Origin of the sequence: Dyadobacter subterraneus, assembly GCF_015221875.1 — a bacterium.
Lineage (GTDB): Bacteria > Bacteroidota > Bacteroidia > Cytophagales > Spirosomataceae > Dyadobacter > Dyadobacter subterraneus.
This window is the reverse complement of the sequence record NZ_JACYGY010000001.1, coordinates 1557127-1672469: the sequence shown is the minus strand read 5'-3', so window position 1 is coordinate 1672469 and position 115343 is coordinate 1557127. Positions and strand designations below refer to the sequence as shown.

The following is a 115343-nucleotide window of genomic DNA, read 5'->3' as shown; positions in this document are numbered from 1 at the left end:
CGATTTGTAGTTATAGTTAATTCTGGCCAAAGCAGATTGTAAAACAAACTGCTGCAAATCACCTGTTGTATTAACCGTTCTGTTTATTGCCGCATTAATCACCCGCAGATCATTTGACGGGAAATTGGCAGCTGTTGCACCCAGACTCGTTGCGTTACCATTTTGAGAAGTGTACCCTACCAAAACTTCAAAATTATGGTCTCCCAGCGTTTTATTGTAGGTAAGTGTATTTTCAACAAGTGTTGTAAGCGACTGGGTATAAGAATCATTCAAGGTGGCTTGCTGCTGAAATGCTTCCTGGGAATTACTCATGAAAAACGCTGGTGTAAAATCATATTGGCGATAAACCGAATAATCGAGTCCAACATTTAACTTGTATTTCAAGCCGTCAATAATCTCATATTCCAGACCGATATTTCCAAGAATCTGATCAGTGGTATATCTGTTATCGTCAAGATGCGCAAGTCCGTACCAGTTTACAACCCGTGCTACTCCTGCAAAGGCAGGATCCAAACCCGCGTAACCACCTAAATTCGCAGGATTTCTAACAGCCATGGTTGGCAACGGTCCTGTTTCGCGACCCACATAGGTATTGGGATTGTTAACACCGCGAGACAGCGTCAGAGACTCTGTAAACTTGAATCGGCCTTTTGTGAAAACCGAATTAGCGCGCAGGTTATATCTTTTAAACCAGGAATCCGTGGCGATACCTTTTTGGTTAAAATACTGGCCTGAAATAAAATATTTAGCCGAATTACTGCCACCGGAAAGACTCAGGTTATAATCTGTCATAGGGGCAGATCCCAGTTCAAGATTTTGCCAGTCGGTATCAATGTTTGGATCAAACTTTGAATCATTACCCGGCGCATGCGGCTGTCCGTCGTTATCGTGGGCCATGTTATTCCAATCGGCATACTGACGGGCATTCAGAAATTTCAGTTTTTTACTTGGGCTCTGCATCCCGCCTTTGATATTCAGACTGATTTTCACATCACCTGCTTTACCAGATTTTGTCGTTACCAAAACAACCCCGTTGGATGCCCGGCTACCATAAATTGCTGCTGCCGATGCATCTTTAAGTACCTCCATCGATTCAATATCATTCGGATTGATGTAGGCCATCGACGCAGCGATCATCCCGTCAATGACATATAAAGGCTGGTCATTTCCGAAAGTACCTGTACCCCTGATCACCACAGCAGGCGCCTGTCCTGGTGCACTACCACCGTTTTGAACTGTTACCCCTGCCAATCTTCCCTGTAATAAACTGGACGCATCGGCTGCGATCACCGTTTTTAGATCACTGCCTTTCACACTACCCACGGCGCCGGTAACATCCCGTCTTTTTTGTGTACCATAACCTACAACGACAACCTCGTCCAAAGCCCGGTTTTCACTGACCATTTCGACTGAGATCTCAGAACGATTGCCAATATTTTCTTCAAGCGTTTTGTAGCCGACAAAACTGAAAACCAGTACGGCGTCGTCTGGTTGGGTTTCAATATTAAATTCTCCTTTTTCGTCTGTAACAGTGCCGCGCTGGGTGCCTTTCACAACAATACTCACACCTGGCAAGCCGGCACCCAAGCCGTCTTTAACCTGGCCATGAATTGTCCTGGCAGTTCCCATGTGCGAATCCGGAAGCGATGTCCTCGCACCATTCGCAAATGCCGCTCCTGAAAAGGCAACAGCGATAATCAACTGGTATAATAAGTGTCTCATAGGTTAAGGTGTAGTTAAATGGCGATTATTAATATTTTCATAGTTTTTAGCAAATTAATTCAATTCAAAAATTAACAGAAAATTTACATGCAATCCTGAACATGGATTTCGCATGTATCTCATAAAGTGATTTTGGATAGCCTAAATCAGCTTTGGATTATCGGGATGTGTTATGGAAGTTTTGTATTTGCATAGGCAGCTACCAGTAAGTTGAAACGTCAATCGATGATTTGTTTTAATTTAAAACCGTTCATATTTCAAGTCAGTGAGTAGTTACTTTTTTGTTATCGTTGCCAGATTTCCTGTATCTGCCGAGGTTTCCAGCGCAAGTACATAAGGGAGTTTCCGGCCCTTATCCAGGTTTAATTTTAAGGTCCCGTTTTCAACTTTTAAAGCAATTGTTTTACCGCTGCCCAGATCACTGGCCTTTATTATTTTTATTTCAGCAGGTACGGGAATTGTTAAATCTGAAAGGTTTTTATTCAAAATATGTATGAAAATTGTTTTGTCTTTTCTTGTAGAAACGAAGTCAGGATTAGGCTCATAAGGGCCTCCCTTGGTTCCGTAAATAGCTTTTCCATTAATCTTCATCCAATCGCCCATTTGCAACAAAAGATCTGTTTGGCGTTGCTCAAAACGGCCGTCAGGCATCGGTCCGACATTATAAAGCAAATTGCCGCCACCACCCGCTGTTCTGATCAAAGTTTCCAGGCTCGTATCCAGGGATTTCATTTTATCATTTGGTTTCCAGGCCCACTGCTCACAAATTGTCATGCAGGTTTCCCAGGGTTCATTTACCTGATATGCGCCAATACGCTGTTCCGGCGTCGCATAATCGCCGGCATATTTTTCCTGGTTTGCATTATTTCTTACTTCTATGCCTTGAAAACCTTTATCGATACGGTCATTGATAATCACATCACTTTTCAGACTATGCAGATAAGCGTACAGATCCATGCCCATTTCATGCGTCAGACACTCTTCCCAGCTTCCGTCAAACCAAAGCACTTTCGGATCATAGTTGACAATGATTTCTTTCAGCTGGTCTTTCATGTACTGCACATATCTTGGCATAATAGACTCGGAAACCGGCCTCGGATCGCCGCCGTAGCGCGTTGCATAATCGGGATGATGCCAGTCGGCCAAAGAATAATAGATACCAAAATCGACACCATATTTTTTACACGCATCTGCCAGCGCTTTAACGATATCCTTTTTGTAAGGTGACGACATGATATCGTAATCGGTGTATTTGGAATCAAAAAGACAGAAACCATCATGATGTTTTGCAGTAATGATAAAATATTTCATGCCTGCATCCTTCGCTGTCTTAATCCATTTGTCGGCATCAAAAAGCACCGGATTGAACTCTTTATATAGATTGTCATAATCTGCAATCGGCACAATTTTTCCTCTCGACCAACCAATTTCTGTTCCTCTTAATGTAACAGGTCCCCAGTGCAAAAACATACCAAATCTATTAGCCTGAAAACGTGCCATTGCCTCTTTATCAGGGTGCAGGTTCGGGTATGCTTCACCACCTCCCCGCAACTGAGAAAATCCTGGAAATGATAAGATTACAAAGAGTAGAATGACTGTTAGAATTCTGGAACCGTTCATCGCAACTATTTCTTTTGTGTTATATTAAAATTCACATTTCAAAAAACAGATCATTTACCGGGCGGAAATAATTCAAATTCATTTACCCCAAAATATCGGTAATAATCATTGATCACCAGTCTGAATTTCTGTGCAGTCACTGGTTTGATTTCTTTATTCCAGTCGCCCATTTTGGTGTCCTCAGCCAACTTCACCCAATTACTTCCGGCCAGATACTGCACCTGAAATTTCCTGATTTCCGAATCGTTGTATCTGGACTCGCCAAGCTTGATTTTACCAACCAGCTGAGGTTTTCCAAGATCTATTTCAAGCCACCCGGACGACTCGTAAAGCGCCAGCACTTCATCAGATAAGTAATGGATATTCTTACCGTAAATTTTGTTTACGTCGATATCTTTTCTCCTTCCGATTTTCCAGCTTGTTTTTGGATTATCATCAAATGCGGCAGAAGGATCGTGGTAAAACTGTCCGACTGAACTCGATGCACTGGCCATCTTTCCATAAGCCATGGAACCCGAAGTTGAAAAAGGAATAATGGGATTTATTGTCGACAGATCCTTATCCATTGTTAAAACTGCGATCGTCGCTATCGAATCAACTTTTCCCTTGGGAAAACTTAGTTTTAAATCTTTGTCGCTTTGCGTGAAATCAACTTTTGTCCCATCAAACAAAGCTGCATTTTTAACTTTTGAAGAAATTGCGGGAAGTGTTAATTCCGTTAGCCCATCATTCAATAAATGAATGTAAAGTTTGTTTCCTTTGAAGGAGCTTACATAATCCTGCGAAGGCGTATAAACACCACCTTTGGTATTATAAATAGCTTCGCTGTTTTTCTCAATCCAACCTCCCATTTCCCGAGCACGTGCGGCAAAATCCGTAGGAAAAACACCTGAACTGTCAGGGCCTATATTGAAAAGTAAATTCCCGTTTCCACCTACACCGCGAAGCAAAGTATGGAGTGATTCTTTGAGACTTCGCGGATGATCATTGAATTTCCATGCCCATTGATGGCCCATATTGGTACAAGTTTCCCAGGCGGTTTTGCCATAACCAGCCACAAATCCTTCCGGCGTGGTATAGTCGGCATATTTTCCCAGATAGGCATGCGATTCATCAGGCGTGAAAGGTTCCAGACGGTTATTGATGATAATTTCCGGTTGCAGTTTCCTGGCCAGATCAAAAACTTTTTTGGGAGCAACAGGACTTGGCCAGCCTTCAAAATCAATCCACAACAGACTTATCTTTCCATAATTAGTCAGCAATTCTTTAACCTGATTTAAAACTCTTTCCGCAAAAACATCATTTGTTTTAGGATTCCGGCAATCCGGGTCTTTCCAATCAGCTACTGAAAAATACCAGCAGATCGGTATGTTAGCTTCATGTGCAGCTTGTGCAAGCTCTTTACAAACATCCCGTCCGAACGGCGTATTCATGATGTTATAATCCGTCGTTTTGGTTTCAAAAAGACAAAAACCATCATGATGTTTCGCTGTAAGTACGATGTATTTCATTCCGGAAGCTTTTGCCAGTGCTACCCATTCTTTTGCATCGAATTTTTTCGGATTAAATCTTTTGTAAAGGGCATCATATTTTGCTGCACCATATTCCTGCCGCGACCAGCTAATTTCTTTTCCGATAAGCGAAACCGGTCCCCAGTGAATAAATAATCCCATTTTGGAATCCTGCCACCATTTCAGTCGTTCCGAAAGCGGCATCTGATTTTGCGAAAAAACCTGAAAACCGAAACTCGCCAGAAGTAGTGTGAGAACAAATTTTTTCATAAAACCGGACTATTGAAATTTATATTTTCTGTTTGCTTTTCGCTGTTATAATTTAAAATCCGATGACCGGATTTGGCGTAATAAACCAGATAGGCATAACAAATGACAGGAATAAAAAACGCTGGTTTTATTCCAAACGAATCTGAAACCAAACCCATAAGCGGTGGAATAACAGCACCGCCAACAATACTCATAATGATCAATGACGAACCGGTTTTTGTATGAATCCGCAGGTCTTTGATACTTAGTGTAAACAGAATCGGGTACATCACGGAGGTAAAAAGGCCGATCAGTGATATCGAATAAATGGAAATATATCCTTGATTTGAAATAGAAATAAAAATCAGAAGTATCGCTGCAAGGGAGCAAACAGACAACATTCTGGATGGGTTTAAACTACGAAGCCAGTAAGCGCCTACCAGCCTTCCGATCAAAACCAGCGCCATGTAAAAAGTAATAAACAAAGCTGCGTTTTGCTCAGTAAGTCCGGCAATTCCGGATGATTTTGCGTAACGGATCATAAAACTTACGATACCAACTTCGGCACCCAGATAACAAAAAACACCCAGCGCACCCAGAACGGTATGTCTGAATTTAAAGACCGATTTTAAGCTGCCACCCGTTTCATCACCCTGCTCGATCCTGGGAAGTTTGATAAAATAAAGCAGCAGTCCGATAACAACAAACAAACATCCAAGACTCAGGTAGGGTATTTTGACAAGCTGTGCTTCCGAGTCCAGATATTGATTGAGTTCTGCGGGATTAAACTGTGCAACTGTTGACGGAGAAACTTCTGTTGCATGAAGCAAAAACCGGCTTCCGACAAACGGCCCGATTGTTGCACCAACAGAACCTACCGCCGAAGCCAGACTTAGCCTGCTCGATGCCCGGTCCGGATCACCAAGTATTGAAATGTAAGGTGTTGCGGTAACTTCAAGAAATGTAAATCCGGCGGCCATGATAAAAAGTGCGCCCAGAAAAAGTGGATAATAGCGGTTTTCGGCAGCCGGGAAAAACAAAAATGCACCGGCAGCAGCGGTGAGCAAACCTGTAACCATGCCGGCTTTGTAGCCATATTTACTGATAAATTTCCCAACCGGAAGTGCCAGTAAGAAATAGCCTCCAAAAAAGGCAGACTGCACCAAAGAAGACTGAAAATCAGTCAACTCACAGGCTCTTTTGAGATGAGGAATTAATATATCATTGATATTGCGGCTCAGGTTCCAGATCAGCATCAAACTCATCACAACCAGTAAAGGTACCACCACCGCGTTTCGATCTTTCATTGGACGTGGTCGTTTAGTAAAAACACCGGTTTCATCGCTGCCCAATGCTCATCAGCTTTTGCCTCAGGCAGTTTCGTTTGGAAACCAGCCATCAGGGCAGCCCATTCAGGTTGTCTTGGCATTGTACCCATTTTTTCAAAAGCTGCTTTCAGATTCGTATTCTCGTCATAATCAACAATCATAAACAACCTTGTCCCAATCCGGTATATTTGCATATCGACAATTCCAGCATCCCTGATACCCACCGGGATTTCAGGCCAGATGGATTCAGGCTGATGAATTTGCTCGTAAGCCAGAATCAGATTTTCGTCGTCGATAAGGTCCAGAGCCATACAGGTTCTTTGTATTGCCATGATCTTTTATTTTTTATATCCCAGCTCGGCCCCACCACCGACCGGCATAATACAACCCGTTACAAACCGCGCCGCATCCGAAATCAGGAATAACGCAACATCCGCAATCACATCACCTTCCGGACAATAACCCAGTGCATGAATATTGTCCAGATAATTTTCTATCCCGGCTGGATCTGGCTGTTCAACCGCCCATTTTCTTAACATCGGCGTCCATACACCAGCCGGACAAACGGCATTCACCCTGATGCCAAAAGGTGCATAGTCCAGTGCCATTGCTTTTGTCAAACCGTTCATTCCGCCTTTGGTAGCTACATAAGCCGCATGATTTTCCTGGCCCATTTCACCGACCATACTGCTGGTATTAAGTATGCAGCCTTTTGTTTTTTTCAAAGTATCAATTCCAAATCTGGTTGTCCAGAAAACACTTTTAAGATTTACTGAAAACAAATTATCCCACTCTTCCTCAGAAGTTTCATCAATTGGTTTTGATGGACTTGCAATCCCTGCGTTGTTGTGAATTGCATTAATCCGGCCAAAAGCTTCAATCGTTTTTTCTATCGCCAACCTGACATCATTTGCTTTGCGGACATCACCTGCACAGATAAGCAAATCCGGATTCGAAAATTCTTTAACTAGTGCATTTAAAGCATTTTGATCAAAATCCATAACAGCCACTTTGGCACCGGCTTTCAGATATGCTTTTAAGCATTCCTTTCCGATACCGGCAGCACCTCCCGTTAAAAAAATTACTTTATCTGCTAATACACTCATATTTAAAACGATTATTTCAGGTTATTTCAAGTCTTTCAGATCACTGCTGCTGCCTGGTGTTTGCGGCACCTGATAGTAAGCCTCAACAATTTCTGCCGGATTGATAAAATACTGTTTTAAATGAGGAATATGCTCTAAAAATAAATGTTCATGATTCATTCCAATATGGTTAAAGATGACCAGATGCTGGTGAATCTGTCCCATATCACCCACGTGCGGCACAACCGGAATTCCCATACTTTTTGATAGCAGGCTGATAGTCAGAAATTCGGAAATACCTCCTACTCTTACGGCATCCACCTGACAAAAATCCATGGCCTTGGCCTGGAGAAAGTTTTTAAAAATTATCTTATTGGGAATATGTTCTCCTGTCGCGACTTTCAGCGGAGCAATACTCTTGGCAATGGTCTGATGACCAAAAACATCATCCGGATGCGTTGGTTCTTCAATCCAAAAAGGATTTATTTCCCCCAGCCGCCGGCATATGTCCAGGGCTTGTGGAACATTCCATTTCTGGTTGGCATCGACCATAATTGTTGCTTCATCCCCGGCAGTTTTTCTTATCAGCAAAGCCCGGCGGATATCACGAAGCGGATCGTCAGAACCTACTTTCAGTTTTAAGGCAGTAAAGCCGTTACCAATCGCCTTTTTTGTATTTTCTACTATTTTCTCGTCCGAAAAATTAAACCAGCCTACCGAAGTATCGTAACCTTTATAACCCGTTGTCAAAACGTTTTTCCTTGATTCGGAAGTAGACAGGTTGTCTGTCAGCAATGCTATGGCCTGTTCTCTTGTAAGTACCTCTTCCAGATAACTCAGATCCAGCGTATTGACAAGTTGCTCTGGTGTAAGATCCAGAAGCAATTTCCATAGTGGCACCTGTCGTGATTTAGCCCACAAATCATAACAGGCATTCACTATGGCGGCTAACGCCAGATGCACCACGCCCTTGTGCGGACCAAGCCATCGAAAGGAAGGCGAATCGACCATGCTGCGATAAACCGTTCCAAAATCAGACATGAGTTCTTCAATTTCCCGGCCGACCAATCCAATGGAAAGATATTCTATTGCTTTACAAACCAGATCATTCCCCGCACCCAGGGTAAATGCCAGGCCTATACCCGTCGCCTGGGCATCAGTATTCAGACAGCACACCGCATAGGCATATTGCGGTGTGGTATGCGTTGCGTCCGAACCTACACCTTCTGCAAGGTCAAATCTTTTATCCTTTATTGTGATAGATGTAATATGCATTCGAAGTATTATGTCAATATGCTACCAGTAAAAAAGGACCGTAAAAAGTAATTTATCCTCAGAAAGATTGTCGTATTTATTTATACAACAACCAACTTATAATGAGCGATATGGAATCATAATTACCTTTAAATATCCCAAAAGGCTTTTTTATTTCACTCGTCACTTACAGATATTATACAAATTTATTGCCGTTTAATCCATTAAGTTGATTTCAGATTGATATCTTGTAATACTATGTTTGCATAACTTTTAAATTTTCACAGCACACAGCTTCCTGACCACGACTAAAGTTCTTATCCAGACTTTTGTCGTACCTAATTTTTGTGTGCAGCAATTAAATAAAAAATTAAAATTTACTACTAGCCTGATGACTAGTTATAAAGTCAAATGAAGTGATCCAATGTAGAATATGTTAACCCATTATACCTTCGGCGCATAACCGTAACGCTTACGAAAGGCGTAACCAAAATGAGAAAGATTTTCAAATCCGACTTCAAGATAAACATCAGAAGGCTTCCGGTTTTTTTCCCGGATCTGGTAATGAGCAAGTTCCAGCCGCTTTTCCATAAGCCATTTTTGCGGGGTGGTTTGGAAGACTTTTTTAAAATCCCGCTTGAAGGTGGTAAGGCTGCGGCCGGTTAAATAACCGAATTTATCCATCGGCATATTGAACATATAATTCTGCTCCATAAAATCGACAAGACTTATTTTTCCTGGCTCGTCAAAATTAGCCAGCAAATTGTCGACATCAGGATCAATGGTTCTGAGGATGGTGATGGCCTCCTCTATTTTAATGGAAGCAATCGTATCAGGTAAAGTCTCATTCAATTCAAAATAGGGAATTAAGGAAGCAAGACAACTTTTCAGCAACGGATGCTGGCCAAAAGTCTGAAATTTGGGAGCCTGCATTTGCTTGACCTCAACTTTATTTTTGGTATAAAAATCAGTTAACCGGTTTTTGGAAAGATGCATGACGGCCGATTGATGAGGCAAACCATCTTTGGGATAATTGATGACAGTTACCAGCTGATTGCGGGGAAAAAGCAGAATATCTCCTGCTCCAAACCAATGCACTTTATCCCCATGCACAATTTTAGTTTCTCCTGAAATAAACCATACAAGCAGTGCTGTTCAAAGAGTACGTCGGCTTTGTAAAACCTGGTATCAAAGCTTGACAGCTTTAAGTCTGGATGAATATAGTATGCTTGATGTGCCACGATTTTTAAAGGCATATGTACAAAACAAAACTCGTGATAACCGGTCGGGAAAACAAATGGTGCAGATAGCAACATGTCATAAAAGGCGGAGCAAAATGCTCCACCTTAATTCAGCTTCAATTTATATCTCTGTAATAACAGACTTAATCGGCCATAAAAGTTACTCCGGTCAATTCCTCGCTCAGCGTCCACAATCTCTTCGCATTTTCCGCATCGAGCGAATAGGGTTTTACGCCACGCAATGTTAGAGGGTCATTGTAATTATGATCAATACTTCCCAGATCAAGTTCTGCAACCTCTGCATTCTCACAATATAAGCCACCCACATTATTTAGTTGAGGACTCGTTGCACACCAAACTGTCGTGGCTGCGCCTTGTGGAATCGTCTTTAATTTTTTTGCTACATCCGGAAAGATATTCCCCTCTGCGTCGTGCGTTCCCATTTTTTGAAATAAATCCATAGGCGCAACCCGCCCAAGATCTGTTCCGTTAACCGATCCCGGATGAAGCGAAAATGCACGCACGCCATCCGCCTTTCCCCGACGATCCAGTTCTACCGCGAACAAATTATTTGCTGTTTTGGATTGACCATAACCCGATAAGGTTTCGTATTCGCGGTGTTCAAAATTAGGATCTTCAAAATTAAAAGGAGCCATTTGATGACCAAAAGAAGACACAGCCACTACCCTGCTACCGTCCGCTTTTTTAAGCGCCGGCCAGAGGCGGGCTGTAAGCTGGAAATGACCCAAATGGTTTGTGGCTAACTGAGATTCGTAACCACGCGCATCACGTTGCAAAGGCACCCACATGATACCGGCATTATTGACCAAAATATCCAGTGTGCTATTGGTTTCCAGAAATTTTTCTGCAAAAGCGTCAATGGATGCTGGATCCATCAAATCCATTTTTTCGATAGTCACATTTTGAATACCTTCCAGATTTTTTGCGGCTTTGTTAACGTCACGCGCCGGTACTACGACCTTGGCTCCGGCTTCTGCAAAAGTCTTCACAGTTTCCAAACCGATTCCTGCATATCCGCCGGTTACGATAGCAATTTTCCCGGTCAGATCAATTCCCTTAATTACATCAGCAGTCGTAGAAGTGGCCGTAAAACCTGAGCCAACCGCCTTTTGCAAAGATCCGTTATAATTGTTTACGCTTGTTTGTTGTTCCATGATTGATGTGTTATTGTTTAGAACAAAAGTAGGCGGATCAGCTATGGAGGATTTTGTTTTAAGGGCCGATTTTATTTGTTTTAAAGACCATTTTTAATCAGATTATTTTATTAAAAATGAATGTTTAAAAACCTTTTAATGATTTTGTAACTTTTACAATTCGTATGACAAGAAAATTAATAATAAGCCAGCGCTTCCCGTAATTGATCTGCAATGCGCTTCTTTATATTTCTGGGACCAAGAATTTTTATCCTTGCTCCAAAACCCAGAAGTTCCCTTTCCAATTCAAAGTTGGGAATAACCTTAATGTTGAAAGTCACGCCATTAACATCTTCGCTTACAATTTTTTGGGATGCATGTAAAGGTTTGGTGATTACGTATGGCGCGGTGTTGTGATCCATCCAGAAAACAACATTTACATCACGCTGTCCCTGATTTTTAGTGACGCCGATGACATTTGAGTAATAAGTTGACAGATCGATCCTGGTATTCTCCCGATAAATTTCATCTTTATTTTCCTCCAAAAATTGAACCCTGTCGAGCGCCAAAGTTAGCAGCGGCGCATGTCGTTGATGCGATTCTCCAAGTACAAACCAGCGATTTCTATATTCCTTCAACAAATAGGCACTAAAACAAAAAGTGTTCGCTTGCCTTGCCTTAAAAGACTGATAAGTAATACAAAGCACCGTTTTGGAAACAATGGCTTTCCGGATGCCTTCAATAAATTCCAGACCTTTCAGATTATCATTTTTTTCAAAATCAACAACCGGAAAATTGTGCGTTTTTTGTGCATAAATTTTATCTTCCAGTTTACTGACCATTTCTGTAAGATCTGCAAAGTGGCTAAAACCCTTAAACTGTTTTAAAATACCGGAAACTTCGCCCAGCACTTTCATATCTTGATGGCTCAGCGGAATGTTGGTAATGCTGTAATTTTTATCGGCGTAGGTATAAAACTTTTTATCAACTACAATAATCGGCGCTTCATAACCCAGTTTGTCGCTACGCATCATTTCAATATCCGCTTGTATGGAGCGGCGGCTGATCCCTTTATCAATTCCCTCAAATTCATATAAAGCATCCGAACAGGCCAGGATCAGATCATCCAGACTCCATTGGCGAAAGCGGTTTTGAAGACAATTATCAATTGTCCGGTAACGGATCAGTGCATTACGATTTACAGGCATAAGATTTATTTTTTTGAAAAAATATCAAAAAAACTTTAACTACGCAAAAAGACTGCGCAGCAGCATGATTGCTTTGTATTGTCAAATAGAAAAACGGTCATGGAAAAAGAAAAAATTAGTAACGGAGAATTAGGAACACTGGGAATCAACGATCTTGATCTGCTTATCGCTTTCAGCCGTGTTGCCAATGGACTTTTGCAACACGAGGTAATGGACAAAGCAACGATCATGTTAAATCTTGAAGCGTTGATCGAAAATCCTGAGCCATATTCCTTAAACAAAAATGGCAGATTCAGAAACATTGCCGACAAGATTATTGCACTGCGGAAGGGAGGAAAATTTATTAAGCAAATGAGAACTGTTCAGCAATTAAAAGAAGAAATCATGACTTTTCCGGTTTTTGGTGCAGAACAAATTGAAGTAGGTGCGCTGGCTCAAATGAAAACAGCAATTCAGTTACCGATTTCTGTTGCAGGCGCGCTTATGCCGGATGCACATCAGGGTTATGGATTACCAATTGGAGGCGTTCTGGCAACGCAGGCCAACACCATCATTCCCTATGCCGTTGGTGTGGATATTGCTTGTCGTATGTGCCTGAGTATTTTTGATTTGCCGGCAGCTATGGTTGACACGGAAAATGAAAGACTGAAAACACTGCTGTTGGATCATACACATTTTGGAATGGGAAGCAAAACCAAAATCCATTATGATACCACGCTTTTTGACCGTCCGGAATGGGGTGCTTTTAAAACAATTAAGACATTGAAAGACAAAGCTTATGCGCAACTGGGAACATCCGGAACAGGCAATCACTTTGTTGAATGGGGAGAGTTGACTGTTGCTGAAAATGCATTGGAAGGAATTCCTGCCGGAATATATCTGGCTTTGTTGTCACACTCAGGTTCAAGAGGTTTTGGAGGTACTATTGCTAACACATATTCGGGGATTGCAATGCAGAAAACGAAACTTCCTAAAGAAGCCAAACATTTGGCCTGGCTGGATTTGAATACCGAAGAAGGCCAGGAATACTGGCTAGCAATGAATTTGGCCGGGGAGTATGCATCTGCAAATCACCATGAAATACATAATAAAATTGCCCGTGCAATGGCTATTCATCCGGTTATGCGGATTGAAAATCACCACAATTTTGCCTGGAAAGAAAAATTGTCAGACGGAACGGATGTGATGGTGCATAGAAAAGGCGCAACACCTGCCGGGAAAGGAGTTTTGGGAATTATTCCCGGATCAATGAGTACGCCGGGATTTATAGTCAAGGGAAAAGGCGAATCCACTTCCATCCAGTCGGCATCGCATGGGGCCGGAAGATTAATGAGCCGAAGTGCTGCTTTCAAAACCATTAAAAAAGAAGAAGTTGCTCAAAATCTGATCGATAAAAAAATAACATTGATTGGTTCCGGGCTTGATGAAGCACCAATGGTTTATAAAGATATCCACGCGGTGATGGCGGCGCAAACTGATCTGGTCGAGATACTGGCCAGTTTTCAGCCAAGAATTGTACGGATGGCTGATCCTAAGGAAAAGGCGGAGGATTGAAAATTTATCAAAGAAAATAGTCCTGGCTTTTACCAGGGCTATTTTTTTATTGATAAAATAAATAATACTGGTAACTTTTTAATGATCTCCCCTATCGCCCGGTCATTTTCTCCCCTGCTTCCGTATACCGCTCTCCCTGAATCTGGATTTGGGCAGCTGCCTTTTCGATTTGATCAAGATCTTCCGGAGTTAGCTTAACATTTGCGGCTCCCAGGTTTTCTTCCAGACGATGAAGTTTGGTGGTACCCGGAATTGGAACAATCCATGGCTTTTGTGCAAGCAACCAGGCAAGAGCAATTTGCGCCGGCGTTGCATTTTTTTGAGCAGCAATATTGTTCAGCAGATCGACCACCGCCTGGTTGGCTTTCCGGTTTTCCTCATTAAAACGTGGCACAGTATTGCGGAAATCCGTTTTGTCAAATTGCGTATTTTCATCAATTTTCCCAGTAAGAAATCCTTTACCCAACGGACTGAATGGGACAAAACCTATGCCGAGTTCTTCTAGCGTTGGAATAATTTCGATCTCTGGTTTTCTGTGCCATAAAGAATATTCACTTTGTAAAGCCGTCACTGGTTGTACTGCGTGAGCTTTACGGATGGTTTGAGCACCTGCCTCAGAAAGTCCAAAATGTTTTACCTTTCCTTCCTGAATCAAATCTCTCACAGCTCCTGCTACATCTTCGATCGGCACATTTGTATCAACACGATGCTGGTAAAACAAATCTATCACATCCGTTTTTAATCTTTTGAGCGAAGCTTCGGCAACGGCTTTGATATGCTCAGGTCTGCTATCTAGCCCCGACCATTTTCCATCTTCTGCTTCTTTCCAGCCAAATTTGGTTGCAATAGCCACTTTTCCACGAAATGGGGCAAGCGCTTCACCAACGAGTTCTTCATTTATAAAAGGACCGTAAACTTCCGCAGTATCAAAAAAACTAACTCCTCTTTCAACTGCTGCGCGAATCAGTTCGATCATTTCCTTTTTATCCTTAGGCGGGCCAAATCCGAAACTCATGCCCATACATCCCAGTCCAATCGCCGATACTTCAAGACTACTATTTCCTAATTTTCGCTTTTCCATATTTTTCAGTTTAATGTTGTTGAAGTTGCCGTTTAGTCTATTTATCCTTACAACTATATCATTTGCAAAGTTATGCCAGAACGAAGGCTTGCTGTTAACAAAGATCAAACAGGAAATTAAGGATTTCAAACATTTTTAGTTAAAGCATAAGGTTTATCATCAAGCTCATCATTGGTGATAATTATTCAAAAAATTAACAACAAACCTTTTGTATCGGGACCAAAAACAGAAACTTATTTAACAGGAATCTTGTAACTTTCAATATGGAAAAAACAGATATCCCGCGCCTGGAATTAGAGTCGTTTGCAAGGGTAAATTATAAAGTCCCTTTCCTAAAAGTGGAACACTATCCGCTTGATGCCAATTATTTCAGTATTGAGAACAGGGAAAAATATCCGGTGATAGACTACATTTCTCCCAACCGCAGACAATTCTTCAAAATATTTCATATGACGGCCGGGACTGGTATACTGACGGTCGGGCTGCATCAATATGTCCTCGCTGCGGGTGATATTGCATTTTTACATCCTGACGAAATCATGTCGTGGCAGACAACTTCCGACGAAACTGGTGGACACTTTTGCCTGATCCATCCCAAATACTTTGAACGCGACGCAGATCATATACTCCAGGCATTGCGGAATTATCCTTATTTCAAAGCTTCAAAAGCAGTCGTTCAATTATCTGCCGGACAATCTTCTTTGGTTAACCAGCATTTTGAATCGATTGTAAAAGAAGAAAAAAGCAATAATGAGGACAAAAAACAAGCGATTCTTCTACACCTGCAAATGATACTTCTGGAAGCACAGCGTGCCGGAAAAACGCTGACTGATGCGCCGGTGCCGGAAAGTTACGGTTACATTCACGGTTTTTTGAAGTTACTTGAATCTTCATTTCATGTTCAGGGCCCGGACGACACGGTAAAACTTAAAACAGCGGCTGAATTTGCGGAACAACTCCATGTCCATCCAAATTACCTGAATTCACTGGTAAAAGAGCACACGGGAAAAACGCTGAGAGAGCACATTCAGGAGCGACTGATATATGAAGCCAAAGTCCTGCTTATTCAAACAGACTGGGATATCAGCAATATCAGCTACGGACTGGGATTTTCGGGACACGCTGCGTTTACTTCTTTTTTCAAAAAGAAAGAAAACATTTCTCCCTCAATTTTCAGAAAAAGCGCATTCTCCCAAATCAATAGTTGAAAATCGCAAGTATCCCTATGATTTGAACAAGCACTTATCTGTCAGCCGGAAGTTCCTTTGTATTACAAATTTAAACATACAAAGGAGATGGAAAGTCAAAGTAAAACATGGTTCATTACGGGCGGTTCACAAGGAATTGGACTGTTATTGGCACAACAATTATTGACAGACGGTTATAATGTAGCGGTGACGGGTCGCAATTTGGAAACAGTTAAAAATGCTGTTGGAAGTTCATCGCCGCAGTTTTTACCACTACAAGTGGAACTTGCAAACGAGGAAAGTGTTGGCAGAGCGGTGGACTCGGCTATCGCGCATTTTAAATCCATTGACGTTTTGGTAAATAATGCCGGGTACGGTTTAATTGGCGGGATTGAAGAAACCTCTGCCCAGGAAACACAGGAAATTTTCGATGTAAATGTTTTTGGGTTGCTGCATGTCACGCGGGCCGTATTACCCCATATGAGAGCGGCAGGATCCGGACATATTTTTAATTTATCCTCCGTTTTTGGATTAATCGCCGGCGCTGGCTGGGGACTTTATTGCGGAAGCAAATTTGCGGTGGAAGGCTTATCAGAAGCTTTGGCTCAGGAAGTCAAACCGTTTAGTATAAACGTCACAATTATTGAACCTGGTTATGTGCGCACCAATTTCTTAAAAAGTGGTTCTGTTGTACTTTCACAAAATCCGATTGCAGATTATACAGCGATTCAGGAAGAAAAACGTAAACATACCGAAGACATTCCAGGGAACCAGATTGGTGACCCACAAAAAGTAGCAGAAGTTATTATCAGCACATCGCAGTTAAGCGAGCCGCCACTTCGACTTTTACTTGGATCTGACGCGCTGCAATTTGCGAATTACAAGATACAAATGTTACAGGATGGCATCGAAGCAAATAAGGATATTACGGTTTCGACTGATTTTTAAGTGAGGTTGATTAGATAATTTTTTTCTGTTGTCCCCTGTTGTGCGTAGTGTTCTCCGAACACTGCGTACTTTAAATAAATGACCGTTTGTAACGGTCTGCACCAAGTAATTCCTTGAACTTTCATTACCGTTACAAACGGTAAAATATTAAAATTCGTAGTTTAAACTACGAATAACGACGTTCTCCGAAAATACTACGCACCTTAAATAAATGACCGTTTGTAACGGTCTGCAACAAGTAATTCCTTGAACTTTCATTACCGTTACAAACGGTAAAGTATTAAAGGGGCTGACCAAAAAGCCAAAGCCCTTTATCTACTTTGTAGATAGAGGGCTTTTTTGTATTTTTAATTACCACATTAGAAATACATGAGCAAGATAAAAAAATCTATCGTCTTTAAAGAATACTGCCCGCAGCAGCTATTATTTTTACCACCTTCTCTTGAAGAACTGATACCTCCTACGCATTTGGTACGGGTTGTTAATGAAGTAGTTGAACGGATGGATATCACAGAGCTGATGAACCTTTATGAAGGTGGGGGAACCAGCGCATACCATCCGCGGATGCTGCTGAAAGTCTTACTTTATGCGTATTGCATCAAGATATATACTGGCAGAAAGATAGCCCGTGCCCTGGGTCAGGACATCCATTTCTTCTGGCTGAGCAGTATGAGCCGGCCCGATTTTCGGACCATCAATACTTTCCGGAGCAGCAAAGCCAAAGAAGTGATTGAAGTGCTGTTCAGCTCCATGCTGGTGTTTTTGATGGAACACAAGTATATCAAAATGGAGCACTATTTCTGTGATGGCAGCCCATTTATGGCCGATGCCAATAAGCACAAGATGGTCTGGAAGAAGAATGCCCTCCGGTATAAGGCATCAGCAGAACAGAAATGCCAGCAGCTGCTCAAAGAGATTGATGCGCTGAATGCATCCGAAGATTTTACCTACGGAAATAAAGATCTTGAAGAATATGGATCACAGCCTGTTAGCCGGCAGGTCCTGGCCAATCAGATTGACCAGCTCAATGAAAAGATTAAGAATACCAGCGTCAAAAAAACAAAACGCAAAGCCCAAAGCCTGGGCAAACAACTGGTAGAAACAGCAGATCGGATTGAGAAATACGAGCAGCAGATTCTTATCGCGGGCAGCCGCAGTGGCTATAATGTAACAGATCAGGACGCCAGTGCGATGATGATGAAAAATAAGGTTGAGGTACTGCCCGCATATAATGTGCTGGCGGGATGTGAAGATCAGTTTATTACCGGCGTAAGCCTGCACCAGAACACCAATGACGGCACCTGCTTCAAAGACCACTTGGATCAGCTGTCAGTTCAGCAGTCTGTGACCCCTGAAAACATCATTGCTGACAGCATCTTTGGTACCGAAGAGAATTATGAGCTACTGGAAAACAAGGGGATAAACAATTATTTGAAATTCCCCCAGTTCCATAATGAGCAAAAGAAATCCTATAAGAATAACCCTTTTTTAAAAGAGAATTTCTATTACGATCCCGCTGCAGATAGCTATACCTGCCCCAATAAGCAGCAGCTTACTTTTCGAAGCAGCTATAAGCATACACATAAAAAAACAGGTTATCAGTCACATATAAAGGAATACGAATGTACAGACTGCACGGGTTGCCCATTCTACGAACGCTGTTGTAAATCTACCCAAGGGCATAACCGTACACTCAAAGTTAATGAGCAGCTTGACCAATACAAGCAACAGGCACGGGACAACCTTAACTCACAGAAAGGTTTTGAGCTCCGCAGACGAAGAAGTATTGAAATAGAAAGCTGCTTTGGCGACATAAAAGCCAACATGGGTTTTCGCCGCTTCCATCTTAGAGGTCTTAAAAAGGTAACTACTGAGTTTACCTTGGTTGCTATGGCCCACAACCTGAGAAAACTGCATCTTAAAAGACAAAAATCAGCAGCCTAAGTAGAAAAAATGGCCAGATAGCTGCTCTTAAGAGTACTTTCCGGCCATTTTTTATAAATCAATTAAATAACGAAGCTAAAAATCAAAATGAAGATCTTTTATTTATAAATCAAAGAACTCTTTTTGGTCAGCCCCAACGACGTTCTCCGAACACTACGCACCTTAAATAAATGACCGTTTGTAACGGTCTGCAACAAGTAACTTCTTGAACTTTTAATACCGTTACAAACGGTAAAGTATTAAAATTCGTAGTTTAAACCACGAATAACGACGTTCTCCAGACACTACGCACCTTAAATAAATGACCGTTTGTAACGGTCTGCACCAAGTAATTCCCTGCACTTTTAGTACCGTTACAAACGGTAAAGTATTAAAATTCGTAGTTTAAACTACGAATAACGACGTTCTCCGAATACTACGCACCTTAAATAAATGACCGTTTGTAACGGTCTGCAACAAGTAATTCCTTGAACTTTCATTACCGTTACAAACGGTAAAGTATTAAAATTCGTAGTTTAAACAACGAATAACGACGATCTCCGGACACTACGCACCTTAAATAAATGACCGTTTGTAACGGTCTGCACCAAGTAACTTCTTGAACTTTTAATACCGTTACAAACGGTAAAGTATTAAAATTCGTAGTTTAAACAACGAATAACGACGTTCTCCGGACACTACGCACCTTAAATAAATGCCCGTTTGTAACGGTCTGCACCAAGTAATTCCTTGAACTTTAATACCGTTACAAACGGTAAAGTATTAAAATTCGTAGTTTAAACCACGAATAACAAAAAATTTTCATCAATAATAGATTACTTATATCGTTCAACAATAATATAACTAACCTTTCCTCCCTGAAAATTAATTTTAACCAGTTCGTGTACATCTGACCCAACGGAATACGCGAAATACCATTGAGGCGATTTTGCCATTAATGGATCATAGGCCAAAGACACATCTTTGGTAGCCAGCATAATACGCTCGAATTTGGAAGCATATTGACTTTTACCCTTAATCCCGACAAATTTTCCATACAGCTTGTCCGACAAATCTCCGACACGGACAGCTGATTCTGCGCTGAGTTTTTCCGGCCACTGCGAAAGTTCTTTTCCGCTGTTAAGATAAATGCTTTTTACTTTGCCGGATTCAAGAGTGATCTGTATACCTGAATCGGTTCCCTTGCTTTCATCAAGTAAAATATATTGGTACAAAGCAAGGCGGTTTTGTAAATCAGAAATTTCTGTTGAAAAATTGCTGACGATATTCAGATAGGAAACACCGTTAGATTTTTGAAGTGATTGTACGGCGGAATAAACATTTTCCGCTTTTTCATCGATCGCCAGTCCAAGGTAGTTTCCGGAAGAAATACTGTCGCGGGAAATTACTACGATCTGCGGCGGGTCTACTATCGGTTTGGTATTGTCCGGTGAAAGATCCATCTGACATCCGGCAGTGATTAAGACAAGGGCAAAAAGGGATCCGGTTATAACTTTTTTCATGAGACTAATATGGTTTAGTTAATACCATAGACTCACAGATCATTTATTTGGTTGTAACCGAAAGACAATTTTTTAACGATTTAATCTAAAATCCTACACTAAAACTATTTTATTGAAAAAGAGATTTCATACCTGATCCAGAGCCACAACCTGAGCCTTGTAATCCGGCGGAAGTATGGCGTTACGAATTAATTTTTCAAAACCCAATAATCTTGTCAATTTATAACCGCCGATAACCGGGACCAGCCAGGGTATTTTACCAAGTGATAATAACGCATTAACACGATCCGGAACAACCAAAACCTGAACTTGCATCAGCATATAATAACGAAAAATGCCAAGATGTTTTTTGTATTGTTTATATAAATCAATCGTAAAATCGCCTTTTAAGAGATCATCCCTGAGATGTTCTTCCCGCATAATTTTCCATTCCTCAAAACTTTGAGGCAGTCCGGAAATTTTCATTCCTGATCCCACTTGAAGGAACGTCTGAAAAACTTCTTCTTTTTCCGATTCGTTTAACTTTCGCTCCAAAATTTCAAAAGACCGGATTGAATAATCAATAAGCATAAATAAAACATCCCGGTATGCCCAATCCGGTATTTGAGTGCCGCGTTGCTTCTCAACACCCTGATGAATTGCAGCGATTTTATTAATTGCCAAAATGGCATCATCATATTCAGCAAAAACGATTTGACGTGCATAGGCTACTGTAGAAAAAAGACGGCCAAGTGGATCGGCAGGAAGGCGCCCGGTAAAATAAAGCCAGTCCACTGCCTTGTTTAAAGCAAATTCAGCGGAAGCACCTGCAAAAATAAAAAGTATATAATCCGCCTTGCCCCAAATTTCTCTCACTATCGATGACTTCTCAACAAAATACTTCATATACCCACCAGAGTAAACAGTTCAAAAGTTTATATCTTTTCCCAAAGCATTTTATCAAGGGAAAAATCAAAATTATGAAAAGTACTTTGAATTACAAAGTTAAATTAGAAATCTCTTGAACATGAAAGAAAAATCCCCGGTTTTCACTTCAAGGTGAAACCGGGGATTTTTCAAATAATTATTTTCCTGAAGTTATTTCTTCGAATACCAGTTACGCAAACGCACATCGATTGATTTGTTGCCATCATTGACCAGCTTTTTAAAAGCTTCCGTATCGCTGAATCCGTTCGCACCGCGGTAGTGATATGGATAAACTATTTTTGGTTTGAAATCCAGAACCGCAGAAGCAGCTTCCGGAACATCCATCGTGTAAGGAAGATTCATGCAAACAAAAGCCACATCGATATTTTTCAAACTTCTCATTTCAGGAATTCCCGCTGTATCACCACTGATATAAATGGTTTTTCCACCCATTTTCAATACATATCCGTTACCTCTTCCCTTGGTATGTTTTGCATCCGCTGCTTCTGGAAGATTGTACATCGGGATTGCCGTAATAGAAATATCCAGTTTACTGATTGTTTGACCATTGCCAATAACAACCGCTTTTGATTTAATTTTATCCGACATCTTGTCGGCAACTGCTTGTGGTACAACCAAAATCGTATGACTTAAATCAAGCGCTTCCAGTGTTGCCGGATCGAAATGATCTCCGTGAATGTCTGTAATCAAAATAAGATCCGGTGCGGCAATGCCTTCGAAAGTCTTTGCACCCTCATAAGGATCAGCATAAATCGTTTTTCCATTCCATGTCAGCGCCAGCGTTGCATGATTAAGCGGCTGGATTTTCAAGGGGCCTTTTGAAGTTTTGATTTCATCTGCTGCGGGAAGTTGCGCCCATGCAGCTGCGCATATCATAAGCAAAAATAACGTAAGTCTGATTTTCATAATTTATCTGGTTTGTTTAATCAAAGATATAGCACATGTTGGTTTCTGCATTGCATTCACCTATTTTATTTAAAAGCTGTATGCCTGATTTAATAAAATTTTAATAGATAAGTGATTTGGTCTGGTTTTTTACCATTCGTTCATCAAGCATTTGCAATTTTCATCCTTAACCTGAACAAGCATGATGATATCAACAAAAAAACGATTTTGTTTTCTGATTTTTATTTTTGCTCTGACCGGTTTTTCAGCTGATGCCCAGCATAAATCTAAATCAGAAGGTCGGAAAAAAGTAGTGTTTATTGCCAGCCTCGATAGTCACCCAAAAGGACAACATGAATATAACGGCGGTATCAGTTTTCTTTCACAAAAATTAAAAGAAGCGATGCCCGAAATCGATACAGCCGTTTTTCATAATGGATGGCCCAAAGATCCGGAAGCTTTAAAAGGAGCAAGTACGATTGTACTTTATTGCGAAGGGGCTCAGGAAAATATTATCATCCCGCGTCTTTCTGAATTTGAAAACCTGATGAATAACGGAACAGGGCTTGTCATGTTACATTTTGCACTGGATATTCCAAAAGGTGAGGATGCGGATAGAGCGCGTAATCTGGTTGGCGGAAATTTTGAAATTGACTGGTCCGTAAATCCATTCTGGACGCCGGATATTAAAAAGCTTCCTCATCATCCTGTCACAAATGGTGTAAAACCTTTTGCAGTTCAGGACGAATGGTATTATCATTTGCGTTTTGTTAAGGATATGAAAAATATCACACCCATCCTGAAAGTACTCCCACCCGACTCCACGTTAAGTCGCCCGGAAGGAACACATAGCAATAATCCATTTGTAAGGAAGGCAGTTTTGAAAAATAAAGAACCGCAAATCATTGCCTGGACTTATGACCGGCCAGCCGGAGGAAGGGCTTTTGGCTTCACAGGAGGCCACACGCATGCCAACTGGAAAAATGATAATTTCCGAATGCTGGTGCTGAATGCAATTGTATGGACCGCCCGGATCGATGTTCCCAAAAATGGTATGCAAACAAAAACACCTGAACAGGCAGAGCTGGATAAACTAACCAAACCTGCTCAGTAACAATTATTTGACCAATTGAAAGTATGGTAAACAAAAAATAGATAACTTGTTTTCATCTTACTTTAACTGTTCGCGGTCATGGAAGTTGAAAAAATCCTGGAATTAATCAGCCAGGGCAGAACGGACCTGATTATTGAATTGATCAAAAAACCGGATTGGCAGGATATACTTCATCGTGGGCAAATTAAACCCTTGCAATGGCTTGTTTATTATAATGACACCACCGGCCTGAGAGCAGTGTTGTCGGCCGGAGGAAATCTTGATAGTATAAATCTGAACCAGGAATTAGGTCATGCTGCCTTTTTCGGGCATTGGAAGGTGTGTGATTTTTTGATTAATAATGGTGCAGATGTCAATGCAAAAGTTGAAGAAACCAATGAAACTCCTTTGCACGCCGCCTTATCCAAAGCTGGCAGACCTTATTACTTTTATGTTGTAAAACTTCTTATTGAAAAAGGTGCGGACGTAAATGCCAAAACAATTCCTGGCATGGAAACAGGAGCATTTATGCGTGATGTAAGAACGAAAGGAGAAACACCGCTGCATCGGGCCGCGGCTTATGCGGATGAACAAACTATACAATATTTACTGGCTAACGGAGCAGATAAAGAAGCAAAAGATGCAAATGGAGACTCACCTTTGACCTGGGCAAGTGAACATCTGCGTCCGGGTGCTATCCTGCTGCTGTTAACGTATGGAAAACACCGGATAAGCGAATCCTACAAAACCAAAAGCACCAGCGATCATGGACAAGGCTGGGGAAATGGTATGGATTGGAACTTACTGGGCGATTATTTACCGGAATAATTATAGAAAGAGACTGTCATGTAACCACAACAGTCTCTTCCTGACTCATATTTAAATCTTATTTTCCTTCACCTAGCACCGGATTATTTTTGTCAAACCATAAGCGTTGCGTACTTAAAATCTGAACACTTCTGTCGCCGGGTGTAAAACCTTGCTCCTGCTGCGCTTTCAGCCAGTTTTCGTTATTGGTTCCAAGGGGCGGTTCATCCAGCCAGTAACGGCGTGGGACAGGTTCATTAAATTTATCCCTGGCGTAATAAGTTGAATTGTTTTTAGGATATCCTGTCCGGCGGATAAATGTAAATGCCTCAGTTGGAAGCCGCATAAAATTCAGATACTGCTGAATATAAATCCGTTCCAGATTATTTGTACCATCAAGTTTGACAGATGCCTGTGCCAGATAAGTAGAAATCTGGTCTTCAATTGTGCTTTGGTTAAAGCCCGTTGCCGCCTGCGCAGCGACCGCAATCGCGTTCATTGTACGAAGGGAAGATGCGACACCTTTATTATACCAGTCGGCAGAAGTTCCAATCGATAAACCTGCGCCATAACCTTTCTCTATCATTTCAGCGATATAAAAACAGGTTTCTGCACTTGTCACCAGATAATCATAAAATGTTCCGGTAGCGCCATTTCTGCGCGGAGCAAAAAACGCCTTATTAATTGTCGACATCACAACCAGTTTGGCACTGCCTACCGCAAGTGTATTTTTATAATATTTGGCTGTTTCAGGATCAGTCGTCCAGTCAGCCGGCCCACCCTGAAATCTTATCTGCGGATCGGCCTGATTGATAAAGGAAGGAATAGTCACGCCATACTTTTTAACCGAATCCAGATTGCTAGCACTGAGGTCATTTGGTGAAAAATACATCTGTAAACGCGGATCCTTGCTGGATTTCAAAAATGTAATTATTGATTTTGTAGCAAAACGCGCACTTCTGTAATCCACATCGCCGCCGATCGGATCATTATTCGGATCGATGTAAGCAAACTGATCAGCGTCGGCTACAATGGCGCCAATGCTATTTTGCATGACTTCTTTAAAAATCTGCTGCGTTTTTGTCTTATCCTGCCCTTCGTAGCGAACGGCTATTCTCAGCTTCATGGAATTGGCGAGTTTTACCCACTTCACCCAGTCGCTGTGGTAATAAATATCCGCGTTTCCATAACTTGTCTGGCCTGTGGACTCCGCGCTCAGGTCGGTTATGGCGCCATTCAGTTCGGTCAGCCAGGTATCATAAAGTTTCTGCTGGGTGTCATATTCGGGTTTAAATTCTCCCTCATTTCTTCCCAAAACAGCCTGAGTATAGGGAATTGAGCCATTCATGTCGGTTACCCGTAAGCCATAATAAACACCAGCTATATAAGTTGCAGCACGCATATTTCTGTACTTGTCCTTATCCGTTTTCAAATCGATCTGACGCCTTATTTCTACCAGATTGGGAAGCACACTGTTATAAAAAGTACCATATCTGGAATTGATATTGGTCGAAAGTTCATAGGGATCTGTTGTCAGGTGCTGCGAAAAACGAAGCAATTGTTCGAGATTTTCCCATATCCACTCTGTTCCGTTGGATTGTAAATTGTTCAGCGAATAGGTAAAAAGAAATTTGGGATCAGGAACTGTTACAATACTTGGATCCGTATTGATTTCATTAAAATTATTTTCACACGAGCCCGACACCAGAAGCGTGCTGGCGATCAAAACTGTGGTAATCCACTTTTTTGTTATATTTTTCATTTTGTAAGTCTTTTAATAGTTAACCAATCAACATCACAGATCAGAATCCGGCTCTTAAAGTAACACCTAGCGAGCGCGTCATTGGCGGTATAAAACCTACCTCTTTCTGCACGGCGGTACTGTTTGAAACATTGGAAGCCGGATTGAAATGATTGGGCAACGTATTGTACAAATAAAGAAGATCACGACCCATCAAACTGACTGACAAAGTATTAAGTTTAATTTTATCACAAAATGCCTGCGGAATCTGATAGCTGAACGACAACTGGCGAAGCGAAATCCACGAGTTTTTCACGATCCAGTAATCACCTACCGCCGTCGAAGAAGAACCATAACGGTACATAAATTGCGGAAGATGTGTTGGTTCCACATAACCTTTTTCATAAGCCTGCTGATAACTCATTCCGCCAACGTCAACTTGTGTTCCGTCTGCCTGTGTGATCATTTGGCCCGCGTCAAATACACCGTCAGGAATAATTCCGTCGTCATAAACTTTATTATCAAACTTGCTTGTCCAGGTAATTCCGCCATGTTCCGCATCTCTTCCTTTTAGTGAAGATGGAAAAATCCCCGTGTGCGTTCCATAACGCAGAGAGGTCAATATCATGTCTCCGCCGATTTTCGCATCAAAAAGAACGTTCATGGAAATTCTTTTATAAGTAAAAGTATTGTCCCATCCCGAACGGAATTTAGCATTGATATCACCAACATCTTTCCATTCATTGCTGCGGGCAGGAAATGCTGCTCTCGCATCAGCGCGCCAGGAAAGTATTTCTTTTCCATTGTTGGCGCTGCCTTCCTGTGTATATCTTTTGGCAGCAATTTTGGTTCTGATCACACCATAAGCCCCACCCACTTTCGCATATGGAATTAAATCATTGCTTCCGTTTCCTTCACTTTCAAGCGCATAATATTCACGATCTCCGTAAAGTTTAACGATAAGATTCCGGTTGCGGGAAAATGTAAGCGTAGAAACCCATTTAAAAGCACCAATCTGTAATGGTGTGGCGTCCAGAGAAACTTCGATACCGGTATTTTGGATATTACCCGCATTGATCAGGATACTGTTGACCCCGGTTTCAATTGGCGATGAAATTGAAATAGGCTGGTTTCTGGTATTATCACGATAGACCGAAACATCAAAGCCTAGTCTATTTTTCAAAAATCTCATTTCCAAACCGATTTCTTTGGCAATTTTACGAAGCGGTTTGATATTAGGCTGCAAGGTCGAGGAAGAGCTATACGTGGACATGGGCTGATTGCCATTTCCACCGGCATCCGTAAAGCCTGTAAAAGCAAAACCTGCATTTAAAGTAAACGGATCAATGTCACCGCCCAGTGCAGCCAGGTTGGTACGCAGTTTTCCGTACGTGATCCACTCAGGAAGGGAATTGTGGAGCGTCTGTGAGAAAACCCAGGACAAACTTGCAGAAGGATAATTGTAAAAATTATTTCCGGTCCCATCCTTATAGGTCAGTGCGGACGACCAGTCTCCCCGCCAGGTAGTTTGCAAAAATAACTGGTCCTTATAACCAAAATCAGCACTCGCATATAGAGAATTATACGAACGACGGTTTTTAATACCACCCGACGAAACGAGCGCATTCACAGAATTCGCCAGAAAGTAATTTCCCGGATAACTCAATCCCCCATCAGTCGAGGACTGATTGTAAGAAAGACTCATACGCTGGGATTCACCACCGATGTAACCATTAAAATCAAGATCATTTGTGATCTGTTTGTTAAAAATGGCCATCCATTTGAGAAACCTCGTTTCTTTTGTAGAATGCCCCAGCAAATATCTTCCGCCTGTAAAATTGGCACCCTGCCCTAGTTCCTTTATTTCATTTTCTGTGTAAACATTGTTAAGGTTTCCTTCAACCTGTACCTTCATCCAGTCTGTGATGGTACCTGTCAGTGCAATTCTTCCGCGGACCATCTGCTCTTTCTGCGTGTAGGTATTTTCAAATATGTTAAACCAGATATTAGGCTCGGGTACTTTATTGGGCTCATTCGGATCACTGGCCTGTGGAATTCCACCATTGTATCCGGTGTAATTTTGCCGCTGCATCCATTTTTTAGTATCATAATTTCTACCAAAAACCCAAATGTAACGGTTCAGCGATAAACTGGGCGGGTTGGTACCTTTGGTCGCAGTATAATCCGCTGTCACGTCTGCTGAGACATATTTATTCAGTTTCTGGGTAACCCGCAGGTCAAAAGCATTTTTGGAAAGCTCATTTCTAAAATTAATTCCGGAGCTCTGATTACGGTTATAAGAAAGCCGGAAAGTGGATTTGTCGTTTCCTCCGTCCACAGCCACGTTGGTAAGATTTCCCTTTCCGGTTTGAAATGCATCCAGGTAATTATGCGGATATGCCTGATAGGTGGTCATTGTTCCATCATAATCAAGAACCTGCTGACCGGCAAATTTCGGTCCCCAGTTTTCAAGTTCGCGGCCTATTTGTCTGTCAATGTATGGTTGTCCCTGGCTGTTTACCGGAAAAACTTTGGTCGTCCAGCCTTCATCAGCTTTGTAGTTGGGATCACGTGTATCGGTAAAAAATGCTCCGACAGTACCCGCTCCGTATTCGTTTTGAAAATCCGGTCCGCGGTAAGGCTGCTGCATGGAAAAAGTTTGTGAAACATTTACCCCGATACCTTTGCGCTGCTGACCTTTTTTTGTTGTAACCAAAATAACACCGTTGATCGCCCGTGTTCCATAAAGTGCAGCGGCCGCAGAACCTTTTAGAACGGATACGCTCTCAAAATCTTCCATATTCAGGTTTTTGATATTATTTCCAAAATCACGGGGACCGTTGGAAAGATCGGTAACATCGTTGTCAAGGATAATCCCGTCGACCACAAAAATAGGCTGGTTATTTACCCCGAGTGTGGAGTTACCACGGATCAGGATTTTTGTATTACCAGTCAAACCACCAGCACCCTGATCAATCTGGACACCGGGAATCCGTCCCTGTAAAGCGGTTATCGGGCTGACTTCATTGGTGGCGGCCAGTTTGGCTCCGGCAATATCGGTTACAGAATACCCCAGTTTACGTTTTTCTTTACTGACACCTAGCGCGGTTATCACAACTTCATTAAGCTGACCGGAATCTTCTGCCAGTTTTACATCAATGACAGACTGACCGCCAGCCTGAATTTCCTGTTTCAAATAACCGATGTAGGAAAATACCAGCGTGGCACCGCTGCCAGCCGTAACATTGTATTTCCCATTAATATCGGTCACGGTTCCATTGGTGGTACCTTTTACCAAAACACTTACACCGGGAATCGGTGCGCTTGTGGTGGCATCTGTAACAGTTCCGGAAAGCTGGGCGTTTTGGGCATGCAAGATACCCGGAAGCAAAATGTAGAAAAGTGAAAAATGGATGCAAAGCATCAGCATGGATACATGAACAGACCGGCGTTTTTTGAAAAGCCAAAAATCATGGACATGCGTTTTCAGCAAGAAAAATTTTCTCATGCGCTAGATAAGTTAAGGTTAGGAATTAAGCCCAATCACCTGATTGTTAGCTCAATATAATTTATTAAAATTATTTACTAACCTTAATTCACTAATTAATTTTTTTCGGTAACATACTGAAAAAACTAAGAGTAAAAATTTGTAGAATATATACTTTATGGGGGAATCCGCATAATTAGCTAAATGGGTAGGCTCCATTCCAAAATTATTTAACTACTTTGTAATAAGCATTTTTCAACTAAACCCTTTTAGCTATACGTTAAAATTTCATATTTAAAAAGAACACAATTTAAATGCGGTATATAGCAGGATTCCGAAATATCTATCAATTTTTGTCGATCGTCAGAAAATCTGGCAGAATATTGGAAACTGCGGGAAGTGTCAGCAAAAACCTTGCGCCATGATCCGAACTTACCTGCAACGTTCCGCCGGCTTGTTTGGCAAGTGAAATCACCAGCCTTTTTCCAAAAGTCTGTCCGCTTTTTTTCCATGATTCAGCATCCACGCCGGGTCCGTTATCTTTCACTTCAAGGAATAAATAATCCGTTTGCCATAAACGAATCGATAATTCCGGCTGCGCAACTTCTTTAAAAGCATGTTTGAAAACGTTGGTAACCAGCTCATTAATAATTAAACCAAGCGGAACGGCCAGCTCCACATCCAGTGAAATGTCTTCAATATCCAGATTCAAATCCAGTTTTTCCTGGTAATGAAAAGATTGCATCAGGCCTTTAACCAAATCTCCAATATATTCCTGCATTCCCACACGTGTTACATTATCGGTTTGATAAAGCTGCTGGTGAATGAGTGACATGGCTTCCACGCGTTGCTGACCATCCAAAACTGCCTGCACCGCTTTCTTATCATCCAGGCGATTGGCCTGCAAATAAAGCAGACTTGAAATAATAGCCAGGTTATTCTTAACCCGGTGATGAAGTTCCTGCATAAGCTGTTTGAGCTGGTCCGACTGAATACTGATCTGCTTATTTGCTTTCCCCAGCGTAAGATTGGTTTGATTTAGTTTTCTGTTAACACTTTGGATTTTGCGGTATTGAAAAAGCTCCACAGCCAGCAAAATTAATAGCAAGGAAACGCCGGAAGCGAGCCACCAGAGCTGCTTTTTCTTATTGGTATTATCTTCATCAAGCTGCTGAATCTGCTGCTGTTTTTCCCTTGTTTGAAACTGGGTTTCGGTTTCAATAAGCTGCCGGCTTTTTTCTTCATTGAAAAGACTGTCGCGGTATGCATACCACTTTTTTTGGGAAAGCAATGCCTGCTTGTAATCCCCTTTTTTTTCATTGATCATGGTAACTGTTTCATAAATGCTAACCATGACATTATATCCCGCCTGTGTGCTTTTCGCCCAGTTAAGTGCCTTGTTTATATTGGTTTCGGCCTCGTCAATCCTGTTCAGGGCCAGAAGCGTATTGGGAAGATTCACATAAACAATTCCTTCCACCAAACTTTCTTTTTGCGCTCTGGCTTCTTTCAAACATTCCAGATAGGTATCTGCCGATTTTTGATATTGCCCGGCATTTTTGAGGATTATACACCGGTTTAGCAATGTTTCAAGGTAGGTCAGTTTATTTTCCTTTGAAATACGAATTGCGTCGGCATTATATTGAAGCGCCTTGTCATAATTTTTTCGGATATCTTCAATGGTCGCCAGATCTGTATAAATGCCCGCTTTTAAAGGTTGCAGGTTATTTTTGTCAATGACTTCCAAAGCTCTTTTGCAATAATATTCAGCCGTTTTTAACTCATTTAAATCAAGGTAAATTCCATCGATCATTTGCAGTACACGGACTTGCCTGCGGAAATTTCCGGCTGCTATAAATTCTTCATATGCCTTTTGATATTGCGTTATCGCTGCGTTGGGCCTGTTCTGACTTCTCTCCATATAAGCCGAAGCCATATATGCCCGGCCGGTGAAAGATCTGTCCGGAATTTTCCTTGCAATCTGCATCAGATACGTTGTTGCTGAAAGCGCATCGGAATATTTTCGCTGATCTACCAGTGAATCGCTGTAATTGCGTATCTCTTCAAAACGTGTAGAATCAGGCAATCCTTTGAACCGGTTTTCCAGCGAAGTCATATTGTTTTCATCATTTGACTGACAAAACGACCTGGATATACTGAAAACAAATAAGCTTAATAATAGTAAACAAAATTTCATAACGTGTATAAAAACAAATTTGAATCAGACCTGTCCAATTTCAGTCTTAAATTTTTGATTGTAATAGTACCGCATTTCATTATAAAATGCGGTAAAATGTAGGTCAAATACTTCCGGATTGTAGTGAGATATATTCTTTTTGTAAGTAAAGCAGTTCACCCAATCTTAACGGACACGAAACTGCTTCATAAAATCATCTTTGTATTGCGCTCCCAACGGAACCGTGAAGGAATCAATAAAAATTTCACGGTCATTAAAGCCGGTTATCTTCCTGACATTGACAACAAAGGACCTGTGCACGCGAACCAGGGCATCAAATCCCAAACGTTGCTGGGTATTTCCAAGCGTCAGGCGCAAGGCGTATTTTTGTCCTTTAACCAAAATATTGGTATGGGTATTATCAGCTTCAAGCAGCAAAATATCATCAAGACTGATACGAACAAACTGGTAATTATGTTTGATAAAAACCTGATCATTGATCAGTAAAATAGATTCCTTGCCAGCTGTTTCCTTATCAGCCGGTTCCGGTTTTTTATGCTCTGCGTTTTTTACCGCAAGTTTGCCCTGCGCAAAATTATGAAGCGCAAGATCTACGGCTATGTTCAGATTTTCCGGTCTCACCGGTTTGGTCAGGTAAGCAGCCGGGAATGTTTCTTTTGCCCTTTCAATAGTTTGTTTATCAGAAAAAGCAGTCAAGTAAATAACAGGAACCGGTTTAAATGCAATGATTTGCTGCGCCGTTTCAATTCCATCCCAGTCTCCTTTCAAATTAATATCACAAAGCAGCAGATCAACCCGGTTATCTTTATAAACTGATAAGGCTTCTCGCCCATTATCCGCCACATCCACGACGGCATATCCCTGAGCTTCAAGAAGATCACTAACATACATAGCAAGTACCGCCTCGTCCTCCACAATCAAAATTTGTATCCGGTTTTCCAAGTTGAGTTTCATTTTACAGAAAATTACGGATTCAGGGCATTCTTTCAAATTTTTACACCTGGCTTTTTAGCTAACGGACTTACATAGCAGAGAAGGTTTTGTATAGTACTGATTTTTTTACTTACAAAAAAAAGGTTTCTACTGCCTCCGAACCTCGATTCACATACATTTCAAAGCGGCCAGAAATATGCGGTCATATATTTGATCCGTGTTATTTATTATGCTCAACGTAACCCAGGATTTCATTCTACATGGAAAGTAACAAGGAAGCCCGATCATTCCTGCCATTTCCAAAATATGAAACCCTCCTTTGTTTTCCAGCGCCCCTGCATAAAAAATTGTCAGGGGCCTGGCAGACATTCTTAGACCTTCCTTAAAAACTACTACTATGAAAAATCCCGTTATACAAATCGTAATTCTTGGCGGTGGACATGTTGCTGTCAATGCCTACAAATCTTTTGCAAGGCGCATGAGCAGCGAACTGTCGAACGGAACGGTCAATATTACTGTCGTTTGCCCGGAGACGGACCATACATTTCACGGTTGGACAAATGAAACACTAACCGGCATTTTACAGGCTGAAAATCAGCTTAGTCCTTTGTCTGAAATCATGCCACTGGCTACACATCTGAAAGCCCGGGCGGAAATAGTAGATTCAGCCAGACAAATTGTAACTGTCAAATATGAAAGCGGACTTCTTCAGCATCTCGATTACGATCATTTGCTTTTGGCTTTCGGATTTTTTGATAGTGAAAATATCGACGGGCTGGCGGATTTTGGTTATCAGGTAAAGTCTCGTGATGCTTTTTACAGAACCAGAATTCAGATTTATAATCAGGTTAAAGTTGCAGGACACAGTTCGGAAGCCAAAGCCCGGCAGCTTTTGAATTTCATCGTAGCAGGTGGAGGATTTACTGGTGTTGAACTGGCTGCCAACCTGGCGGAATACGTTGGCTTTTTAAAAAAATCTTATCCTTCTCTGGATCATATTAAAGCCAATATTACCCTAGTTGACAACGAACAACAACTTTTGCCGGCTCTGCATGGAAGTGAAAAATTAAGAACTTATACCGAAGAAGTCCTGAAAACGCAAGGTGTGAAAGTGATACCAAATAGCCGAATTGTCCGTATCAATCCAGAAGGAGTATATCTGGATGATCACTCTTTTTTGCAAAGCACAATGGTAATCACGGCTACCGGTCAAACCAGAATTCGCTTGAAAGGAACCGAATCCATGCAACGTGATATTTCCGGACGGATTTTTACCAATGAATATCTTCAAATAATCGGTCACGACAATATTTGGGGTGGCGGTGATGCCTGCCATGTTAACCGGACTTCAACCCAGGATGCTTGTCCCTCAAATGCGCTTTGGGCCATTAAACATGGAACACATGCAGGTAAAAACCTAGCCAGAGCTCTTCTTGGAAACCGGTTAAAACCATTCTCAAATACGTCTAGCGAAGTGGCAAGTCTGGGAATCGGAAAAGGAATTGGAAAGTTCTTCGGAATGCAATTTACCGGAATGAGCGCCTGGCTTCTGAGATTGCTAATTTTCCATTACTTCATGCCATCCAAAAAGGTAATGTTCCGCGCTTTTTCAGACTGGACATATCTTCTTTTTAGCGGCCAAAGAAAAGGAATCCAGGAAATACAGCAAGCAAGTCATGCACCACTCAATACCATAAAAACCAGGTCAAAGCCGGCGGAAAAAATATTTACTTCTATATATTAAAACTCAGCATAAAAACATTGAAAACATTAGAAAACAGCTTAAAATCAATAATTCCATGATACCAGACTCGTTTTCAATCATGCCCTTTATAATACAGACATCCGTTGTCATTATTCTATTTAAAAAGATTTATTCTCCACCCAGTCAGCCTGCAAAGAGGTGGTGGAAAATGAATTATCTCATTATTCTAATTCTGATTATCATTAGTACAGGCAAACACTGGATGCCGTTTCTGTCTATGAAGATTCATGGTTTGTTTTAAAAATAAAAGGTCATAACCAATGGAAATATTTTTCCCTGGTTATGACCACTATTTCCTTTTCAACTTTTATACATCAAGTATTGTATCCACAATATTGGACGAGGCCTGCTCGCAAAAATCCAGCCCTGAATAATCGGGATTATACCCACCGATGTAAGGTACGGCCATAATATAAATTCGGTCATTTTCCTTTCCCTTCGCATCAACGATCTGAAAATTATCATTGATTGTAATTCCAGGCACTTTCAGATAATAGTCATTACCCGACTTTTCGATATTTTTATTTCCCGAAGTAAGGGCATCTTTGGCTTTTTCAGGTGACCTGAATTTAATCCGTGCGGGGCTTATGGCTTTATTTTCCAGTAATCCGCCAAATGGGAAAGCTTCATAGTTCAAATGCGGCTGGCCAACGCAATCCACGAAAGTCTCAAAGTAATTGGATTGTTCTTTTCCGTTTTCATCGGTATAGTGATAAGTAATACCGCCTTTGATTTTTTCAGGTTCTGCCTCTCCTGTCTCTCCTACCGAAATTATTTCCAACTTTCCGGCATCATGCAAAGCAAGCAATTCTTCACAGGAACTCTGCGGAACAAAAGCGATCACCACTGAAATTAAAGGCATTAATATTTTTTGCAGCCTTTGCATATCTTCGGCCGACAAATATTTTGCAGGGTAATTCATTGCAAAACTAAGAATGGCGAGCACCTCTTTCCAGTAGATCGATTCTTTTCTTTTTATTGATTTTTCGGCTTCTTCATACTCTTTTTTGAAAAGTGAAAAAGGCTCCGCACTTTCCCGACGGCTCATCATTGAATCTACAAATTCTTCCATGCTCAGATCCTTTATGCTTGCATAGAACTTTGGATCTTTGTCTTTAAACAAATCCTTGAATTCCTTTTCAAACACAAAATCAAGCGAAAGAAAACCGTCGTTTTCAGCTTTGTTTTTCTCGATTTCCTCCGGACTTAACAACGAATCATTAGAGACGAGCGGGTCTTCCAGGTGAAAACGAACAGCGGGAAGTAATCCATTTCTTGAATGCATCACAAGTTTAAAATCCGGACTGTCTTTTGACGGCAGAAATTTCACTTTCCCATTTTTATCCGTCTCAAAAGTGCCGTTATTACGCGCCAGCGTTCTGAGCGCATCAACTGCCGTAAGCGAAGATCCTTTGATTGCAATGGGATGATTAAGTTTTAATTCAAGCTTGGCAGGCGGATATGGAGAATCAAAATAGCCTGGTACAATACCTTCATATTTAACCGGCCATTTATGCCCGGTGCAGATTATAACCTTGTCAAATTCCAATATTTCTTTCTCAGCAGTTTCAATCTCAACCTTTCCGGAGCGGGGTTTATCAACGATATCAATCACCTTGCTTCCTAAATGAACAATTGTGGCCAAGCCATCTGATTTTGCCTTTTCCAGCAGCAAATTAAACTGCGCAGATAAATATTGTCCAAAAAGCAGACGAGGTAAAACTTTATATTCGTTGAAATTTTCCTTCTCAATATTATACTTAGCCAGACTCTCTTTGGAAAGTGTTTTTATCCAGGTTTCTATGGACGTGACAATTTCGGGTATTTCATTATCGGAAACATTGGTAACGTGCTCTCTGTTAGCACCTTCATAACTGTAAGGCATTCCTGCTCCCAACAGTTTTTTCGCTTCAAAAATGTGTATTTCCAGATCTGTGCGAACCGCTTCAACAAATCTTTTATAAATAAACAACGCGCTGGGACCTCCGCCCAGAATAGCAATACGAGTTTTTACCGGTTTGTCAGGCATTATAAGTAAGTAATATGTAATAAGTTACAGGTGAGATATTTTTTTTAAATTAGATAATAATATCAAAAAGTATAGTTTTAATAGATAGTTTTATCATATACAGCGTTGGCTATTGATATAAACAATTGTACCAGCCATGCCGGGGAATGGTTTTTTATGCGGAAAATGGAAATCATTCTAAAAACTGCCCATGAGGTTATCTGAAATATGGATTTATCCGGTAAAATCGCTCGGCGGAATCCGTCAGACCCAGGCACAGGTTGAAGAAAAAGGTTTGCAATATGACCGGCGCTGGATGATTGTGGATGAAAATGGTAAATTTTTAACCCAACGTGTAAATGCAAAAATGGCTTTGCTTGATGTCGCAATTCATGCAGAAGGCCTTGTAATTTTTCACCGTTTTCAGGCCGACGATCAGGTTTTGGTACCTTTCGAAGCAATTTCCAATCAGACAATTCAGGTAAAAGTTTGGGACGATGTGGTGCTCGCCCGAACGATTTGTGATCAGGCCGATCTTTGGTTAAGTACTCAGCTTGGAAAAAATGTCAGGATTGTTGAAATGTCGGAGCAGACACAGAGAAACATGGATTCCGCTTATTCCGGCAAAGTGGCGCTGGTTAGTTTTGCCGATGATTTCCCGTATCTATTAATTTCAGAAGGCTCGCTGCAAGATCTCAACAGCAGACTTGATCATCCGGTAATCATGAAACGTTTCCGGCCAAATTTTGTCATTTCAGGAACCGAACCATTTGCAGAAGATTTCTGGCAAAAGGTCAGAATCGGACAGGTTGAATTTATTGTTGCCAAACCCTGCGAACGTTGTGTTTTGGTAACTATCGATCCAATAACAGGTCAGAAAGGCTCCGAACCTTTAAAAACGCTTGCTAAGTACCGGAAGGTTGACAAAAATATTTTTTTCGGGCAAAATCTTGTGAGTCTGCAAAACGGGCTAGTGCGTGAAGGTGACGAGCTAGTTATTACTCTATCCTGATTCTTTTCAAAAACAACAATAAATCCCGCTCGATATTCGCGGATTTAAAAAAATTAAGAAAAGATTTGCGCAACCAATTGGAAGCAAATCAAACAAATCAGAATGATAAGGGATGTATTTCAGGCGTTGGAGGAAGTTGGATTTATACCATGGCCGGGCCTGATGATTCCAGACATTGGGCAAGAGTTGATTATCTGAGTATTGACCTTAACAAAAGTTTTAAAGCATCGGATTGCTTTTGTGATGAAAACGGTATTGCCAACAACGACATGTCAGGCATGCATCGGAAAAATGAATTTCTGCCAGATGTAGCCGGAACGAAAGAACATGTCGAAATTACTTTCGCAGATTTGTCCAATTTGGAAAAAATACTTGCAATGGGTTTCGAATCAGGATTTACTTCCGCACTTACCAACCTTGAAGATATCCTGAATAATTAATTTAAGATAAGCCAGGACACAAAAAAATCAGTCTTGTACGAGGCTGATTTTTTTATTTTGATTATTTCAAAAATAAAATTTTAGTAAGGATAACATGTATTGTCAGGGCATTCGCATCCATTTCGGTGGAAATACTTTCTAATAAACAATTAATTGAAACCTTTTAATTAAAAATTACCTTTGCAAAATAATAAGCGGAGAGCAAGGAAGCTTTCAAATTTGTCAAATCAATAGTGAACAACTTTAAATGGGGGAAATTGAAATTTATTTGGCAGATGATGATGAAGATGACCGCTTGTTTTTAAAAGAAGCAATTAATTTAATTATTCCCGGAACCACCATCATTGAGGCTACGGATGGTCAGAATCTTGTTGACCTGATCAGCTTCAAAAGTGGAAACCTGACTTTAATTCTTGTTGATATGAATATGCCCCGACTCAACGGTCTGGAAGCGATCAGCATTATTAAATCCCAACCAGAACTCAAAAATATTCCCACGCTTATGGTTTCAACTTCTCAGGATGCGGCACTGAGAAAACAAGCATACCAGTTAGGAATCAGCACCTTTATCACAAAACCCACGACAATGGATGGCTACGAAAACATTGCCCGTGGAATTAAAATTTGTTTTGTGGACCAGTTTATTTCCGGTTTGGATTCTTCCATTTAACCAACCATTTCCGAAAATTCCAGAAGTTAGATATTAATGCCAAATCGAAAACGATCCGGCATTAATTCATTAAAACTGCAATGAAAATGTTGACCTGGCGTAACATTTCAGGCTCCATAGTTATTCCCTACCCATATTAAATCGCTAAGGCTACTTGTTTCTTCAACTGTTTTTTTGTGGATTCTGTGAGCTCACGTTTAGCCAAAGCGTGGCATTCGAAAATTGCATCGCTAAACATCATTTGCTGTGGCGGCGTTTTTTGAGTCGATGCGGATGGGCCTCTTAATGCTCCAACCAAACCAAGTTCCCTCGCCACGTATACATAACGGATCGCATCAATGACCACACCAGCCGAATTAGGAGAATCCTGCACCGACAGCTGCGCATCAAAAACGACAGGTGCGCCCATAAATCCTTCCAGCTCCAACCGGAAATTGGCAACCTTATTATCGCCATAATAAGCAATATATTCAGAAGGTCCGGCGTGCAGGAAGCTGTCGTTTGTAGAAATCCCCCGGATGTCATTCTGCGCACGGATGACGTTTTCCTTTGAAATCTTTTTGGATTTAAGACGGTTTTTATCTTCCATATTAAGAAAATCGGTATTTCCGCCTACATTTCTCTGAATGTGCGCTTTTACATGATGTCCGCGTTCGAAGGCCAGTTCCTGCAACATCTGCGAAACGATACTGGCACCGAACTGACTTCTCATATCGTCACCAATAATTGGTATTCCTGCATCTATAAATTTTTGCTCCCAAACCGGATCGGATGCGATGAAAACAGGAATACAGTTTACAAGCGAAATCCCCAGTTCAAGACAAATCTCCGCATAAAATTCGGTGGCAAGCTGCGATCCAACGGGCAGGTAATTGATTAGTACTTCGGCCTGATGATCTTTTAAATGCTGAACAATTTCTTTCCTGATTGATGCCACCAGATGAGGATCATAGCGCTGCGAATCAATCAAAATATCAGTTGTTGAAAGGCCATCTTTTATTACAAACCGGTTTTCTACGGGATAAGCAGCCATTTGTGGTGAAACCCCGTCGATGACCGGCGATCGATAAACTAGCGCCTGCGATTTGATGTCGGAATTTAAAACGATCGTACAATTTGGCCTGGCAAAAATGGCCTGACTCAGTGGAAGCCCGATTTTTCTATCGTCGATATCAAAACCACAAACAAACTCAATATGCTCTGCTTTATAACCACCGATATCGTCCGCCATAAGGCCGGATTTTTTGTCAGAAAATGTGGTGTAATATTCAACGCCCTGCACCAGAGAACTTGCGCAGTTACCTACGCCCAAAATTGCAACTTTAATTTTTCCAGCTTGATTCTGCATGAGTTTAACTTACGTTTCCTTAAAGTTTTACAAATAATTAAATCTGATCAAAAAGACGGTTTTTCAAAACGGCTCTTTTAAAGAACCAGCTCTTTTTGAAATCGCTTTAAAATCAACGGTAAAATTATTGCAAACGTTTGCATTAATTTTAGTTTGTTTTTGTCAAAAATTAAAATTTGAATTCAACTATCTGATATAAAGAAAAATAGCCTCAAAATAAATTTTTAAAATTTATTTTGAGGCTATTTTTAACACTTTTTGGTGGTTCTTGAAAGTCAGCGTAATTTACAACTACTATGTAGTGGCATAGTTGTCAAAAACAAACGGCTTTTCCGTATTCAAATTATCAAATAAACGAAAAGTACCTGTACGCCAAACTTCCCACCTTAAACACTATACGTAATGCAAAAGAATTAGAATTTATCTGTCAGAGACTTAACAGATTCCGCTAAGTCTACGACAAAAAAATGGTTTTAATTCACATTTATTTCCTGACCAGGTTTGTTAGTTTCAGGATTTTTCGGAAGTGTGATAACCAGTACACCATCCGTATAAGATGCACTAATATTATCGGTCAGCACTTTGCCGTTCAGTTGAAACGAACGTTCAAAAGAGCCTGGCTGATATTCCTGGTAAGTATAGGTACTTTGGCTGGCGCCATCTTCCTTAGGCGCAGCATATGCAATATTGAGCACATCACCTGTAAACGATATTTTGAAATTGCTCTTTACAAGTCCCGCAGCATAAAGCGAAATGATAAAAGATGATTCCTTCTCTTCAATATTGACGGCTTTGCGATTTCCAAACGAACCGTTAAAAACATTGTCCCAAGGTGATTTACCACCAAATTTGTTTGCAAATTTTCTGAAAGGACCGCCGCATCTGTGATGTCCCGGGCCAAATCCTTGTTGATTCTGTGAATCTGTTGTTGTTTGTTGATTAAACATGGCTTTTATTTTTAAGTTTTTTGATCTGATTAAATTGTCTTGTTTTTCTTCCAAAGGCAATATTTTCCCCTTCAATTCCTCAAAGGAATCTGGCAAAAAGACAATAAGCTTTGGTTTTTTGTTTAGTTAATTGGTACGATTGTTGAAGTTGCGTGCACTGGATTTGTGCTTGCGGCCCAAGGATTTCCGCCGTCAATATTGATCACTTCATTATTTCCAAACTGACCATTACGAATGTGTGCGGCCATCATTTGATTTCTCCCTGCGGCACGTCTTATCAAAGTTACAATTCCTCCGATAAGCACAAGGCCTAACATTAATTTGAAAAGTGTTGTGATGACAAAAGCGGCCAAACCAACGACTAACGTGGCGCCCACCAGACGCGGGAATATGAAACGAAAGTTATTTTTCATGTTCTTGATTTTAAAATTGGTGATTGATTTAAAATATGTTTTTCCATTTATTAATAGCGAAAGGCAGTCAGCAGTTTTTATTTGACTTTTTATCGTTTCTGCCTTTCTAAAATGGTAGACGAACATGGATTTCCTTTTACTTTAAAGTTTTGAAAATATTTTTTCAATTCTTCTCCCGGATCTTGATTTACTGGATTGAGGTGGATTTACAGGATATCGTTAACAAATTATTAATCAAATTATTATATCAAAATACAATGCTGATATTAATCTGGAATCATCTGGAATCATATAAGGGCTAACATTCAATTAAGAATTATTTAACCGTTAAAATTACCTCAGCGGATTTTAGACCCGGCGTTTTGGCTTTTAAGGTAATGGAACCGGATACTCCGTTTGGGCGGGCGATGGCCATACATCTTCCATTAAAAGTTGACTTTTCGGTCCCTTGAAAGCTGCTCAAATCGGTTGGATTACCGCTGCCAATTCCAGCCAGTGTACCTGCACCGCTCATTTCAAATGAAACTGGCACAGTCGCCGAAGGAACAACCCGGCCATTATCATCAACCACTTCAACGGTGACATAGGATAAGTCATTACGATCTGCATTTAGCACCGACCGGTCTGCCACCAGTCTCAAATGAGTTGGTTTACCGGCGGTTACCAGCTCAAAAAATCCTGTTACTTTGCCATTTTCATAGCTGGTTGCTTTAAGTGTTCCAGGTTGATAAGGGATCGTAAAAACAGCAACTATCGAAGTATCCGTCATATTTTTTTCACCAACTAACTTTCCGTTTAATTCCAGTCTGACTAACGGACTTCGGCTAAAAACACGAACCTGAAAAAGCTGCCCCTCCTGCCCCGCCCAGGACCAGCTTTGGTGTTCGTCAGGCCAACCCCAATTCGTGACTGTTTCCTTCATTCCTTTGGCAATCGGTGCATGAACAGCCATAGTACAAGCCTGATTGCGCCAGACTACATCACGATAATAAGACTGCGGTTTTTTGATGCCTGTCAGATCCATATCTCCGCACCAGGCATTAAACCATGGCCAGGGCAAAACTGCTCTTGTACTATCCTTTTCAGATTCAGGCTGATAAAGCGTGTGACCAATTGCTGTTTCACCCATATAATCCATGGCCGTCCAGACAAAATCACCAATGATATAAGGATGTTTTTCAACCATTCGCCAGTTTTCAAATGCTTCTTTTGCAAAAGTTTCCGTACCCAGAATTATACGCTCAGGATTACGGAGATGATCTGATTCGTAGTTTTTCCATTCATAGTTGTAACCGCCAACATCCAGCAGGGCAAAAGCCCGATCAGAATCTTTCCAGGTTTTGCCGGGATGCTCCCAAAAAACACATAACGCCTCGGTTACAGGTCTCGTTGCATCCAGTTGATGTGCGAAATCTGCAAGTTTTTTGGTAATAACCAACCCGGAAGAATCGGCACGTTCATTGATTTCATTTCCAATACTCCAAAGAATAACAGAGGGATGATTGCGATCCCGAACGATCATCGCTTCTAAATCTTTTTGCCAGTATTCATCAAAAAAGCGATGATAATCCTGGGGATTTTTTGGTCTTTGCCACATGTCAAACGCCTCGTCGATCACCAATAATCCCAGTCTGTCGCAGGCATCCAGAAATGCAGTCGAAGGTGGGTTGTGGCTTGTTCGAACCGCGTTGAATCCGTTTGCCTTCAACAATTCCACTTTTCGTTCCTCTGCCCGGTCAATTGCGACTGCTCCCAACGGTCCGTTATCGTGATGCACGCAACCGCCTTTCAGCATAACTCTTTTGCCGTTAAGTACGAAACCCTGTTTTGCATCAAAACTGATCGAACGAATTCCAAATTGTGTCGTCAGGCTGTCAATCCGGTTTTTACCCGAAATCAGAACAATTTTTGCTTTATACAAAAACGGAGTTTCCGGCGACCATTTTTTTGGATTTACTACGGTTATAAACTGTGAGTTCTCCGTTTGGCCTGACGGTGAAAGGTCAATCTTTTTTTGACTTCGAGCAATGATCTTCCCATTTGCTCCTGTAAGTATGGTTTCCAACAAAATTGGTAAATTCTTTCCCTTTAAACCGTTAATTTTGGTGACTATTTGTGTTTTTGCCTGTGCTGATGAAACCTCTGGTGTTGTTATTGATATGCCCATCGGAGCAATATGCACAGCATCGGTAACATTCAGCCAAGCATGCCGGTAAATTCCTGAACCGGTGTACCAGCGGCTATTTCTTCCAATATTTTTAACACGAACGGCCATGATATTATCTTGCCCGGCCGGAGAAAGATATCTGGTCAGATCGTAATCAAAAGGTGTATAACCATTGGGATGATATCCTAAATGATGACCGTTGAGCCAAACATCTGATTCCATATAAACGCCGTCAAAATGGACGGAAACATTTTTGTCTTTTTCAGAAGAACTGATCCTGAAAGTCTTTCTATACCATCCCGTTCCACCGACCGTGTAACCCGTAGCCGTTGCTCCAACACTGGTTTTTGAAAAGGGCCCTTTTACATTTTCCTGGTTTTGATTTGGCAAATCTTCAATACTCCAGTCATGTGGAAGATCCAGTTTCCGCCACGATTTATGATCCAATTCAGACTTTTGCGCCTCAATAGTACTGTCTTTCAAAAAATACCAATCCGAATCAAAAGAACGGGTTCTATTTTGTGTCGTTTGGGAAAATACTTTTACAGAAATAAAACATATCAAAAGCAGCACTCCCGTTTTTTTTATAAACCAGGATTGCTCTTTTAAAGGCGCAGTAATTTTAGGCATTTGTTATGTTAAGGGGGGAGATTTATTGATTTAGTTAAAGGCAAATACTGTAATACTTAAATAGGCAGCAGCAATGCTTTTTCATAAAGCATGACAATTATTAAAAGCTACTTATATGGATTGTAAGAAGGATAGAAGAAAAAACCAAATCCAAAATTCATCTCAACTCAATCCAGACCGGAGCGTGGTCACTGGTCTTTTCCCAACCACGAACATCCTTATCTACACCAGCCGTAACCAAACGATCCAAAATCTGCGGACTTAAAAGAAAATGGTCAATCCGAAGTCCCGCATTTCTATCATATGCTTTTCTGAAATAATCCCAGAAAGTATAAATCACCTCATCAGGGTAGAGATGCCTTAGCGCATCTATCCATCCCTGATCCACAAGCGACTTATAAGCTGCTCTGGTTTCCGGTCGAAATAATGCATCCTCCACCCAGCGTTCAGGTTTGTAAGCGTCTAATCCGGTTGGAATTACGTTATAATCTCCTGCCAAAACTACCGGAACATTTTCTTTAAGGAGATAATCTGCATGGGCATGCAGACGATCAAACCATCTCAGCTTGTAATCAAACTTTGGTCCGGGAGACGGGTTTCCATTGGGAAGATACAGACAGCCAATCAAAATTCCGTTGACTATTGCTTCCATGTATCGGCTCTGATCATCTTCGTCGTTGCCCGGCAAACCTCTCCGAACTTCTTGCGGTTCAGCCCCTCGTGAAAGAATCGCTACGCCATTCCAGCTTTTTTGTCCGTGCCAGATTGCATGATAACCGGCATCATTAATTTCCTTTTCCGGAAACTTTTCCTGCGGCGCCTTCAATTCCTGCAAACAAACAACATCAGGTTGTTTTTCCTGAAGCCAGCGCAATAGTACCGGCAATCGCCCGTTCACGCCATTTACATTGTAGGTAGCTATGATCATTTTGCAATTAGGTTAAAGTTTTTACAAAATTTCTGCCAGTCTACGCAATTTATTTTACGAAAATTAAATATTCCAATTCTTTTGTTACATAAAAGGCTATTAAAAAACTGTCATTTAACTTTTACTTTCTTTATAAGTAAAAGCCACAATCAAAAGCAATACACCGACAAAGCCAAGCGCAATGGGAAGAGAAAAAGCCTCGGCAATAAATCCGATCATGGCTGGCCCTGCCAGTTGTCCCATATACCCCAGTGTTGTTACAGCAGGCAAGGAGACGGATGGAGCGATACCAGGAATATTTCCGGCAGCCGTAAAAAAGACGGGAACCACATTGGCTGCACCGAGTCCAACCAATGCAAAACCGATCAGCGCTGCACCTGGCCATGGAATGAAAACAGCTATAAAATAACCCGAAGCCGCGATCAGCGCACCATACAAAACCACTTTTGATGAACCGATTTTATGAATAATTTTATCACCTGTTAGTCGCATTACGGCCATGGAAACAGAAAAAACGGCATATCCCAATCCGGCCATCGAAGGTTCAAAATTCCTGTTGAATTGAAGAAAAACCGCACTCCAGTCTAATAGAGCACCCTCGGCCAGGAAGAAAACAAAACACATCAATCCAAGCGCTACGACAGGCCCTGTGGGTAAACTAAACGAAAAGGAATCCACACTTTTTTCCTCAGCCTTGGCAAAAAGATATTGATACTGACTACCTGCAATAACGACTAGCATAACCGATATGCTCACAGCAGCCACAGAAGGCGAAAGGCCCATTTTGATTAAAAAACCAAGCCCGATAGAACCAGCAAGGCCGCCCAGACTAAACATCCCATGAAAAGACGACATAATATGCCGGCCGTATTTTTCCTGTACCAAAACTGCGTGTGAATTCATCGCCACATCAATGGAGCCGATGGATGCTCCAAAAATGAAAAGAACTGCTGCCAGCTCCCAGGCAGAGTTTGTCAAAAGCAGCAGCGGAAGCGCTATGGCAATCATAACCGCGGCTACCAGCATTACTTTTCTGCTTCCGAATTTATTTATAAAAAAACCTGTGAAAGGCATCGTCAATATGGCGCCGGCTCCCAGTGAAAGTAACACGAGCCCTAACGCGGCATCATCAAGTCCGAGATTGATTTTGGCAAAAGGTACCATCGGTGCCCAGCTTGAAAGCCCGATTCCGCAGACAAGAAAAATTAATAAACTAGCTCTTCTCGCAGCTTTGACTCTTTTATCGTGAATAATTTCCTGGTTTTCCATTCTAATTTTGGATGATATTTTTTGCAATATTATGCAAATTTGCATAATATTGCAAAAACAATTTTATATGATCAGGGAGAAACGTTTTAATTTCATTCTCGAAAAACTGCAAAACAACAATGAAGTTGGATTTGGTGAATTGAGCATCGATTTAAATGTATCTGAAGATACTATCCGAAGAGATATCGACACGCTGGCTGAAAACGGACTTTTACTAAAAATCCGTGGCGGCGCTATCCCACGTTCCCACAATCCTCTTTCTTTCAAGGATCGTATGGATCATTTACAGGACGACAAGGAAATTATAGCTTTGAAAGCACAAACCTTAATCAAATCAGGCCAAACCATATTTATGGATGGCGGTACTTCTGTTTATACACTTGTAACACTGCTTTCAACCGATATAAAACTGACCGTCATTACGAATAACACCGCCATTATACCTGCTCTTTCCGCTTATACCGGGATTGAACTTATTGTTTTGGGCGGACATTATTTGAAAGAATCGGAAACCATTGTCGGATATCAGGCCATTAAAATGGTCCGGAACTTTCAGGCAGATCTTTTCTTTATGGGCATCTGTGCACTGGATATGCAAAAAGGCGTTACGGCCAGTTATATGCAGGAAGCCGAGCTCAAACAAACCATGCTTGAACATTCTTCCACAGCCATAGCGCTCAGTACTTTTGATAAACTTGAAACATTTGAACCCTATCGCGTTTGCCCTATCCAGTCACTGGATTACGTCATTACGGAAATGGATTCTCAGAATGAAAGATTTGAACCATATAAAAAAGCCGGGATTAAAGTATTATAAATTCCCTTTTCCGCTTTTATTTTTTGCTTAAATCCCAAATATTAAGGTCTTCGACTGACAGATTTTTAGCTTGTGAAAATATGGATATTCCGGTTGCCTTTTCATCCGGAAAAATCATTGTCGTAATCACTTTCTCACCACCATTACCAAATACTTCCAGCGAAGATTTATCCAAAAGAACCCGTATTTTGATTTTACCATTTTCAGGTTTGATTGAAGCTTTTTGAATGAGATTGCGGTCGTCCTTCACACCCTTTTCAGATTTGGTACAATCAACATACAGTTCGCTGCTTTTGGCGTCATATCCTATTTCAATTTCCTTGATAACCTTACCGGAAGCATCTCGTAACTGAGCAATTTTAAAACCGCATTTACCTGCTTGCCCAACAAAAAAATCCGCCTCAATCCAGTTGCTGTTTGTATTAAACCGTTTGGATTCATCCAGCCGGATTTCCGTGGCACCGACAGTCAGATTTTTATTCACATGCCTTCCCGAAGAAAGTGTTGCCAGATTACTGCTAATAACCGATGAAACGGATTGAACAAGTCTGATACCTTCCGGGGTTGTTTTCAGTGACAGATCACGGGGTATCGACATTTGTCCTTTCCATGGAAAAGTTTCTTTTCTACCCGGCTGCAACCAGCCTAAAAGTATCTTTTTATTGTCGGGTGCATTATTCCAGGGTATAGCAGCGTAAAATGAATCGCCATAATCACTGGTAAGAACAACATCTGCGGTATTGTCATTTTTGAAAGTCCTGCCGTCAAAATCTCCGATAAAATACTGGATCAAAGGACCTCTTGGCCCTCCCGAAGAAATCATCATCACCCATTTGGTATTTTTTGGATCTCCATCAACAGCGAGCGGCACAATGAACGGACATTCCCAATCATTTTTAGTCCAGCCCTGCTTACCGAAATCGCTGAGATGCTGCCAGTTTTTAAGATCTTTTGAACCGTAAAACCGTACCGCCATATCTTTTACCAGCGAGACAACCATCACCCATTGTTCGCTGCTCTCATGCCAGAAAACACCCGGGTCCCGAAAATCCTCATAGTTGATATCAACGACCGGATTTTTGTGATAATTCGTATAAGTTGCTCCCTGGTCATTGCTGAAAGCCATGTATTGAGCCTGCTTCTTTTGTTTTGGCAAATGTCCGGTGTAAAAAGCTACGACAGGTCCCTGCCCTTTTCCAAGTCCGCTTGTGTTATTTTTATCCCAAACTGCTGAACCCGAAAAAATCATGGTTGTGGTATCTTTTGTAATTAATTCCGGTATGGCAACGGGCAGATTTTTCCAGTGAACCAGATCTTTACTGGTTGCATGGCCCCAGCTCATATGACCCCATTGATTTTCAAAAGGATTATATTGATAGTAAAGATGGTATTCACCGTGGAGATAAAGCAGACCATTAGGATCATTGATCCAGTTGGCCGGGGCACTGAAATGATATTGAGGCCTCCACTGCGGCGTTGGAGTTTGCGACTGCGTATAAGTTTTGAAAGTTATTATAAGCAAAGCCGCATAAAGGAATTTTATTTTATACATGTTGTATTAAATTTTTGCCCATATTAATTCAGAATATTTTCCAATGTCCTGTTGAGTTTGAAAAACAGGTCTGGTTGTTTTGACAAAAACCGATTATTAGTCTGATTTACCGTTACTGAAAACAATTTTGTAAGCTTTTTGCAAAACTTCTTTAATTGCTTCCAGTTTGATAGGTTTGGCAACATAATCATCCATTCCTGCCTGCAAACAATTATTTCTGTCTTCCTGCATCGCGTTGGCTGTTAAAGCTACGATATACGGTTTTGCGCCAAAATCTTTTCTGATGATTCTGGTGGCTTCGAAGCCATCCATTTCCGGCATTTGAATATCCATTAAAATCACATCAAAATTCTCTTCGGAAAGCTTTTTCAAAACTTCGATACCATTTTCAGCAATCACAATTTGATAGCCAAGTTTTTGCAATACATATTGTATAAACTTCTGATTAACAAGGTTATCTTCCGCTACAAGTATTTTAAGAGGAAATTCATGTGAAAAATGATCATTCAGAATTTTGACCTCTGCCGTAAGATTTGGATTAACATTGTTATGATGTGTCAAAACCTTGTGAATAATATTTAAAAAGGCAGATTTTTTAACCGGCGTTGTTAAACTTCCCACAAATAAATCCTCGAATTTAAAGGCCGTGTCATCTCCTGCGGCATGCAATAGAATTACTGGCGTTGCATTCACATTATTTTTGAGCAACCTTGCCAGACCTAAACCATCAGATCCCGTCAGTTTTACTTGTGTGATAACAAGATCAAAATGTTTACTGTCTTCCAATATTTTTATAGCCTCATACTCCGAAAACGCTATAATGGTTACCAATCTAAACCCGTCGAGATAGTTTTTTAGGATCATCTGATTGGTTTTGCTGCCGGTAACAAGCAAAATCCTTTTTCCTGAAATCTCTGAAACTTTAGCGTTATCCCTAACTTTCTCCGCAAACCTTTGTCCGGCCGGGGTTTTAATATTGAAAGAAAAAACAGAGCCTTGTCCAAATACGCTGTCTATGGTAATCTCCCCACCCATTATTTTAACCAGACGTTCACAAATAACAAGGCCAAGCCCTGTACCGCCATATTTTCTGTTTATGGAAGAATCGACCTGAGAAAATGCTTTGAAAAGATTCGGCAGTTGATCCGGCCTGATTCCAATTCCGGTATCTTTTATCGAGAAACCGAGATTTAGACCAGACTCCGGACTTTCTTCAAGTTTCTTCACATGAACAAAAACCTCACCTTCGGTAGTGAATTTTATAGCATTATTAATCAGGTTGGTAAGTATTTGTTTCAGTCTTGAACTGTCCCCAATGATATAATCCGGCAGATCATCTTCAAGAAAATAAAGCAGATCGATATTCTTTTTGGATGCCTGCAAGGCGAAAAGATCCATGATTTCTTCCATCACCACGCGCAGGTCAAACTCCTGTTTTTCCAGGTCAATATTTCCCGATTCAATTTTGGAATAATCAAGAATATCGTCGATCACATTGAGTAATGCTTCTCCACTGGTTGCAATAGTCCGGGTATAATCCTTTTGTTCCGGCGTTAATTCTGTTTCGGATAACAACGCAGTCATTCCAATTACACCATTCATTGGCGTTCTGATTTCATGACTCATTGTAGCCAGAAATATACTTTTGGCCTGATTTGCCCTTTCCGCTTCTTCTCTGGCAGATTGCTCTTGCTCGCGCTGGATAAACAGCTCATCGGTTTGGGATCGTAATTCCTCTGATTGAGCCTGCAATTCTTCATTTAGGGATTGAAGGTATTCAGACTGCTGATACAATTCTTCTGCCTGTTTTTTTACAACAAGTGTTCTTTGCTCCACAAGCTTTTCCAGGTCTGCTTTTTGGGTAACAATGGAATTTACCCGGTATCTGTAAAAAGCATAAATCAGCCAGGCCAAAAGCAAAATAAACAAAATCCGGAACCACCATGTTGCCCAAAAAGGTGGCGTAATGGTGATTGACAAATTATTTGTGCCTTCCGTCCAGGTTCCCGAAAAATTCTGGGCCTTAACTTTGAAAGTATAATTTCCCGGAGGCAGGTTTGTGTAAACAGCCGAATTATTTGATCCGACGTAGTTCCATTCCTTGTCAAATCCTTCAAGGATGTATGCGTAATTCTCACCAGCAAATGTATAATCCAGCGCTGCAAATTCCAGTGAAATAAAGGATTGGTCATAGGAAAGGGTGATCGAAGAAGTTTCGGAAATGTCTTTGTAAAGCGGAGAGCTGTCATCGACAGTTATATTAACGTCTTTATTGAAGATTTTCAAATTTGTCAATACAATCGGAAACGAATGTTTTCCGGGAATTAATTTGCGCGGATCGAATTTATTAAAGCCGTTTACACCACCGAAATACAGGTTTCCATAAGAATCCCTGTACCCGGATTTTTGTTTGAACTCATAAGCCTGCAAACCATATCCGGCAGAATAACGCTGAAACGTTTTTCGCACCGGATCAAACATAGAAAGCCCATTGGCTGTACTTATCCAGAGCATTCCTTGCTCATCCTCTACAACAGCCTGGGTTGAATTATTGATCAATCCATCATCCGTAGTATATCGTTTAAACTTTTCATTATCAGCATCATAACGAATCAAGCCTTTGACAGTCGCCAGCCAAAAAATACCATGAGAATCTTGCGTGATTGAAATGATTGGATTTTCACTAACTTCTTTTCCCGAAACATTTTTGGCAATAAACTTTCCGGTTTTGGGATCATAAAAACTAAGTTTTCCATCCTCCGTTCCGATCCAAAGTTTGCCGGAACGGTCTGTCAGCAAAGAGTTGACTATATTATTGCAAAGACTTACCGGATCTACCGGATTGTTGAAATGATGTTCAAAACGCTTTGTTTCAGGATCGTAGGAATCAAGACCATCACCGTATGTACTAAACCATACTTTTTTGTCCGGGGTAATTGCAATGGTGTAGATATTATCGTTCCGTAGACTGTTATCCTGGTTTTTATCATGTTTCAGGGCGGCAAACTTTCCGGTTTTCCGGTCATAAATGCTGACTCCGTTTCCCCAGGTACCAATCCACAGTTTTTGCTGACTGTCTTCGGTAATTGCCAAAACATAATTTCCGGATATACTTTGCCCGTGCTCTGTATGTTTGTAAGCCGTAAATTTTTCCGTTTTTCTGTCATACAAATTCAGTCCGCCACCATCTGTGCCGATCCAGAAATTCTTGTCTGAATCTTCAAAAAAGCAAATCACAAAATTATGCGAAAGACTGCCTGGTGAGCTGCCGTGCTGGTAATGTTCAAAATTGGTGCTATTGACAAAAACATTTGCTCCTCCGCTATAAACCCCGAGCCAAAGATTATTTTGCCTGTCTTTAAAAAGATAATCAACCGAATTTGCCGATACACTACTTTGATCAATATCATCATGAACGTATGACGTAAAACTCCATTTAGCCAGATTCAGGATATTAAGTCCGCCATTTTCAGTACCGATATATAGATTTTCCCCGATCTGCCTGATGTTGGTAATATTGTTATTGGAAAGCGATGCAGGATTGGCAGGATCATTTTTAAAATGTGTAAAAGTATTTTCTCCGGATTTAAGATTCAGGCCTTCACCATATGTTCCCACCCATATTCTGCCCAGATTATCCTGGAAAATACATCTGACATCATTTCCCGATAATGACGATCGGTTTTTATCCGAAATAAATCTTTTAAATGAATTGGTTTTTCGATCCAGAAAATTTAGTCCATGCGCTGTTCCTGCCCAAATGTTATTCTCCCGGTCGCAAAAAACACTGTAAACATTGTTATCACTGATGGTTTCGGGGTTGGAAGGATCATTTCTAAAATGTTTGGATACAGACTTACTCGCAGGATCAAATAAATCCAGCCCGGCGGAAGTTGCCAGCCAGAGTTTTCCGTCTTTGTCCGTTTCTAATCTGCTGATATAATTGGTATTAACACTTTTATCATCCTTTTCCGCATGCTTGTAAGCGTAAAATTTACCCTTGTTCCTGTCAAACATATTTAAACCGCCCCCGACGGTCGAGACCCAGATATTACCTGTACGGTCTTCGACAATTCCAGTGACATAATTATTACTCAGACTGAACGGGTCCTTCTCATCATTTTGGAAAGTGATCACTTTGCTCCCATCATACCGGTTCAATCCGTTTCGGGTACCCAGCCAGATAAAGCCTTTTTTGTCCTGAAAAATGCAATTTACATTGTTGCTTGAAAGACCATTATCAGTGGAAAGTTTTTTAAAATGAATGGGTTTATTTTGCGCAAGTGCAATGAACGGAATTAATTGCAGCAGCGCCGTAAAACATATTGAATAAAAAGCACCCCTCTTAATTCCTTTACAAAGCGACATATTCGACTGTGGGCATATTTGAAGTAATATACAAGATTTTATTAACTGTATATGGTTAAACGGCCATCTCCAAATTAAAAATATTTTAAATCCCGATTTGTGAAATAGTATTAGCTTTGATTTGGCTAATTTCATAAGATATGATTCAGAAACAGGTAGTTTTCATCACCGGTGCGGCAAGCGGAATCGGCTATGCCATAGGGAAGGAATTTGCAGCGCAAGGCGCAGGTGTTGTCCTTAGCGATTCCAATGAAGAAAAGGTTTTTCAGGCAGCGCAGGACTTACGCAGTCAAGGATTTGACGTTGTAGGCATGTGCTGTGATGTAACCAGCGAGCAGGAAATAATAAGTACCCTGGATGAGACACTTAATGTTTTTGGCCGTCTGGATGTGCTCATAAATAATGCCGGTATTCAGTACATTTCTCCTATCGAAGCTTTTCCGACGGAAAAATTTGAACTGTTGTTAAAAATCATGCTCACAGCTCCTTTTATCGTGATAAAACATATTCTGCCGGTTATGAAAAAACAAAATTCCGGGCGAATTGTTAATATGGCATCGATCAACGGACTGGTCGGTTTTGCCGGAAAAGCTGCATACAACAGTGCCAAGCATGGCCTGATCGGCCTTACAAAAGTGGCGGCTCTTGAAGCTGCTGAATACGGGGTAACTGTCAATGCTATTTGTCCGGGTTATGTAGATACGCCACTGGTGAGAAATCAGCTTTCGGATTTAGCCAAAACAAGAAATATTGCTTTTGAAAAAGCGCTTGAAGAAATTATTTATCCGCTGGTTCCGCAGAAAAGATTACTTGATGTTCAGGAAATTTCAGATTATGTGCTTTTCCTCGCAAGTGAAAAAGCCCGTGGAATTACTGGTCAGGCTGTTGTTATAGATGGCGGTTACACGGCCCAATAAATTCATTTCATTTTTGCCAAATATACTGGCAGACAATCTACTAATTTCAAACACATGAAAAATCCTGCCAGTCAATATCTGAATAATCCTGATTTAAAAACACCGAAAGCGCCGCAAGACTGGTCAGGAACGCCGGTAGATGGCGATGGCAGGTTTAGAAATCTTAATCATACCTTTTCTGCGAACATGACAGATGTGTTCCGCTGGAAATTTCAGAGAAATCCTTTCAAGAAACAAAAGCATGCAGAAATCTGGAACCCTGAAATTTTCAGGGATAATTCCTGGCTTGAAAAATCCGATGATATCATCGTCTGGCTCGGTCATAGTACGTTTTATATCCGTGTTAATGGCATCAAGATCTTGACAGATCCTGTTTTTGGCGATATACTTTCCGTAAAACGCAGGTCAGAATTTCCAATTGACTTTCATCGGCTGATTAACCTGGATTATATACTTCTTTCACACGATCACAGGGACCATTTAGACAAAAAAAGTCTGAATATTTTGTCTAAACAAAATCCTGATGTCCGCTATCTTACAGGCCTGCATATGAAAGAAATCGTAAAAGAATTTACACAATCTGGTAATATTGAAGAAGCTGGCTGGTATCAACAATATAACACAGATAATCAACCTGTTAATATAACTTTTATCCCGTCCAGGCATTGGTCTAAACGAGGCCTATTTGATACCAACCTTCGCCTTTGGGGTGGCTTTGTTATTGAAGCTGAAAATAAACGTATTTTATTTGGAGGTGATAGTGGTTATGACACACATTACCAACAACTTGCTGACGTTTTTGGAAGTTTTGATTTTGCTATTCTGGGCATTGGCGCCTATGCTCCCGAATGGTTCATGAGCCCAAATCATCAGTCACCGAAAGATGCCCTCAAAGCTTTTACACAACTGAATGCGAAATATTTCATTCCGATGCATTATGGCACTTTTGATTTGTCAGATGAGCCGCTTGGTGAACCATTGAGACAATTACTTGCCGAAGCCAAAAATCAAAATCTGGAAGACAAACTTATCATATCTCAAATTGGAAAACCCGTTTCGATAACCGGTTCAAAACGATCAATATAAAATCTAAAATGCCTGGTACCGCTTCTTTAACAAGTTCATCATGTGAACGTTTATCTCCCACTGATCTCCAACCGGCAGCCGGGTGTAAGGAAGAACGGGCATGTAAGTAGCCGGGCCAAATTCTGTGGTTACCGTAAGTAGAAGATTCTTTTGTTTGTGAATTTCAGCAATTTTATCCCACCATTGCAAATGCGTTTCAAGAACTTCCGACCATTCCGGAGCGCGGGGATCATTCACCTGCGGCCCTTCTGAATGCCCCACACGACTATGAAAATGAGCCGTGTGTGCGATGGCCAGATCAACTGCTTCCTGCTGATCTTCCAGCAAAGATTCATGCACATTACACCAGTGCGAAATATCCAGTGTTATCCGAAGATCCGGAATTCTGGTCAGGTAATTCTCGGTAATATTGGCGGCGTATAAAGATTTCCCCCGGTGTGTTTCATGGATTATTTCAATTCCGGATTCCTGCGAAAGCCGGCGGGCCAAATCAAAAAGCGTTTTACTCTGATCGAAACTGAAATAATCTTTCCCTGTCTGGCAATTGATAAAAACAGGATTAGCTGCGATCAGATTCCGCAGATATTTTTCATAGTTGAGCAAATGCTCGTTCAAATCTTTCTCAAAGGATTGCCAGTACTGGCCAATAAGTTTCAGGTCGTGATCTGCTAAAACAGCGAGGATTTCCTGTTTTTCTGTTTCATCAAATGGCAATCCCATTTCCACTCCGTCATACCCTGCGGACTTTACATTTTTACAAAAGGTATCAAAAGGAAGTGTATTTCCCCATTGCGGCGCATAAAAACTGATATCCATATTGAATTAAATTTCGATAAAACAATCTCTTCGACAATCCCGGATAAAGTTAAACCATAAAATTACCGTCAAAGCAGAAATTTTTGCTCTAACGGTAACTTTATGGCTTGATCCTTCCTAAAACCCGGTTAAAACCTGCAATTAATACGTCAGACTTTTCAAATAGGCTATGGTTTGCGGAACCTGTGTGGCGTAACTTGGACTTTCATCCTCGATATAAAAATGTTCGATTGAAGATTTTTTGGCAGCTCTCAAAATCGTTGGAATATCAAGCTGGCCTGTTCCCAGGGCAACGTCATTTTCAACTGGCGTTCCACCCGACATATTTCCCTGAACACCTTTACGAAGGTCTTTCATATGCACCAGTTTGAAGCGGCCAGGATATTTTTTGATCAGTGCCGCAGGATCCTGGCCAGGAAAAAATGCCCATAACATATCCAGTTCAAAACTTACATATTTTGGATCGGTTTTCTGAATAATATAGTCCATCAACGTCCCATCTTCATATTTTTCAAACTCATAACCATGGTTATGATAACAAAAAGTAAGACCGAATTCATCTTTAAGACGTTTACCGATCTGGTTAAAATCTGCCACCGTTTTTTCCGCCATCGCCAGTGTAAATGCTCCCTGATGAGGAATCCAGGCTACCCGGACAAATTTCGCACCCAAAGTTTTTGCATTTTGGCCAACCTCCTGCGTTTTATCAAGTGCATCAGCATATCCCACGCCGAAAGAAGAAGCCTTGATGCCTCTTTCATCTAAAAGTTTACGAAGATCAGCTGCCGTTTTACCAAACAAACTGGAAAATTCCATGTCTTTAATACCAAGACTTTTCAAAGTGTCCAGCGTTGCAGCGGCATCTTTTGCTAAACTTTTGCGAAAAGTATAAGATACCATACCAGGCTGCTCGGGAAAAAGTGGTTTCCCCTTTTGTGCAAAAACAGGAGCATTACCAGCAGCAAATGCCAGTGCAAGAAAAGTCAGGTGTTTAATTTTCATATCAAAACAAGTTAATTATTTAGTTTTTAAGCTGTTAAAGCTGCCGATATTCATCGTATAATAGCTGACGACAGAAAGTGGAAGTTGCCCTGTCAAATTCGGTTTCAATAGCAAGTTTCAAATATAAAATGAACTGATACCATAAAAAAATGCAGCCTGCCGGATGGGAAGACTGCATTTGAAAACAACAGGTTTTTAAATTTTATGCGCTTATCTGCAAACTGGAATGATTCAGGATTTTTGTTATCTGTTTATTTTTCCGGCGACTTACAGTGACTTCACTGCCGCAAGCCATTTTTAGTAACCGGTCGTCCTCTATACGTTCCAAAACAAGATCTGAATTGATAAGAAAAGATTTATGAATCCGGATGAAGTTCTGTTTAAGATTTTCAGAGAGCAGTTTCATTGTTTTGCAAACCAGATATCTTTTGCCTGAATCCGTGTAAATAAAAGTATAATTGCCTGATCCCTGCAAAAATGTGATCGTGTTGGTTGTAACGGTGATTGAACTTCCCATATGATGGATCAGAATATTTGTTCCTGATGCCACGCCGGCGTTTTTAGCTGCTTTCCTTCTTCCTGGTTTAGTAAAATTTTTCATAATGAGCGAAAATTTTATTGTGAGCAAATGAAGATTAAATGGTGTGTTGGTCGTAAAGGCAAGAGTCATCCTTGCGAAAGAATTTTAACAAAAAGTTGTCTTGTGTTTAGACTGAAATAATATCCCCTGTTTCTTTTTGGTGACAAGAATTGAAGTCGCGCCCAGGGCGGCGAGCAGCAGTGTAATTTTTTAAATTTTCATAACGATATTATTTGTTAAGGATTGAGAAAATATAAAAGAGAAGCGACTTAGTTGATGTGTTCACTACCTGCTTCCTATTTGTATTTCAAAATTAAAACAACAGATTACCATGAAAATTGAAAATACGTGTAAGGCGGTTTTGACTTTAACCGCGGCGGAATTAAAGGAAAAACTGGTAAATAAAAGATTCATTCAGCAACATAATTCCCTAAACGACAAGGTACTAAATACAAAAACAAGAGCCCCGATCCCGGAACTCTTGTTCAAATTATCTCTACCTTTAAAAATCGTCTTGTAATATTTCAGTTTGTCAGCCTTTGGCTTTGCGGCAAAGCTGTACGGACTCTTCAAATTTTTGTTTTATTTCTTTTACCAAAGCTTCGTCTTTTGTATCCAGACTAAAAGAGCTGTTGGTGCCCGATTCTTTGATATCTTCATCGTCCATATTAAACGACCCCGAAAATCCGCCAACACCCATATTCATTTTGATTTTATCAGCGGGAACATCGAGTATCAATGTATACTGGCCATCTTTATTTTGCTTGTAAGTTACCTTCCTGACATCTTTCAGCTGCCAGGCCATGTTCATACCAAACGATACATTTTCATCTTTGCTGTCCAGCACCATATTCATTTGACAACCTTTGAAATCAAATTTTGGGACAACCTTTTTATTCTTACTTTCAACATTGTGATTATTGTCTTCAATAATCAGTTTATTTAGCTGCTTTTCAAGCCAGGCAGTATTTTTGGCTAATGTCTGAGCATGCGTACTCAAACCTGTCAGGAGCATAAAGGCTGCAAAAGCAGTTGCGGTGAAATAACTTTTTTCTATTTTCATGGCTATTGGGTGTTAATTGTTACAGAATAAAATAACAAAAACGCCCGAAGGTTTTTTCATGAAAAATGGCTGAAAGGTTTACAGGATTTATAAATGGATTAAAAAGCTTTTTTGACAAATTAAGGTATTTCAATAGCTGACTTCCAGGCCATACCAAAATAGGGACGTTCTGCAATTACCGTCTTGGATGATCAATATCTGACAAACTACGCAGATTCTTATCGGCCTTATCCTTTCTCACATCCGAATTTCTGATAATATCTGAAAAAATAAGTCCTGTCTGCTTTTCCAGTTTTTTTATTGTGGTTTGAAAATGGTTAAAGTCGCCTGTCGGAATAATTTCAAAAGGAATATTGGTCGCCCATTTGCTTTGATCTACCACATAAGCACTAGAAAAAATTTGATCGTTTTTATCCTTGACCACAACCACTTTCCAGAAATACTTTGGGATCAAAATACCACGGTGTTTTTGGTCATCATCAGAAAAAATGGGCCCATTGTATACATTTGCCAATATATCTTCCTGATCTGTATTGTATAAAATATAATTTTCAAGTCCCTGCCAAAGATCCTGTCCCTGGTTGAACTGCCAGTATTGCGGACTACAATTTGTCCAGTGAAAAGTATCATCGTTGGCAAGAATTGAGGTCGGCTCATCACCCCAAACCGGATCCAGCCTGCGCACCAGATGGCCGCGGTCAAAATATCCTTTTGAACCCAAACGGCCCGGTTCAGAACCGTATAATTCATCGCCTACCTGAATATTCAAATCGATTCTGGGATCTTTAAACCATTTATCTGTTCCCCGGTTCAGACTGTTGGCCTTGCTTCCGTCAATGTTGACAGCTGCATAAAAAGCCATTTTTCGTACCTTATTATACACAACCGAATAGTGAGTATACCGCAAAACATTATCCACAGCACCATCAACAGCGGCAATATCTTTTGTATTTTTAATTGAAGGCAAACCAATATTCAATCCAAGAAAATTATCATCAAAACCACTTCTGCCGTCATAGTATTTTTTGTCGCGCAGGTTAACCTTTACTTTGTCAGTTAAAGTTTCCAAGGAGCTTACTGGCCTTTCCAGATCTTGTCCTGTGACAATACTTTCTTTTGGTTTTGAGCCGCCAATGGTGATAATTCCATTAACGTCATCCAAAAGCTGCTGAATCAACGTAAACCGCTCAACACCGCCGGCAGCGTGCTGAATGCTGATTTCTTCAATTATCTTACTGGTCCGGATGCCTTCGTTGGCTATATATTTAATCGCCGCATCCGAAAATTTGGCCAGATCATTTTCCTCCACCCATGTTCCGTCATTTAATTGAATCTCTTTATTCCCGTCTACAATTCTTGACTCGGTAACGCTGCTGTGATGAAGCGCCACAACCTGCCACTGATCATTAAAAACAGGAGCGCCCGAGGATCCGGTTGCCGTATCACTTGAATACCAAAGTCGTTTATCTTTTTGAGGATCAGACGAATCCCCAATTTTCAGCACCTCATTTTCGCGAACCGCAATATACTTCTCACCTCCGCCGGGATGCTGAATAATTGTCACAAATTCTTTTTCATCAATTTTATTCAAGGCAGGGATCATTCTCAAAAAACCGAAATTATCCAGCGTTATGCTGCCGTCTTCGGATTGCTCAGCAACGGCAATGACGGTAAAATCCAGCTCATCTTCACTACTTGTAATAAAGCATTCGCCAGGAAGAAACGAGAATGTCTTACTAGCCTTCATCCTGCCATTTACATCCGCTTCAAAATCAAATTCTGCAAATCCACGAGCCGCTGCGGATTTGTCTTTTATGACATGATTATTGGTAATTATTAATCTTGGCGTGATCAAAAATCCGGTTCCCCATTCACCCTGCGCACCAAAAAGATCAGGAATATAAATCCTGCAAACGGCTTTGGCAGCGTTCACCCCTCTTTGAAGATAATTGATCCTTAAAAGATCATTTCGCCCCATATATCTTTCCAAATCAATTCTGGTAACACCAGCACCGCTGTCCGACATTTGCGCTACTCTGTTGGCAAGATCAGTCACAGCATCTTCTCTTGGAATGCGTGCGCTTGCTTTATTTGCCCGCAGTTCACTGGCAAAATCTTCCGGATAATCTGAGGTGAAAGTTGTCATGATCATTTACACTTTAAAGTTGACCGGCTGGTCTTTTTATTCCTTTCTAAAACACTGCAAATTAACAGCTTTAATATTACCGCTTTGTTAATATTACTGAACGGCAAAAGCCTGGTTCGTTGTCTTTATAGTTACCTTATTAAGATAATTTTTTCAAAAACCGCTTGATATTACAACGAATAACTGGCTGCTGCTTTTTCTAACAAATTCAATTTCAGGGAAGAAACTGTCCTTTTTCCTCCCGATCTTAACTGTTATATTTGTCTGATTAGTATGGCTGTTTTCGGTACCAGTCAATAAATTCCAAATACTCCCGCCCTTTAAAAAGCATGATTGAACAATCTCTTCCAAAAGCAAGGATAAACAAAAGCGACGCCAGGGCAGTGCGCATTACAGGTTTTCTGCTCGTTTCCACCGTTTGGGTCAGTGCAGGTTTATTTGGGTTGTATATACTCGCTTTTTACGCTGCGGCTTTGTACGAAGGCAACATGGGACAATGGAATAATGTACTTCCCGGATTATATCAGCAAGGCGAATTGGTTCAAACCAGCGGCATAGGAATTCATTTCGCCAGCGGCGGCATTATTTTACTTTTGGGAAGTATCCAGCTAATGGAATCTGTGAGAGTGAAATATTCGTTTTTACATAAATGGATTGGAAGAATTTACGTGCTGTCGTGTTTGCTTGCAGCCATTGGCGGTTTGGTTTTCATCGTGATAAAGGGAACCATTGGCGGCACTGTCATGGATATCGGTTTTTCTCTTTACGGAATTTTGATGTTATTATGCGGTATTGAAACGTATCGCCATGCGGTTGCCGGAAGGTTTGAGAAACACAGCACCTGGGCACTACGATTGTATGCACTGGCGATCGGTTCGTGGCTTTATAGAATGGATTATGGTTTTTGGATTATGCTTACGGATGGGCTGGGACATTTGAAACAATTCAACGGGCCTTTTGACAACGTTATGTCCTTTTTCTTTTACATCCCAAATTTGATTGTTGCCGAACTTTTCATCCGGTCGGGTGGCGGCAGAGCGAGTAAAGGATTTAACTGGATGGCTGCTTTTGTTATGCTTTTTGTAACAGGTTTTCTTCTGACCGGAACCTACTTTTTCGCCAAATACTATTGGCTTCCGGCTATTTTTGGCTTATTTATTAATCCGTGAGCCAGCTAAAAATAGATTTCGAACGGCATTTCAATGTCTCATAAAACTTAATCCAAGCGCTGTGCCCACACCAAGCGCCATGCCAGCAGCTACATCAGATGGATTATGAACACCCAGATACATTCTGGAATAACCTACCGTCCCGGCCCATAACATGGATGGCGCGATGACGTACCATTTTGGATAAGCCATCGACAATGATGTTGCCGTACTAAAAGATGCCGAGGTATGGCCCGAAGGTAATGAATATTCACCCGGTTTGTAAACCGGCGTGAGTGAAATATGAACGAGGAAAGGCCTTGGCCGTTTGAATATTTTTTTCAGCGAATGATTTAAAATTGCTGTACAAGCTGTGCTGCTAAATATATAAAAAGCGTTTTGCCGCATACTTTTGTTATGATCAATAATGCCAGCGACAAACAATCCAGCCGGAATTCCTGCATTGACATAATTGTTTGCATCCGAAATACCCCTCATGAATTTTGTCTGCCCGTCAGAGCGGCTGGCTTCTAGTTTTTGTAAAATTGCAAGGTCGAAATTATCGACAGCCGTTTGCGCTTGTGCGGCTGAAAAACAGAAAATCCAGTAAAATAGAAATACTTTCTTCATATCTTAAAAGTAACAATAAAGCGTTAGCATCTGTTGCCGGGGCTGAATTTTCTATTTAAACCTGAATTCCTTCACCCTTTCAGAGCGCCTGCCGTTTGAAATTTTTTCGAAAGGATTCCATATTGTTAAATCTCAAAATGATCATTGTTAACAATGTCGTGGTTTCCAATTCTGTTTTATCTGTCTGGGACCAAGATCAATTCTGCTTAACTTTAAAAATCCTCATGGCATGAAATTTTAGGTCAAATCTTTAACCAAAAGATTTAATTCTGATTTTATGAAAATGAAAGGAAGGAGCGTAATCACCTACAGTGTTTATTCGCCCACAAATGTTACTACAATGCTGCGTCCCAGAAGACAGGACGGCCAATCTGTTTTACAGGAAGGATTCAGTATTGACCCCTCTGTTGAATTTTCAGAGTATACAGATTTATACGGAAATCCATGTCAGCGTGCTGTGTTGCCCGTTGGCCAGGTAACCATCACCACAGAAGTTCAGGCCCAGGTGAATCCGACCAAACCTATTCCCAATCCGGTACCGGCGTATGTACTTGTAGGTAACTTACCTGATGAGGTCATGCACTTTATTCTTCCCAGCCGTTATTGCCAGTCAGATTTGCCTGAAATCAACAAACTAGCCATGGAAATCGCAGGTAATTTTGTACCCGGATACGATCAGGTTGAAGAAATCAGAAAATGGATTCATCAAAATATTAAATATCAATATGGCGTAACTGACGCCACAACAACTGCGCTGGATATTGTTAGAAACCGCATAGGTGTTTGCCGGGATTTTACACATCTGGCAATAGCACTTTGCAGAAATCTTTGCATACCTGCACGTATGACTGTGGGTTATCTAGACAAGCTTCAGGAAATGGATCTACACGCATGGTTTGAAGTATATATTGGTGGAGACTGGTATGCTTTTGACGCCGTTCAGGAACATACGGAAGGTTACCGGATAGAAATTGCACATGGTCGTGATGCAGCAGATGTTGCCATGATTACTCAATATGGAAATGCCACATTGGAATCATTACATGTTGAAGTTGAATTGCTGGAACCAGAACCAGCTAGCTAAGTATAAAAGATTAACAAAATTGTTGCATTTTAATACATGAATAATTTACCATTAACCGTCAGAAGATCGATCGAGCTGCTTGGTCTGGTTCTTCTGACAGCCATTTTTTATGTAGGAAGAAGTATATTGATGCCGATCATTATGGCATTTTTTATAAGTCTGGTCCTTCTTCCTGTTTTCCGGTTTTTAAGTAAACGAAAAGTACCCGAAGCAATCGCTATTGTCATACCAATCCTTCTGGTTTTCATTTTACTGGCCGGTATTATCTGGTTTTTTTCTGCACAGGTGGGTTCACTAGTGGCAGATTTTCCTAAAATAAAAAGTAATGTTAGTATCCACCTCAATACACTTAGCAACTGGGTTTCGGGTGTCACGCATTATTCTACAAAAGAACAGCTCGATTTTATAAATAAAAACACAAATGAGCTTCTCAGTTTTGCCGGCAAAAGGGTAAGTACTTTCGCTTTAACGCTCAGCTCAGTTTTTGTATTTGTCGGACTTTTACCCATTTATATTTACCTGATTCTCTTTTACAAAAATCTTCTGCTCAGGTTTATTTTTATGTGGTTTAGTGAAGAGCACCATCCGAAAGTAAAAGATGCTATTTATGAAAGTGAGACGATCATTAAAAGTTACCTGATCGGCCTTTTGATCCAGATCACTTATATGACTATTCTTGTCGGCGGAACTTTGTTGATCATTGGTATAAAACACGCACTTTTAATCGGGGTGATTTTTGCCATTCTTAATCTAATTCCATATGTCGGTGCCTTGATAGGAAATGTAATTGGCGTCATTCTTACGATGACTTCTTCAACGGAACTTTGGCCGATATTTACGGTTCTGGGTGTTATTGCTGGTGTTCAGTTTCTGGATAATAATATTTTGATGCCAAGAATTGTTGGGTCAAAAGTTAAGATCAATGCTCTTTTTGCTATTCTTGGCGTTATTGTTGGAGGAAGTATTGCAGGTGTTCCTGGTATGTTTCTGTCAATGCCCATTATTGCGGTACTAAAAGTTATTTTTGACCGGACGGACATGTTCAGACAATGGGGAATTTTGCTTGGCGATGAACGTCCCGAACACAATCCGATGACATCCCCTGATTCACGAAAAAAAGAAGCTGTGATTTCCAAATCAGGTACGATAAGGAACAGCAAATAATGCGAGGTTTCCATTCAATCATTAATCTGAAACCAGACAAAAATAAAACAGCAGACCCCGGAGTACTTGCAACTTATTAACATTCTTCTAATTTTGTAGACGAATCTGTTAAATGTTAATTCTTTGATCCGAATTCTGTCAATTCTGCTTTTTGGGCTTTTACTTTATAATGCGGTCGGCTATTCTGTTGTCTATCTGTGTGAAAGTAATCATACAATCAGCTCCAAAAAGCAGAATTATATTGAAACGAATGCCTACTCCCAGGATATTGTCATAAAAATTCCTGTGCCTCTTCCCTACCAGACAAACTGGAAATCTTCCGAAACCGTTGAAGGGGTGATTCAGCACAATGGCAACTACTATCAGATAAAAACCAGGCAACTCATCAATGATACACTCTATGTACATTGTGAGTTGGACCAAAATGCCCGTGAGCGGTTTAGTTCGCTGGTTTCCAATATTATAAATGAGGTTAGAGGAATGCCATCTGATCCGCACAAAACCTCACACGCAACAATCTTAAAGAATTTCGTTAAGGAATATTTGTCACTGGACAGAAAACATACATTTTATCTGTTGGAATGGTCTGAAACTGCTGTGCTTGCGAAAGATCATTACGTTTATCACGCTTCAAAAACGCATCGCCGTATTTTGTCTCCCCCGCCCGAATTGGCCTGATTTATTTTTACTTACAAAACAAAATTCCGGTTTTGCAAAATGAATTTTCATTTCGCTGATCTCGTGTATGCTATTCTTCATTATCATTTTGAGGCTGGCTGTACTAAAAATTATTAGGACAATTCAACCATTTTTATTTATCAATCTTCACGTGAAAAAACTTGTATTATTACTAGGCGTTATACTTTCTATATCTTCATTTTCAACCTATCAGGCAAACGGTCAGGGCTGTGTGGCTATTCGCAGCACCGGAAATGCATGTATGCTCGCTCATGCTGATAGCACTGATCATCAGCAGTGGGTTTTGACCACCAGTGCGCGTTATTTCAAATCGTTCCGCCACTTTTCTGGCACAGAAGAAAACAAGGACAGGCTTAAACAACATACAGAAGTGATTAACCATACCGCTTCGCTGGATATCAACCTGACCAGAATTTTGAATGATCGCTGGTCCATCATGATTGATTTGCCCGTTATCTCAAACGCACGCTCATCTTTGTACGAACATGGGCTGATTAATGGAGTGAATAATTTCAACCAACGCCATAGTACACATTCTTTTGGAATTGGCGATATGCGTATTGCCGCTTACCACTGGCTTTTTGATCCCAAGAAAAGTACACGCGGAAATATCCAGTTGGGATTAGGCATTAAGCTGCCAACCGGAGATTACGACTATCAGGATTATTGGTATAATGTTGGCCCTAACGGTAGTAAAGAACTTCGCACGGTTGATCAGTCCATTCAGCTTGGAGATGGCGGAACCGGTTTTACAGTCGAGGCCAATACGTATTACAATGTATCACACAACTTTGGCGTATATGCGAATTTTTACTATCTCGTTAATCCAAGAGAGCAAAATGGCGTGCGTACTTACCGTGAAACTTTATCACCACGTTTGGCCAACGAAGCCATCATGAGTGTTCCTGATCAATACATGGCAAGAGGTGGTTTCAGCTATTCATTAAGCAATGTTGTTCGTGGTTTGACCGTTGCTGCCGGGGCTCGTTTGGAAGGAATTCCTGTTCACGATATTGTGGGCGGAAGCGGTGATTTTCGTCGCCCGGGTTATGTGTGGAGCGCAGAACCAAGTATTAATTACACTACAAAAAAATATAGCATCTATGTAAGCGTGCCGATTGCTTTGGCAAGAAACAGAACTCAAAGTGTAACAGACAAGGAAAATTCTGCTACTTACAATACTTATATCCGTGGAGACGCAGCTTTTGCAGATTACTCGGTTAATGCGGGGATTTCCTTCAAATTCTAAAAAATAATGTAATCAAAAAAGGTTTCAGGTCGATGACTTGAAACCTTTTTTTGTATCGAATTTATTCAAATAAATTAAGTGTTGCATAGGATCAGCACTTTTTACAGAAACCAAATTGTCAACGACCCATAAAACAAAACTTTTGTCTACACATCGGTCGCAGTTCTTCAAACATAGGCGAACTTTTAATTCCTACTGCATCAACAAAACAATCGGCATTGAGCGGATTTTTGATTTATTTTTGACGCCCACGGTGGTTTTAAAGAGGAACATCAAGAAGTCGCGCTTTACTGTCTCAGCCTACCTTGGGAAAATTTAAATCCTCCAATATCTTGAAAAGCAAAAGCCGGCAAGATAATTTCTTGCCGGCTTTTGTCTATCTGCCATGTCCCCTATGCCCGGGACGGCCAGGCCTGGCTCTTCCCAAACCTAAAATTCCACCTGAATCACTTCTTTGCAATCCATATCGTACGAAAACTCCAAAAAATGTTTTAGAACTTCCGTAGGTCTGGTTACTAAAATCGTAATAACCGGTCGTAAGTCCGATGCCGAAATTTTTCGAAAGCTGAGCAAATAAATTGTAGGAAAGTTCCAGCATCAAACTTCCTTTCGTATCGAAAACACGGCCACCTCCAATGGTCATTTCGTTTGCAAAAATCCCAATGTTACAAACATCCATGGTCACTTTTCCCTCCAAAAATAATGAAGTATCCGGCCGGAAAGAATTTCGGCCGAAGGCAATACCTATGTCAACTACGTTAAATGTTTTTCCAACTTCAATCATTTGCGCAATCCGGTCCCTGGTAATACCGGGGCCTGTATAAATGGCAAACGGCATTAGTCTGGCATAAATCGGAGCCGTTTTGAATTTCAGCCCCATTTTCAAAGAATCTGTGACCGGCGTGGTTGGCGCTGTTTGACAAAATGCCTGAAAAGAAAAAAGAGTAATAACCAGAAGTAATAATTGATTTTTCAACGGTGTGTATAGTCTTCTCATAGACTTATGATTTGTTTATTAAAGATAATTTCATTCATCGGTATTATCACATCCTCACCGCAAATACCTATCTGCCGGAGCCAAAATATGTGAATTTTTGTTTTCGCCAGCTTCAAAACTTGATGGAGCATTTACATCTCCACTGATATATTTTGGAAATTGGGGATAGGGAAAAACCGGGCGCTCAAAACGAATTCCGCTTTTTGAATCTCCGCCTTTGAAGGCAGCAGCAATTATCTTTTCCGGCGCTTTTCCTTTTTCAACCCAATTAATTAAGGCAGTCATCACATCATGTTCACTATCCTGGGGCACTGAAAAAGTAAGATGCTGACCACAATCATTTAAACCCGGTCCGCCTCCACAATGCGCCATGCCAGGCAAGAGAAAAAAGCGGAAAAAATTCTGTGTCTGTTTTAAACCTCCCTGCTTCTTTACCACACGATCATAATAATAAGCTGCGTCCTGATATGGTACAAGCGGATCAGCAGTGCCGGCATACATCAGTATTTTTCCTCCACGTTTTTTCAGCGGCGCTAAATCAGGATTATTTGCATTTAAAATCGGTGCAAGAATTGAATCCATTTTCTGCTGATCAGTATCAAAATTGAAGCTGCTGTAATCAAACTGAGGGCCTGAAACCCATTTATATTGATAAAAAAGGGAAGATGGCGCCTGATTCGGATTTTGTTGATAATCCAGTCCGAGTGCGGAATTCTCGGATCCCATCGGTAAAGGCGTGTAAATCCTCTCACCAGTCCGCGGATTTTTCGGCCCGGTATAGATTTGCGAAATGGCTGTAAACTGCGCTTTCGTAAGACAGGTTTTTTCATCTTTTCCGTCAGCACAAACCGGCAGCGTTTTCGGATCAAAATCACAAGCGCCCGGATCTGTCAGAAAATTATCTCCCGGAGCTCCTCCATCCTTTCCGCCACATGCTTTCAGCACCGCGTTTGAGATTAAATCAACTTTTTCCTTTGGAAGAAAACTACCTGGAATCTGATTGGTTACCTTGAAATTCCAGACAAAACCAGTATGCAAATGAGTCCTGTTATTGGCTGGTGCACCGGCCAAAATTCCGTCGTAATCTTCCGGATATCGCTGCGCTTCCATCAGCGCTTGCTGCCCGCCAGTGGAACAGCCAGCAAAATAGGAATGGTGAATAGTTTTTTTGTAGTATGCCTTTGTAATTGCTTTTCCCGTAACCGTCATTTCATGCGTAGCCCGGTGACCAAAATCAGCCCAACGTTCAGGATGCCCTACGATTTCATTTGCACCCGGCGAAGTTCCCATATCGGTATTTGCCGTAGCAAAACCACGTTTCAAACCATTGGCAAGCACACCATAACCGATAGCTCCTGCACCTCCCCCATTGCCAGTTCCCAGAAATCTTCCGTTCCATCCTTTTTCGGGCAGCCACACTTCAATCCGGATATTTGAATCCGATACAGGTTTTAAAGTGGCAGCGATTCTGCAAAATGCAGGCAGATCCGCAATCGGAGAAGTCGCTCCATTTGGTGTAAAACTTCCTTTTGCAACGCATTCCACCGTTGTGAGAATCGCATTTGGAAATATTTGTTTTGCAAGATCCTGACAGTGGCAATCTTTATTTTGGGAGACCGTAGAAGATATTTGCTGTGCATATATTTTTAGAGAATAAAAGATCGAAAATGAATAAACAGCAAAAAATATTAAGCAGCGAAATCGGTTTAATTTAAACATATGGCGGCGTTTTTTTAGTATCAAAAGCGATTTTCAACTTGGGACTACTATTATTTAAAAAGTAATGGATTAAATTATAATTCTTATTGACCACAACCAGAATTGTGTATATATTATGAGATCCAGTAAATCAGCCAGGTAGATATGTTATTACTAGAAAATTTACATCTCTCTGTTAAGCCACAACCCGACTAACTGACTCATAATGAAATACACAGCTTTATGTATCCTGATCATTTTTGACATTTTGTTTTCCTGCAATCCCAAGTCTGAACTAGCCGGCGCAATTGTAAGTCTGCCGCTTAAAATTGTTGATGGTTTCGGCCCGTTTCAAGCCGATTATGTACTTATTTCACCGGAATATACTGCTGATAATTCAAGAGGATCTGTATGGGTAAAAACTTATCTGCCGGTGACAGGAATTCCATCAAATTGGAAATCCGTTGTAAAATCCATGGTCACTTTTGATTACAGACAGCTGATTTACCAGAATTTTCATGCAGGAAACATTAGTCAACAAGAATACAAGTCTTTTCAAAAATCCTGGGAATGGACTCCCGATGAAAAATATCTTTCTAAAAAACCAATCAAGTGTTTCGTTTATGTTATCAGGGGAATGGATGCAACCGGAAAAATAGCTGTCATGATAGACATCAACAATGATCTTGATTTTAAAGATGAACATCCATTTTATCCTGAATCTGCAAATTTCGGGCATGCCATGCGTAACTATTCTAAGATTACGAAAGTATCCTATGAAATATTCAGCGAAGGAAAAGTGGAGTTAAGACGTTTGCCTATGATTGTAAAACATGTAGCTGATCAACCGTTAAATCGGGATTATTTATACAGCATTCCTCAATATGCTCAAACCATTTTAAGGCATGATGGTCGGGATTATGAGCTTGCTATCAGGAGAGGATTCAGCGCCCCGGATTATGAAAGTCCAGAAATTGTGCTATTAAGTAAATCCGACTCCATTAAAAAATACAATTTTTTCGATGGAATTGGGAAGGGTGAATTGCTTTCTGTTGGCACATCACCGAATCAGGTAACTTACCGTAACAAAGGCGTTGATCCAGATCATAAAACTTTACAGCTGGAAATTGTAGAAGAAGACAAAAAGCTATATTCCACACAGATTGGCTATCAGTTCAAGCCCTTGGAAAGCAAAGAATTTGCAACCGGGAAAATGATTAGAACCTCCGCTTATAAGGGCAAATATATTTTTATTGATTTTTGGGGAACGTGGTGTAAACCCTGCGTGGAAGAGTTACCGGATCTTCAAAAAACATATCAAGCCATCAATAAGAACAAGATAGAATTTATTAGTATTGCCTGCCTGGATTCCCCTGTTAAACTTTCTGGTTTTTTGAAAAAAAATCCGTTACCCTGGACACAAATTCTTTCAGACAGCACAAACAGACTTGTTGAAACTTATGGCGTTCAGGGTTTCCCATTTAATCTGATTATTGGTCCGGATGGTAAAATTGTTGCAAGAAATCTTCACAATAAAGATTTGAAAAAGAAATTGGTGGAGTTGAGTGAATAATAATTTAAGCGGAATGTAGTTTATTATCCATCTTCACATCACTCCACAAAAACAATTTCCACCCTCCGGTTTCTAGTTCTAAGCTCTTGGTCCTGACCCAGATATACACGTTTTGTATCTCCAAAACCCTTTGTCCGGATTCGGGATTGATCAATACCCTTTCTTATCAAATACTGTTTTACAGCTTTAACCCGGTCGAGAGATAATATTAGATTTTTATCCGCCGGGCCGATTTTATCTGTATGACCGCGTAATTCAATTTTAAGATTTGGTTCTGACTTCAAGCGTTCAGCAAGCGAATCAAGTTCTCCAAAAGATGCCGGTAAAATGTTGAATTGTGACTGTTCAAAAAACAGATTATTTAAAACAGCCGGCTTATTGATAACCCGATCTTCAATCTTTTCTGCTATTACTTTTCTTTCTGTTTTTTCCTCAATTTCCACTTTGGGAGTAAGGCCAAAATCAAAAATTCCGCTTAGTGTATCACTCACATATTTCTCTGAAAAATAATCTCCATACCCTGCTGCCCGGATCTGAAAACGGTAAATCTGATTGGGAGAAAGCAAAACGGAAGTTACTCCCGAACTATCCGACATTAGTTCAGAACTCATAACCGCTTTGTCCGTGATTACAACAGGCGTAATAATTTTGGCCAAAGTGGCCTTGTCAAACACGCGAAAGGAAATTTTTACTTTGCCTTGCGACAAAGGTTTTTTCGTCAGATCGATGGCATACGCCCAGATATTGGCAAAAAGAATATCATTTTCATTGTTGATGGATTTTCCGGGAGAAATTCCTCCCAACGAAGTTAAAATATCAACATCACCCAAGATAATATCGCCCGTTACATGATCGTAAACCATGGATGGATTTCCTTGTTCATTTTTTGAAAGGACAACCGGCGCCCCACCTTTCAGCCAACCAATGGCATGTCCGCCTTGTACAAACCTGGATACTTTGCCGAAAGGTCCGTCAAAAATTTTTGTTTTTTCTCCATCCGCCGTCGCGGTACTCATTCTGGATTCACTATCCATTCTTTCATAACCCCAAACGGCCGCATGCGACTCACAAATCACAGCGAGATTTTCCTCTTTTTGCAAAGACCAATCCCTTATTGTCCTCAATTCAGAAATATTTATAACCTCCGGACTTTGCGGATTATAGAACATTCCAACGAAAACGGCACCGCAATTTGCTTTTGAAATTGTAGCCGGTGAAATTGGAATATCTTTGAGCGGAACAAGCTCAACCTGCTTTATTACAATACCTTTATTACCAAAATTATCTGTATTCAGAAGCTTTGCGGCCCCACTTCCTGCCATGTACTGCCCGTCAAAAGTGTAACCATGATCCTGATAGGTTGAACGGGAATCGGGTATGTAACAAACACGAAGCGTCTGAGCCCTGTTGTAATTATTGAGACTTAACAAAAAAATAAAAAGCTGTAAACAGCAAAACCTGCTCAAAGTGATGAGTGCTTTACTTTGGAGATTTATATTGATTTGTTTAACCACGAGAGAAATATTCAGAGGGTTTGCCCGGCTTTTTATATATGACCGTTCAGATATCCAAATAGTTGCAATCCACTAATTCAATTTTTCTTTTGTGCTGCCGACACGGTGACAGAGCTTACAAAAGTTGTAAAATTCTGTCAACAAGTTTTTGATGATCTTCGGATTCGCTGTTTGATAAAAAGATGAATGTAAGATTTTTGTCCGGTATTCGGAAGATATTATGTTGATTTCCAGGGTGTCCGCCTCCGTGTGTGATGACATTTCCTAACTTTGGAGTTTGAAAAAAGAACCAGCCAAATCCTACATTAACAGGCTTCCCATTTTTGTCATTTACCGGTTTGCCTGCATATAAATACGGTGTCATCGATTCTTTCTGCACTTCATAAGGCAGCAGCGTGCAATTTGTCAAAGCCTGATTCCAGGCAGCAAGATCGCGTGCCGTTGAGACCAACGATCCATCACCATAAAAGTCGCCCAGATAAAACACAAAGTTATATTTGGGTTGCAAATGAGCATATAAAAACCTCTTTTTAGCCGGATCCCAAATGTTTCCTATTGCGAGTTTGTTGTTACGAATCCTTCTTATGTCTGTGACCAGATACGCGTATGTGTCGTTCATTTTGAGCGGCTGAAATATATTCTGCCTCATGAATTGCTCATAACTTTTCCCGGAAAGCCTTTCAATAATTGTAGCAAGAAAATCATAACCGATATCACAGTATTCGAATCTGCTTCCCGGCAAAGATTGAAGTGGCAACTGATTTTTAATCAGATATTGAAGCACATCATTATTGCCATTCGAACGTAACGTATCAAGATTAGGCCTGATATCATTCCAAAAATTTGGAAGACCCGAAGTATGGGTTAGAAGATTACGGATGGTTATATTTCGGTAGGGAAATTCGGGCAAATATTTCACGACCAAACTGTCATACGCAATTATTCCCTTGTTTTTCAAGATCATAATCCCGTAAGCAGTAAACTGTTTGGAGATTGAAGCGAGCTGAAAAGAATTATTAGCGGTTAAGATTTTATGTTTTTCAACATCGGCATATCCATAACTTTTTTCAAAAAAACGCTGACCATTTTTTACAATTAAAATATTAGCGCTCAAAGGAATCTGATGGTTAGCACTATCCAGGACAAACCTGATACTGTCTGCATTTTGTCCTGAACAAAAATCTATATTTAAAACAGCAAGTAAGAAAATGATAAATCTATATTTCATTTACGCAAGTTAAGATAAATCTTTACCTCTGTTTAATTCCGTAACAATCAGATCGGTGTGGTTAAAATTGAAAGGCACGTTTTAATTCCCATTCTCAAATTACCAATCCGCAGATTTTCATTGGGACTGTGCTGATTGTTATCCATATTGACCATCGGCACGATAACCGCCGGAACGCCCAGGGTTTGAATAAAAGGAACCACAGGAACAGAACCGCCCATAATCCGGATAATAACCGGCTGTTCTTTGAAATTTTCAGTTACTGTTTTTCTTAGCCAGTCACCAATCGGAGAATTTACCTCAGTGCGAAAAGCCGGACTTCCTGCACCTCCGCTATTCATGAAAACCAGCTTTTTGTGCGCCATGCGTTCTAGTTTGGTTGGCACATGATCAAGAACCGTATAACCTAATTTTTCAATGTGTTTTTTAACCAGCAAATTCATCCTTGCACCTTCCGTTTCCGGTACAAGACGGATTCCAAATTCGGCCAGGGCCTCTTCCGGAATAATTGTTCCTCCGCCTTTTCCCGTCACAGCCGCTTTTAATCCTCTGACATTCAAAGAAGGATACTGCATGGATTCCTGGTAATTTTTTCCCACTTTTTCCGCCTCTGCGATTTGCAAACGATCGTTGATTGCCGTCAGATTATCCGGAACTGCCGCCATTATTTTTACAGCTTCGGCATCAAACTTAATTCCGTCATAAAATCCGTCGATCAAAACCCGTCCGTCGTCATCTTTCATTGTTGAAATGATTTTGGCGAGACTAAATGTCGGATCCGGAGAATAATTTCCAAAATGCCCACTATGCTGCTGGGTAATTGCGCCATAAGTAGTGAGCGAAAAACTCGTCCCTCCGCGGCAGCCAAAAGTCAGTGTCGGCCGGTTTGTTGCATGCATCGGGCCATCCATTACGATCAGGTAATCGGCCATTAACTGGTTTTTATATTGAGCCAATGCATCTTTTAATCCCGGCGATCCTTTTTCTTCTTCACAATCCAAAACGACTTTTACATTAAAAGGAGGCTGCTGGTTTTGCGCGGCCAGAATATCCAATGCCTGCAAAAGCATCACAATCGGGCCTTTATCATCAGAAGTCGAACGGGCAAAAATCCGCCACTCATCGTTGATTTTATCACTTTTTAACAAATCCCAGTCAATTTCCTTGAAGGTTCGGTCGGCACTTTGTTCCTTCAAAACCGTCGTATAAGGATCTTTCTGAAACCACTCGCTCGGACGAACAGCTTGTCCGTCCAAATGGAAATAAAACAAAACGGTTTTGGTATTTTTGGGATAGGTTTTTTCTGCTGAAAAAAGCGGAAGTTTTCCCGTTTTCAGGATTGCCGTTTTAAAACCACGTTTGGCGAAAGCTTCTTGTGACCATATCAGATTTTTGTCAATATCTTCGGCAACAAGTGCATCATTGGGGATTGCGACGTATTCTTTGAGTTCTTCCAAAGCTGGAAACATCCGTTTTGAAATTAAAACATCACTTTTTTCTGCCGGAATTTTCTGGCCAAATAAATGACTGCTGCTCGCAACAGATACCGCGAACAGTATTGCCAAAGCAGTTTTCGCTGATTTGTTAATTGATTTCAAAACCATTGTATTTCAAATAAATTAAGGCTGTTTTAAAAGATCTTCAAGCGAGAAAAGGATTCCGTTTTTCATAACTTGTTTCACATTCCAGGCATCTTCAATTTTTACAAGCGGATCTCCGTCAACAATGACAAGATCCGCCAGTTTTCCTTTTTCAATTGTGCCAAGATCTTTGCTCACTCCCACTGCCTCAGCAGACCATAATGTAGCGGAACGAAGTGTTTCGAAAGGAGAAATTCCGCCATCAACCCAGCATTGCAACTCAGAATGAAGACTCATCGCATAAGGGACAAACGGGCTGTCGGTACCCGCAGTCACTCTTGCACCGCTGGCGATCAGGCTTTTAACCGTTTTTTGAATCGTACCAAAATTAGACAGATATCCGGGAATCATTTTTTCAATTTGTGAAGCTGCATCTTTCAGTCCTTTTCTGAATTCCTCTGAATAAAAAACCTTGAACTGCTTATTTTCATAATAATCAGGATTTTTTGCCGCCATGGCGTAAAAACCGCCTTGCAGGGATGCAGTCGGTGTGATATTCATTTGAGATTTTACCAGCAGCTCTGTTACGTCCTGATAAGTAAAATTCATTTGAGAAATTTTCGGTGAATATCCCCGGCGGCTCGTACCACCAATATGTTCAACCGCATCCACGCCGTAACGCATCGCCGGAAAAATTTCGTGAGATGACACCGGAATACCAATCTGATGTGCATAATTGGTAATCCGCTGCTGTAAAATATCCGGCATCCGGACATACGTTTTGATCATGTCATAGCCAAGTTGGGAGGCGCGTTCCAGTTCCAGATCAAGCTGTGCAGTAGAATGTACGCTATTTGCCAATCCATAATAAATCCGGCTGCCGTCCGTCAAACCGCCGGTAAAAAATTCACGTGGTCCTGTAAGCGTTCCGCTATCCCAGGATTCCTTTCTTTCCAAAGCGTCATATGGATCCGCACCGGTTTCTCTCAAAGAAGTGATACCATACGCAAGCCATAAACGTCCCAGTTTTGCCCCAGCCATTGCGTGCTGATGTGTATGCATTTCAAACAACCCGGGAATGATCGTTTTGTCAGATGCATCTACCAGTTTTCCCGCTCGTCCTGCTTTATGCGGGAGGATATCTTTGATCCGGTTTCCTTCAATGATAATATCGACATTTTTAACATATTCTTTATTTCTGCCGTCAAAAATTTTTCCGGCGTGGATTACGATCGTTTCTTTGGGCTGCTTGTAATCCCATTTAAAATTCATCGGAATGGACTCAACTTTTCCGTCCGCAATACGGATTTGTTTAATAGTGTCCGTCGCCATGTATACCAGCGTTTTGGAATCTGCCGTCCAGCTTGGCACTTCTGATAATTCATGAGTCAGCCCTCTCGGAGGCCCAACAATTGTACCCGAAGGATCCACAGCAATTATCCATAATAAACCATCCTGCACATAGGCAATCGTCTTTCCATCAGGCGACCAGGCCGGTCCGTTTTTAGCACGCGTTCCCAGAGAACGCTCAGAAACGGGCGATACAAAACGGTCCGGTTTTTTATCAAGCGATACAAGCAAAATCTTGTTAATTCCTTCACGGTAACGCGTCGAATAAACTTCCAGTCCTGAAAGCGCAATCGTTTTTCCGTCTGCCGACCAGCTTGGCTGACTTGGTACAAAAAGTGATTCATGGATTTTTTCGATCTTTCCTGATTTTACCTCGATGGTTTGAAGTGTTCCTCTGCCCCAGGAATTCTTTGAATCTGCCTGATAGAAAGCAATTTTGGTCCCATCAGGAGAGAAAACCGGATAATTGATATCATATTCGGTTTTGGCAAGCTGCGTTTGCTTTCCTGTTTTCACATCATGCAGCCAAAGGTTCATTACGCCTGAGCGGTCGGTAAGAAACGCTATGGTATTTCCATCCGGTGAAAAGGTAGGATCAGCATCCAGAAAAGCATCTTTGGTCAACTGCTTTGGAATTGTAGTTCCCTTATGCAAAATCCAGAGATCGCCCAAAGCAGAAAAAACAAAACTTTTCCCGTCAGGTGAAACATTCAGTCCTTTTATGCCTTTTACTGTTTTGGGCTTACCACTATTGAAATCGTATGTTTTTCTGGTGTATGATGCTTTGGTGACAGTGGCAACTGCTTTGAAAGCAATAGTACTTGCCGTTTTTTCACCCACTTTGGCGCGTTTGATTTTTCCGTCTGCACTATATAAATATTCTTGTGGGGAAATCCAGCTGGCCCGGAATGGGAAAACATCTTCACACGGAAGTGTCAAAGCAGTTGCATGCCCCGTTGAAATTTCAACATCTTCCAGATTACTATAAGCACCGGTAAAGGTGTTGAAAAAAATATGTGTTCCGGCAGGGTTAAAAGATGGCGCAGCAAGTTTTGCAGTATTTTTCACGACCAGTTTCTGAGAGCCGTCAGTATTTAAAAGATAAATTCCCGGTCCGGAGGTACGTTCTGATACAAAGGCAATTTTACCGCCATCAGCCGCATAAGCAGGGAAATAATCATTCGCAGGATCGTTGGTTAACTGAGTCAAAGTGCTTGTAGAAAGATCCATTTTCCAGATGTCATAATTCCCACCACGATCCGATGAAAAAACAAGAAACTTACCATCAGGCGACCATTCCGGTTCCCGTTCATCAAAAACGCCGAACGTTAGTTGCGTCAGCCCGGAACCGTCTTTGTTGACTGCCCAAATATGATAATATCCATCACGAAATGACTGAAAAGCGATCCGGTTTCCATCAGGTGACCAGCGCGGCTGACGGTCGTCACCCATACCATCCGTTAATGCCTTAGCGTCGCCACCTGCTATTGGTATGCTCCAGATTGTTCCCTGGATATCGACTGCAATAAGTTTTTTGTCCGGAGATAAATCAGTGGCCATGTTGGTACCTTCTGTCAATGTTACTTTGACAGAATCTGCGGCAACATCGGCCATCGCCTGATGAGCTGAAAATATCAATGATGCCGATATAGTACTAATAATCAGAAAATGATTTACGAATTTTTTGTTTGAAAATGACTTAGAGAATTTTCCGCCGTTGATCATTTTAGATAAAATTATTGAAGTGTTCCTATAATGTTATTGCCCCGCCATTCCGGCATAAGAATGATTCGGTTTTTCAGGGCAGCCAAAGAATATGGATTCTCTTAACTCCGAATATCACATTTTATAAATAACAGAATTTAATTTCAAAAATGAATCATAACTCAGAATTTGATATAGATTATGTTCCTATAATCCAATTAATAATCCTAAATTCCGGGCAGACGACAAATAATTTATAAGCACAGAATTTCACGGAACAAAAAGAAACGTTTGTACCCGGCGATGACATAGTTCGTATCAGGGAATTATTTCGGGTAAAAAAAGCTTCCTTTATAATCAACCGCTAATTCCAGGATGAAGAATCTGTTTCTTTTATTTTATTTTTCACTGCTGTTTTCCTCTTGCAGTGTAAAGCTGCCAAAGTCCTACTCTGAAAAATCGCTTAAAGAGGAGAATTACCTTGAAAATTACCGAAACAATTACACGCTTCATTTTAATAAAAGCACAGTCTCAGAAATTAATCTTCAAAATACGCCTAACCTTTTTAAGTGGAATAAGACGGACGATCCGGTTTTGCTGAAGGACTATAAGACAAGGCCTTATTTCAATTTAATTTCCAAAAGTGATACGATTACCGTTTCCAACCGGCACATTGATTTTAAAAATGTGATCAATTTCAGAGATATTGGAGGCATTAAAACAATGGAAGGAAAAACGGTTCGGTGGGGTAAAATATTCCGTTCCGATAATCTGGCCGGATTGAAAAAAAGTGAATTCCGTAAGTTTAATGATCTGCATATTCAGACAGTTTACGACTTGCGAACTGCGAATGAAATAAAAGGAAAGGAAGATAAGCTTCCGGAAAATGTCAATTATGTACATTTTTCAACGGTGAAGGATAATGGCGATTTACTGGCCCAATTGAAAAACAAGGTTATAAATGGCGAAATTTCCGAAGAGAAATCAATCGAACTAACGCTGGAACTCTATACAGGATGCGTGTCTGAAAATCTGCCGACTGTACGAACACTTCTGCAAAAGGTCCTGGCTTCGGATGAACCGGTTTTATACCATTGCTCAGCCGGAAAAGATCGAACAGGCATGACCACTGCGCTAATTCTTTCGATTCTTAAAGTGGATAGAAAAACGATTATGGATGAATATCTTCTTTCCAATTATTACCGGAAAGACAAGATCGAAAAAATGCTGGGTAAGGTGAAACTGGCAAAAGTGGTCAAGCGTCATATCAATACAAAAGTGATCGAAAACTTTATGAAAGTGGATGAACGCTATCTGAACGCAACTTTTGAGGTAATTGATAAAAAATACGGAGGCATGGACAAATTCATCAAAAATGAACTGCAAATTGATGACAAATCAAGAAATGAGCTGATCAGGAAATTAACCTATTAGGCAATTGCTTGTTATGTGCTAAAATGCCTCTCCTGTAAAAAGGTAAAATCCGGGACCTTCTTTTGTAAAACCTACGTCAAGTCTCAGGAAAATATCCTTCTTGGGAAATAATAAATACCGCAATCCTACACCTCCCGAAGGCCGGATGTGTTTCCAGCTGAATTCACTAACCTGTGGAGCAACGACGGCGGCGGCGGCAAAAACGGTTCCTCCTATCCGCTTACTGAATTTGAAAGGAAGCCAGCGATGTTCGGTTTGAAAAGCCAGCATATTTTTGTCACGATAACGGCCGGTATAGAATCCGCGCATGATCATTTCTCCGCCCATCAAAGCAAGCTGGTTAAAAGGAATATCGCCCGTCATGAAATTGCCATATACCTGCCAGGCCAAAACATTCCGTTCATTGGTTTTGTGAGACGAACGGACATCGACATTAAATCCGTAAAAATTATAATCGCTGGCAAGTCGCTGGTTATATTTCAAAAAGGAGACTTCGCCGAAAAAGCCTTTTCTGACATTGAGCACGTTATGCCTGTTATCAAAAACAAGCGCTGCTCCCAAACCAAGATTTCGGGTTCCGTGACTTCCCAAAGGTGGTTCGTAAACGTCATGTCCATCAGGTTGATTAAATTTCGTATTGTATAATTGCTGATAATCAACTTCCGGCCCAAGGAAAAGATTTGGAATTATCTTTCTTAACACGCGCTGTTTTAGCAAAATATAATTCGCATCAATAAGCGCCGGCTCCTTTCCATTTGTCTCAGGCCCTATACCGTAATACAAAAGCGGGAACCGCTGAAAACGTGTTCTTCCTAAAATAAACCATTTGTCTTTATCTCCATAAATGGCGTTGTCGAGCCAGATGCCATATTGTGCTTCAAGCGTCACAAACGTAAAAGCCTGAATTTCGCTCAGACGGTTTAGAGAATCCTGTTTGGCCTGAAATAAAAAAAGGGAAGAAAATCCAAATTCGAAACTGGTTTCCGGCGCATATGCCAGCGTGGGATAAATCCGGAAACTGGATTTTCCGGGCGATGTGGTATCTGAAACGGATTTCTGTATAAAGCGTTTTATAAATCCCGGCTTCTTTTGCGCAAAAACCTCTTCAACGGGAATACAGGTAAATAAAAACAAGCAAATATATCTTAGCTTCAAGAGGCCTTTATTTTTAGTTTGAGTAGATTCTATTCTTACTAAAAAATTAAGCCATTACTTTATATGAGGTTGATCACATAAAAATCTGTGCGGGAAAAAGACCTGCAAAAATCAGATTTCTTTTTTTATAAATCTGCAATTCATTGAACAAAAGACAATAATTGTATTTAGCCAGCTGCCTGAATCACCTCAGAATATCTATCCTGCGCTATTCGGGCAGACCAGTCAACCGGGAAAAGATGAGGATAATTTTTTTTGATCAATTGCTGCAACTGCACACGTGCGCGTACGTAATGTGACCTTACTGTGGCCTCATTCATTTCCATCAAATCTGCAATTTCCCTGTGGTTGTAGCCGTCGACAACATACAAAAGAAATACATTCTTATATTTTGGTTTGATCTGCTGAATCAACAAAAGGATTTCTTCGGCCGTGATCTGGCTAACGATATCTTCTTCAAATCCGAGATACGGGGCGTCTTCATATGAAGCGCGGTTTTCATTATGTTTTTTGTGCTTACGGTAATAGCTGATCGCAGTATTAATCATGATTGTCCTGATCCAAACCTTGAATGGATAGGTTGAATCGTATTCTTTCAAATGCGTAAAAACCTTCAAAAATCCTTCATTCAAAACCTCATCCACTTCTTCTGCACAGGATGTGTAACGCAGACAAATACTTTTTGCATAACCAAAATACTGTTTGTATAAAAGCCGCTGCGCCTGATTGTTTTGAACCAGACAGCCGGCAATGATGGATTCAAAATTTTGCTCTTCGCTGTTTGAGCTGCTTTTATGATTGTTTCTAAAATTGATAATATTCATTGTTCACAAATTTAGGACCACGCTTACCGTATCGTTTTAGGAAAAATTTAATCATAAAAGAGTTTATAATTTACAGGAGCATTAAGTCTGGTATTTCTATGCTACAAAGGGAATCATTAGCGCCATTAAAAGAAAACCGCTCAGACCAAGAGAAAGAAAAACCGGATAAAGAGCCATTTTTCACCCCCGAATTCCTGATCAATTTTATTGTAAAAAAGGGGCACGGTACAATTTTAATATGGAGAATGTATCCGTTTTTGGCATATCATTTATTTATGCGTAGCATTACAAAATTGTTTACCAGGCACCTTTTCCCGCATTTAATTTCAAAAACCAGATATGAAAAAGACCCTGCAACTATCCAATATTATCGCGCTTGTTGTTACAATAATTATGAATTACCTGTCAAATACAGGCGTTTTCAATCAAAGTACAATGGCCACCGTTTCGGCTAAATACCAGAATTTATTTACACCGGCCGGTTATGCATTTTCGATCTGGGGATTGATTTATATTGGCTTGATTGCTTTTGCGATTTACCAGAGTCAGGGGCTTTTTAATAATAAAGAAACTCCTGCCGTGGTTGAAAAAATCGGATGGATGTTTGTGATTTCCTGTATCGCAAATTGTCTGTGGATTCTGGCGTGGCTTTATGATTACACAGGGGCGTCCGTAATCATCATGACCGTTCTTTTATTATCACTTTGCAGCATCATCATCCGCACGCGAATGGAATTTGACCTGATTACTTTCAAACGGGTAGCTCTCGAATGGTGGCCATTTGCGATCTATTTTGGCTGGATTACCGTTGCCATTATAGCTAATGTTGCTGCCTATCTTACCAAAATTCAATGGGATGGATTTGGAATTTCCGCAGAAAACTGGACGATCACTATGATTTTGGCGGCGATGCTCATCAATTTATTTGTAACCTGGAACAGAAATCTTCGCGAATCGGCATCTGTTGGAGTCTGGGCGCTTATAGCAGTGGCGGTTGCAAATTGGGAGGTTAACAAAACCGTTGCTTATACCGCTATCGCTGCTTCCGTTGTAATTTTTATCAGCTGCGGAGCTCAGAGTTATAAAAATAAGGGAAAGGCATTTATTATATAACTGGATCTGTTATCAATAAAAAATGCCTGAATAATAATCGATAATGATCTTAATTCAGGCATTTTTTATTGTTTTGATTTAGATTAAAGCTTCAAACCAATCGTAGCGCGAAGCACATTATTTTTATTGTTGCTGTCTTTGAACAAAGTGCTCATCCCCCACTCATGTGAAATATCCAAAGTGATCAGACCGAATTCCAGTCCTATACCTGCATTTAAACCATAAGAAAAATCTTCGATGTTATCTCTGTCAAATTGTCTTTGATCGCTCTTGTCAACGGCAAGTACATAAGTTCCTGTCGCCCCGGCTTTAACATTCATTTTAAAGAATCCTTTATTGGCCTTAGTTAAATAAAGTCCAAGCAGCAAAGGAACTTTCAGTGATTGAATTCTTGGTCCGGAAAGCAAAGGAGCATTGGATAAGCTATCCTCCGAACTGATGCGCATCGATGAGCTGAAATAATGTACTCCCGGCTGGATAAAAAATCTTTTTTCATGAATCCTGAAATCAAGACCAGCATTCCAACCGATACGTCCATCTGCTTTTCCATCACTGAAATCAGCCTTGAAACTCGATGCGTGAACGCCGACAACCGGTATTACCCATAAGCCAGAATTTCTTGGCGTTCTTTTTCCAAAACGTTCTTTGAAAGTCAATTTGTTATTTTGAGAAGGTAATTGCTGAGTCTCATTTTTAAAATTCTCTTCGCGATTTTCAGTGTAACGACGCTGGTCAGCCCTATTGAGATTATCTGCATTTCTTTGTTTTTTCCATGCTTTATAGTCTTCATATTCGTCTCTTTCCTGCGCACTCATTTGTGCCATTTCAGGACGCGGACCATTTACTGCTGCTTTTGGACGCTCGTAATCCGAAGGAATGATAATGTTGTTAATAATGATCGACGGCTGGCCGTTCTGCTGCGGGTAATTTTTATAAGTCGCCTCAACTACTTTCTGAGCAATTCCCTGCGCATTCTGTGCCGTCCGAAGCGAATCGATATTAATATTTTGTGTGATAACCTGAGGCGAGGGCATTCCTGAATTTCCCATTACCTGCTGGTTAGAAGGTACTGGTGATTGTAAGGCGCCATTTGCAACAGGTTGTGGGTCGATGCGCTGAGTAGTCGCAGGTTGGATGCTTGTCGTTGCAACAGAAGTTTGCACTCCAAGTTTTGCTTCATCTTCTGCAATTTTACTTTGAAGTGAAGCAATATCTTTGGTCAGTTTTTGTTGATCATCAGCTGCGTTTCTTGCTTTTTTTGCGCTTCTTTCAGCCCGGCGTGCCGCCTTGCTCGCATCACTTGCCAGTTTTTTATTTTGCGGATCTTTTCCCAATCGTGCTGCCAGTGCTTTATTTTCATCCGCCGCTTTCTGAGCATCAGCCGCCGTTTTTTCAACTTCCTGTGTTTTCTGAATCAGGTCATTTTGGCTTTTTGCCAAATCCGTTTTCCGATCATTGATACTTTTGCTGATTTCAATGTTTTTCTTTTCGTCCTTCAAGGATTGAAGCGAATCCTTGTTTACTTCCTGTGCGTAGGTATTGATGGACAAACTAAATATTGTAATAATGATAATCGATAAATTTTTCATTTTTAGTTGTTTGATTTGCCATTAAGACGCAACAACTATACCCAGGTAACCAATTGAAACAAGCAGGGTAAAACTGTTAATATATCAAGAAGCTTCACTTGACATCTTTTCCATCAGTAAAAAAAAGACCTTCATGAGCGCGTTAAACAATGTTTTTAGAGCATTTGAGGCGAAAAAAGTACAGATGACCAGGAAAAACAACGATTCAGTTTTTAATGCCCAACCTTTTCTACAATCAAAATATTTATTGAAATAGCGAAGTGTAATGCGCGACCATCTGCTTTCAGCATTATTCTTACAAGTTGTTAACAAATGCAAATGAACCCGGCCGACGGGATTTATATGCTAAAACAAACCAAAAACCGTTCTATTTTTGCAAAACAGTAAATACTGCTGTAAATAAAACCCTGAACCTTTATAATGGATAAAAAAGTAAGCACCGACCAGGACCGCGATGGACTACCGCCATTCGTAAGTTCGTGGCCACAGCTCTACAAGCTGCTGATTGCAACATTAGTAGTTTTAATTGCTCTCTTTTATCTGTTTATGACCCACTTCGAATGAGCTACCTTGACTGGATTGTACTTTCTTTAACACTTACGTTTATTGTTGCCTACGGTATTTACAAAAGCCGTGAAAATAATAGTATTGATTCTTATCTTCTTGCTGATCAATCACTTCCGTGGTATCATGTAACCTTGTCACTGATGGCTACACAGGCCAGTGCTATTACATTTCTTTCTGCCCCCGGGCAGGCCTATACGGATGGGATGCGGTTTGTGCAGTTTTATTTCGGTCTGCCGCTGGCGATGGTTGTGCTCTGCATTACGTTTGTTCCCAAATTTGGAAAACTGAAAATATTTACGGCCTACGAGTTTCTTGAAGGCCGTTTCGATCTGAGAACACGTACTTTAACATCTTTTCTTTTCCTTTTACAAAGGGGACTTTCAACCGGACTTTCCATTTATGCGCCGTCGTTGATTCTGTCTTCTATTTTAGGCTGGGATATTACGCTGACAAACATAATATCTGGTGGAATTGTTATGCTTTACACCGTTTCAGGTGGCGCACAGGCCGTTTCCCACACACATTTACAGCAAATGGGTATCGTAACAGTCGGTATGGTCATTGCCGGTTTTATGGTTGTCAAACTTTTACCGGATAATGTTTCCTTCTCGGACGCGCTGCATGTGGCAGGAAAAATGGGAAAAACCAACCTGATCGATTTTAGTTTTGATTTGAATAACCGATATAACGTTTGGTCGGGATTAATTGGCGGTTTCTTTTTGCAGCTTTCCTATTTTGGAACCGATCAATCGCAGGTTGGAAGATATCTTACCGGAAGCTCGCAGGGTCAAAGCAAACTTGGTCTGGCGATGAACGGACTTTTAAAAATTCCCATGCAGTTTTTGATCCTTCTTGTGGGAGTGCTGGTTTTTGCATTTTATCAGTTTACAAATCCGCCTCTGTTTTTTAATCAGGTGGAAGTTGATAAGATCCGGAAAACCGAATTTGCCCGGGATTTTAAAGTACTGGAAGATCAGCATACTTTAATTCAAAAAGAAAAAAGACCGCATGTCATTGCGCTCACCGATGCACTTAATAAGAAAGATGAATCGGCGGTTGACAAAGCACGTACCGTTTTAGCAGCCGATGAAAACAAAGTCAAGGAGGTACGAGGCAAAGCACAAACACTTTTATCCAAAGCCAACGGTGGAGAAGTGAATGATGTCAATTATATTTTTCTTCGTTTTGTGATTGATTATCTGCCGGTCGGGATGCTGGGACTTTTGATTGCAGTCATTCTTTTGGCCTCGATGGGTTCGGTTGCTGCGGCTTATAATTCACTGGCTTCCTGCACGGTTATGGATATTTACAAACGGATGTATCATAAGGACAATGAAAACATAGATTATGTAAAAGCTTCCCGCTGGGCTACTTTTTTCTGGGGGATTTTTTGCATTGTTGTTGCCCAATATGCAAGCCGGCTTGGCAGTATGATTGAAGCTGTCAACGTTTTAGGTTCATTGTTTTACGGAGTAATTTTAGGAATATTCCTTGTTGCCTTTTACTTTAAAAGCATAGGTGGCCGTGCCGTTTTTTACGCATCTGTGCTGGGGGAAATTTTTGTAGTACTTAGTTATTGGAAAGATCTTACCGCATTTTTGTGGCTAAATTTGATTGGATGCGTACTTGTGATCGGTTTTGCCTTTGTCATAGAGAAAATCTGGCCGCAGAAATCTCCTGAAAAAGCGCCAACCTCCACCTTGTAAGCCTAAATTTTCTGGTGCATTTTTTGTACTATTTGTCTTTTACAAATATTAATTTCTATTTATCAAATAAGTGTTTGATTTTTTCAAACAAACGTTTGATTTAATTTTTTATTCGTCTACCTTTGAGCTGTTATCTGGCATTTGAATACTATAAAGTGCCGGTAAAGCCAAGATGAAATACAATCCAAAACAGTTAAAGATTATTGAAGTAGCCGAAAAGCTATTTTCTGAAAAAGGATTCTCAGGAACTTCTATCCGGGATATTTCTCAGGAAGCTGAGGTAAATGTGTCGATGATATCCTATTATTTCGGCTCGAAGGATAAACTCATTGAATCGCTCTTTGCCCTCCGTTCTCACGAGTTCATATCAAAACTTGATGATCTTTTAAGAGACCTGGATCTGTCACCAGTTCAAAAAGTAAACCTGATGATTGATTGGGTTCTAAACCGCTTGATAGAAAAACACTGTTTCCATAACATTGTTTTAAGAGAGCAGCTAGCGGGAGATGCCCGTAGCCCAATCATTGCTGATTTGCTCGATGAAATGAAGGCTAATAACCTTGCTGCCATGAAAAAAATCATTCAGGAAGGACAGCAAACCGGAGAATTTAAAAGTGATGTTGATGTACTGATGCTGTCAACGACACTTTTTGGCACTACTAATCAATCACTTAGCACGCAGCGTTTTTACCGGAAAGTTCACGGTCTTCAAAATTCTACGCAGCAGGAATTGGAAAATCATCTTAGGCAAAATTTAAGTGTTCACCTCAAAAAATTTTTTCGCTTCTCGCTTGTTCAGGAATTAAACCAAACAATTGACGGTTAGAGCTAAAATAGACTAACCCCTGAATGTATTAACACCATTTTTATCATTGTCCAATTAACGTTCTCCTTTTCATGAATTGTTATTATAACGCTAAAACGATAAGGCTTTTAGCACTTAGTATTACACTCATCCTGCTTTCACCCCTTTTTGCAACTGCCCAGTTTAAGGTCACTACTGCATCGGAAGGAACTGAGCAAGGTACAGTTACAAATGGAACGCTGGAAGAAATCATCCAGTATGCTATGAAAAACCAGCCGCTGATCCGTCAATCTGTTATTGATGAGCGCATTACTGAAAATACAGTTAAAACAAAACTGGCAGATTGGTATCCGCAGATCAATTTCAATTACAGTTTGCAGCACAACTTTTTAATTCAGACGAGTATTATCGGAGGAAACCCTGTAAAACTTGGTGTGAATAATACTTCTGCTGCACAATTCACGCTGTCACAGGCGATTTTCAACCGGGACGTGCTTCTTGCAAAAAGAACACGCGGCGATGTGCAGCTTCAGGCGAGCCAGACCACAACCGCAAATAAAGTTGATCTTGCTGTAAATGTTTCCAAAGCATTTTATGATGTGCTGGCTACTTCACAGCAGATTTATGTTTCGCAGGAAGATATTGTTCGTTTGGAAAGAAGCTTGCAGGATGCTCAAAATCAGTACAAATCTGGTGTAACCGATAAGATTGATTACAAAAGAGCCATGATTTCTCTTAACAATACCAAAGCTGCCAAGAAAAGCAACGAGGATATTCTGAAGGGAAAACTTGAATATCTTAAATCACTGATGGGATATCCGATCGAAAAAGAACTGAAAATCAGTTACGATTCTCTTCAAATGGAAAGAGAAATGCTTATTGATACTATTCAGGGACCGGATGTTAATTCCAGAATCGAGTTCCAGCTTTTAACAACCCAGAAAAGACTTCAGGAGGCTAATGTTAGCTATAACAAAATGAGTTTCCTGCCAACGGTTGCGGCCAACGGAGCTTATAACTTAAACTATCAGAACAACAGATTTGGGGATCTTTACATCAATAATTATCCTCAGTCTTTTGCTGCTGTAACCCTGGCTTTACCTCTGTTTCAGGGCGGAAAGAGAAAGTATAATATCAACTCCGCTGAATGGCAGTTGAAAAGAACCAATCTGGACATAACGAACCTGAAAAACAATATAAATTCTGAATATGCCAATGCGCTTGGTTATTACAAGGGAAGCCTTGCTACGCTGCTGGCTCAGAAAGATAATGTTGACCTGGCCAAAGAAGTATATGATGTAATTCAGCTTCAATATAAATCAGGTATCAAAACATATCTGGAAGTAATTACTTCTGAAACAGATCTTCGTCTGGCCAGAATTAATTATTACAACGCACTCTATCAGGTGCTTGCCAACAAGATCGACGTACAAAAAGCCCTAGGCCAGTTAAACAACTATTAATTATTGAAATCCCTTTGATACCATGTTTTTAAATTCATCAAAATATTATACAGCAGCATTATCAGTTTTGGTGATGGTTTCCTGCGCAAAAAAGAACGATCAGGCCGCTCAGCAAGGTCCGCCGCCGGTTAACGTAACACTTGAAGAAGTAAAATCTACGGATGCAGTATATCACGATACATATCCTGCCAGCGTAAATGCTTTAAATGTAGTTGAGCTTCGTCCGCAGGTAACTGGTTTTATTACTGGCATTCATTTCCAGGACGGTGCAAGAGTAAGAAAAGGACAGTTGCTTTATACTGTGGATTCGCAGCTCTATGCCGCCAACTACGATCAGGCAGTTGCGAATTTGAACGTACAAAAAGCAAATACGGTGAAAGCGCAGAAAGATGCCGACCGTTACCACGAGCTTGATAAAAATGACGCGGTTGCAAAACAACTTGTAGACAATGCAGACGCAGCTCTTGAAGTAGCAAAAAAACAAGAAGATGCAGCTCGCGCAAGTATCAAAGCAGCGAACACCAACGTTCGTTATACACAGGTTACGGCACCTTTTGATGGTGTAATCGGCATTTCTCTTGTAAAAGTTGGTGCAGCAGTGAGCGCAGGACAAACCGTTTTGAATACGGTTTCAACGGACGGACAGCTTGCAGTAGATTTCAATGTTGACCAAAAAGAAATCTATCGTTTTACTAATCTTTTGAAAAACTCAAAAGCTTCTGATTCAACTTTTACGATTGCTTTTGGGACAGATATCTATCCGTATCCTGGAAAAATTCTTTTGATCGACCGCGCAGTTGATCCACAAACAGGATCGATCAAAACACGTTTGACTTTTCCAAATAAAGACAATATGCTTCGTGCCGGGATGACCGGAACAGTTAGAGTTTTAAATACTGCTTCAAAAGGAGCCGTACTTATTCCTTATAAAGCAGTTACTGAGCAGCTGGGTGAATTCTTCGTATATGTAGCGGCCGATTCAAATAAAGTTAGTCAGCGTAAACTTCTATTGGGAGAGCCGATTGGTACCAATATTATTGTAAAAGAAGGTCTTAAAGCAGGTGAGAAAATTGCTGTGGAAGGCGTTCAGAATTTACGTGAAGGAGCAACCATTTCTACGGGAACACCGCCGGCGGCCGCAACAGCAGCAGCCCCTGCAAAAAAATAAGATAGATAAACAGGACTTGATATTGATTATGTCAGCCTCCTTCTGACTTCCTTAAATACTAAAAAAATGATTGCAGATATTTTTATAAAAAGGCCTGTTACAGCGATTGTTGCTTCAATCGTGCTTGTACTGGTAGGCCTTATTTCCCTGACGACACTGCCCGTTGCCCAGTATCCGGATGTAACCCCGCCCACAGTGACGATCTCGGGTACCTTTACCGGGGCCGACGCCCAGACGGTCGAGCAGACTACGACGACTGCGATTGAAACGCAGGTGAATGGTACGCCCGGCATGAGCTATATGTCATCCAACAGTACAAGTAGCGGACAAAGCAGCATTAACGTTGTTTTTGATATTGGTACTGATGTTAACATTGCAGCGCTTGACGTGCAGAACCGTGTAAGTGTGGCTGAGCCCGCCCTTCCGGATGTTGTAAAAAGATTAGGTCTTACCGTTCGTAAAAGACAGCCGGCTATTATGGTTGCGGTGGCTTTGTATTCACCAAAAGGAACGCACAGCGCGCAGTTTATTGGTAACTATGCCAACATTTATCTGAAAGACAGAATCCAGCGTGTAAAAGGTGTAGGTGATATTGTTTCCCGTGCGGATGACTTTGGTATGCGTATCTGGCTAAACCCGGAAAAGCTGGCCAGCTTAAATATGACGCCTTCTGATATTACGGCATCTTTGGCAGAAAATAACCTTCAGATTGCAGCCGGTACCGTTGGTTCAACACCTCAGCCAACTGCGCAAGCATTTGAATACAGCGTTCTTACAAACAGCCGTCTGAATACTGAGGAGCAGTTTAACAATATTATTGTACGCTCTTCTCCTTCGGAAGGAAGTGTGGTTTATTTGAAAGATGTTGCCCGCGTAGAGCTTGGTAAATTTGACTATAACGCCAATGCTTTTGTTAATGGAAAACCTGCTGCCTTTGTTTTGATCTATCAGGCGCCGGGTGCAAACGCACTTGATACTTACGATGGTATTATGGCTGCGCTTGCAGAAATGAAAAAAACTTTTCCAAAGGATATCGACTACGTAATTCCTGTTGAAACGGCTTCTGTGGTAAGGGTTTCTATTGAAGAAGTATTACACACGTTTGGTGAAGCAATGCTCCTTGTGGTAATTGTGGTATTCCTTTTCCTTCAGAACTGGCGTGCAACACTTATCCCTATCCTTGCAATTCCTGTATCGTTGATCGGAACATTTATATTCTTTATTCCTTTCGGATTTACAATCAATACGCTGACACTTTTCGCCTTCGTACTTGCAATTGGTATTGTGGTGGATGATGCGATTGTGGTGGTGGAGGCCGTCCAGCATAATATTGACCACGGCCGTATGTCGCCAAAAGATGCGACCAAAAAAGCGATGGATGAAATATCCGGACCCGTTATTGCGATCGCCCTTATTCTTGCAGCGGTATTCGTACCGGTAAGTTTTGTGCCAGGTATTGTAGGACGACTTTATCAGCAGTTTGCGATTACTATTGCGGTTTCAGTACTTCTTTCTGCCTTCGTTGCGCTTTCTTTAACACCAGCGCTTTGTGCGATGATGCTCAAACCAACCAAAGGTGCAAACGAGAAAAAGAACTGGCTTGAAAAGTTCTTTGATAAATTCAACAAATGGTTTGACGGCGTTTCCCGCTCATATACAAGAGGCGTTTCCAAATGGATCAAAGGCACACCTTACGTAATTATCATGATGGTTTGTCTGATCGTTGGTCTTGTGTTTTTGTTCAAAAACAAACCTTCCGGCTTTATTCCGGTGGAAGATGAAGGGCGTCTTTTTGTAACCTATGAAATGCAGGAAGGTGCTTCAACGACCCGTAACATTGCGATGATTAAGGAAGTTATGAGACGTGTGCAGTCTATTCCGGAAATTAAAACCGTCGGTGGTCTTGCAGGTCTTAACGTAATCAGCTTTTCAAATAAGTCTAACGTAGGTACCATGTTTGTTACCTTACAGCCTTGGGCTGACCGGAAAGGTGCTGAGCACCATGTACAGGCTGTGATCAAACAAATACAACAAAAGACTGGTGACATCAAAGAAGCGAGAGTTCTTGCCATTGCTCCTCCCGCGATTCCTGGTCTTGGTCAGACATCCGGTTTTACTTTTGAACTTCAACAGACAACCAGTACGGATGATATCAAGAAATTTGAAGCTGTAACCCAAAAATTCCTTGGTGCTGTAAACCAGCGTCCTGAAATTGGAATGGCCTATACTTTCTTTAATGCAAAAACACCTTCTTACCAGATTGATGTGGATCGTGATAAAACCAAGAAACTGGGAGTTCAGGTAAATGATGTTTTTAACACTTTGTCTACACTTTTAGGTAGTACCTATGTGAACGACTTTAACCTTTACGGACGTAATTTCCGGGTAATGGTACAGGCAGACAGCAGTTTCCGCTCAAATCTGGATCAGCTTAACAAGTTTTATGTGAGAAATTCGCAAGGTAATATGATTCCGTTATCTGCGATCATCACCAGCAAAGTTGTTGAAAACCCGGCGCTTATCTCCCACTATAATATTTACCGGTCAGTTGAAATTAACGGAGTTCCAAAACCAGGTTTCAGTTCTGGCCAGGCTATTCAGGCACTTAAAGAAGTAGCAGCCACGCTTCCTGATGGCTACGGTTATGAATTCTCCGGTATGAGTTCGGAAGAGATAAAAGCGGGTGACGCGACAACAACGATCTTTGCAATTTCGATTGTGTTCGTATTCCTATTCCTTGCTGCGCTTTACGAAAGCTGGTCTATTCCATTCTCAGTACTTTTTGCCGTACCGATTGGAGCTTTGGGATCGATTATTACGCTGACATTGCTTCCGAATCTTACCAATAATATTTATGCGCAGATCGGTCTTATCACACTGATCGGACTTGCAGCCAAGAACGCGATTCTTATCGTGGAATTTGCCAAAGAGCGTGTGGATGGTGGTATGGAACTGGTGAAGGCAACATTGGAAGCTGTTCAGCTTCGTCTTCGTCCGATCATTATGACATCACTTGCCTTTATTCTCGGGGTACTTCCTTTGGCATTCGCAAGTGGAGCTGCCGCTGAATCACGCAAAACCATTGGTTGGACGGTATTTGGAGGGATGCTTGCTGCGACATCGCTGGCGATCTTTGTAGTACCAGTACTTTTTGTAGCGATTGAAAAAATTGCTTACAAACAAAAGAAAAAAAGACAAGATCGTGAATCAAGATTGATCTAACCGGCAGGTTAATATAAAATCTCAGTATTGATATTCAGGCGCGAAGGCATAGCTTTCGCGCCTGAATTGTTTTACACCGAAAATGAATATCTGCAAATCATCCGGAATACGCTTTTCCACGTAAGTATTTTCATCCTCTGCCCAATTGAGATAAATTATATTGGCATCATTTTTTAGCAATTCCATTAACCTCTATAAAGGTGAGATTGAAACTGCTTCAACTTGAATTTAAGTTCTAAATTATTTGCTATAATGATTGATTCTATTTCCACTCAGGAGAATGACCGTATCACCGCTCTTAGAAGCTACGACATTCTTGATACTTTACCTGAGCAGGACTATGAGAATATCACCCAGTTAGCATCCGAGATTTGTCAAACACCTATTGCGTTGGTAAGTCTGGTGGATGATAAAAGGCAATGGTTTAAGTCCAATTATGGGCTTGCAGCCCGGGAAACACCTCGTGAATATTCGTTTTGTGCACATGCCATCAATAATCCCACAGAAACATTTGTAATTAATGATTCAAGAGAGGATATACGTTTTTCACAAAATCCACTTGTCACCGGAGATCCAAATGTTATTTTTTATGCCGGAACACCACTTGTTGACGAGAATGGCTTTGCATTAGGTTCGTTATGTGTAATCGATAATGTTCCAAAACAGTTAAGTGATTCTCAACTTTCGGCGCTTAAAATTTTAGCCAGACAGGTTGTTAACCTACTGACTATCAGAAAACAAAATAAAGAGTTAAGGCAAAAAGATGAACGCCAGCGTGAAGAAATTGCGGAACAGATCAAAATTCGTGCTGCACTTGCGGAAAGTGAGGCACGTTTTCGTTCGCTGATTGACCAAGCTCCTGTGGCAACCTGCTTATTCACGGGCAAAAATCTTAACATAGAACTGGCAAATGATTTGATGTTAAGCTATTGGGGGAAAAATTCTTCCGCCATTGGTAAACCCCTGGCCGAGGTTCTGCCCGAACTCAAAGACCAGCCTTTTCTGGATATACTCAATAACGTTTTAACCACTGGTGAACCATATCAGGCCGTAAACATGCATGCGCAAATTGTAGTGGACGGGGTGTTGAAAAGCCATTATTTCGACTTCACTTATCAGCCGGTACGCAACAAAGAAGGGGAAATTTACGGCGTGATGGACATGGCCATTGATGTTACCGAAAGGGTTCTTTCACAACAAAAAATTGATGAAGCCCAGCGTCAGATTCTTTCTTCTTTTGAACAATCGCCAGTTGCAATTGCGCTGATTGACGAACCTGATCTCACTTTTACAATGGCTAATCCTTTTTATGGACAATTGGTTGGCCGGACACCGGAAGTGCTCATCGGAAAACCATTTTTATCGGCACTGCCTGAATTAGCAGGACAGGGATTTGATGATCTGTTGAAAGAAGTAATGGCAACCGGCAAACCCTATGTTGCTTCGGAAACGGCTGTGATAATTACGCGTGAAAATAAAAAAGAAACGATTTTTGTTGATTTGACTTATCAGCCAAGACTAAATGCTAATGGTAAAATATGCGGAATTCTGGTTATCGCTACCGATGTGACTGGGCAGGTCAGAAACCGGCAAAATATTGAAGCAAGCGAAGCCAGGTACCGTCAATTTTCACAAGAATTGGAAAAACGTGTAGACCAGCGCACCCAGGAGCTTACCTTGGCCAATGAAGACTTGGTTCGTCTGAATAGCAACCTCCGACAGTTTGCGTATATTGCCAGTCATGATATGCAGGAGCCTTTGCGTAAAATACAGACATTCAGCTCGATGTTAACGCAAAAACTGGGCACTCAGCTGGACGAACCGTCATCGCATCTTCTGCAAAGAATAAGTTCTGCCGCCGCCAGAATGTCTTCCCTGATCCGAGATGTATTGACCTATTCGCTTGTCGATAATAAACAACAGAAATTTGATCATGTTTCCTTGAATTCCGTGGTAAGCGACGCGCTGGAAACATTATCTCTCGAAATTGAGCAAAGAAATGCCCGAATTAAGGTGGATGAGATGGCGGGATTGCAGGGTGATAAATCCCAGCTGGTTCATTTATTTCAGAATCTTATTTCCAATGCTATTAAATTTACTCCTAATCATCAGGTGCCTGATATCCGGATTCAGCACTTTAAAAAGAAAAGAAGTGAATTGCCTGCTGATGTACAGCCCGGAAGTACTGCTCATGAATTCCATCAGATTAACATTAGTGACAACGGCATTGGTTTTGAGCCACAATATGTAGACCGCATCTTCCAGGTTTTTCAAAGATTGCATAGTCAGAGTAAATTCCCCGGAACCGGTGTCGGTCTGGCGATTTGTGAACGCGTGGTAGCTAACCATGGCGGCGGTATTACAGCAATTAGCAAGCCTGGCGAAGGGGCCACATTTTGCATTTATTTACCGGGGTAAGATTGAGATTTTGTTGTACGGTTTGCGATTGTACCGCTTAAAAATCCCGTAATAATTTTTTTGCGGATAACTTTGAAGGTAAAATAAAACAGGAATTTACCGATAAGGCGAAACAATTAAAAAAATGCTCAAAACTCTTCTGATTGTCTTTTGTTCTTTGACTCTTCACCTGAAATCGCTTGCTTTTGAACAAGTAAAACAGGACACAATTCCGACAATTCTTACCTATAAAAAAATTGATACGCTAGATTTAAATCTAACGATTTACAAACCAGCGGACTTTTCAACCAACAAAAAATACCCGGCAATTATCTTCTTTTTTGGTGGCGGCTGGATAAATGGCAATATATCGCAATTTAAAAATCAGGCTCTTTACTTTGCTTCACGTGGTATGATTGCAGTTTTGTGCGATTACAGAGTCGCATCCAGAAATCATACCTCCCCTTTTGATGCCGTTGCTGATGCCAAATCGGCAATCCGGTATTTGAGGTTGAATGCTACAAACCTACATATTGATCCAAAGCGAATTGCAGCAGCCGGAGGTTCTGCGGGAGGTCATCTTGCGGCAGCAGCTGATTTAACAAAACTGGAAGATTCATCAGCGGATCGTACTATAAGCGCAAGACCTAATGCCCTGGTTTTGTTTAATCCGGTTTTCAATAATGGACCCGGAGAATATGGTTACGACCGGATTGGTGAGCGCTATCCGGAAATTTCCCCTTTCCATAATATTACCAAAGGCGCAGCACCAACCATTGTCTTTTTCGGGACAAAAGATAAGCTTGTATCCGTGGAAACAGCAAAAGCTTATCAGTCAAAAATGAAACAAAATGGTAACCGCTGTGACTTATATTTTTATCCTGAACAGGTACATGGCTTTTTTAACAAAGGTGAGTATTACCTGAAAACGCTGAACCAGGCAGATATTTTTCTGGAATCGATTGGATACATCCGGGGAAAACCAACAATTTAAGAGCTTCTTTGTCTTTCTGATATTCTTCAAATTTTTTTTAACCGAGAAATATTAACCAAACAAATGTGCTTTTCGACAATTTTACATTATCATTACAATATAAAATTGATAGATTATATAGATTCAATATGAATTTAATAAACCGATCCTCGGGCTTACAAAAACTGCTGCTGATATTCCCTGCCTTCGCTTTTAGTATTTTATTGGCTTTCACAGGTAAAGAATATAATACAAATTCAGTGGCAAAAACACCAAATATCGTTGTAATACTTGCGGATGATATGGGTTACGGTGATATAAAATCTTTTAACCCAAACTCTCAGATTCCGACGCCTAATCTTGACAAACTTGCCGGCAGCGGAATAAAATTTACAGATGCTCATTCCGGATCCGCTGTTTGCTCCCCTACCCGTTACGGTCTGATCACTGGTCGTTACGCTTTTCGTTCCTCATTAAAAAAAGGAGTATTGGGTGGTTATTCACCGCCGTTGATCGAAAAGGACAGATTTACGATTGCCGACTTGCTAAAAAATGCAGGTTACAATACTGCTGTGATCGGGAAATGGCATCTTGGACTTGGATACGCCGGCAATACAGCCGCTATCAAGGTTGACTCCACAAACGGCTGGCCAACAGGCGAAGGAATTGATGTAGAAACACCGCTTCTTCAAAGTCCAAATGATCTTGGATTTGATTATAGCTACATCATACCGTCGTCACTGGATATACCGCCGTATATCTATTTTGAAAATGGAAAACCATCAGAAAAAGGAATTGTGAAAATGGAAGGAAAAAATTCGCCGCGCGGTGTTTTTTGGCGTGAAGGAAAAGCTTCCACAAATTTTAAAATAGAAAAAACGCTGGATCACTTTTCCTATAAAGCATCAGAATTTCTGACAAATTCGTCAAAAAAGAAAAAACCATTTTTTCTGTATTTACCGCTGACTAGTCCGCATACACCCTGGCTTCCTTCTGCTCAGTTCAAGGACAAATCAAAGGCTGGAATATACGGTGATTTTGTTGCGCATACAGACAATGTTGTTGGCAAAGTTCTTCACACGCTCGACAGTCTGGGTCTAACTGAAAACACGCTGGTAATTTTCACTTCCGACAATGGTGCAGACTGGAAACCGGGTGATAAAAAGATATATCCAGATCATCAGGCCAACTATATTTTCAGAGGGCAAAAATCTGATATCTGGGAAGGAGGGCATCATGTTCCTTTTATTGCAAGCTGGCCAAAAAATATCAGACCAAATCAAAGTACTACCGAAACAATATGTCTGACGGATCTGTTGGCAACTTTCGCTTCGATAACCGGACAGAAAATTCCCGATAATGTAGCACAGGACAGTTTTGATTTCTCAATATTATTTAACGGAAATAAGTCAACCAAATCAATAAGAAAAAGTATAATACATCACTCCATCCAGGGAATGTTTGCTATCAAAAGTGGAAAATGGAAATATATAGATGGACAGGGAAGCGGTGGCTGGTCAAAAGATGAATCAGCCACGGTGGATCTAAAATCGCAGTTATATGACCTTGGCAAAGATCCAACCGAAAGCCAAAACGTCGTTGAAGAATTTCCTGATATTGCAAAGAAATTAAAGGCAGAACTGGATGCACAAAATGCCAACGGTTTTACAAGGCCGGGAGGACGAAATTAACACATTTGTCTTGCTTTGCTTACAAAAAACTTTAAACCGTGTTTAAATTGAACACAAAAATTGTCATGATTTTTTAACAAGATCAATTGTTCTCTGATCCGGAATTCCATTAAAGTATTTGTCCAGAACAGCTTGAAAAACTGGATCTGTGTTTTTTACCAAATTAAATAAAGTCATACTTGACCTAAGTTTCAGATCATCAGGACTTCCTAGAATTTGATTTGCTGTTTTTCCTTTTATTTCCAAAATAGCATTTGAAATTTCAATCAGTCTTTTGCCAAGGACCGGGTGTTCGAGATAACGGCTGGCCTGTCCGATATTTTTAATACCATAAAATGCGGAGGTAGTGCTCATGCCAAGGCCGGAAATTTGTGGGAAGATATACCATATCCAGTGTCCCTGTTTTCTACCGTTTTTAATTTCAGCAAGTGCCTGATTGTAATCACGATTCTGCGCGCTTACAAATTTATCCATGTCATCTTCCAAGTTCATACTGGTAAATTTTGTTCATTAATATCAAATTTCCTTTCAGCGAAATCATAATTTGTACATATAAAAAACGAACCACTTTCATAGATCTTTGCAGAATCACAAGGGAATCTTATTTTGCAATCACCGTCAGGATTCCCGTCATCACGCGCCAGTGACCAGGAAAAGAACAAATGAATGGATATTCTCCGGGTTGGTCCGGTGCTTTGAAATTAAGACGAAAGCTTTTTCCCGAATTAACAAGTGGTGTGGCAAAAAGCACATCCCTGGAATCCGGGACAAAATTTCTTTCAAATCCATCTTTAAGTGTTGCCATTGCGTCCGCGGCCTCTCCCACTTTCTGAGCGGTTCCTGGTTTGACAATCACAACGTTATGCGGCATCAGATCAGGGTTTTCAAAAATAAGTGAAATTGATTTCCCGGCCCGAACGCTTATATTTTTTTTGTCAAAAGCCATTTTTGCTTCAATAGCAGTAAGTCTGATTTCCACAGTTCCCATCGTTTCAAGCATCGACAAAATTTCCGGTTTGTCTTTCTCTGGCAACTCCTGAATTCTGCTTTTCAGGTTTAAAATCGTTTGGGCAAAACGTTCCGAAGACTGGTTTGCTTCTGGCGTATCATTCAGGTATTTAATGTAGTTTTTTATCGTTTGTGTTTTTTCTGAGTCATTTCCGCTCATCGTAAGCAACAGTGGGTAAGCATTTTCCGGGAGTGATGCTGTCAAAGCTTTTACCTTTTCGTAAAATGAAGCTTTAAGGTTGCTATCCGTTAGCAGCGAAATCCCGTGCAGATAATCCTGTTGGTTCGCCTTATTTTTCTGCGCCAAACCCCATACCTTTTGGTCCGACTTTTCAGCCGTAATCATACCCGCATAACCAATTAACCTAAGCATTTCACTGGTATCTTTTTTAATCAGATTGAGAAATTCGGCTTCATTGCTTTTTAATTCTGAGCCGTCAGTACTTAATAACATACTCACCAGCTCGTCCTGTACACCCTTTTGTCTATTTCCTTTTTTTCCATATTCAAGATCATGAATCGCGTTTATCAAAACTCTGGACTTACTGATACTCTCAATCCTGGCCATTTCTGATACCGCATTTTGCTTTTGTTTCAGGTCAAAATCATTTCTTGAAATTAATGCTGACAGCACCGGAGTACTTTGTACAAAACCTGAAAGTTCATTGGCAGTGACCAAATCCAGCAAATAAGGAAGTGCTTTTGATTGTGCCTCAGTCAGGTTTTTGTTTTGTTTAAAATCAGAAAGCCAAAGCGGTTTCAGATAAGTAAATGTCTCTTTAATGGCATAGTCCAGATAATAATCGGTGGGATATTTGAAAATATCCAGCGCTGCATCCACGGTCGTTTTGGAATCAAAAAAACTCAAAGCTACTACGGCTTCCAGTCTCACGCGGGCAGATTCGTCGTTGACCCGGGCACGAATCAAATACAGAGAACCCGGCACCCGGTTGCGCCAGTTCAGCAAAACTTTGGTAGCTGCCGCACGTGCCTGATATTGTTTTGCATTCAATAATGTTTTCAGGATATTTTCTTCAACAACATCAAAATCCTGGTAAAGCCACAATGCCTCAAGAAGATTATGCTCAAATTCCTTGTCATTTTTATCAAGAGCTGATACCCACTTTTTCAATGCAGGCAGTACATCAGAAGCGTTTTTTTGACGAATTTGCGCCCGCGAACGGTAGCGCATTCTGTCCTCATATATTTTAAGATTGTCAAGCAGTTCCGGGACGCTTTGCCTTGAAACGTCAACTCGTTTTAATAAAGGCTTATCCTTATAAGTAATTCGCCAGATCCGGCCATGAGATTTATCTCGGGCAGGATCTCTCGGAGGATTTTCGCCGTGCGAAATCAACGGATTATACCAGTCAACAATATATAAACCACCATCAGGCCCAAATTTCAGATCAATCGGCCGGAAGTTTGGATCAGAAGATTGCAAAATGGGTTCAACTTCCTTACTCCCGATTCCTGATCCTTTCTGAATGATCCGGTGCTGCTTGGTACCCTGAAAACCAATGTTATTGTTGACCAGAAAATCACCCTGCACCTCGTCCGGAAACTGGCGGCTTGAAACAATTTCAATCCCGGCGGTTGGTCTTACCCTGGTTTCGGTGAACATTTCGATACGCGGATGTTTATTGGGATAGTTCAACTTTCCGGTCATCGGGGGAGCGAAATAATTGGAACCATCAGACGCATCGCCTATCAGATGCATACCCCATTTATCAAAAACGCTGCCCCAGGGATTATAATAAGGATAGGAAATGTAGTGAAACAATTTTCCGGTCCGGGGTTCAAAACGGTAGGTCGAGCCACTGTAAGAACGTACCGGACCGTAAGGCGTTTCAACCTGAGAGTTCAGGAATGTCCCTTCATTAAAATAAAGTCCGCCATCCTGTCCGAATGTAAAAGCATGTGTGGCGTGATGGCTGTCTTCTGATCCAAAACCTGTCAGTATAACTTCCCGCAGATCCGCCTTATCATCGCCATCCGAGTCTTTAAGAAACAAAATATCAGGCTCCTGGGATACGTAAACACCTCCGTTTCCAAATTCAAAACCCAAAGGAAGATACAGGTCATCTGCAAAAACTGTATGCTTGTCAGCCCTACCATCTCCATCTGTATCTTCCAGAATAACAATCTTGTCATGTACGGGAATACCCGGATAATATTGCGGATAAGTTGGCATAGTCGCTACCCATAAGCGACCGCGCGCATCAAAATTCATGGCTACCGGTTTTTCAATCGGGAAGTCTTTTTCTGATGCAAAAAGATTGATTTCATACCCTTTTGGCAACTTAAATTTTTCGGTAGTGGCAGGCCAGGTTTTTTCCTGATGATGCGCGTGGGCAACGGCAGCCTTGGCAGCTTCTCCCTGTCGTCCGGTCATCGGTATAGCTGGAATCATGGAAGGGTCAACTGGTTTTCCTCTCAAATCCGTTATTTCGATCGCTTTCTTAAAACTTTCGATTCCGGTACTTTTCCCCAATTCCCAGATAACAGAATCAAGCGAAACCGTCATCTGATTCAATTTTCTAAGTTCAGGTGGATATGCGATTATGCCGAAAGGTTCACGTCGTCTTCCATAAATATATTCCCCGTTAACCGCGCGCCAGCGGTAGAAAAAATGATCATCTTTCATTTTAACCACCTGCCGTAATTTTCGGCTGTTTTCAGAATCAAAATCCTGATTTTTAGTCATCCCAAGTGATTTTCCCATCCATTCTGCCGCAAGCCGGTATCCGCCATCATTCAAATGAATTCCATTTATTGTAATGGCAGGTTTGTCCTTTAAAGCCATTCTGGCAAGCGAGGGCGTAAATAAATCGATGAAAAATAAACCGCTTTTATCCGCTGCCTTTTGCATGGCTTTGGTGTACAATGCCAGATTTTTATTGTGTTCTGACGGATCAGGATAATAGTGACCAAGATTTTCATGCGCAATCGAAGAAACCAGCACAAGCTTCGGAACTGAATGTCCGTTGAACTGGTTGTCCTGCAAGTTTTTAATAAATACTTCCAGATCCTTTTCAAACTGTGACAATCCTGCAAGCCCTTTAAAAGCTTCGTTCATGCCAAAACATAGAAAAATAATATCTGCTTTTTGCTCGGTCAAATCCTGATTCAACCCGTTGAAATTAAGCGCAACCGGCATATGAATCGGTTCTCCCTCATGAGTGAAACCTTGAAAAGTAACTTCTTTGGATGGCTTGACAGGAACAGAGGCCTTTTCGCCAAAACCGGGAAAATTTAACGGTCGAGGCTGGAGGCCAACTTCATCTGCACTCCAACCCATATTTCTTACCGTTAACTGCTGACCTGGAAAATTTTTCTGAAGTAAAGTTTCAAAATAACCATAGTGCCGCATTCTATCCGCAAAAGTGTTTCCAAGAAGAATAATATGATCACCTTTTTTGGGAAGAAAAGCGGATTTCAGCGGTTGACTATGCGTTGCCTTAAATGAAAAAACTGATGTGATAATCAATAAAAAACGAATATTCAGGATCAGTTTTTTCATAAGAGTTTCCGGATTATTCAGGAATTGATGATGATTTCTATTAATTCTATTTCTGGCTCGAATTGAACATTTTCAATATTAAATAAAGCATTAACCATGCCGGGTTTACCGGTTTGTGCAAATCTTTGTTTTCAATTTTTAACAAAAAAAGCCACCATCTGGCAGCCTGAATAATTTAGTAAGAATGAAGTGTTTTTGAAATATTAGCGCACATTAACGTTGAAGCTGCCTTCTGTCAAAGTACGTTTTTTAGTACCTGAGGCATCGTAAGCTACGAAACTGAAAGTGCCTGATAAACTTGATTCTGTCTTTTTAGTAATGGTTACGCTGCCGCTTCCTCCGTTAATCGTTGAAAAATCTTCTTTGCTGATTGTAACAATACCAAAGTTAACTTCATTGATCGGGTAAGTGCCTTCGGCCGCGGAGTTTGGCAATGCAATGGCAATGACATCGCTGGTTTTGCTATCCATTCCGTAAATGGCATAGTAACCGTTTGCTCCCGGAAAATTGGCCAATGCATAGGCATAATCCGGTGCATAATTATTTCCGTCTACCTTTACTTTGAACCCAACTGTGGCTGCCGGATCTGGTGTGACATCATCGGATTTTTTGCTGCAAGACATAAAACCTGCAAGGCAAATCATAACAAAAAGTACTAAAATCGAAGACGTTTTCATAACACTAAAAAGTTGTTTGTTAAGGATGAGAACCCGGAAAATGACGAAAAACTGTATTGTTTTCTTCTTTGTTTCCCTTTGACATTTCAAAACTAATACAACCGGAAGCCTTCAAATTTCAGAATATATGTTAGGCAGGTTTTACTTTAATGGCGGTGAGAAATGCTGTACAATTGGTTGAAAAATACTATAAATCCGGTGGCTTGTTTGAAACATTCTGTTCCGCATAAACTGTAACCCAATTTTATCTCTCATTTCAATTTCCCCGAATTGACATAAAAATCTGACAAGAGAGACAAAAATTCATCTTTACGTCGGCGGGACACCTCAATTTCTGTATTATCGCTCATCCATACCTGGCCACCATCTCCTTTTACATAACGTTTGATATGTTCCAGATTGATAATATTGGATTGATGTACGCGGAAAAAATAATAGTTATCCAGAATCTCTTCATATTCTTTCAGCAGTCGGGAAACCACTATCGCCGGTCCTTTGATGAGATGAAACTTGGTGTAAGACCCCAACGATTCACATTGAATAATTTCTGTCATCTGGACAAAATGGATCCCTTCCGCCGTCGGCAATGCAATTCGTTGATTATCATTTTTTTGACGATTAAGCAGGCGGACTGTTCCCGGAGCATCCAGCTGCTGCTGTAAAATCTGAATCTGCTGGGGATTGACACTGGCAGTCTGAGATTTATATTTCTCAACGGCAGCCAGTAATTCATCCGGATCAATTGGTTTCAGTAGGTAATCTATCGCACTAAACCGGAATGCACGAATGGCGAATTCCTGATAGGCCGTGGTGAAAATAACGCCAAAATCAACTTTTTCAAAAGCAGCCAGTAAATCAAATCCCGTTTTACCCGGCATCTGGATATCAAGAAAAACCAGGTTGGGTTTCTTCTCTTTGATTAATTCAATACCCAAATCGGCATTTTTCGCTTCACCGCAAATTTCAACCTCAGGGCATACCAACCTCAGCAGGTTGGTCAGTGCTTCGCGGGCATTAGTTTCATCATCAATGATAACAGCGCGTAAATCTTGTTTCATACGTTATACATTTTCAAGTGGAATAGTCATGCTCACTCTTGTTCCGGCAGGGTGATTAGCGGCGTCAAACAAATCAGTAAATTCTATTTTGGCATCACTATCCTTGTGGCGAAGTGACTCAAAAATACCTTTGGTCATTTCCTGACCCCGCGAAATATGGCCTTCTGTTCGTGGTGCAAAAGTGCGGCCGACACCGTTGTCTTCGATGGTACAAACGATGTGTTTATCAACAATCCTGGCCGTAATTTTTAATTTTTTCTCACCCTCTTTTGGCATTAAACCATGCCAGATCGCATTTTCAACATAGGGTTGCAGAAGCATCGGGGGCAGATGGGCATCCAGCAGGGCTTCATTATCTTCAATGTCAAAAGTGTAGCTGAATTCATGATTAAATCGAAAAGATTCTATTTCCACATACATCCGCAGGGTATCAATAATCTGTTCAAAAGAAAGATACTGATGGTTGGAATTTTCCATGATGCGCCGCACCAGTTTAGAGAATTTCGACAGATATTTTGCACCTTCCACACCTCTGTTTGTCAGCAGATAATTCTGGACAGAGTTAAGTGAATTGAACAAAAAATGCGGGTTCATTTGCGACTGCAATGCTTTTAGCCGCCATTCTGCAATTTGCAGGTCCAGCTTGTTCCTCTCTGCCAGGGTATTGACGCGCCAACGCATCATGGCGACAATCATCGCAGCAATTGCCAATCCTATAAGTGTCCTGAAAAACAATGTATTGATAAAATAAGGCGCAACACGGAACCGAACAACGAGTGGTTTTTCACTTACTTTACCCGAACTATTTCTGCTCTTAACGAGCAGCCGGTAAGATTTGGCCGGAAGGTTTGTAAAAGAAACGGTATGCTGATTGCCCAGATCTATCCAGTTGGATTCAAAACCTTCAAGTTTGAAACTGAATAAATTTTTGGAAGCGGGTTCAAAATTTAATGTTGAAAAATTGAAGGTAATCGCATTTTCGTCGGGTTCCAGAAAAATTTCTTTGGACAGATCCTTATGCAAAGTTTTCCCTTTGACTTCAATCGAACTGATAACAACCCTGGGCGTGACCATACTATTACCAAGCGCGTTGATATTTAAAATATTGATAGCATTGGTATGTCCTAAAAAAAGCTCATTAGCTGCACTATGATAAAATCCGACCGGGGCATTGCTTTTCAATCCTTCGATTGTGGTCAGGTAACGGATAGCATGCGTTTTAGGGTCTGCAATGTGAATGCCCTCATTGGTACTGAACCAAAGATTTCCTCCCGGCATTTCTGCAATATTGGCGCAATAAGTATCGTTGAGTGCATCAGTTTTAAACTCAAATGTGCTTAAAATCCGGCCTGAGGAAGAAATTTTCGAAACACCTCCCCAGCTGGAAATCAGAATGGAGCCATTTGATCCTTTTTGCATTCCATTGATACAATCGCCTCCAATCAATTTCCCCTTATTTTCTGGCAGCGTTTCAATATTTACAAATTCACCTGTTTTTTCATCGAAAAAAAATAGTCCCCGGGAGCATGTGGCTACCCAGATGCGGCCGTCAACACCTTCAATAATTGCTTTCAGATAGGTCAAATTTAACAATTTTCGTCCCTGTTTCTCCGACCATAATTTAATTTCCCGCTTTGTTACAGGATCTATTACTTTCAAACCTTCATTGAGATTGGCAATCCACAAACGGCCTTTTTTATCCAGCAGTCCATCTTTGAAATCTGTATTTTTAAATAAGGATGATGCCGGAGAAAAAACCGAAAAGTTTCCTTTTTTCAAATCCGCAGTAAAAACACCTTTGTCAGTAAAAGCATACGGGCGATCCTGAATCCAGCGCATCTGTTGTGTGAGCGCGTCGGTTGGGTATGGCAATAATTTAAAAAAGTGCTGGGATGGTTTCCAGATCAGAGCCCCTGAATGCGAAAGACCTAAGATAAAAGTCTCATCCGGCGCGGGTAAAATGGTAGTAATCTGAACCGGAAGCCGCACGATGCCGGCAGGAATTGCCACGGTCCGAATTCCGGCATTGCCATAACGGTACTTGTAAACGCCATCACTGGTGCCTATCCAAAGAATCCGGTTGACTTTGTCTTCATACATCGTTTTGACCCGGATTCCGTTGTTATAAAATTCGGGCAGATTGTACATTTCGTTACGATCAGGATAAAAAATACTGATTCCGTCATTTGTCCCGATAAAAAGGAGTTTCCTTCCATTTTCATCCCGGGATTCCTGAACGCAAATGACATGGTTATGTTCAAAACCCTTTTTTCTGATACTGAAAGACTGATCAGCAGGAGAAAAACGGACCAGACCGTATTCATAACCTCCTATCCAAAGATTTCCATTACTATCCTCACCGGCTTTTGACAGGCGGATCGGAATACGATTTTTAGTTAAAACAGCTTCTTTCCCAAGCATACAGACAAGTTTGTCTGCATTACGATCATAACGATAAAGGCCAATTTCTGAAACCACCCAAAGTGTGTGTTTTGAATCTTCAAAAAAGCTTGCATACTGATACACATCTCCGCCTGATGCCGTTTGGGAAAAGGTATATCTATGAAGTTTTCCGGTTGCCGGATTGTATCTTTTCACAGAAGTATAATCACAAACCCAAACCTGGTCAAAACTATCGACCATGCCTTGTTCATGCAAATCATTCGTTGGATCCGAGTCATCATAGTTATTTACAGCCAGCGTGGTGACTGTCAGCGTTTTTGCATCGATTTTACACAAACCCCTGGTGTCGTTGGAAGTATAAATATCTCCCTTTGAATCGGTAGATACGCCGGAACAATATCCCAGTTTCAAACTGTCAAGTCTTAAAAAGCTGTAACCGTCATAGCGACAGATATTTCTTCCGGTACCAATCCACAAAAATCCCTGTTTGTCATTTGTCAGCGACCAGACTTCATTGGATGGAAGCCCTTCCCTGGTTGTCAGGTGTTCCAGCGTCAGGGATGGCATTTGTGCGCAGAGCTGCGGCGAGGTAAAAAACAATAGCAGGAATACCTGTAAATACCTCATAAACCAATCAATGATTTTATATAACTACTTCATAAGCAATAATCTGCAACAGGTTAAAGTTAAGACCTACTGCTTTTTACTGATTAATGAAAATGCTTCCGGATGATTGGATTCTGGCTTAATGCTACTATCCGAAAACCTCGCGCGCGTTGTGCCGTTGGTACTTTTCCAGTGACCAGACAGAAGAATCAATCTCTTTCCTTTTTTACAAAATGCCCCTTGAAATGTTCGCGTGATTTTGCCATTCTCAGATTCAAGCAATATCATTTCATTCCTGTCATTAACCGCTCCCAGCACCTTGATTTTATTCCGTAAGCCGTCGCCGGAATAATACCCTTTGACGAAATTATCAATTATGACAATGTGCATTCGTGAGTCCGTTTTTTCATACGTGTCTTTACCCGTCCGAATATTTGTCGTAAAGCTACCATCCATACTAACCGGTTCCATGTAAGCAGGTTCGCCCATCGAACTGGCGCATTTTTTCTCATAACAACAAATCAAAAGAACGACGTTAAATGCCAGGAATGTTAGAAGTGATTTCATAAAAATGTTGAGAATGTGTGAAATTTCAAAAAAAGACAAGACTAAAAAGGATGATCAAGGTAATAATCAGCAAAGCAATCCAGTCAAAGCCTCTTTCCAGAAATCTTCTGACACTTTCCCTGACCGTTCTGATACCATTTCTGTTTACAAAGTGTTCGCCCCTTGCCATACGCAGTTATTAATTGGTGGATTAAATTCACTTTAAAAATGGCCAGGAAATATATTCGGATGCCGACAGGTTGATAAACGGAGGCAAGATTATCGAAACCGGTGGGGATAAGTTGATATTTGGGAGACTGTAAAATAAATACTTTACAGCTTGTATCTAAAAACCATAAATCAAACCAACAATAACTTCTCCCGGATCTCGTCGGAATAAGAATACGCACTCTTTATTTTTGTACCTTTTGAATCGTTCATTACCAAAATATAAGTGCCTTTAAAGTACTTATGTATTTCCCTGATTGTTAATTTATTGATTATAAATCCTCTGTGAACACGAAGGAATTGCTCTGGCAGGCGTTCTTGTAAATATCCAAGTGAATAATCAATCAGACTTTCCCCTTCGTAGGTGTGGATGTATACGTATTTATCTTTTGCTTCAAAAAAACAGATATCTGCCATGTGAATCAGCGTTATTTTATTTCCAGATTTCACCGGAATAGTCGTGATGATATCTTTTGGGCGATTTTCATTGATGAGCATCTTGATTTTGTACAAAACATTATCCTCAATGGCCTTACTTTCCAATGCTCTTTTAATCGTTATCGAAAGGCGATCATCTTCCACAGGTTTTAACAAATAATCCAGAGAATTTTTCTCGAACGCTTTTATTGCATATTCTTCGTAGGCTGTAACAAAAACAATCTGCGGCAAATAATCGAGGTAATTCAACACTTCAAAACCATTCATTACCGGCATCTGGATATCAAGAAAAACAAGATCAGGACGCTGGTCATTGATAAGTCCGATCGCTTCTTTTCCATCTTTTGCCTCACCGATGATTTTTATTTGCGGATAGGATTCAAGCGCTTTTTTCAAACGATAAATTGCAATTTCCTCATCGTCAACCAGCAACGTTCTGATTTCTTTTCGGGATAATAATCCTGACATATTTTTCCGGTTCGTTATTTAATTCCAATGTAAAATTTCCAGGATACAAAAGTCCAAGCTTGCTCCTCACCATTTGCAGGCCCATTCCGGCACCGGGGGTTGCTGAAAATTCCGGTCCCGAATCAGAAATGGTAATCAGCATATTTTCTCCGTCGGGTTTTATTTCAACTTTAACAAAACCATTTTCAACCTTCTTTTCAATACCATGTTTTACTGCATTTTCGACAACAGGCTGCAAAATAAAGGATGGTATTTGTAAAGATAATGTTTCCGGATCAGTGTTGATTTCATAGTGCATCCGATTTCCGAAGCGGATTTTTTGCATATCCAGATAAGTCTGAATTATGGCAAGTTCATCATGCACGGAATGAAAAGTGGCGCTGTTTTTATTCAGTGTAAACCTGAAAAACTTTGACAAAAGCAGTACCATTTCCTCCGCTTTGGCGGGATCTTTGGAGATAAGTCCTGCAATAGTGTTATGGACATTATAGAGAAAATGCGGGTTCACTTTCGCTCGCAAAAGTTCAAGCTCAAAAGCTGTTTTTTGCTGTTCCAGTTCCAAAACCCGGTATTGCTGGTTTAAGATCCTTGAATTCAAAAGACTTTTCCATTCTTCACTCACATAAATCGGGATACCCGTAACCAGCACAATCAGGATATTCAACACATAAATATTCCCACCGTTAAACCATTGATATTTCCCAGCCTTCCACAAAAACGATTGTACAAAAAACATAATTTCCGAGCCTGCCAACGCGACCAAAATCAATAAAGCGATCATAATGATCATCTTTAAACTTTGTATTGAGGTGACCATTGTGAAAAAATTCCTGTACGAAATAACCAGCATCATCAAAGAACCGATGCAGGAAGAGGACAATACTGAAATCAGGATACGCTCAGGCCTGGGATCGTAAGTGAAATATAAATAGATACCGAATGCCGACCCGATCAAAAGGCAGATCAGCAAAGTTTTAAGCGCGGGATGCATCCTGATTGGCGTGTCTGACAATGGTTTTTGTTTTGAAAATAAAAGTTTTTTTCGACAGGAGAATGAAGGTAATAATAATGTAAATCATACCGGCCACCGAAGGAAGAAATTGGCTGTAAGGCTTGTAATCCGGAAAAACCGTACCGCTGAATGCAGACGAAATTGCGCTCAAAGCGCTGGTCATTTTATAAGCGTGTTCGTACATAATGGCCTTTTTGAGAAATCTAACAGGGATAATCCATTTGCAGAGATCATAGCCGGTTATCAAAAATAAAGCACCAACTGTTGAATATGTAATCACCGGCGCCCAATACAATTTACTGTAATTCAGATAATAAAGATAAAAAATAGCTGAGCTCATTACCAGCACAGGAACAACATAATCAATCATTTCAGGTTTTTGACCGCATAATTTCAGTGACCGGATTCCACTAAAACAATTGTAGCCGCTGAGCAATGTGATGACTAGAAGAAAATTGTTACGATTGAAAATAATCACACCGAAAAGTCCGGTTATGATGACGACAACAATCATCCACATGAAATATTTTCCAAATAAAACATGTCTCCCCTTACCCTTTCTGACGATAACTGCGGCAAAACCGGTTACCAGCGCAATGCTTCCGGCTATGACATGAAAAACAAGATTGACAAGATGTAATTTTTCCATCGGTTGATTTTTAAGGTTTCCCAAATCAACTTCTATTGTCAGTAAACGAGAATCAAAATCCGATGAATGGAGATAATTACTGCTGAACAGGACAAAAAACGATAAAGTGAAGTTCTTTAATTGAAAAGTTCGGGAGAAATCTGGCGGCTAATTCGTAGTTTTATCTGTCGGGGGGATAAATTTTATTTGCCAAAAATCTAACAAAAACAGTTTGTGTCAGAGAAACTAACGGATCAGATACTATATATTTTGAAATGCCTGATCGGTACAGCCATCGGTTATTATATTTATTTGCTCCATCCTACTGTCGGAACATGGGCGCTTTTTTCCATAGTATTGGTACTTGCTCCGGACAGAAAAGATGCTATGAATCTGGCCGTTACACGTATCAAAGCAAATTTTATCGGAGCAGTAATCGGACTGATTTTACTTAATCTTCATGCGATCAATCTGATGATGATTTGCGCCGGCATTGCAATTTCCATTGCTATTTGTGAATTGTTGAAATTGCAGGCTGCCACCCGCTCGGCAATGATTGCGGTACTGATCATCACCATGCATGAGCCAGGTCAATATCTTTGGGAAGTTGCTGTGGAGCGTGCTGGTGGCGTTGCGGCGGGTTGTATTATTGGTGTTGTGCTCACCTATTTATTTCATATTTCCGTATCAGAATCAACCCAGATTCTCCAAAAAGTGAGAAAGGGAAACACTTCGGATTCTGTTCAGGATACGGATTGATAAACCGCCTTTACTGCGCCTGAATTTTTGAGCTCTTCTTTAAAACGCTTGGGTTTTATTTTGTGGAATTTTTCAAACAAACGCGCAAAATGACTCAGATTGGAAAAACCCAGCTGGTAACCCGTTTCAGAAACTGACAGATATTGCAGCAGCCGCGCAGCTTCATTCATCCGGGCTGTCTGATAATAATTATAAATACTATCACCAAAAACCTGACGAAAAAGCTGTTTCATTTTAGTCAGACTCATTCCGATATCTTCAGACAGTTTAACCAGTTCGGGAGGCACACTGAGATCATTTAGAATAAGTGTTTTGGCAAGATAAATCTGTTCCGCATCGGCCTGGTCAATCGGAATTACTTTGCTTTCGGAGCGCGCGATTAACTTTGCAAACAACTGATAAATAAGCTCATGCGCTTTGATCTGATAAAGTAAAGTTGCCAGTCTGGTCGTGTCGTCAATTGTGGTAATTTCTTTTAGTGTTTGCTGCATCTGCAAGTTCATTTCTTCATGCAGGACAAAAGATTTGTTATTTTTCAAAAGATTTTCCGTAGAAGAACCTTCTTTCAAATGAAGCAGATCAAGAAGAGTCTCGCGGGAAATACTGATGACAAGAAACCTGATTGAAACGTCTTTTGGAATGACCAGTTCTGTAAAAAAATTACCCGTACTAAACTCGACTTCAAAGGTGTTTTTTGCAGAGAAAAAAGAGCCGTTTTCCAGTCCGTTACCTTTGAAATCTGTCCGGCAGTCGAATTTAAAAGTGAGCGTGTCGTTCGAGGAAGAAGGGAGGCGTTTTAATACAAATTCTTCTTTCAGTATATAATTATGGATACAAAGAGAAAAACCCACTCCCGGATAAACTTCCTGAATAAATCCATCTCCAAGAAAATCAGGCAAAAATACGCGTTCCTCTTTTACCGCTGCACCAAAGCGATTAGCAAAAGCAGAGGTGAAATGAAAATTCTCACCGGCGCTAAATTCAAACTCAACAGCCATAATAATATAGAAATACGGTTGAATATTTTACATATCCAATCGATGTAATTATTAAATAACAGAAAATTAATCCAGATAATCAGGCGGATACAATTTCTGCCCGTATTTTTCAGCCAATGCGAAAAGTATCTTTTTTTCCTCTGCACTTGGTTCCGAAGCTGGAATAAATTCTCCTTTTTTGACAGGTTTTCCTGCTTCCAGAAAAAAATCATCCAGTCCGGCAGGAACCACAGTACACCAAAGCCGGGCGGTTTGTTCAGTTATGTTTTTGAAACAATGAATTAGTCCACCTTTGGGAATATGGGCGATATCTCCCTTTTTGGCAACATATTTTCCATTTTCAGTTTTCACTTCAATTTCTCCATCCAGCACATAAAAAGATTCGTCGAAACCTGCATGTGCATGCGGGCCTGGCCCACCTCCGGCCGGAACCAGCATATCAATAATGGCAAAAGCGCCACCGGTTTGCTTACCAGAAATTACGATACGGTACGTATTACCAACCACCGAAATAAGATCTCCATCATCGGGTGTTACAATTTGCGCAGGCTTTTTTATCTCTTCCATTTTGTTGATATTCAATTTATCTGCAATTAATTATCCAATGTATTAAGCACTTATGGTGTCAGCTAAAACAGGATAATCCGTGTAGCCTTTTTTCCCCGGCGTATAAGCTGTTGAAAAATCCACTTCATTCAAAGTTGCTTTTGTTTCAATTCTTTTATCAAGATCAGGATTCGCCAAAAACGAACGGCCAAAAGCTGCCAGATCTGAGGATTCATCATTCAGCATTTGCTCAGCACTTTCAGGCGTCAGGCTGTTACAAATGATTATCGTCCCCTTGAAATTTGAACGAATAGCATCTAATGTTTCCTTTGGGATTTTGGGTGAAACACTTATGTGAATATAGACAATTCCAATCCCATTCAGCTTTTCTGCCAGATAGGCGTATGTTTGATGGACCTCATCCGGATCATAATCAGCCAGATCACCCATGTTTGAAAATGGCGAAAAACGAATTCCTACCTTATCTTTTCCAATGGCATCCGCCATTTTCTCAACAATTTCAAGAACAAAAGAAGATCTGTTTTCCAAACTTCCTCCATACTGATCAGTACGGTTATTGATATTTGGATTCAAAAATTGTTCAATCAGGTAACCGTTGGCTCCATGAAGTTCAACACCGTCAAAACCAGCTTGGACAGCATTTTCGGCAGATTTTACATAACTTAAAATAAGTTTTTTTACTTCTTCTGTTGTTAATGCTTTGGGCTGTGAATGATCCTGCATTCCGGATTTATCCGTAAAGATCTGACCGCTGGCTTTGATGTCGGAAACTCCGATCACTTCACTTCCCTCAGGCAGATTATCTGCATGCGCAATGCGGCCGGTATGCATAAACTGCACAAAAATTTTTGTGTTATTTTGATGAACCGCATCTGTAACTTTTTTCCAGCCGTTAACCTGTTCCTCTGAAAATATTCCCGGAATACGTGGATAACCCAAACCTTCGGGTGTAGGCGAAGTGCCTTCCGTGATGATTAATCCCGCTCCTTTCCGCTGAGCGTAATACTCCGCCATTAAGTCATTTGGAATATTATCGATTGCCCGGCTTCTGGTCATAGGCGCCATTACCAGGTGATTTTTCAGTGAAAATCCATTTTTGTTATAAGGTGCTAATAGCTTGCTCATTGTCTGATTTGTTTGAAATTAAATTTAACTCCACAAATTTCAGCGCAAAGCAAGACTTAAAATAGCTCTATGAGTCGAATAAATAGTCCGATCGGTGAGAAGGATTAAAATAAAATATTAAAATTAACAAATCAGTTTATATCCTATACTCCTCAAATTCATAATCTGGATTCCAGGCTCGTCTTTTAGCAATTTCCGGATATGCGTCATGAAAACATCCATACTTCTGGTGTTGTAATAACTATCATCACCCCAGATTTTCAACAACGCTTCCTGCCGTTCGAGCACATCATTTTTTTTCAGGATCATCATCTCCAGCAATGCCGATTCTTTAAAAGAAAGTGAATGCTCACCGGATGATGTTTTTAATTTCTGCTGAACGGTATCAAGTTCACAGTTTCCAAATGAATAAATCTTGCTGTTTTGAGCGTTTTGACGGATTGCCTCTTTTCCAAAACGGTGAAGCAAAGCTTCCATCCTTACCAGCAATTCCTCCATACCGAATGGTTTTTTCAGATAATCGTTTCCGCCTGATTTAAAGCCCTTTACAACATCTTCGGTAAGTACTTTTGCGGATAAAAAGATGATAGGAAGATCCGGCTGGATTTCCCGGAGTTCCTTTGCCAGGGTGTAACCATCTTTTGAAGGCAGCATAATATCAAGAATGCAAATATCCGGTTTAAAAGATTGGTAAGCATCCATTACCAGATTTCCGTCGGCAACCAGGTGAACGGTATAACCACTGCTCGTTAATCCATCGCTGACAATGCGGGACAAAAACGGTTCATCCTCAACATATAATACTTTAAAACTCATGATGCTGCTGGTAAAGTAATTATAAAATTGGCTCCGCTGCCGGTTTCGCTTTTAATTTTAATCGTTCCGCTGTGTTTTTCAATCATTTGTTTCACATAATGAAGGCCAAGTCCTGATCCTTTGATATCATGAATATCTCCCGTTGTCGGAATTCTG

General features: G+C 40.8%; 88 protein-coding genes (2 of these 88 only partly in view). 30 read left to right on the top strand and 58 right to left on the bottom strand.

The genetic code is table 11. From position 1 onward, the window contains the following. The 10 genes from IEE83_RS06925 to IEE83_RS06880 all read right to left on the bottom strand — a co-directional run. A protein-coding gene (locus tag IEE83_RS06925; RefSeq protein WP_194119882.1) for a SusC/RagA family TonB-linked outer membrane protein crosses the window boundary here: on the bottom strand, positions 1-1722 show its 5' portion. 1332 nt of this gene lie to the left of the window's left edge; the window shows 1722 of its 3054 coding nt (coding positions 1-1722); the start codon lies at positions 1720-1722; its stop codon lies beyond the left edge, outside the window. Between the two features lie 273 nt (positions 1723-1995). Next, positions 1996-3342 carry an alpha-L-fucosidase gene (locus tag IEE83_RS06920; protein WP_194119881.1) on the bottom strand — a complete coding sequence of 449 codons (1347 nt, stop codon included), beginning with the start codon at positions 3340-3342 and terminating at the stop codon, positions 1996-1998. A gap of 50 nt (positions 3343-3392) precedes the next feature. After that, entirely contained in the window at positions 3393-5123 is a 1731-nt protein-coding gene (locus IEE83_RS06915; RefSeq protein WP_194119880.1) for an alpha-L-fucosidase, read from the bottom strand. Beyond that, entirely contained in the window at positions 5120-6409 is a 1290-nt protein-coding gene (fucP, locus tag IEE83_RS06910) for an L-fucose:H+ symporter permease (protein ID WP_194119879.1), read from the bottom strand. The genes IEE83_RS06915 and fucP overlap by 4 nt, the downstream gene beginning before the upstream one ends. After that, positions 6406-6762 (bottom strand): L-rhamnose mutarotase, encoded by a 357-nt coding sequence (locus tag IEE83_RS06905; RefSeq protein ID WP_194119878.1) that lies wholly within the window; start codon positions 6760-6762, stop codon positions 6406-6408. The genes fucP and IEE83_RS06905 overlap by 4 nt, the downstream gene beginning before the upstream one ends. 6 nt (positions 6763-6768) lie before the next feature. Next, positions 6769-7536 carry an SDR family NAD(P)-dependent oxidoreductase gene (locus tag IEE83_RS06900; RefSeq protein ID WP_194119877.1) on the bottom strand — a complete coding sequence of 256 codons (768 nt, stop codon included), beginning with the start codon at positions 7534-7536 and terminating at the stop codon, positions 6769-6771. Between the two features lie 21 nt (positions 7537-7557). Continuing rightward, positions 7558-8790 carry an enolase C-terminal domain-like protein gene (locus IEE83_RS06895; RefSeq protein ID WP_194119876.1) on the bottom strand — a complete coding sequence of 411 codons (1233 nt, stop codon included), beginning with the start codon at positions 8788-8790 and terminating at the stop codon, positions 7558-7560. Positions 8791-9213: 423 nt separating this feature from the next. After that, positions 9214-9882: a helix-turn-helix domain-containing protein gene (locus IEE83_RS06890; RefSeq protein WP_310588481.1), complete on the bottom strand. Its 669-nt coding sequence runs from the start codon at positions 9880-9882 to the stop codon at positions 9214-9216. A 271-nt stretch (positions 9883-10153) separates the two neighbouring features. Then, positions 10154-11185, bottom strand: a complete 1032-nt coding sequence (locus tag IEE83_RS06885) for an SDR family NAD(P)-dependent oxidoreductase (protein WP_194119875.1) — start codon at positions 11183-11185, stop codon at positions 10154-10156. A 176-nt stretch (positions 11186-11361) separates the two neighbouring features. Next, positions 11362-12372, bottom strand: a complete 1011-nt coding sequence (locus IEE83_RS06880; RefSeq protein WP_194119874.1) for a helix-turn-helix transcriptional regulator — start codon at positions 12370-12372, stop codon at positions 11362-11364. A gap of 99 nt (positions 12373-12471) precedes the next feature. Between IEE83_RS06880 and IEE83_RS06875 the strand changes: the two genes are divergently transcribed. Further along, positions 12472-13926, top strand: coding sequence for an RtcB family protein (locus tag IEE83_RS06875; RefSeq protein ID WP_194119873.1), 1455 nt, complete (start codon positions 12472-12474; stop codon positions 13924-13926). A gap of 91 nt (positions 13927-14017) precedes the next feature. Here IEE83_RS06875 and IEE83_RS06870 read toward each other — a convergent pair whose 3' ends face one another. Beyond that, on the bottom strand, positions 14018-15007 hold the full coding sequence (locus tag IEE83_RS06870; RefSeq protein ID WP_194119872.1) for an aldo/keto reductase: 990 nt from the start codon (positions 15005-15007) through the stop codon (positions 14018-14020). A 263-nt stretch (positions 15008-15270) separates the two neighbouring features. On the opposite strand from IEE83_RS06870, the gene IEE83_RS06865 reads away from it, so the two are divergent. The 3 genes from IEE83_RS06865 to IEE83_RS06855 all read left to right on the top strand — a co-directional run bounded on the left by IEE83_RS06865 (position 15271) and on the right by IEE83_RS06855 (position 19086). After that, the gene (locus IEE83_RS06865; protein WP_194119871.1) at positions 15271-16215 is read left to right on the top strand and encodes an AraC family transcriptional regulator; all 945 of its coding nucleotides are present in this window, start codon (positions 15271-15273) and stop codon (positions 16213-16215) included. An 87-nt stretch (positions 16216-16302) separates the two neighbouring features. Continuing rightward, positions 16303-17142: an oxidoreductase gene (locus IEE83_RS06860; protein WP_194119870.1), complete on the top strand. Its 840-nt coding sequence runs from the start codon at positions 16303-16305 to the stop codon at positions 17140-17142. Positions 17143-17511: 369 nt separating this feature from the next. Then, positions 17512-19086 carry an IS1182 family transposase gene (locus IEE83_RS06855; RefSeq protein WP_194119464.1) on the top strand — a complete coding sequence of 525 codons (1575 nt, stop codon included), beginning with the start codon at positions 17512-17514 and terminating at the stop codon, positions 19084-19086. 815 nt (positions 19087-19901) lie between these two features. Here the strand turns inward: IEE83_RS06855 and IEE83_RS06850 are convergent. The 3 genes from IEE83_RS06850 to IEE83_RS06840 all read right to left on the bottom strand — a co-directional run bounded on the left by IEE83_RS06850 (position 19902) and on the right by IEE83_RS06840 (position 22421). Next, positions 19902-20588 (bottom strand): hypothetical protein, encoded by a 687-nt coding sequence (locus IEE83_RS06850; protein ID WP_194119869.1) that lies wholly within the window; start codon positions 20586-20588, stop codon positions 19902-19904. Positions 20589-20714: 126 nt separating this feature from the next. Further along, positions 20715-21473 carry an oxygenase MpaB family protein gene (locus tag IEE83_RS06845; RefSeq protein ID WP_194119868.1) on the bottom strand — a complete coding sequence of 253 codons (759 nt, stop codon included), beginning with the start codon at positions 21471-21473 and terminating at the stop codon, positions 20715-20717. 192 nt (positions 21474-21665) lie between these two features. Further along, the gene (locus IEE83_RS06840) at positions 21666-22421 is read right to left on the bottom strand and encodes an MBL fold metallo-hydrolase (protein ID WP_194119867.1); all 756 of its coding nucleotides are present in this window, start codon (positions 22419-22421) and stop codon (positions 21666-21668) included. A gap of 181 nt (positions 22422-22602) precedes the next feature. On the opposite strand from IEE83_RS06840, the gene IEE83_RS06835 reads away from it, so the two are divergent. Then, positions 22603-23514, top strand: coding sequence for a ThuA domain-containing protein (locus IEE83_RS06835; protein ID WP_194119866.1), 912 nt, complete (start codon positions 22603-22605; stop codon positions 23512-23514). A gap of 78 nt (positions 23515-23592) precedes the next feature. Next, a complete protein-coding gene (locus tag IEE83_RS06830) occupies positions 23593-24321 on the top strand; it encodes an ankyrin repeat domain-containing protein (protein WP_194119865.1) in 729 nt (242 codons plus the stop codon). A gap of 58 nt (positions 24322-24379) precedes the next feature. On the opposite strand, the gene IEE83_RS06825 is transcribed toward IEE83_RS06830, so the two are convergent. The 4 genes from IEE83_RS06825 to IEE83_RS06810 form a co-directional block, all read right to left on the bottom strand. Next, a complete protein-coding gene (locus tag IEE83_RS06825; RefSeq protein ID WP_194119864.1) occupies positions 24380-26062 on the bottom strand; it encodes a SusD/RagB family nutrient-binding outer membrane lipoprotein in 1683 nt (560 codons plus the stop codon). A gap of 40 nt (positions 26063-26102) precedes the next feature. Beyond that, complete coding sequence (locus IEE83_RS06820; RefSeq protein WP_228101705.1) at positions 26103-29549, bottom strand: SusC/RagA family TonB-linked outer membrane protein; 3447 nt, start codon at positions 29547-29549, stop codon at positions 26103-26105. A gap of 325 nt (positions 29550-29874) precedes the next feature. Next, a complete protein-coding gene (locus IEE83_RS06815) occupies positions 29875-31644 on the bottom strand; it encodes a tetratricopeptide repeat-containing sensor histidine kinase (protein ID WP_194119863.1) in 1770 nt (589 codons plus the stop codon). 246 nt (positions 31645-31890) lie between these two features. After that, a complete protein-coding gene (locus tag IEE83_RS06810) occupies positions 31891-32679 on the bottom strand; it encodes a response regulator (RefSeq protein WP_194119862.1) in 789 nt (262 codons plus the stop codon). Positions 32680-33055: 376 nt separating this feature from the next. Here IEE83_RS06810 and IEE83_RS06805 point away from each other — a divergent pair, with 376 nt between their 5' ends. Further along, positions 33056-34402, top strand: a complete 1347-nt coding sequence (locus IEE83_RS06805) for an NAD(P)/FAD-dependent oxidoreductase (protein WP_194119861.1) — start codon at positions 33056-33058, stop codon at positions 34400-34402. 328 nt (positions 34403-34730) lie between these two features. Here the strand turns inward: IEE83_RS06805 and IEE83_RS06800 are convergent, their stop codons facing one another. After that, on the bottom strand, positions 34731-36452 hold the full coding sequence (locus IEE83_RS06800; RefSeq protein ID WP_194119860.1) for an FAD/NAD(P)-binding protein: 1722 nt from the start codon (positions 36450-36452) through the stop codon (positions 34731-34733). A 190-nt stretch (positions 36453-36642) separates the two neighbouring features. On the opposite strand from IEE83_RS06800, the gene IEE83_RS06795 reads away from it, so the two are divergent. From IEE83_RS06795 to IEE83_RS06785, 3 genes are all read left to right on the top strand, one after another. Further along, positions 36643-37443 carry an MOSC domain-containing protein gene (locus IEE83_RS06795; RefSeq protein ID WP_228101704.1) on the top strand — a complete coding sequence of 267 codons (801 nt, stop codon included), beginning with the start codon at positions 36643-36645 and terminating at the stop codon, positions 37441-37443. A gap of 65 nt (positions 37444-37508) precedes the next feature. Beyond that, entirely contained in the window at positions 37509-37883 is a 375-nt protein-coding gene (locus tag IEE83_RS06790) for an SRPBCC family protein (RefSeq protein ID WP_194119859.1), read from the top strand. 247 nt (positions 37884-38130) lie between these two features. After that, positions 38131-38553, top strand: coding sequence for a response regulator (locus IEE83_RS06785; protein ID WP_194119858.1), 423 nt, complete (start codon positions 38131-38133; stop codon positions 38551-38553). A gap of 136 nt (positions 38554-38689) precedes the next feature. On the opposite strand, the gene IEE83_RS06780 is transcribed toward IEE83_RS06785, so the two are convergent. The 6 genes from IEE83_RS06780 to IEE83_RS06755 all read right to left on the bottom strand — a co-directional run bounded on the left by IEE83_RS06780 (position 38690) and on the right by IEE83_RS06755 (position 46255). Beyond that, positions 38690-39901, bottom strand: coding sequence for an inositol-3-phosphate synthase (locus IEE83_RS06780; protein ID WP_194119857.1), 1212 nt, complete (start codon positions 39899-39901; stop codon positions 38690-38692). A 473-nt stretch (positions 39902-40374) separates the two neighbouring features. After that, positions 40375-40848: an Hsp20/alpha crystallin family protein gene (locus tag IEE83_RS06775; RefSeq protein ID WP_194119856.1), complete on the bottom strand. Its 474-nt coding sequence runs from the start codon at positions 40846-40848 to the stop codon at positions 40375-40377. Between the two features lie 122 nt (positions 40849-40970). Next, positions 40971-41261, bottom strand: a complete 291-nt coding sequence (locus IEE83_RS06770; RefSeq protein ID WP_194119855.1) for a hypothetical protein — start codon at positions 41259-41261, stop codon at positions 40971-40973. A gap of 316 nt (positions 41262-41577) precedes the next feature. After that, positions 41578-44058 carry a glycoside hydrolase family 2 TIM barrel-domain containing protein gene (locus IEE83_RS06765; RefSeq protein WP_194119854.1) on the bottom strand — a complete coding sequence of 827 codons (2481 nt, stop codon included), beginning with the start codon at positions 44056-44058 and terminating at the stop codon, positions 41578-41580. A gap of 157 nt (positions 44059-44215) precedes the next feature. After that, positions 44216-44986 carry an exodeoxyribonuclease III gene (xth, locus tag IEE83_RS06760; protein WP_194119853.1) on the bottom strand — a complete coding sequence of 257 codons (771 nt, stop codon included), beginning with the start codon at positions 44984-44986 and terminating at the stop codon, positions 44216-44218. Positions 44987-45100: 114 nt separating this feature from the next. Next, complete coding sequence (locus tag IEE83_RS06755) at positions 45101-46255, bottom strand: MFS transporter (protein ID WP_194119852.1); 1155 nt, start codon at positions 46253-46255, stop codon at positions 45101-45103. Positions 46256-46322: 67 nt separating this feature from the next. Between IEE83_RS06755 and IEE83_RS06750 the strand changes: the two genes are divergently transcribed. Beyond that, positions 46323-47072, top strand: coding sequence for a DeoR/GlpR family DNA-binding transcription regulator (locus IEE83_RS06750; protein ID WP_194119851.1), 750 nt, complete (start codon positions 46323-46325; stop codon positions 47070-47072). Positions 47073-47088: 16 nt separating this feature from the next. Here the strand turns inward: IEE83_RS06750 and IEE83_RS06745 are convergent, their stop codons facing one another. Then, positions 47089-48624: a glycoside hydrolase family 32 protein gene (locus IEE83_RS06745; protein ID WP_194119850.1), complete on the bottom strand. Its 1536-nt coding sequence runs from the start codon at positions 48622-48624 to the stop codon at positions 47089-47091. 96 nt (positions 48625-48720) lie between these two features. Further along, positions 48721-52992, bottom strand: coding sequence for a hybrid sensor histidine kinase/response regulator (locus IEE83_RS06740; protein WP_194119849.1), 4272 nt, complete (start codon positions 52990-52992; stop codon positions 48721-48723). 140 nt (positions 52993-53132) lie between these two features. Between IEE83_RS06740 and IEE83_RS06735 the strand changes: the two genes are divergently transcribed. Together IEE83_RS06735 and IEE83_RS06730 are read left to right on the top strand one after the other, a co-directional pair. After that, a complete protein-coding gene (locus IEE83_RS06735; RefSeq protein ID WP_194119848.1) occupies positions 53133-53909 on the top strand; it encodes a 3-hydroxybutyrate dehydrogenase in 777 nt (258 codons plus the stop codon). A gap of 54 nt (positions 53910-53963) precedes the next feature. Further along, positions 53964-54995: an MBL fold metallo-hydrolase gene (locus IEE83_RS06730; protein ID WP_194119847.1), complete on the top strand. Its 1032-nt coding sequence runs from the start codon at positions 53964-53966 to the stop codon at positions 54993-54995. Positions 54996-54998: 3 nt separating this feature from the next. Here IEE83_RS06730 and IEE83_RS06725 read toward each other — a convergent pair whose 3' ends face one another. The 5 genes from IEE83_RS06725 to IEE83_RS06705 all read right to left on the bottom strand — a co-directional run bounded on the left by IEE83_RS06725 (position 54999) and on the right by IEE83_RS06705 (position 60602). Beyond that, positions 54999-55811 (bottom strand): sugar phosphate isomerase/epimerase family protein, encoded by an 813-nt coding sequence (locus tag IEE83_RS06725; RefSeq protein ID WP_194119846.1) that lies wholly within the window; start codon positions 55809-55811, stop codon positions 54999-55001. 141 nt (positions 55812-55952) lie between these two features. Further along, the gene (locus tag IEE83_RS06720; RefSeq protein ID WP_194119845.1) at positions 55953-56813 is read right to left on the bottom strand and encodes a sugar phosphate isomerase/epimerase family protein; all 861 of its coding nucleotides are present in this window, start codon (positions 56811-56813) and stop codon (positions 55953-55955) included. 202 nt (positions 56814-57015) lie between these two features. After that, positions 57016-57414, bottom strand: coding sequence for a LytR/AlgR family response regulator transcription factor (locus tag IEE83_RS06715; RefSeq protein ID WP_228101703.1), 399 nt, complete (start codon positions 57412-57414; stop codon positions 57016-57018). 511 nt (positions 57415-57925) lie between these two features. After that, positions 57926-58456, bottom strand: coding sequence for a hypothetical protein (locus IEE83_RS06710; RefSeq protein ID WP_194119844.1), 531 nt, complete (start codon positions 58454-58456; stop codon positions 57926-57928). 175 nt (positions 58457-58631) lie between these two features. Then, on the bottom strand, positions 58632-60602 hold the full coding sequence (locus tag IEE83_RS06705; protein ID WP_194119843.1) for a DNA/RNA non-specific endonuclease: 1971 nt from the start codon (positions 60600-60602) through the stop codon (positions 58632-58634). A 329-nt stretch (positions 60603-60931) separates the two neighbouring features. Between IEE83_RS06705 and IEE83_RS06700 the strand changes: the two genes are divergently transcribed. Next, positions 60932-61771 (top strand): DUF2306 domain-containing protein, encoded by an 840-nt coding sequence (locus tag IEE83_RS06700; protein ID WP_194119842.1) that lies wholly within the window; start codon positions 60932-60934, stop codon positions 61769-61771. A 30-nt stretch (positions 61772-61801) separates the two neighbouring features. Here IEE83_RS06700 and IEE83_RS06695 read toward each other — a convergent pair whose 3' ends face one another. Then, positions 61802-62380, bottom strand: a complete 579-nt coding sequence (locus IEE83_RS06695; RefSeq protein ID WP_194119841.1) for a phosphatase PAP2 family protein — start codon at positions 62378-62380, stop codon at positions 61802-61804. Between the two features lie 277 nt (positions 62381-62657). Here IEE83_RS06695 and IEE83_RS06690 point away from each other — a divergent pair, with 277 nt between their 5' ends. The 4 genes from IEE83_RS06690 (at position 62658) to IEE83_RS06675 (ending at position 66576) form a co-directional block, all read left to right on the top strand. Further along, on the top strand, positions 62658-63464 hold the full coding sequence (locus tag IEE83_RS06690) for a transglutaminase domain-containing protein (RefSeq protein ID WP_194119840.1): 807 nt from the start codon (positions 62658-62660) through the stop codon (positions 63462-63464). A 36-nt stretch (positions 63465-63500) separates the two neighbouring features. Further along, complete coding sequence (locus tag IEE83_RS06685; RefSeq protein ID WP_194119839.1) at positions 63501-64628, top strand: AI-2E family transporter; 1128 nt, start codon at positions 63501-63503, stop codon at positions 64626-64628. A gap of 123 nt (positions 64629-64751) precedes the next feature. Then, a complete protein-coding gene (locus IEE83_RS06680) occupies positions 64752-65306 on the top strand; it encodes a hypothetical protein (RefSeq protein ID WP_194119838.1) in 555 nt (184 codons plus the stop codon). A gap of 151 nt (positions 65307-65457) precedes the next feature. After that, positions 65458-66576, top strand: a complete 1119-nt coding sequence (locus IEE83_RS06675; protein ID WP_310588480.1) for a hypothetical protein — start codon at positions 65458-65460, stop codon at positions 66574-66576. Positions 66577-66952: 376 nt separating this feature from the next. Here IEE83_RS06675 and IEE83_RS06670 read toward each other — a convergent pair whose 3' ends face one another. Together IEE83_RS06670 and IEE83_RS06665 are read right to left on the bottom strand one after the other, a co-directional pair. Further along, positions 66953-67573 (bottom strand): hypothetical protein, encoded by a 621-nt coding sequence (locus tag IEE83_RS06670; RefSeq protein WP_194119837.1) that lies wholly within the window; start codon positions 67571-67573, stop codon positions 66953-66955. Between the two features lie 54 nt (positions 67574-67627). Next, the gene (locus IEE83_RS06665; RefSeq protein ID WP_194119836.1) at positions 67628-69292 is read right to left on the bottom strand and encodes a tannase/feruloyl esterase family alpha/beta hydrolase; all 1665 of its coding nucleotides are present in this window, start codon (positions 69290-69292) and stop codon (positions 67628-67630) included. Positions 69293-69497: 205 nt separating this feature from the next. On the opposite strand from IEE83_RS06665, the gene IEE83_RS06660 reads away from it, so the two are divergent. Beyond that, entirely contained in the window at positions 69498-70844 is a 1347-nt protein-coding gene (locus IEE83_RS06660; RefSeq protein ID WP_194119835.1) for a peroxiredoxin family protein, read from the top strand. A gap of 38 nt (positions 70845-70882) precedes the next feature. On the opposite strand, the gene IEE83_RS06655 is transcribed toward IEE83_RS06660, so the two are convergent. The 4 genes from IEE83_RS06655 to IEE83_RS06640 all read right to left on the bottom strand — a co-directional run bounded on the left by IEE83_RS06655 (position 70883) and on the right by IEE83_RS06640 (position 78154). Next, a complete protein-coding gene (locus tag IEE83_RS06655; RefSeq protein ID WP_228101702.1) occupies positions 70883-72274 on the bottom strand; it encodes an OmpA family protein in 1392 nt (463 codons plus the stop codon). A gap of 199 nt (positions 72275-72473) precedes the next feature. Beyond that, a complete protein-coding gene (locus tag IEE83_RS06650; protein ID WP_194119833.1) occupies positions 72474-73586 on the bottom strand; it encodes a serine hydrolase domain-containing protein in 1113 nt (370 codons plus the stop codon). 47 nt (positions 73587-73633) lie between these two features. Further along, entirely contained in the window at positions 73634-75184 is a 1551-nt protein-coding gene (locus IEE83_RS06645) for a M20/M25/M40 family metallo-hydrolase (RefSeq protein WP_228101701.1), read from the bottom strand. Between the two features lie 21 nt (positions 75185-75205). Continuing rightward, positions 75206-78154, bottom strand: coding sequence for an amidohydrolase family protein (locus tag IEE83_RS06640; protein WP_228101700.1), 2949 nt, complete (start codon positions 78152-78154; stop codon positions 75206-75208). Positions 78155-78595: 441 nt separating this feature from the next. On the opposite strand from IEE83_RS06640, the gene IEE83_RS06635 reads away from it, so the two are divergent. Next, positions 78596-79654, top strand: coding sequence for a tyrosine-protein phosphatase (locus IEE83_RS06635; protein WP_194119830.1), 1059 nt, complete (start codon positions 78596-78598; stop codon positions 79652-79654). 18 nt (positions 79655-79672) lie between these two features. On the opposite strand, the gene IEE83_RS06630 is transcribed toward IEE83_RS06635, so the two are convergent. Beyond that, complete coding sequence (locus tag IEE83_RS06630; protein ID WP_228101699.1) at positions 79673-80788, bottom strand: BamA/TamA family outer membrane protein; 1116 nt, start codon at positions 80786-80788, stop codon at positions 79673-79675. Positions 80789-80976: 188 nt separating this feature from the next. Continuing rightward, positions 80977-81633, bottom strand: coding sequence for an RNA polymerase sigma factor (locus IEE83_RS06625; RefSeq protein ID WP_194119829.1), 657 nt, complete (start codon positions 81631-81633; stop codon positions 80977-80979). Between the two features lie 339 nt (positions 81634-81972). On the opposite strand from IEE83_RS06625, the gene IEE83_RS06620 reads away from it, so the two are divergent. After that, on the top strand, positions 81973-82746 hold the full coding sequence (locus tag IEE83_RS06620; RefSeq protein ID WP_194119828.1) for a TspO-related membrane protein: 774 nt from the start codon (positions 81973-81975) through the stop codon (positions 82744-82746). An 83-nt stretch (positions 82747-82829) separates the two neighbouring features. Here the strand turns inward: IEE83_RS06620 and IEE83_RS06615 are convergent, their stop codons facing one another. Then, positions 82830-84335: a porin family protein gene (locus tag IEE83_RS06615; RefSeq protein WP_194119827.1), complete on the bottom strand. Its 1506-nt coding sequence runs from the start codon at positions 84333-84335 to the stop codon at positions 82830-82832. A gap of 560 nt (positions 84336-84895) precedes the next feature. Here IEE83_RS06615 and IEE83_RS06610 point away from each other — a divergent pair. The 5 genes from IEE83_RS06610 (at position 84896) to IEE83_RS06590 (ending at position 93266) form a co-directional block, all read left to right on the top strand. Then, positions 84896-86608 carry a sodium:solute symporter family protein gene (locus IEE83_RS06610; protein ID WP_194119826.1) on the top strand — a complete coding sequence of 571 codons (1713 nt, stop codon included), beginning with the start codon at positions 84896-84898 and terminating at the stop codon, positions 86606-86608. 172 nt (positions 86609-86780) lie between these two features. Beyond that, entirely contained in the window at positions 86781-87434 is a 654-nt protein-coding gene (locus IEE83_RS06605; RefSeq protein WP_194119825.1) for a TetR/AcrR family transcriptional regulator, read from the top strand. A gap of 71 nt (positions 87435-87505) precedes the next feature. Continuing rightward, positions 87506-88876: a TolC family protein gene (locus tag IEE83_RS06600; protein WP_194119824.1), complete on the top strand. Its 1371-nt coding sequence runs from the start codon at positions 87506-87508 to the stop codon at positions 88874-88876. A 22-nt stretch (positions 88877-88898) separates the two neighbouring features. Further along, complete coding sequence (locus tag IEE83_RS06595; RefSeq protein WP_194119823.1) at positions 88899-90044, top strand: efflux RND transporter periplasmic adaptor subunit; 1146 nt, start codon at positions 88899-88901, stop codon at positions 90042-90044. Positions 90045-90110: 66 nt separating this feature from the next. Then, positions 90111-93266, top strand: coding sequence for an efflux RND transporter permease subunit (locus IEE83_RS06590; protein WP_194119822.1), 3156 nt, complete (start codon positions 90111-90113; stop codon positions 93264-93266). A gap of 21 nt (positions 93267-93287) precedes the next feature. Here the strand turns inward: IEE83_RS06590 and IEE83_RS06585 are convergent, their stop codons facing one another. Further along, positions 93288-93452, bottom strand: coding sequence for a hypothetical protein (locus tag IEE83_RS06585; RefSeq protein WP_194119821.1), 165 nt, complete (start codon positions 93450-93452; stop codon positions 93288-93290). Between the two features lie 66 nt (positions 93453-93518). On the opposite strand from IEE83_RS06585, the gene IEE83_RS06580 reads away from it, so the two are divergent. The 3 genes from IEE83_RS06580 (at position 93519) to IEE83_RS06570 (ending at position 98327) form a co-directional block, all read left to right on the top strand. Then, positions 93519-95684 (top strand): PAS domain-containing protein, encoded by a 2166-nt coding sequence (locus IEE83_RS06580; RefSeq protein ID WP_194119819.1) that lies wholly within the window; start codon positions 93519-93521, stop codon positions 95682-95684. 124 nt (positions 95685-95808) lie between these two features. Beyond that, a complete protein-coding gene (locus tag IEE83_RS06575; protein WP_194119818.1) occupies positions 95809-96657 on the top strand; it encodes an alpha/beta hydrolase in 849 nt (282 codons plus the stop codon). 128 nt (positions 96658-96785) lie between these two features. Continuing rightward, positions 96786-98327: a sulfatase family protein gene (locus tag IEE83_RS06570; RefSeq protein ID WP_194119817.1), complete on the top strand. Its 1542-nt coding sequence runs from the start codon at positions 96786-96788 to the stop codon at positions 98325-98327. Positions 98328-98390: 63 nt separating this feature from the next. Here the strand turns inward: IEE83_RS06570 and IEE83_RS06565 are convergent, their stop codons facing one another. From IEE83_RS06565 to IEE83_RS06520, 10 genes are all read right to left on the bottom strand, one after another. After that, positions 98391-98819, bottom strand: a complete 429-nt coding sequence (locus IEE83_RS06565; protein ID WP_194119816.1) for a DUF1810 domain-containing protein — start codon at positions 98817-98819, stop codon at positions 98391-98393. A gap of 109 nt (positions 98820-98928) precedes the next feature. Then, positions 98929-102858 (bottom strand): PVC-type heme-binding CxxCH protein, encoded by a 3930-nt coding sequence (locus IEE83_RS06560; protein ID WP_194119815.1) that lies wholly within the window; start codon positions 102856-102858, stop codon positions 98929-98931. A 203-nt stretch (positions 102859-103061) separates the two neighbouring features. Continuing rightward, positions 103062-103535 (bottom strand): DUF6252 domain-containing protein, encoded by a 474-nt coding sequence (locus IEE83_RS06555; protein WP_194119814.1) that lies wholly within the window; start codon positions 103533-103535, stop codon positions 103062-103064. Positions 103536-103786: 251 nt separating this feature from the next. Continuing rightward, the gene (locus IEE83_RS06550; protein WP_194119813.1) at positions 103787-104593 is read right to left on the bottom strand and encodes a LytR/AlgR family response regulator transcription factor; all 807 of its coding nucleotides are present in this window, start codon (positions 104591-104593) and stop codon (positions 103787-103789) included. 3 nt (positions 104594-104596) lie between these two features. Continuing rightward, positions 104597-107623, bottom strand: coding sequence for a sensor histidine kinase (locus IEE83_RS06545; RefSeq protein WP_194119812.1), 3027 nt, complete (start codon positions 107621-107623; stop codon positions 104597-104599). Between the two features lie 66 nt (positions 107624-107689). Continuing rightward, entirely contained in the window at positions 107690-108169 is a 480-nt protein-coding gene (locus IEE83_RS06540) for a hypothetical protein (protein ID WP_194119811.1), read from the bottom strand. 25 nt (positions 108170-108194) lie between these two features. Next, the gene (locus IEE83_RS06535; protein WP_194119810.1) at positions 108195-108338 is read right to left on the bottom strand and encodes a hypothetical protein; all 144 of its coding nucleotides are present in this window, start codon (positions 108336-108338) and stop codon (positions 108195-108197) included. A 170-nt stretch (positions 108339-108508) separates the two neighbouring features. Beyond that, positions 108509-109282 (bottom strand): LytR/AlgR family response regulator transcription factor, encoded by a 774-nt coding sequence (locus IEE83_RS06530; protein WP_194119809.1) that lies wholly within the window; start codon positions 109280-109282, stop codon positions 108509-108511. Then, entirely contained in the window at positions 109236-110294 is a 1059-nt protein-coding gene (locus IEE83_RS06525) for a sensor histidine kinase (protein WP_194119808.1), read from the bottom strand. Before IEE83_RS06525 ends, IEE83_RS06530 begins: the two co-directional genes overlap by 47 nt. Continuing rightward, positions 110257-110943 (bottom strand): hypothetical protein, encoded by a 687-nt coding sequence (locus IEE83_RS06520; RefSeq protein ID WP_194119807.1) that lies wholly within the window; start codon positions 110941-110943, stop codon positions 110257-110259. The genes IEE83_RS06525 and IEE83_RS06520 overlap by 38 nt, the downstream gene beginning before the upstream one ends. Before the next feature lie 213 nt (positions 110944-111156). Here IEE83_RS06520 and IEE83_RS06515 point away from each other — a divergent pair, with 213 nt between their 5' ends. Next, positions 111157-111681: an FUSC family protein gene (locus IEE83_RS06515; protein WP_194119806.1), complete on the top strand. Its 525-nt coding sequence runs from the start codon at positions 111157-111159 to the stop codon at positions 111679-111681. Here the strand turns inward: IEE83_RS06515 and IEE83_RS06510 are convergent. The 5 genes from IEE83_RS06510 to IEE83_RS06490 form a co-directional block, all read right to left on the bottom strand. Further along, positions 111666-112679 carry a helix-turn-helix domain-containing protein gene (locus IEE83_RS06510; protein WP_194119805.1) on the bottom strand — a complete coding sequence of 338 codons (1014 nt, stop codon included), beginning with the start codon at positions 112677-112679 and terminating at the stop codon, positions 111666-111668. The two genes, IEE83_RS06515 and IEE83_RS06510, sit on opposite strands and share 16 nt — an antisense overlap. Positions 112680-112745: 66 nt before the next feature. Continuing rightward, positions 112746-113246, bottom strand: coding sequence for a cupin domain-containing protein (locus IEE83_RS06505; protein WP_194119804.1), 501 nt, complete (start codon positions 113244-113246; stop codon positions 112746-112748). Positions 113247-113288: 42 nt separating this feature from the next. Beyond that, entirely contained in the window at positions 113289-114371 is a 1083-nt protein-coding gene (locus IEE83_RS06500; RefSeq protein ID WP_194119803.1) for an alkene reductase, read from the bottom strand. Positions 114372-114494: 123 nt separating this feature from the next. Further along, on the bottom strand, positions 114495-115187 hold the full coding sequence (locus IEE83_RS06495; protein WP_194119802.1) for a response regulator transcription factor: 693 nt from the start codon (positions 115185-115187) through the stop codon (positions 114495-114497). Further along, on the bottom strand, positions 115184-115343 hold the end of the coding sequence (locus IEE83_RS06490; RefSeq protein WP_194119801.1) for a sensor histidine kinase. Its footprint extends 1295 nt past the window's final position; 160 of the gene's 1455 nt are visible here — the last part of the coding sequence; its start codon lies beyond the right edge, outside the window — the gene reads right to left on this strand; the stop codon is at positions 115184-115186. Before IEE83_RS06490 ends, IEE83_RS06495 begins: the two co-directional genes overlap by 4 nt.

Excerpts from the sequence above, each read along its gene's own strand:
- IEE83_RS06625 (WP_194119829.1), bottom strand. The coding sequence starts at position 81,633 with ATGAATATTATCAATTTTAGAAACAATCATAAAAGCAGCTCAAACAGC.
- IEE83_RS06580 (WP_194119819.1), top strand. The coding sequence starts at position 93,519 with ATGATTGATTCTATTTCCACTCAGGAGAATGACCGTATCACCGCTCTT.
- IEE83_RS06570 (WP_194119817.1), top strand. The coding sequence starts at position 96,786 with ATGAATTTAATAAACCGATCCTCGGGCTTACAAAAACTGCTGCTGATA.
- IEE83_RS06870 (WP_194119872.1), bottom strand. The coding sequence starts at position 15,007 with ATGGAAAAGCGAAAATTAGGAAATAGTAGTCTTGAAGTATCGGCGATT.
- IEE83_RS06720 (WP_194119845.1), bottom strand. The coding sequence starts at position 56,813 with ATGAAAATTAAACACCTGACTTTTCTTGCACTGGCATTTGCTGCTGGT.
- IEE83_RS06620 (WP_194119828.1), top strand. The coding sequence starts at position 81,973 with ATGAAAAAGACCCTGCAACTATCCAATATTATCGCGCTTGTTGTTACA.
- IEE83_RS06855 (WP_194119464.1), top strand. The coding sequence starts at position 17,512 with ATGAGCAAGATAAAAAAATCTATCGTCTTTAAAGAATACTGCCCGCAG.
- IEE83_RS06810 (WP_194119862.1), bottom strand. The coding sequence starts at position 32,679 with ATGAAACTCAACTTGGAAAACCGGATACAAATTTTGATTGTGGAGGAC.
- IEE83_RS06745 (WP_194119850.1), bottom strand. The coding sequence starts at position 48,624 with ATGTATAAAATAAAATTCCTTTATGCGGCTTTGCTTATAATAACTTTC.
- IEE83_RS06750 (WP_194119851.1), top strand. The coding sequence starts at position 46,323 with ATGATCAGGGAGAAACGTTTTAATTTCATTCTCGAAAAACTGCAAAAC.
- IEE83_RS06555 (WP_194119814.1), bottom strand. The coding sequence starts at position 103,535 with ATGAAAACGTCTTCGATTTTAGTACTTTTTGTTATGATTTGCCTTGCA.
- IEE83_RS06850 (WP_194119869.1), bottom strand. The coding sequence starts at position 20,588 with ATGAAAAAAGTTATAACCGGATCCCTTTTTGCCCTTGTCTTAATCACT.
- IEE83_RS06805 (WP_194119861.1), top strand. The coding sequence starts at position 33,056 with ATGAAAAATCCCGTTATACAAATCGTAATTCTTGGCGGTGGACATGTT.
- IEE83_RS06865 (WP_194119871.1), top strand. The coding sequence starts at position 15,271 with ATGGAAAAAACAGATATCCCGCGCCTGGAATTAGAGTCGTTTGCAAGG.
- IEE83_RS06560 (WP_194119815.1), bottom strand. The coding sequence starts at position 102,858 with ATGAAAAAACTGATCCTGAATATTCGTTTTTTATTGATTATCACATCA.
- IEE83_RS06780 (WP_194119857.1), bottom strand. The coding sequence starts at position 39,901 with ATGCAGAATCAAGCTGGAAAAATTAAAGTTGCAATTTTGGGCGTAGGT.
- IEE83_RS06540 (WP_194119811.1), bottom strand. The coding sequence starts at position 108,169 with ATGAAATCACTTCTAACATTCCTGGCATTTAACGTCGTTCTTTTGATT.
- IEE83_RS06575 (WP_194119818.1), top strand. The coding sequence starts at position 95,809 with ATGCTCAAAACTCTTCTGATTGTCTTTTGTTCTTTGACTCTTCACCTG.
- IEE83_RS06660 (WP_194119835.1), top strand. The coding sequence starts at position 69,498 with ATGAAATACACAGCTTTATGTATCCTGATCATTTTTGACATTTTGTTT.
- IEE83_RS06860 (WP_194119870.1), top strand. The coding sequence starts at position 16,303 with ATGGAAAGTCAAAGTAAAACATGGTTCATTACGGGCGGTTCACAAGGA.
- IEE83_RS06685 (WP_194119839.1), top strand. The coding sequence starts at position 63,501 with ATGAATAATTTACCATTAACCGTCAGAAGATCGATCGAGCTGCTTGGT.
- IEE83_RS06585 (WP_194119821.1), bottom strand. The coding sequence starts at position 93,452 with ATGGAATTGCTAAAAAATGATGCCAATATAATTTATCTCAATTGGGCA.
- IEE83_RS06845 (WP_194119868.1), bottom strand. The coding sequence starts at position 21,473 with ATGAAGTATTTTGTTGAGAAGTCATCGATAGTGAGAGAAATTTGGGGC.
- IEE83_RS06700 (WP_194119842.1), top strand. The coding sequence starts at position 60,932 with ATGATTGAACAATCTCTTCCAAAAGCAAGGATAAACAAAAGCGACGCC.
- IEE83_RS06565 (WP_194119816.1), bottom strand. The coding sequence starts at position 98,819 with ATGAACTTGGAAGATGACATGGATAAATTTGTAAGCGCGCAGAATCGT.
- IEE83_RS06820 (WP_228101705.1), bottom strand. The coding sequence starts at position 29,549 with ATGAGAAAATTTTTCTTGCTGAAAACGCATGTCCATGATTTTTGGCTT.
- IEE83_RS06775 (WP_194119856.1), bottom strand. The coding sequence starts at position 40,848 with ATGTTTAATCAACAAACAACAACAGATTCACAGAATCAACAAGGATTT.
- IEE83_RS06600 (WP_194119824.1), top strand. The coding sequence starts at position 87,506 with ATGAATTGTTATTATAACGCTAAAACGATAAGGCTTTTAGCACTTAGT.
- IEE83_RS06530 (WP_194119809.1), bottom strand. The coding sequence starts at position 109,282 with ATGTCAGGATTATTATCCCGAAAAGAAATCAGAACGTTGCTGGTTGAC.
- IEE83_RS06730 (WP_194119847.1), top strand. The coding sequence starts at position 53,964 with ATGAAAAATCCTGCCAGTCAATATCTGAATAATCCTGATTTAAAAACA.
- IEE83_RS06665 (WP_194119836.1), bottom strand. The coding sequence starts at position 69,292 with ATGTTTAAATTAAACCGATTTCGCTGCTTAATATTTTTTGCTGTTTAT.
- IEE83_RS06545 (WP_194119812.1), bottom strand. The coding sequence starts at position 107,623 with ATGAGGTATTTACAGGTATTCCTGCTATTGTTTTTTACCTCGCCGCAG.
- IEE83_RS06605 (WP_194119825.1), top strand. The coding sequence starts at position 86,781 with ATGAAATACAATCCAAAACAGTTAAAGATTATTGAAGTAGCCGAAAAG.
- IEE83_RS06765 (WP_194119854.1), bottom strand. The coding sequence starts at position 44,058 with ATGCCTAAAATTACTGCGCCTTTAAAAGAGCAATCCTGGTTTATAAAA.
- xth (WP_194119853.1), bottom strand. The coding sequence starts at position 44,986 with ATGATCATAGCTACCTACAATGTAAATGGCGTGAACGGGCGATTGCCG.
- IEE83_RS06915 (WP_194119880.1), bottom strand. The coding sequence starts at position 5,123 with ATGAAAAAATTTGTTCTCACACTACTTCTGGCGAGTTTCGGTTTTCAG.
- IEE83_RS06875 (WP_194119873.1), top strand. The coding sequence starts at position 12,472 with ATGGAAAAAGAAAAAATTAGTAACGGAGAATTAGGAACACTGGGAATC.
- IEE83_RS06825 (WP_194119864.1), bottom strand. The coding sequence starts at position 26,062 with ATGAAAAATATAACAAAAAAGTGGATTACCACAGTTTTGATCGCCAGC.
- IEE83_RS06635 (WP_194119830.1), top strand. The coding sequence starts at position 78,596 with ATGAAGAATCTGTTTCTTTTATTTTATTTTTCACTGCTGTTTTCCTCT.
- IEE83_RS06590 (WP_194119822.1), top strand. The coding sequence starts at position 90,111 with ATGATTGCAGATATTTTTATAAAAAGGCCTGTTACAGCGATTGTTGCT.
- IEE83_RS06920 (WP_194119881.1), bottom strand. The coding sequence starts at position 3,342 with ATGAACGGTTCCAGAATTCTAACAGTCATTCTACTCTTTGTAATCTTA.
- IEE83_RS06595 (WP_194119823.1), top strand. The coding sequence starts at position 88,899 with ATGTTTTTAAATTCATCAAAATATTATACAGCAGCATTATCAGTTTTG.
- IEE83_RS06650 (WP_194119833.1), bottom strand. The coding sequence starts at position 73,586 with ATGAAATATAGATTTATCATTTTCTTACTTGCTGTTTTAAATATAGAT.
- IEE83_RS06610 (WP_194119826.1), top strand. The coding sequence starts at position 84,896 with ATGAGCTACCTTGACTGGATTGTACTTTCTTTAACACTTACGTTTATT.
- IEE83_RS06500 (WP_194119803.1), bottom strand. The coding sequence starts at position 114,371 with ATGAGCAAGCTATTAGCACCTTATAACAAAAATGGATTTTCACTGAAA.
- IEE83_RS06830 (WP_194119865.1), top strand. The coding sequence starts at position 23,593 with ATGGAAGTTGAAAAAATCCTGGAATTAATCAGCCAGGGCAGAACGGAC.
- IEE83_RS06550 (WP_194119813.1), bottom strand. The coding sequence starts at position 104,593 with ATGAAACAAGATTTACGCGCTGTTATCATTGATGATGAAACTAATGCC.
- IEE83_RS06725 (WP_194119846.1), bottom strand. The coding sequence starts at position 55,811 with ATGGATATCAGTTTTTATGCGCCGCAATGGGGAAATACACTTCCTTTT.
- IEE83_RS06690 (WP_194119840.1), top strand. The coding sequence starts at position 62,658 with ATGAAAATGAAAGGAAGGAGCGTAATCACCTACAGTGTTTATTCGCCC.
- IEE83_RS06900 (WP_194119877.1), bottom strand. The coding sequence starts at position 7,536 with ATGAGTGTATTAGCAGATAAAGTAATTTTTTTAACGGGAGGTGCTGCC.
- IEE83_RS06615 (WP_194119827.1), bottom strand. The coding sequence starts at position 84,335 with ATGAAAAATTTATCGATTATCATTATTACAATATTTAGTTTGTCCATC.
- IEE83_RS06785 (WP_194119858.1), top strand. The coding sequence starts at position 38,131 with ATGGGGGAAATTGAAATTTATTTGGCAGATGATGATGAAGATGACCGC.
- fucP (WP_194119879.1), bottom strand. The coding sequence starts at position 6,409 with ATGAAAGATCGAAACGCGGTGGTGGTACCTTTACTGGTTGTGATGAGT.
- IEE83_RS06885 (WP_194119875.1), bottom strand. The coding sequence starts at position 11,185 with ATGGAACAACAAACAAGCGTAAACAATTATAACGGATCTTTGCAAAAG.
- IEE83_RS06670 (WP_194119837.1), bottom strand. The coding sequence starts at position 67,573 with ATGAGAAGACTATACACACCGTTGAAAAATCAATTATTACTTCTGGTT.
- IEE83_RS06755 (WP_194119852.1), bottom strand. The coding sequence starts at position 46,255 with ATGGAAAACCAGGAAATTATTCACGATAAAAGAGTCAAAGCTGCGAGA.
- IEE83_RS06835 (WP_194119866.1), top strand. The coding sequence starts at position 22,603 with ATGATGATATCAACAAAAAAACGATTTTGTTTTCTGATTTTTATTTTT.
- IEE83_RS06800 (WP_194119860.1), bottom strand. The coding sequence starts at position 36,452 with ATGCCTGACAAACCGGTAAAAACTCGTATTGCTATTCTGGGCGGAGGT.
- IEE83_RS06705 (WP_194119843.1), bottom strand. The coding sequence starts at position 60,602 with ATGACAACTTTCACCTCAGATTATCCGGAAGATTTTGCCAGTGAACTG.
- IEE83_RS06770 (WP_194119855.1), bottom strand. The coding sequence starts at position 41,261 with ATGAAAAATAACTTTCGTTTCATATTCCCGCGTCTGGTGGGCGCCACG.
- IEE83_RS06510 (WP_194119805.1), bottom strand. The coding sequence starts at position 112,679 with ATGGCTGTTGAGTTTGAATTTAGCGCCGGTGAGAATTTTCATTTCACC.
- IEE83_RS06535 (WP_194119810.1), bottom strand. The coding sequence starts at position 108,338 with ATGGCAAGGGGCGAACACTTTGTAAACAGAAATGGTATCAGAACGGTC.
- IEE83_RS06520 (WP_194119807.1), bottom strand. The coding sequence starts at position 110,943 with ATGGAAAAATTACATCTTGTCAATCTTGTTTTTCATGTCATAGCCGGA.
- IEE83_RS06505 (WP_194119804.1), bottom strand. The coding sequence starts at position 113,246 with ATGGAAGAGATAAAAAAGCCTGCGCAAATTGTAACACCCGATGATGGA.
- IEE83_RS06880 (WP_194119874.1), bottom strand. The coding sequence starts at position 12,372 with ATGCCTGTAAATCGTAATGCACTGATCCGTTACCGGACAATTGATAAT.
- IEE83_RS06795 (WP_228101704.1), top strand. The coding sequence starts at position 36,643 with ATGAGGTTATCTGAAATATGGATTTATCCGGTAAAATCGCTCGGCGGA.
- IEE83_RS06815 (WP_194119863.1), bottom strand. The coding sequence starts at position 31,644 with ATGACTTCGCTGGAAAACCGGTTCAAAGGATTGCCTGATTCTACACGT.
- IEE83_RS06710 (WP_194119844.1), bottom strand. The coding sequence starts at position 58,456 with ATGAAAATAGAAAAAAGTTATTTCACCGCAACTGCTTTTGCAGCCTTT.
- IEE83_RS06840 (WP_194119867.1), bottom strand. The coding sequence starts at position 22,421 with ATGAAAATCAGACTTACGTTATTTTTGCTTATGATATGCGCAGCTGCA.
- IEE83_RS06735 (WP_194119848.1), top strand. The coding sequence starts at position 53,133 with ATGATTCAGAAACAGGTAGTTTTCATCACCGGTGCGGCAAGCGGAATC.
- IEE83_RS06740 (WP_194119849.1), bottom strand. The coding sequence starts at position 52,992 with ATGTCGCTTTGTAAAGGAATTAAGAGGGGTGCTTTTTATTCAATATGT.
- IEE83_RS06695 (WP_194119841.1), bottom strand. The coding sequence starts at position 62,380 with ATGAAGAAAGTATTTCTATTTTACTGGATTTTCTGTTTTTCAGCCGCA.
- IEE83_RS06905 (WP_194119878.1), bottom strand. The coding sequence starts at position 6,762 with ATGGCAATACAAAGAACCTGTATGGCTCTGGACCTTATCGACGACGAA.
- IEE83_RS06715 (WP_228101703.1), bottom strand. The coding sequence starts at position 57,414 with ATGAAAAATTTTACTAAACCAGGAAGAAGGAAAGCAGCTAAAAACGCC.
- IEE83_RS06495 (WP_194119802.1), bottom strand. The coding sequence starts at position 115,187 with ATGAGTTTTAAAGTATTATATGTTGAGGATGAACCGTTTTTGTCCCGC.
- IEE83_RS06895 (WP_194119876.1), bottom strand. The coding sequence starts at position 8,790 with ATGCATATTACATCTATCACAATAAAGGATAAAAGATTTGACCTTGCA.